Origin of the sequence: Kribbella sp. VKM Ac-2566, from assembly GCF_004366005.1 — a bacterium.
GTDB classification, from domain to species: Bacteria; Actinomycetota; Actinomycetes; order Propionibacteriales; family Kribbellaceae; genus Kribbella; species Kribbella pratensis.
Genome location: NZ_SODT01000010.1, coordinates 835,578 through 924,914, shown reverse-complemented (window position 1 = coordinate 924,914; position 89,337 = coordinate 835,578). Strand labels below are relative to the sequence as shown.

Genomic DNA, 89,337 nt, shown 5'->3' with positions numbered 1-89,337 from the left:
AGCAGGTTTCGAGGGGATGGCTGTAGGGGCGGGGTTCGGCTTTGAGGCGTTGCTTTCGTGGTGGCGTGTCCGGTGTGAGAGCAGGTTTCGAGGGGGCGGTTGTAGGGGCGGGGTTCGGCTTTGAGGCGTTGCTTTCGTGGTGGCGTGTCCGGTGTGAGAGCAGGTTTCGAGGGGGCGGTTGTAGGGGCGGGGTTCGGCTTTGAGGCGTTGCTTTCGTGGTGGCGTGTCCGGTGTGAGAGCAGGCTTCGAGGGGATGGCTGTAGGGGCGGGGTCCGGCTATGACCCATTGCTCGCGTCAGAACGGTGGCGGGTCGTGGGTGTCTTGCTCCTGTGTGATGGGGCCGCGGGCAGGCGGGACTGTTGTGTAGCGGTGGCCGGTGGGGGCGGTGAGGGTGACGGAGCCGTCGGGGTGGGCGGTCGTTTTCCATTCCCACGCTGGGGTGTCTTTGATGATGTGGTGGTATTCGCAGTAGGGCACTAGCCCGGTCAGGTTTGTCCGGCCGGATTGTTTGAATGGTGTGGCGTGGTCGCGGTCGCATTGGCGTGAGGTGCGGTTGCAGCCGGGCCAGGCGCAGACGGGGTGGCGGGCGAGCAGGGTTTCGGTGACGACCGTGCCGGGGTCGTGGCGGGTGGTGGATGCGTCGAGGACGGTGCCGTTGGTGGGGTCGGTGAGGAGTCGTCGCCAGGTGCCGTCGGTTGCGATGCGGCGGGCCATTTCGGCTGGGATGGGTCCGTAGCCGGTGAGTTCGCAGGGGTCGTCGTCCACGCCGAGGAGGGTGGTGATGGGGACGAGGACCTCGATGTGGGGTCGTCGGCGGTGTTGGTCGGGTAGTCGGCGGCCGAGCCAGTCCAGGCCGTTGTGCAGCATTTGCTCGAAGACGTCGGCGATGGCATCGGCGCGCCGCTGTTCGGCGGTGCGATCGTCTCGCATCGGTTCGCCGACGGTCGCACCAGCCGTCGCGTTGGACTGCACACCAGTTGCAGCACCAGTCGTCACGTCGCACTTCACACCAGCGGCCGTACCAGCCGTCACTTCAGCGGTCACGCCGGCGACCGAATCGGCTGCCCTACCAGGCGACTGACCGGGGCCACGGTTGCCTGAGGCGACGATTCCGGAGCCGACAGGCGATGGGTCGATTCGCGATGGCTCGACAGGCGATGGCTCGATTCGCGATGGTGCGACAGGCGATGGCTCGACTCGTGATGGTTCGACTCGCGATCGTTCGACAGGCGGCGAAGGTTCCGCAGTCGAAGGTTCGGCGGTCGGTGGTTCGGCAGTCGAAGGTTCGGCGGTCGGTGGTTCGGCAGTCGAAGGTTCGGCACACGGGGTTTCGGAACGCGTGGGCTCGGCGGTGATTGTGGGGGTGCCTCGTTTGGCGAGGTCGGCCATGGCTTGGACGACGACCCACATTTGCTGGATCTTGTCGGCGGTGTGGACGACCCACAGGCCGGCCATGCCGTCGGGCAGGGGCACGATTTTGCAGGTGCGGTCTCGAACCGCTTCACGGTGCCGGTTGGTCTCGTCGGCGGCGCAGTGTTTGGCGACTTGTCTGCGGAGGGACTTGCGCAGATTGGTGTGGGTCTGGGACGCGGCGCGGCGCAGGACGTGGGATTCGACGGCTTGAGCTGTGGCGTCGGGCAGGTGCCGGGTGGCCTCGGAGATGGACAGGGCCTTGGACCAGGTCAGGGCGCCGCAGCGCAGCGCGGTGTGGGTGGCGGCGAGTGGGCCGGTCAGGTGGAGGGCGGTGTCGATGTGGCGGGCGGCGGTGTCGGTGGACAGGTGCAGAGCGGCGCCTATCTCGGCGGCCCAGGACCGTTCGGGGTCGATCGGGCGACCGGAGGAGTCGACCTGGGTGGGGCGGGGGATCTCTGTTGCCTGGGCCTTGCGCTGGCGGACGAACGAGGCCATCGCGTCGGCCTTGATCGACTCCAACCACGACACCATCCGGGACGCGGCCTTCATCAGTTCGATCAACGCGATCGGTGACTCGCACTGCGGTCGCACGGACTCAAGTGCCGCGGCCAGTTCGGCGCCGGGCGGCAGGAAGACCCAGGCGGGTGCTTTCAGGCGCAGCATTTCGCGTTCGGCCTCGTCCTGATCGACCCCGGCCCAGAGCTCCCATTCCAAACCGTCGACCCGCGACATCGGCGGCAGGTCGTCGTACCAGTCCTCCTCGCCCAGGAACCGAGGAGGATGCGGGTCCTCGGGGTCATACAGATCATCGGGAGGACTTACCGTGTCCAACCAAGCCGCCTGCGCTGCATCCAGCGAAGGCGTTACCTCTTTCCCCAGCACAGCATCGCGCTCGCCGTGGATCAGCGCGGCGTTTGAAGGCGAGCACGTGACCGCAGCAGTGATCCAGCGTGGCGTGGCGGCGAACCCGGCGAGATCAGCGTCGCCAGGGTGCAGAGGTTCAACGGTCACCGCCATGCCTCATATTAGAACAAGTGTTCCCTTAAGCGCAAGTCGGGGGATATGCCTGATGGGCGGTGCATCGAAGTTCGACCGCCATGTCACCAGCATCACCCGAGCCGAGTTGGAGTCGGCGGCGCCAAATCCGGTTGCGTGGTGAGGCGGTCCGCAGGACGCTCATGAGAGTGACCACACGGGCGCTGCACTTCGCAAAGGCCTTCTTTGATTTGCAAGCCTTCTGGGGCGAGCGTGTCGTCGAACTCGCGGACGTTGATCGACTCACCGCATGGCATGACTGGACCAGCACGGCAGCGCTGGTGAACTCCGATGGACGGCATGCGATAGATGAAGCGGTGCACAACGGTGATCCAGCCGCGGTGGCACACCGATCATGGCTTGCTCTCCGAGCAACACTGGGTGCTGCGCAGCACGGGTGCTTCTGGTACGAGGTCGAAGACGACGGCCGCCAGGTTCGTGGATGTACCACCTTCCGGGATATCGGGCACTGTTCCCGCCGAGCTTCCTGGCAGGAGCGGTCGAGGCCGATTCTCGACGCGAGGTTGGACAGCTGGCTCTGTGGGGGCAATTCGTCAGGGGTGACGGTGAGCTGTACCAGCCGCGTACCGACCCGTTCGCGATCCTCCGGATGGTCGTCAACTCCGAGACCGAGCACGTCCTCGAGGTGTGAGGGGGTTGCGAAACTTTCAGTCCGGGTGAGACGCCCGCGAACCGTTGACCGGTTGTGGCTGCCGCTCATTAGCTTGGCCGCTCAACCAGCGGTTCAGAGGAGAAGCGCAGATGCCGGAACCCGATGTCACCTCGTTGTCGACCGTGAGCCGCCGGACGTTGCTGATCGCCTCCGGCGGTTCGGTGCTCGCGGCTCAGCTCGGATCCGCCGCAACGTCCACCGCGGCACCGACCGGTTCTCCGGCACCGGCAGCATTCAGGCATCCAGGGTTGTTGCACGATGTGGATGACTTGCAGCGAATGCGGCAGGGGGTGGCCGATCGGGTGGGTCCGGTGTACGACGGTTTCCTGGCGATGGCCGCGCACAGCAGGTCGTCGTACGACTATGTGATCCGCAACGTCGGGCAGATCACGTCCTGGGGTCGTGGGCCGGCGAACTTCATGAATGAGGCGGTCAGTGACTCGGGCGCCGCCTATCAGAATGCTTTGATGTGGTCGGCCACGGGTGACGTGCGGTACGCGGACAAGGCGCGGGACATCCTTGACGCTTGGTCGAACAGTCTGACCGCGATCACCGGTGCGGACGGGCAACTCGGCGTCGGGCTGCAGGTCTTCAAGTTCGCGAACGCCGCCGAGATCCTCAGGCACAGCGGGTACGACGGGTGGTCGCCTGCTGCTGTCCTCCGGTGTGCGGAGTCGTTCCGCAAGGTCTGGTACCCGGCCGTGTCCGGCAACGCGTTGTTTGCCAACGGCAACTGGGACCTCGCCGCTCTGCAGGCGATCCTGGCGATCGCCGTGTTCTGCGACGACCGGGTAATGCTCGAGAACGCGGTGCGGTACGCCGTGGCCGGTGCGGGCAACGGCCGCATCGAGCACATCGTCGTGTCGGCGACCGGTCAGGGACAAGAGAGCGGCCGATCGCAGTCCTACGCGCAGTTGGCGCTCGGCCTGCTCGCCAACTGTGCCGCGGTCGCCTGGAACCAGGGGATCGACCTGTTCGGTCATCAGGACAACAGGATCCTCCACGGCTTCGAGTACACCGCTCGCTACAACTTGGGCGACGACTCCGTGCCGTTCGTTGTCGACCTCGACCGCACCGGGAAGTACCTCAAGAGGGCGATCTCGACGATCAACCGTGGTGCGTTCCAGCCGATCTACGAACTTGCCTACGCCCACTACGTCAGTCGGCGCGGACTGTCCGCGCCGAACGTCGAACGGGTGGTGTTCCGTGGCGTCGGCGGTACGCGCTTCGTCGAGGGGAACAGCGACGACCACCCCGCTTGGGGCACCTTCACTCAGGCCCGTCCGGTCGTCGCCAGATCTGCGCCGGACGCGGCACCTGGCGTTCCGAGCGGCTTGTCGGCACGGAGGTACGACGCCGGCGTCGTGCTGACCTGGGCGGAGTCCGTCGAACCGCGCAGCGGCGTGGCCGCGAGTAGCTACACGATCAGCAGAGCGACCGGCCGCGCGGGTGACTACGCGGTCGTGGCCGAAGGCATCCGGTCGACGACGTGGAGCGATGCCTCCGCCCGCGGCCGGACGACGTACTCCTACAAGGTTCGGGCAGAGAACCAAGCCGGCTCTAGCAGTGAGTCGCTGCCCGTGACGATCGCGCGCCCGGATCCTTGGGTGAGGGAGGACATCGGCCAGGTGGCGGCTCCGGGCACTACAGGATTCGACGGGGAAAGGTTCACCGTCGAAGCAGGCGGTACGGACATCGGTGGTGAGCAGGACAGTTTCCGGCTCGTCTACGTGCCGTTGCGTGGTGACGGGGTAATCACCGCACGGGTGGTGCACCCGGTGAGTTCGCAGTACGCGACCATCGGCGTGATGATGCGGCAGAGTCTGTCGGCGTCCTCGGCGCATGCCTCGATGCTGATCAAAGGGCTGCCGCTGCACACCTGGAGCGGTGTGTGGACGGTACGGCCCGCCGGCGGGGTCTCCACGGTCGCGACCGGCAGCACCGTCGTACCCCCGACCCAACAGCACTGCATCACCGTCAACGCGGGCTTTCCGATCTCCGATCTCGGAACGCTGCCGCAGTCCGCGACCCCATTGCCGCCGCCGTACGTCGAAGCGGCGAGCGACGGCTACCGGCTGCGGCGACCGTACTGGGTCAGGCTCGTCCGTAGGGGAGACGTCCTGACCGGGCTCATCTCGCCGAACGGCAGCACCTGGACCGAGGTCGGCACGTCCCGGATCAACCTCGGCCGTGACGTCTACGCGGGCCTCGCGGTCTGCGCGGGGATCGGCGTCGACGCGCCGTACGCCGAGTCGACCACAGCAGCCTTCGACAACGTGACCGTTCAGGATTGGTCGGGCGAGATCCCGTCCGCACCGCTGGGTGAACTGCGGGCCGGGAGCGCCGGCAGTGCGATCGAGCTGGCGTGGTCCGATCTGGACGTGGCGGCGACGTACACCGTCAAGCGGCGGCACGCCGATGGGCCGTATCGGGCGATCGCCTCCGGCGTGGCGCCGATCGGGTTCGGCGTGGAGACCCGCTACCGGGACGTCACGGCGGTGCCGGGCGAGAGCTACGACTACGTGGTTGCGAAGACGAATGCCGCTGGGACCGGGTCCGACTCCTCGAAGCTGACGGCGACAATGCAGACGCCGGCAGTGCCGTCGATCACGAGCGCCGGATCCGCGTTCGCGAACACCGGCACGGAGTTCCGCTTCCGGGTTGCCGCTAGCAACGATCCGATCAACTTCGCGGTGACCGGCCTCCCGGACGGTCTCTCCCTGGACCGGAAGACCGGTGTCATCAGCGGCAGGCCGCTCAGGGCCGGGACGGCCAAGTTGGGTGTCTCCGCGCGCAATGCCTCCGGCGCGGACTCCGCGGAAGTCACGCTGACTGTTGGAGCACCTCCGCCGGCGCCATGGCAGTACGCCGATATCGGTGACTACGTGCTGGACGAGCGGCAGCTCGGGAACTTCAGCGCTGTCGCGATCCGGACACCGGGGATCACCAGCTACAGCGACACGACGGGGCAGTTCACAGTCCGGGGCGCCGGCTCGGATCTGAACGTGATCGGGCAGGGCATGACGGCCCAGTACGTCTACCAGGCGGTGACCGGAGATGCCACGCTCACGGCGCGGGTTGTGAGTCGGGGCGATGCCGCCCGGGTGGGCCTACTGATGACCAAGTCGCTGTCACCGTTCGACCAGTTGTCGGGGGTGGTGCTCGCCGGCGGGACGCCACAGTTCGTTCAGCGGCTCCGCGTGGCGACCGGCCTCGTGACGACGCCCGGTACCGGTGCGCCCGGCTGGCTGCGCATCCGGCGTACCGGGAACACGTTTTCTGCCGAGGTTTCCAGCGATGGTCAGAGCTGGACGCCGATCGGTGCGCCGGGACTGATCGAGACCTTCGGCTCCGCGCCGTACTACGTAGGTCTGGCCGTTGTCTCCGGCGCACCGTTCGCGCTCAGCACCGCCGTCTTCGACGAGGTCTACTTGGCGTAGGCCAGGGTGCCGAAGCCGGTCTGGTCGAAGCCGCCGCTCGTCGAGCCGTAGTCGCCGCCTCCGCCCTCGGGGCGGACCTGAGCGGCCATCGCCGAGATGTAGGGCACCGAGAGGTACTTGCGCCTGGTGTAGTGGAAGTGCAGGATCTCCCACACCGGCCGGAGTTGGCCGCGGCTCGCGCTGGAGATGACAGTGTGTTCCTGATAGGCACAGTTCTGGCCGGTGCCCCAGGTGTACTTCGTGAACGGCACGTCCTGGCCGAGGTTGTACTTCGCGACGTACTGCGCTGCCTTCAGGAAGCGGTTGTTGTCGTACCCGTACAGGTCGTCACCCTGGTTCCAGGCCATCTCACAGAACGCCCCCATCTGGCCCATACCCATCATGGTGTGGCCCTGGTCGCGTCCCGACTCCTGCCACTGCGCCAGGCCCTGGTCGTCGTACACGAACGGCACCGCATGCTTGATCGAACCGTTGCCGGCGCCGTTCTTGAAGTAGTTGACGGCCTGGTCGTACTTCGCGGCGTCGTCGCAGAGGATGCCGATGGCAAGGATCGAGTTCATGGTGCACAGATCCCAGTTGGCCCAGTAGTTCGTGATGCAGGCGTCGTTGTGGTTGGTCAGGAACGAGTTGTTCATGGGATAGAAGACGTTGAGCATCATCGTCTTGAACCGCGCCAGGTCGAAGCCCGGGTAACCGCGCAGGAGCTCGGCGACATTCGCGAACTGGTACCCGTAGATGCCGGCCGCCAGGAACCGGTCCGCGTTACCGGTGACCGTGGTCAAGGTGGCCGACCAGGCGTTGAGGATGTTGCGCGCGCAGTCGCCGTGCGCGGTCGAGCCCTGGACCCACCAGCGCAGTGCGTTCTGGTAGGCGGCATGGATGTCGTTGTAGAGGATGGTGTAGTTCTCGCCGGTGCCGCCGCGGATGATCGTTGCCTGCGGCCTCGGTGTCCAGGTGGACTGCGCATGCGAGTTGGCGGTCAGGCGGTTCCATCCGGACAGCCACGGATCATCGCCCGCCGCCACCCGGACCTTGGCCCGATTGAGGTCGCCCCAGTTGTGCAGCGCTCCGGGGTGGGTGAAGGTGGCCGGTGCGGCGTCCGCGCGCCGGTCGAGTGCGGTGACGCCGGCCATGGCCGCTACTCCCGCAGCGGCCACACCTCCGGCGGCTTTCAGAACAGTACGTCGATCGATCTCCCTCTCGTGCATGTCCTTCTCCTTCGGGGCGGTGGTGTGTACGCCGGCGTTCAGCGCACGGTAAGGATGAGGCTCTTGGTGATGGTCCCGGCGACGTTGGTGACGCTCAGGTTCGCGTTGTACGTGCCGGGGCTGGTCGGGGCGCCGGTGATGACGCCGGTCGTCTTGTCGACGGTGAGTCCCGTCGGCAGATTCTGGGCGTCGAAACCGGTGGGGAAGCCGGTTGCGCTGATCGTGAGGACAACCGGTACGCCTGCGGTGAGGTTCCCGCTGTCGGCGGTCGTGATCGTTGGAGGCGTTGTTGTGGGGGCGGTGGCTGCGTCCAGCCAGCGCAGATTGGTCACGTGCTCGTTGACGTGCATGTTGACCATGTCGGCGACCGTGAACCACCCGGGCTTGCGCATGGTCGAGGCCATCACGGTGCCGTTGACCACGAGGTTCTGGAACGTCACGTCCTTGATGCCGCGCGCCTCGTCGTACCCGAGCATCATCGCGGTCTCCGCGTTCTTGCCCGTGTAGGTCAGGTTCTTGACGTAGACGCCCTCGATGCCGCGGCCGGCCGAGGTGTTGTAGGACTTGTTGTAGGCAACGCGTAGATGGATGAACTGACCCCAGCGGAAGTCCTCCACCCGCACGTTCTCGATCCGCACGTTCCGGACGAGGTTGCTGTCGCCGGGGTTGAGCGCGATCGCTCCCTGGTACCACTTCTGCGGTTCGCGATGGTCGAGGACGTCCACGTTGCTGATCGTGATGTTCTCCAGCACCTCGGGATCGGCCGTGTTGCCGTGGGTGCCGATGTTGATCGGGTGTGCGACGTCCGCCCAGAGGCTCGAGTTGGAGATGGTGATGTTCCGGGTGTCGCCGTAGTAGTCCCAGCGGTGCGTGTAGAGCGCGATGCAGTCGTCGGAACAGCGCAGGAACGAGTTGTCGATCAACACGTCGCTACTGGAGAAGATGTCGATCCCGTCGCCCCACTGGCCCGCGCTGAAGTAGCCGAAGTCGGTGATCGCGACCTGTTCGGACATCCCCGCGGTGATCGCGTAGCCGGTCGTCAGATCGAGCATCGAGATGCCGTCGACGCGGATGTTCTTCGAGCTGACGATGGTGCAGCCGCCGCCGTTGGTGCCGTAGATGACACCGCGTCCGGTCAGGCCGGCGTTCGTGACGTTCTTGAAGATCACCGAGGTCTTCAGTACGGCGCCGCCGGCCAGGTAGACCGTCTTCCCGCTCGGAACCTCCAACTGACCGGTCGCGGTCGTGTGCACGCCGGGGCCGAAGTACATGACGTCCGGGTCGTCGGGGGAGGGTACGTCGGTCTCGATCGCGCGGGCGAGCAGGTGCAGGCAGTCGAAGATCTCGCCGTTCACCTCGACCACGATCTTGCTCGGTTCGGTGAGCGTGAAGAGCAACGTGCTCTCGTCGTCGATGACCGGCTCGATCCCCAGGGACAGTGGCCGGATCCGGGCGGTATTGATGGTGCCCTTCTTGTATCTGACCCGGACCTCGACCGAATCGGCGAAGTCGAAGTACGCCATCGATGACTTCAGCACCTGGCCGGCGCCGGTCGTCGCGTTGATCTGCTTGAGGTTGACCGAGTACGTCGGCACCGGGGTCCAGGCGCCGGCCGCCGTACGGACCTTGACCTCGAAGGTGGACGCCAGTGCTATCCCGGCGGGAATCGGGTAGGTGACCAGCGGTGGAGCGGGTGCGGGCGTGGCTGTCGCGGTCCCGGCTGCGGACGTGACGTAGCCGGCGGCAACGGTCGCGCCGGCTGCTTGGAGCAGGCGGCGGCGCGTGAGGTCTGCGGTCATCTTCAAGCTCCTTGGGCATCTCCGGCGGAAGGCCCTGAAACCTTGTCCGGAGAACCGGGGCCGATCAATAGCAACCGCTTGCCACGAAAATTTCGCTCTGCCGCGACGACTCCAGGCGCAACTTCACAGTTGCGCGTCGGGAGAGTGACGTGCAATCCTGGGGTTGCACGTTCCGTTCCCCGGGAGCGGAGCCCATCTGATGGAGGAGCAGTCCTTGACTATCGACACAGCGCCGCCGCGGCTACGTTTCACCAGCAGGCAGCGGATGGTTCTCTCTGTCCTTCTGCTGGCGGGATTCATGGTGTCCGTCGACTTCTCGATCCTGAACGTGGCGCTCCCGGACACCGGTGCCGGCGTCGGCATGGCGGTCGCGGACTTCCCGTGGATCACCGCTGCCTACATGCTTCCTTCGGCGGGATTCGCGTTGCTGTTCGGCCGGGTGGCCGACCTGTTCGGACGCCGCAAGCTGTTCATGGCGGGCATGGTCGTGCTGGCTGTGGCCTCGCTTCTCGGCGGCCTAGCCACGAGTGCCGAGCTGCTGTTGACCGCCCGCGCGCTGCAGGGCCTGGCTACTGCGCTCGCCCTGCCCGCGGCGATGTCTCTTCTCACCACCACGTTCGCCGAAGGCGCCGTACGGGAACGCGCCCTGGGTATCAACGGTGCGCTACTCTCCGGCGGCTTCACTGTCGGGGCACTGGTCGGCGGCACGCTGGTGAGCCTCTTGAGTTGGCGGGCGGCGTTCTGGATCAACATTCCGGTCGCGGTACTCGTGTTGGTGTGTACGCCGTTTGTGATCAGCGAGAGCCGCGTACCACAGCGGGTTGCACTCGACGTGCCTGGTGCGGCCAGCGTCTCGGCCGGTCTCTTGGCCGTGATCTACGCAGTGGTCGAGAAGAGCTTGCTCGCCGCGGTGATCGGAGTCCTGCTCCTTGCCGCCTTCTGGGCCATCGAACTGCGGGCCTCCGCGCCACTGGCCCCGCTGCGCATTCTCAGCCGGCCGACGGTGAAGTGGGGCAACTATGCCGGACTCGTGGTCTTCGCGATGGAGACCGGGATGATCTTCCTGATGACGCTGTACCTGCAGCACGTCCTGGCGTTCTCCCCGCTGGCCACCGGCTTGATCTTCGGGATCCCGGGTTTGGCTGCTGTGGCGGCCGGTGTGATCGCCGGGCGGGTGATCGGGCGCTTCGGCGTACGCAAAGTTCTGACGGTGGCGATGCTGGTGCAGGCCGTGGCGACCTTCCCGCTGATGTTCCTCGGTGTGAACCGGGCTGCACTCGCGATCCTGGTTCCTGCCTTGTTCGTCGGGTTCTTCGGGCACGTGGCCTCGATCGTCGCGTACACGGTGACAGGTACGTCGGGCCTGCCCGACGAGGAGCAGGGTCTGGCCACGGGGCTGACGTCGATGACTCAGCAGGTGGCGATCTCGATCGGTATCCCGGTCCTGAGTGCGATTGCGGCCACCCAGGAGCTGGAGCTGACCGGCATCCATCTCGCCCTGTGCCTGAATGTGGCCGTGACGGTTGTGAGCGCCGGTCTCGTGTGGGTCGGGTTGCGCCGGCGCGACATACCTGCAACCGTGGGGTTGCAGGTCAATGATGACGACAAGGAGTTCGTGGGATGAGCAACGATCGAATCGAGCGGGATGTTCTGATTGCGGCGCCGCTGGAGCGGGTGTGGTCGCTGGTCGCGGAGCCTGGGTTCTGGGTTGCCGACAAGGCGACCCTGCCGGGAACCGTGGCCCGGGAAGGCGAGACGCTGCTGGCGAAGAACCCCGAGTACGGCGACTTCCCGGTGCGGGTCGAGAAGGTCGATCCGCCGACGTACCTCGCCTATCGGTGGGCGAGCGCGTTCCCGGGACAGGAGCTGCGGGACGACAACAGCACGCTCGTCGAGTTCACGCTCAGGTCCGAAGGTGACCAGACGCGCCTCAGCGTCGTGGAAAGCGGCTTCGCGGCACTGTCCGGGTCCGCGGATCTGCGCGACCAGGCGGTGAAGGACAACTCGGGCGGTTGGCCGATGGAACTGGACGCTCTGAAGAAGCGCGCGGAAGAATCATCCGTGTGACCAGTAGTGATACCGAGGCTGTCGACGGTGTTCTGGCCGCATTGGCCGATCCGACGCGCCGCCGGCTGCTGGATCTGCTCGCCGTACAGGGCGAAGCGACCGCGACGACGCTCGCCGAGCGACTGCCGGTCTCGCGACAGGCGGTGGTCAAGCATCTCTCGGTGCTGGATGCCGTCGGGCTCGTCTCCGGCAGCCGGATCGGGCGGGAGGTGCGGTACTCGGTGCGGCCCGCGATGCTGAACGCAACGGCGCAGTGGATGTCTGCGCTCGCGGCCGACTGGGACCGGCGGCTGGCCACCATCAAGGAGGCCGCCGAGGCCGCGGAGCGTTCTGCCGAAGGCTCCTGACCTTTTGACCTTTTGGCCGCGGTCGGGCCCGGCTAGTGGCGGGGTGGTGGGGCGGTTGATTCTCGGTAGACGAGGTGGTTGATGGTCCGGGGCATCGGCCGCGGGGCCGGTTCGCCGCGGATTTCGGCGACGAGTTGATGGATCGCGGCGCGGCCCTGGGCCTCGCGGTCGACGGCCACGGTCGACAGCGACGGGGTCGCGAAGCGGCCGATTTCCTCGTCGTCCCAGCCGAAGACGCTGAGGTCGTCGGGCACCTTCCAGCCGCGGGAGAGCGCGCCGCGGATCACGCCCATGGCGACGACGTCGTTCGCCGCCACGACCGCGGTGACGCCGCAGTCGGCGGGCAGGGCGGTGATCGCGTCGAAACCGGACTGGGCCGACCAGTCACCGTCGACGGCTCCGACCGATTCGAGTCCGAGGCGTTCGATCGTCTCGAGGTAGACGCTCTTGCGGTTGCGGGCGGAGGCGAAGTTCTGGGCGCCGGCGACGTGCAGGAACCTCCGGTGCCCCAAGGAGACCAGGTACTCGATGATCTCGCGGATCTCGCCGGCGTCGGCGAGCTCCGCCAGGCCGTGCAACTTGTCGTCGTAGGTGCCGTTCTCGACGATCGGGACCCGGTACGCGTTCTTGCCCTTGAGGCTGATCGGCGAGAGGGCCAGGATGCCTTCGACCTGGCCGGATCTGGCCAGCTCGTCGATCCGTTCCGAACGCTCGCGGGCTCCGCCCTCGACGCTGACGATCTCGACCTGGTACCCGGCGTCGTGCGCCGTTCGCGATGCCGCGGCGAGCAGCCGTCCGGGAAAGTGCTCACCTGACGCAAGCACGATCGCGAGCCGGTTCGTGTGCCGCGTCCGCATGGATCGAGCCACCAGGTTGGGGCGGTAGTCGAGGGTCTTGACGGCGTACTCGACCTTGATCCTGGTCTTCGGCTTCAGGCTGTCCTTGTCCTGGAGGTACCGCGACACGGTCGTGTGCGACACGCCGGCAAGGCTGGCTACCTGGTGGATGGTCGCCGGCCGCTCGGGGGCCGAATCTGCCATGTTCACCTCTATTCCGAACCATTATGAATGCCCGTCGGAGGTCTTGACACTAAATCCCGGCTCCGATTAGCTGTCAACTCAGAAGTGGATCGATCACTTTCTATTGGAGCGCTCTTGACTTCCAGCCAGCCCATCAGATTCGCCGCCGTCGGGCTCGACCACGCGCACATCTTCGGTCAGGTCGCCGGCCTGATCGCGGCCGGTGCGACGTTCGCCGGGATGGCAACCGACGACCCGGCCGCAGCGGTCGCGGGCACGATGCGGGAGCGGTATCCCGACGTACCCGTGATCGAGGATCCCGACGAGCTGATCGCCCAGGACGGGATCGACCTGATCGTGACCGCCGCCGTACCGGACCGGCGCGGGCCGATCGCGGTCGCGGCGCTGCGGGCCGGCAAGGACGTGATGGCCGACAAGCCCGGGTGCGTCACCCTCGAGCAGCTGGAGGAGGTCGAGAAGGCGGTCGGCCAGAGTGGCCGGTTCTGGTCGGTGACGTTCTCCGAGCGGTTCGAGGTCCCCTGCGTGCTCAAGGCCGGCGAGCTGGTCCGCGAGGGCCGGATCGGCACGGTCGTGCAGACGCTCGGGATCGGACCGCACCGGATCGGCGACCGCGGTCATCTCGCCGGTGGCGGCGGCCGCCCGGACTGGTTCTACGACAAGGCGCGGTACGGCGGCATTCTGACCGATATCGCCTCGCACCAGATCGACCAGTTCCTCTGGTTCACCGGTGCACGGACCGCGGAGGTGGTGACCAGCTCGGTCGGGAACTTCGCCAACCCCGACGAGCCGGGTCTGCAGGACTTCGGCGAGCTCCTCCTACGCAGCGGCAACGCCCAGGGCTACATCCGGGTCGACTGGTACACCCCCGACGGGTTGCCGACCTGGGGCGACGGTCGGCTGACCGTGCTCGGCACCGAGGGCTACATCGAGCTGCGCAAGTACGTCGATATTGCGGGCCGCGACGGCGGCAACCACCTGTTCCTGGTGGACAAGGACGGCACGCATTACATCGATTGCTCGGAGGTCCCGGTGACCTACTACGCGGACGTGCTGCGTGACGTCCGGGACCGAACCACGACGGCCGCGCCGCAGGAGCACACCTTCGAAACCATGCGACTGGCCCTGACCGCCCAGCAGAACGCGACCGTCCGCGGCGCAGCCCGATAACAGTTCAGCTCGGCACCTCGGGGACGACGCCTCGCGTGAGGTTCCAGCCGGGGGTGCGGCTGTACACCGGGATCGTGTCGAGCGGTACGTCGCGGGTCACCCGGCCGCTCGGCACGGAGCCGCCGGTCCAGGCGTCGTACCAGGTGCCCGACGGGAGGTACGTCGTCCATGTGGTGGCTCCGGGTTCGAGTACCGGGTTGACCAGCAGGTCGTCGCCGAGGAGGTACTGGTACGGGTGGCGCCAGATCGCCTGGTCGTCGGCGTGGTCGAAGAAGAGCGGCCGGAGCAGCGGGCGATCGGTGGCGATCGTTCGCGCGGCCTGCGCGGCCAGGTACGGAACGAGCTTCTCCCGAAGTACGGCGTACGCGCGGAAGACTGGGACGATCCGGTCGTCACCCGTGGTCTCGGCGACGTGCCACGGCGTACGGTCGCGGAGCGGGCGGCGGTGGTGGTTGAACTCGGAGTGGTACTGCATGATCGGCAGGAAGGCCGACGCGGCAGTGGCCCGGAGGTAGAGCTCGGCGTCGGGGACGGGGCCCGAGAACCCGGCCAGATCCCAGCCCCAGTAGACGATGCCGCAGGACGCGGCGGTCAGGCCCGCGGTGATCGACGAGCGGAACGCTTCCCAGGTGGAGTCCTCGTCACCCGCCCAGAAGATGCCGTGTGCCTGCGATCCGGTGAAGCCCGCACGGGAGAACGTCACCGGCGCCTTGCCGGCCGAGCGGAGCAGGTCACCGAACGCGCGGGCGTAGTGGACCGGGAACAGGTTGTTGCCCTCGTCCCCGAGCCGGCCGTCCGCGTAGCGCAAGTCGTGGCCCCATGCGTGTTCGCCTCCGTCGGTCTTGAACCCGTCGACATCGAGATCCTCGACCAGATAGCGCCGCTTCTCCGTCCACCAGTCGCGGGTCCGCTGCACGGACAGGTCCGGCATCAGCGCCTGCGGGAACCACCAGCCGCGATTGTGGTACGCCGTACCGTTCCCCTCGAGTACCGCGTGTCGTTCGCGGATCATCGCGTCGGCGTCGGCCGCGACCTGACCGGTGCTGAATTCGCTTTTCTGCAAGGGGATCTGCCAGAGGATCACCTTGATGTCGCGGTCGTGCAGTTCGTCGATCATCGTCTTGGGTGAGGGCCACGCGCCGTCAGCCGGGTAGTTGAAATCACTCGCCTTGTGCGCGCTGCCGTCCGTCGTGACGTCGTACTGCGCGTCGCGCCAGATCGTGATGCCTTCCTCGTCGCTCCAGGCTTCGATCACCACCGCGCCGACCGGGATGTCCAGGTCCCGGTGTGCGTCCATCCGCGCCATCACCAGGTCCTGGGTGTTCCACTCGTTGCCGGAGGCCCACAACCGGAACACCCAGTCGGGCAGCTCCTCGGCCCGCCCGACCTCGTCGAGGAACGCCGTGAGCACCTCTGTCGGCGAACCCTCGTAGACGGCCAGGTCGACGACCGGTTCGTCGCCCAGGGCGACCTCGACCTTGAGGCTCCGGTCGTCCGACGAGAACCAGGTACGCCGGGACGTCCGGACGTGGAATCCCCAACCGCCGTTCACCACATGCGCGAACGGCATCGGCAGGTAGGTACGCCCATGAGCTCCTTGGGCCTTGTACTGCTCGAACACCACTGCGTCGAGTTGCTTCCCGCGCTGGTCCAGGTGGTCGTACCGTTCCCCGAACCCGACCAGGTGATCGCCCGGCCGCAGCGGCAGCTCGAACCTGGCCCGATGCACACTGTCTGCCGAGACCAGCCATTCGACACCGCGCACACGATCGCCGCCACCGCGGACCTCACCACGGTCAGGCACCCAGCTGGCCGGCGCGAGCTCGAACCACTCGGTGGTCTCGCCACCCGCCCGGAAGCGGTAGCGCACCGGCTCCAGGACCGGCGGTGTGACCACCGACCACCCGTCGTCGGAACCCAACGACTTCGCCTGCGCCTCGCTGAGATGTCCTTCGCCGCCGGCGAGGGCCGCCGCATCGGCCGCGGTGGCGCGCGCAGGAGCCATCTCGAGTGTCGTCGTACCCCACTCGCAGACGACGGACGTGATGCCGGGGGAGGCCACGACGCCGAGACGGATCGGCTCACCGGCCAGCGGGAGGACGGGGACGCGTTGGTCGGGTGAGGTGGCGTACGGGTGCTCGATGCCGTGGGGGCGATGCGTGATCATTCAGGCCTTCTCGCGGAGGATGTGTTCTTCGGAAGGATGCCGAGTTCGTCGGCGAGGATCAGGTACATGCCGTGTGACCAGAGCAACGGGCTGGCCACGGTGCCCCAGCGCGCGATCCACTCGTCGCGCGCGCCGGGGTGCAACAGATGGTGGGCGACCTGCTCGGGAAGGTCACCCTCGGGCGACGCCTGGTCCGCGATCCAGCGGAGGTGCCGCCAGGCGCCGGCGGTGTCACCGGCGGCCGCGAGGTTCCACCCGAGCAGTGCGGACAGCAGGATCCACTGCCCACCGCCGTAGAACACGTCGGCCCTGAACCGGTGCACGCCGCCGTCGACATCCAGGTCCCGGGCGACCGCGGCCAGTGTGGCCGCGCCGACATCGCCCGTCACCAGCCCGAACGGTACGACGCACGCCGGCAGCGAGCCGTCGACCGCCGACGATCCCAGCCACTTGGTCAGATGGCCGTCCCGAGTGCCTTCGGCATCGACCAGCGAACGGATGCGCTCGGCAACTTCCAGGACCGGGACGGAGGTGTACGGCGCGATGGCCGTCAGCCCGCCATGGATCGCACCCAGTGTGGACACGTGCCGCTGTTCGACGTGTTCCTCCCACCAGTCGTAACAAGGCCGGGCCCAGAACGCGACCAGGTAGTCGACGGCGACGTCGATCCCACCGCGCCACCGCTCGAGGTCGAGTCCGTGCCGGTGCGCGTGGCTCACGACCGACCACAGCCACATCCCGTAGCCGTCGGTCTGGAAGTCCCACCAAGGATCCGACCCGTCGGCGCCGTCGAACGTGAACCGCGTCGGGAGCATCGTGGAGTCGGCTGGTCGCTCACCTCTGGCCGCCGCAGCGCACAGGTCGTCGACCTGTGTTCGCCGGCCCCGCAACACCCGATCCGCCCAGTCGTGAAACCGGTCGGCTGACGCGACATCGCCGTACCGTGATATTCCCTCCGCGGTGAACGACCCGTCCCGCAGCCACGCGTACCCCTTGTACGCCGAGAACGTCGGCGCGGCCGGGTACGCGCCGCCGGCGTCCTGGTGCTCGGTGATGACCGCGTGGCTGTGGTGGGCCAGCGCACGCAGCCTGGTGAGATCTACCTTCGACACGATCACTTCTTCAGCAGACCGTTCACCTTGGACTGGGCGTCCGCCAGCGCCTTCTCGACGGTCTTCCGGCCGGCGGCCGCCGCCGTCAGTTCCTGGGTGACCGCATCCTGCATCTCCTGCTGCCGTTCGATCACCGGCGGGAGCACCGGCGCCTCGAGCGCGGTGAACACGACCTCACGGTTGGCAGGCTTCGGCTGGTCGAGGTAGCTCTTCAGCTTGGTCTCGTCGGCGACCGGGGGCAGTTCCCAGGACGACGCGAGCCGCGTCTTGGTCGTCTCGTCGGACGAGGCCAGATAGGTGATCCACTTCTGCGCCGCGTCGGCGTTCTTGGACGCGGCGTTCACCACGAGCCCGTTCGCGAACATCGCGGAGGCCTTCTGCGTGTTGCCCGGCTCGACAGCGACGTCCCAGTCGAACTTCACGCCGTTGAGCGCCGAGAACATCCAGATGCCGGTGTGCCACATCGCGAGCTTCCCGGACTTGAACAGCTTGGAGTCGAAGTCCGGCGTACCGACTCCGTCGGCCTCGGTCGGCATCGTCTTGCCCACCTTGCCGACCAGGAACTTCGCGGCCTCGACGCCCTGCGGCGAGTTGAAGGTGGCCTCGGTCCGGTCCGCGTTCAGGAACTCACCGCCGTTCTGCGCGAGCACCTTGTAGAACTCGTTGTACGACACCGGCTGGTAGTCGCCCCAGGTCTTGGTCGCCTTGTTCGTCAGCTTGGCGGCCGCGGCCTGCTCGTCCTTCCAGGTCCAGTCGGCCGTGGGCTCGGCGACGCCGGCCTGCTTGAACATCGCCTTGTTGTAGAACAGCACGACGTTGGAGAAGGACTCAGGTACGCCGTACTGCTTGCCGCCGGAGTTGAACGCGTCGTACAACGTCTTCTTGTACGCCGACGAGTCGACGTTCTTCAGCTCGGCCAGCGAGCCGTTGCTCGCGTACGTGACGAAGTTCTCGTAGTTGAGCTCGAAGGCGTCGGCCGCGGTGCCACCAGCGACCGCGGTCTGCAGTTTCGTGAAGTAGTCGGCGTACGGCACGGTCTCGACCTGGACCGTGATGTCCGGGTTGGCCGTCTGGAAGGCGTTGACGATCGCGGTCAGATCCTTCTCGTGCCCGTCGTTGGACGAGAAGTTCATGTACCGCACGACCGACTTGCCGTCGGGTGCGGCGGCCTCTTTGGTCGCGGATCCCTGCCCGCAGGCGGTCAGCGCGAGCGCGGCGGTCAGGCTCAGTGCTGAGACGGCCGCGAACTTGAGTAGGCGCATGGGTGTTCCTCTCACTTGATGCCGGTGTGTGCGACACCGGCGATGATGTGGCGCTGCGCGAGCAGGTAGACGACGGCGATCGGCACGATCGAGACGACGGAGCCCGCCATCACGACGTCCCACTGGGTGGTGAACTGGCCCTGCACCGTGGACAGGCCGAGCGGCAGGGTCATGAACTCCGGCGACCGGATCACCACGAGCGGCCAGAGGAAGCTGTTCCAGCTACCCATGAACGCGAACACGGCGACTGTCGCGAGTGCCGGCCGGATCAGCGGCAGCACGATGGTGGTGAAGATCCGCAGGTGGCCGGCGCCGTCGATGGTGGCCGCCTCGTCCAGTTCGGCCGGTACGGCGGTGACCGCCTGCCGGAGCAGGAACACTCCGAAGGCGGACGCGATCGTCGGGGCGAGCAGCGCGAAGTACGTGTCCTGCAGGTTCAGCGTCTTCATCTCGATGAACAACGGAACGACCAGCACCTGCAACGGCACCATCAGCGTTGCCAGGTAGCAGCCGAAGATCACGTTCTTCAACGGGAAGTGCAGCCGGGCGAATCCGTACGCCGCCATCGACCCGGTGACCAACTGGAAAAGGGTGGAGGCGATCGCGATCAGCAGCGAGTTCACCAGGATCCGCCAGATCGGCACCGCGTCCAGCAGCGTGCGGTAGGCGTCCAGCGTCGGGTTGTCGACGATCAGCGTCGGCCCGTCGGCGAGCGATCCCTCGGGCGTGATCGAGGTGATCACGGTCCACAGGAAGGGGAAGAGCATGATCGCCGCGCCGGCCAGGACGGCGGCGTACAGCCAGAGCCTACGCATAGTGCACCCACCGCCGCTGGCCGCGGATCTGGAACGCCGTGATCACCAGGATCACCGCGAACAGGATCCACGACAGTGCCGACGCCTCACCGGCCCGCCCGTACCGGAAGGTCAGGTCGTAGATCTGTCCGACGACCACCTGACTCGAGCCGGACGGGCCGCCGCCGGTCATCACGTACACCTGGTCGAAGACCTGGAAGCCGTTGATCAGCGAGATCACGACCACGAAGAAGGTCGACGGCGACAGCAGCGGCAGGGTGATCCGCCAGAAGCGCTGGCACGCGTTCGCCCCGTCCACCAACGCTGCTTCGCGGACGTCCGAAGGGATCGCCTGCAGTCCGGCGAGCAGGATCACCATCACGAACCCGAGGTCCTTCCAGGCCGAGGACAGGATCACCGCCGGCAACGCCCAGTGCGGATCGGTCCACCAGCCGGGACCCGGTACGCCGAAGAAGCCGAGCACCTGGTTGACGAGGCCGTTCGCGGGATTGAGCAGCCATTTCCACACCAGCGCGACGACGACCCAGCTCGTCACGACCGGCAGGAAGTACGTCGCTCGCAGGAACGCGCGCCCCTTGAGCCGCTGGTTGAGTACCAGCGCCAGCCCGAGACCGCCGGCGTACACGAGCGGCAGATAGCCGGCGACGTAGATCAGCGTGTGCAGGAAGACGCGACGGGTCATCGGGTCGGTCAGGAGGTTGGTGTAGTTGTCCAGCCCGACCCACTGCATCGGCGAGATCAGGTTCCACTTGTGCAGGCTGACCCACAGGCTGGACACCATCGGCACGAGCGTGAAGACGAACAGCGGGATCGCGCTGGGCAGCAGGAAGAACAGCGCCCAGCCCAGCTTCTTCCAACCCGTCGAACGATGTGTCGTGGTTGGTCGCTCAACCTGCTGAGACTTGGGCCGGGTGAGCGTCGGCGTACTCACGACGCTCCCATCCGGGCGCGGACGAGACGGCTCTGCTCGCCGCCGTTCCCCGCCGAGTCGAAGGGCGACGCGAGCACGAGCGAGGCCGCGCCGCGGGCCCACTGGTCCTCCGTCCACGGCTCGACCATCACCGGTACGCCTTTGCGGGCCGGCAGCAACGACCGCCGGAAGGACGGCTCGAACCCGGGCTGCCAGAACTCCCATCCGTCGACCCCTTCGCCCAGCAGTACGACGACCTCCGGATCGACGGTGTGGATGACACCGGCCAGGGCCCGGCCGAGCAGATCGCCCGCCTCGGCGTAGATCGCCCGCGCGCCCTCGTCCCCGTTGGTTGCCGCCCGCAACAGGCCGGTCGGTGTTCCGCGGGGTCCCAGCACTCCTCGGCCGCGCGCCGTGCGGATCAGCCCCGCCGCGCCGATGTAGGCCTCCAGGCACCCGGTCGAGCCGCAGGTGCACGGCGGCTGCTCGCCGCCGGTGCACCACACGGGGATGTGACCGATCTCGCCGGCACCACCGTTGCCGCCGCGGTAGATCCCGCCGTCCACCACGATCGCGCAGCCGATCCCGCGGCCGATCGTGACCACCAGGTACGACGAATGCTCGCGGCCGATCCCGTACAGCCGCTCGGCCGCGGCCAGCGTGTTCACGTCGTTGTCGACGAGCACCGGCGTACCGACGGCCTGTCGCAGGATCGGTCCGACCTGCGCGGCCCGCCACCCGAGTGTCGGCGCGTCGACGATGCCGGACGCCTGCGAGTCCACCGACCCGGGGACGCCGACGCCGACGCCGAGCAACAGGTCGTCGAGCCCGGCGACCTCCTCGGTCAGGATCCGGCCGAGCCGGTCGAGCGCGCCGGCCGCGGCCGGGTCGAAGTCGTGCGAGCCGGACGAGCGCACGCTCCCGTCGAGCTCGACCGTCACCACGGCGACATGGTCGGCGGTCACCTTCGCGCCGAGCGCGACACCGGTCCGGCTCGCCAGGCCGAGCAGCCGGGCGGGCCGGCCGCCGTTCGACGGCACTGACTCGAGTTCCTCGACGATCCCGCGGGCGATCAGATCCTTGGTCACCTGGGTGACCGTCGCCGGGCTGAGCCCGAGGCTGCGGGCGATCGCCGTCCGCGAGGTGGGCCCGCGGGTACCGAGCAGGGTCACGATGCCGGACGGCACCACGTCACTGCGGGAACTCTGACCGCTCACAGACGCTCCTCCGACTTACTTCAGCACTAAATTTAGTGAGAAATTAAGCCCAGTTGCGTCACGCTGTCAAGAGGCCGAGGGCGGGTCAGGCGGCTTGTTCCAGGCGTTTTCGTGGTTTGGTGAGGGAGCGGCCGCGGAGGCGTGGCCAGGGGTCGCCGTCGTGGTCCAGGCGGTGCGGCACGGTGCGCAGGGTGTGGTGGTCGGTGCGCAACTTCGGGTCGTCGAGTTCGCTCCAGTCGAGTGGTGTGGCGACCGGGGCGCCTGGCCGGGCGCGGACGGCGTACGGCGGTACTGCGGTCTGACCGTAGGCGTTGCGCATGATGTCCAGGTACAGGCGGCCCTTGCGCGCTGCCTTGCGCTGTTCGATCGTGTAGTGCTTCGGATCGCGTGCGACGAGCACGCCGGCGACATCGCGCGCGAACGCCCGGACCGTGTCGAAGTCCGCCGTACGGTCGAGTGGGACGTGGACGTGCAGTCCCTTGCCTCCGGTGGTCTTGACGACCGTGGGCAGGCCGAGGTCGTCGAGCAGTGCTCGCAGGTCGAGCGCTCCGCGGCGGGCCGCCTCGAACCCGTCGGGCGGGTCGAGGTCGAAGATCAGTTGGTCGGGATTGTCGGGGCGATCCGCGCGGGACAGCCAGGAGTGCGGCGTGATGCAGGCCTGGTTGGCCAGGTACACGAGGGTTGCGGTGTCCCGTGCGATCGCGTGCGAGACCTGGCCGCTGCCGTCGACCCGGTCCATCGGCGCGGTCTCGATCCAGTCCGGGAAGTACTGCGGTGCGTTCTGGTGGAAGATCTGCTGGGCGTCGATACCGTCGGGATATCGCTCCAGCGACAGGGGCCGGCCTCGCAGGTACGGCGTCATGTGCGGCCCGACGGTCTCGTAGTACTCGACGAGGTCGCCCTTGGTCAGACCGTCGTCGGGGAAGAGGACCTTGTCGGTGTTGCTCAGGTTGACTGTTCGCCGACCGATCTTCATCGGGCACGCTCCCGGATCACTTCGTGTGCGGACTTGTCGTCGCGGAGTCCCTGGAACCTCGGGTGCCGGAGCCGGCCGTCGCGGGTCCATTCGGAGAACGCGATCTGGCCGACCAGACGGGGCTTCACCCAGTGCACCCGGGACCGCGGGAGGTTGCCCTTGGCAAACGCCGGTTCGTCCTGTTCCAGGGCGGCGAGTTCGCGGCCGAGCTCGTCGAGGGTGTGCTGGTCGTAGCCGGTGCCGACCTTCCCGGCGTACCGGAGTTCGCCGCTCTCGTAGTACCCGACGAGCAGGGCGCCGAAGCCGGATCGGCTGCCCTGCGGGTCGGTGAAGCCGCCGATCACGAACTCCTGCGCGGTGACGCATTTGAACTTCAGCCAGTCCTTCGAACGGCCGTTGGCGTACGGCGAGTCCGCCCGCTTGGCGATCACGCCTTCCCAGCCCTGGCGGCACGCGTGTTCCCAGTAGGCGACGCCGTCGCGATTGCGGTGCGCGGTGTAGCGGAGCGGATCGGCGTACGTGAGGAGCTTGCGGAGTATGGCCTTGCGCTCGCGGAGTTCGACGCCGGTCAGGTCCTGGCCGTCCTGTCGCAGGACGTCGAACAGGTACAGGTAGACGGCGACGTTGCTGCGGCGCGCGGCCTCGGGATCGTTCACCTGCATCCGTTGCTGCAACCGGGCGAAACTCGTGGCGTGGCCCGCGAACGCGACGATCTCGCCGTCCAGGACGAAGTCGCCCTGCTGCGCGGTGAGGGCGTCGACCAGTTCCGGATAGCTGTTGTTCAGCTCGTGGCGGTTCCGCGAGTACAGCGACACCCGGTCGCCGGTCCGATGGACAAGGCACCGCACGCCGTCGAGTTTTCGCTCGTAGATCCACCCCGGATCCGAGAACCGTTCCCCGGTCAACGTCGCCAGCATCGGCGACACCCACCCTGGAGGAGGCTCCAGCCCTTTACGGTCTGCCACCACGTTCTGGTGCCCAGTGGGCCTTGTCGCATGCGTCGAGGGGTTGGAGGACGGGCGGTGGGGGCACCGGGTGGTACTGCTCTGTGGGAGGTGTCACATGGTGACGGCTCAGGCGCGGAAGAGAGTCGCGTGGATCGTGGTGCTCACGCTGGTCGTGATCGCGCTTGTCGTACTGGCGATCCTGTACGGCGGCGGCAGCGGAGGTGGTGGCGGCGGCTACTGACCGTTCTCGGCAGTGCGGGCAGGCTTAGCGGCGGGGGCCCAGGGGGTCTTCGTCGGGTGGGGTGGGGGAGCGGCGGGTCGTGCTGGTGAGGGAGCGTTCGGGCAGCCAGATGACGAAGGTGGTGCCGATGCCCAGTTCGGAGTGGAGGGTGACGGTGCCGCCGTGGGATTCGGCGATCTGGCGGACGATGGCGAGACCCAGGCCGGCTCGGCGCTGGCCTGTGGATGCGACGGTGGCCGGCGGTTGTTGCTGGCCGGCGCGGTAGAAGCGGTCGAAGACGCGGTCGGCGTCGTCGGGCGCGATGCCGGGGCCCTCGTCGCGGACCGCGATCCAGGCCCAGCCGTTGCGGCTGCCGACCGCGAGGACGAGTTCGCTGCCGCCGCGGGCGAGGCGGACCGCGTTCGAGAGCAGGTTGTCGACCGCGCGCCGCAGCGCCGACGCGTCTCCGGCGGCGATGGGGCCCGGCGAGAGGCGTCGTACGACGTGCAACTCGCGATCGGCCGCCAGCAGTTCGTACTCCTCGGCCGCCTCGCCCGCGATCGTCGCGAGGTCCACGTCGGCGTCGACGAAGGCCGGTGACGACCGGCGGGCGGAGGCGAGAAGATCCTCGACGAGCCGGGTCATCCGCTGGATCGCGCGGCCGACGATCGCGGTCGCCTGGGCGCGGTCGTCCGGTGGGGTGTCGTCGTGCGCGAGGACGGCGTCGACGTTCGCCTGGATCACGGCAAGCGGGTTCCGGAGCTCGTGGGAGGCGTCGTCGACGAGCTGGCGCTGGGTCAGGAACGCCGTCTCGAGCCGGCCGAGCATGCCGTCGACGGTGTCGGCCAGGTTGCGCAGTTCGTCGCGCGGTCCTTCGAGGGCGATCCGGCGGGACAGATCGGTCGCGGAGATCTCCTGCGCGGTCGCCGTGATCCGCCGTACCGGACGCAGCGCGCGACCCGACAGCCACCAGCCGGTGCCGAGACTGACCAGGAACAGCGCGCCCATGCCGGCCGCGGAGTAGTTCCGCAACGTTTGGAGCGTCTGGTAGTTCACCGCGGCCTGCACACTCGAGAGCTCGGCAGCCTGGATCACCTGCCCAGGCTTGAGGTGGAACTCGCCCTGCGCGTCCTTGTAGTACTTCTTGACCTCGATCGAGTTCAGCGGCTTCGGCTCGAGGATCTGCGAGAGGGCGACGTACACGCCGCCGAGCAGGAGCGCGGACAACGCGATCAGTACGGCGGAATAGGTGAGCGTCAGGCGGAAGCGGATCGTCTGCGCCCAGAGCGGAAGCTTCATGTGTCACCCCTGAGGCGGTAGCCGCGGCCGATCACGGTTTCGAGAATCGGTTCCTCGCCCTCGCGCGCGAGCTTGCGGCGCAGGGTGCCGACGGTCACGCGGACGGTCTGGGTGAACGGGTCCGCGTTCTCGTCCCACACGTGCTCGAGCAGCTCCTCGGCCGAGATGACATGCCCGGGGCGCGACATCAGGTACCGCAGGATGCCGAACTCCTTGAGCGTCAGCGGAAGCTCCTGTCCGGCCCGGGTCGCGAGGTGGCGGGACGAGTCCAGGACGAGATCGCCGACGTGCAGCTGGGTCGTGCCGTTGGTGATGTCGCGGCGGAGGAGGGCGCGGATCCGGGCGAGCAGCTCGACGAGGGCGAACGGCTTGGTCAGGTAGTCGTCGGCGCCTTCGTCGAGCCCGCGGACCCGGTCCGCCAGCGAGGCGCGCGCGGTCAGCATCAGCACCCGCAGCTCCCGTCCGGAGGCCACCTCGATCTCGCCGCGGCGGACCGCGCGGCACAGGTCCAGACCGCTGGTGTCGGGCAGCGTGATGTCCAGGATCGCCAGGTCGTACGGCGTGGTCGCGAGCTTCTCGATCGCCTCGGCGCCGGTGGTGGCCGCGTCGACGGCGTACCCGGCCCGGCCGAGTCCCGAGCGCAGCGCGCTGACCAGGCCTTCCTCGTCCTCCACCACTAGTAGTCGCACGCAACCAAGGTAGCCGGGGACCCTCGCGCGGACGGTGTGCGCTTTCGCCGGGCTTTCGGTCGGCTTTCCGGTCGTTTTCGTGGCTTCTTGATGAGCTGTGGCCAATCGAGTCGAAGGAGATCGTGATGAAACTCCCCATGAAACGACTGGTCCTCGGCAGCGCGGTGGCGGTCGCGGCGCTCGGTGCCGGCGGGATCGCGTACGCCGCCGGAAACGACCCCGCCGTCCCGGAGCAGGGTTACGTGACAGTCGAAGACGGCGCGACCACGCCGTCGCCGTCGCCTTCGCGCGACTGCCCGGAGAAGAACGGCGGGGGCACCGCACAGCCATCCGAGCAGCCATCCGAGCAGCCATCCGAGCAGAAACCGGCTGGAAACGCATGAATGCCGCGACTCTCGAACATGCCTTGTTCGAGGTGAAGCGGGTCGTCGTCGGGCAGGACCACTTGGTCGAGCGGATGCTCGTCGGGTTGCTGGCCCGCGGCCACTGCCTGCTGGAAGGCGTACCGGGAGTCGCCAAGACGCTCGCGGTCCGCACGCTGGCGGAGGTGATCGGCGGGCAGTTCTCGCGGCTGCAGTTCACCCCGGACCTGGTGCCCGGCGACATCATGGGCACGCGGATCTGGCGGCCGTCCACGGAAGGATTCGACACCGAGCTCGGTCCCGTGTTCGCCAATCTGGTGCTCGCGGACGAGATCAACCGTGCACCGGCCAAGGTGCAGTCCGCGTTGCTCGAGGCGATGGCCGAACACCAGGTCAGCATCGGCGGTACGTCGTACCCGCTGCCGGAACCCTTTCTGGTGCTCGCGACCCAGAACCCGATCGAGTCCGACGGTGTGTACGCGTTGCCCGAGGCGCAGCGGGACCGGTTCCTGCTGAAGATCACGGTCGACTACCCGACGCCGTTGGAGGAGCTGACGATTCTCCAGCGGATGAGCGCACATCGGCCGCACGCGAACGCCGTACTCACTCCGGAGCAGGTCGCACAGTTGCAGGAGGCAACGGACGACGTGTTCGTCCACAACGCGGTCGCGGAGTACGTCGTACGCCTGGTGCACGCGACCCGGGTGCCGTCGCAGTACGGGATCCAGGACCTGGCCGGCGTACTGGAGTTCGGCGCGAGTCCTCGTGCCACGCTGGGACTGGTCGCGGCCGGCCGGGCGTTGGCGTTGCTGCGGGGTCGGGATTATGTGTTGCCGGCCGACGTGTACGACGTTGCGCTCGACGTGATATCGCACCGGTTGGTGCTCACGTTCGACGCGCTGGCGGACGGGGTCGATCCGCGGTCGGTCGTCGCACGGATCCTGCACACCATCGAACAGCCGCACGTGGTGCCGGCCGACGATGCTCAAGGGTCCGCGGCATGACCGACCTGCTGGCCGGGCGGGAGCGGGCGTTGCACGCACTCGAGCTGACGGTGAAGCGCAAGCTGGAAGGCTTCCTGCACGGCGAGATCACCGGTCTGCGGAGCGGTCCCGGCAGCGAACCCAACGAAGCGCGTCCGTACCAGGCAGGCCAGGACGACGTACGGCGGATGGACTGGAACGTGACCGCTCGCTCCCTGGAACCGCATGTGCGAGCACCCCTCGCGGAGCGGGAACTGGAAACGTGGGCGTTGCTGGACGCTTCGGCGAGCATGGACTTCGGGACCGCGCTGAGCGAGAAGCGTGACGTGGCGATCGCTGTCGTCGGAGCGGTCGGTCTGCTGTCCGACCGCCCCGGCAACCGGCTCGGCGTACGGATTGCCCTGGGCAACGACCTGCGCCGCCTTCCGGCGGCCGGTGGCGCCGTCCAGCTTCGCCGTACGCTCCGCACTCTGTTGTCGTTGCCCCGAGCAACACCTGGCGCGTTTCCGAGCACTGATCTCGGCAAGGCGATCAGTCGACTCGACCGCGAACACACACGCCCCGGCTTGCGCGTGATCGTCTCGGACTTCCACGAGGACGGCTGGGCAGATCCAATGCGCCGATTGGCCGCACGCCATGAGGTGATCGCCGTCGAGGTTCTCGACCCGCGCGAGCTCGAGCTTCCCGAGGTCGGGCTGCTCACGCTGGTGGACCCGGAGACCGGCCGCCGCCGGGAGATCCAGACCGCGAGCCGCAAACTCCGTCGCCGGTACGCCGACGCGATGGCCGCGCACCGTGAACAGACCGCCCAGGCCATCCGCGCCGCCGGTGCGGCACATCTCGTACTGCGCACCGACACCGACTGGGTCCGCGACGTCGCCGCCTTCACCACCGCTCGGCGCCGGGCCGGCGTACGGCGCAACCCGAATGCTGTGAGGACCAGATGAGATTCGAGCAACCGCTGTGGCTGTGGCTCCTGGTGCTGGTCGCCGCGCTCGTGGCGGCGTACCTGATCGCCCAGCGACGCAGGACGAAGTACGCCGTCCGCTTCGCGACCCTTCCGATGCTGGAGAAGGTCGCCCCGGTACGGCCCGGCTGGCGCCGGCACGCGCCGGCCGCGGCCTTCCTCGCCGCACTGACTGTGCTGACGATCGCGATCGCTCGGCCGGTCGCGGACATCCGGGTCCCGCGCGAGCGCGCCACCGTGCTGGTGGCGATGGACATCTCGAACTCGATGGCGGCGACCGATGTCGCACCGAACCGGTTCGAGACCGCCAAGCAGGCAGCGGTCGAGTTCGTGCGGGAGCTGCCGGAGAAGTTCAACGTCGGGCTGGTGTCGTTCGCGCGGACGGCGACCGTGGTGTCGGCGCCCAGTACGAATCATCAGGCGACGGTGGACGCGATCAACAGTCTGCAGTTGCGCGACTCGACCGCGATCGGGGACGCCGTACTCACCAGCCTGCAGGCGGTGCGATCGATCGACCCGGACGATCCGCCGCCGAGCCGGATCGTGCTGCTGTCCGACGGCGGCAACACCGCGGGCAGCCCGGTCGACGAGGCGGCTGCGGCTGCCGCGCAGGCCGGCGTACCGGTGTCGACGATCGCGTACGGGACGCCTGAGGGGACTGTGAACCTGGAAGGGCGTGACGTCGCGGTTCCTGCTGACACCGAGGCGTTGAAGGGTCTCGCGGACGCGACCAGCGGGTCGTTCTACGAGGCCGAGAACGACGAGCAGTTGCGCGACGTGTACTCCGACCTGCAGTCCTCCATCGGCTGGACCACCGAACCCCGCGAGATCACCAACCTGGTCGCGGGCGTCGCCCTCGCCGCGGCGCTCCTGGCCGCTTTGGCCTCGCTGCTCTGGTTCTCCCGCCTCCCGTGATCAGGAGCTGACATGCCTCCCCACCTCGGCCACCCCTTCCGCGGCCCCGACTACATCCCCGGCCCACCACCCACCACCCCCGGCCCACTTACCAGCTTCACCCGGCAACCTCAGGCCGGGGTGACGGTCACACGCACTCCGGTTCGCCGACGTGCCGCGTTCGTCGTCGGCACGCTCGCACTCTCCATCGCCGCCGGGGGAGTAGCAGGTGCCGTCACAGGTGCCCGAGACCCGGTTGTGGACCTCCAGCAGGCAGCTCCACCGGCAGCAGCCGCCCAGGGATCCATCACCGCAGCCGCCGCGAGCGTCCTGCCAGGAGTCGTCTCAGTACGCGCGGGCCGCGCAACCGGCTCCGGCTTCGCGATCGACCAGCAAGGCCACGTGGTGACCAACGCTCATGTCGTGGAAGGAGCGAGTGATGTCTCATTGGTCCTGTTGAACGGCCGTACGGTCGACGCCCGCGTCGTCGGCGCCGACGAGGACAACGACCTCGCCGTACTCCAGGTCTCGACCACCGACGCCGCGGGACTGCGCGCGCTCACGCTCGGCCGGTCCGCGCAACTCCGGGTCGGCGACCAGGTGCTGGCCGTCGGATCCCCACTCGGCCTGGAAGGAACGGTGACCGCCGGCATCGTCAGCGCCGTCAACCGCCAGGCCCGCTTCGGCGACAACAGCACCCGCCAGTCCGCCATTCAGACCGACGCCGCCATCAACCCCGGCAACTCCGGCGGCCCACTCGTCAACGCCGCCGGCCAGGTAGTCGGCGTCAACACCGCAATAGCCACCCTGGGCACCACCCGCTCCGGCAACATAGGCATCGGCTTCGCCATCCCGGTCGACCGAATGACCACCATCGTCAAAACCCTCCTCGACTGACGACCAGATCTGGCCAACCCGCTGATTAAGGCTTTGGCTTCATGTTCTCCTGGCGGGCGGGGGGCTCTGTCACACTCGCGGCATTCGTCAGTTCGAACAGAAGGGTTCCGCCCATGCCCTCGAAACTGTCCGTGAGAACATCCGCCGCTGCGTTGGCCGCGGCAACCGTCTTCGCTGTTGCGCCCACGGCGTCAGCGGCACCCCGCTCCGCCGATGCGAACCCGAGTCCGGCACTGGCCGAGGTGAGGCTGCCTGCTGAGGTTGCGAGCGTGCTCGGTACCTCCGGCCGGACTCTGGTCGACGCGGTCGCCGCCGACGCGCTGGGCCGCTCCCAGGACGGCCGCGGTCTCGCCCCGTCCGTTGCCCTCGGCAAGCTTGCCGCCCAGGGCCGGAAGGTCGTCGTCGATGTCAGGTCGGCCGCGCCTGGCTGGGCGCGGGGTGTCGCGTACGTCGAGGCTCCCGCCACCGAGGGCGCTCATCCGGAGGGCTGGCTGTACATCGCTCGCTACCTCGACGGTCACTGGGTCAGCGGAGTCGAGGGTGACAGCGAGTTCGCTGACCATGTCGCGAAGTCCCCGCTCGTCGGCGCCGCAGAGCGTCGGACCATGACGGCGTACGCGAAACACGAGACCGCGACGACGATGTCTACCACGGCTACCACCGCGAACACCGGTGGGTTGTTGCTGCCGTGGATGCCGGACTACTACATGACCGTGACGGGTGGCCCCCACGCCAGCGACGGCGTGAACGGCTACTGGAGCAGCTTGGACCTTGCCGGCGGCAACGCCAGCGGGCGGGTTCGCTCCTCCCGCGACGGCACGGCCACATCGATGTGCGGTGCCGGTGGTGGCTGGACGCGAGTGATCCACCCGAACGGCTTCTCGACGGACTACTACCACATGTACAACGCCACCTACTACAACGCGACCCCGGTCGGGACGAGCGCGCTGCTGGGCAACATCGGCCGAGACGTCTGCGCCGGTGGCTCCGCGACGGGCGACCATGTGCACTGGAGTCTGCGGACGTACGACGCCAACTACAACGGCACGTACACCTGGTTGCACGGCCGTACCATCGGCGGCTGGACCTGGTGGAACGGCTCGAGCCAGTACACCGGCTGCGCGACTCGCCTCGGTGTCACTGCCTGCCCGGGCACCGCGATCTACAACCGCACCAGCTGACCCGTGCTTACAATCGGCCGTGGCGCGCTATCAGCTGGAGCCTGGCGACTACGGACTGGTGCGCTTCGCGGTCTCGCCACTCACTGAGCTCGGCAACTCGCTGCGCGCGCTGCGGTCGCCCACCAGCTACCCGCTCCAGGCTCCCTGGTACGCCGCCGCGTGCCGGGTCCGCGACCAACTTCCGCTCGATGTGCTGAGCGGGCTGATCGGCCCGAACTTCGACACCCCCGACCTGTTCAATCCGCGGGTAGGCGTACCGCTGACCATCGGCGCCCAGCTCGCCTACCTGCGGGACCAGGACCTGCGCACGCTCGGCGCGGACATCGAGTTCGCGGTCGGCGGCGTACCCCGTCGACTGGGATCGAGCGGGCGATCCTTCGGCGAGCGGCTGGCGGATGCGCTGGCGGCGTACTGGCGGCTGGCGTTTCGGCCGCATTGGCCGCGGATGCGCGCGGTCCTCGACGCCGATGTCGCGGTCCGCGCCAGATCGCTGGCGGCCGACGGGGTGATCGCCACCCTGAACCGTTGCGGGCCGGGCGTTCACGCCGACCCGACGTCCATCACAGCCCAGATCCTGAACGGTCACGACGACCTCACCCTCCACACGCGCGGGCGGCCGTTGTTCGTCGTACCGTCACTGTTCACGCTGAGCAGCTCCACGCCGCTGACCGACTCGGACCCGATGGTGATCTACCGCGCCACCGACCAGCGGGCGATGTGGTCCGACGCGACCGTCCCGCCGGGCGGTGCGGGCTTGCTCAGCCCGCACCGCCTTCGCTATCTCCGGGCCATCGGCGCCGGCCAGTCGACGACCGCACTGGCGGACAGGTTCGGCGTATCCCCATCGGCTGCGAACCAGGCACTCCGCGCAATGGCCGCACAGGGCCTGGTCCGGGCACGCCGCAGTGGCCGAACCGTCGTCTACGAACGCACGCCCCTAGGTGACCAGCTCTCCGACCTGCCGTGATCACCTGGCGCCCGATGAAAGCGATTTGAAAGCGGGGTCGGGAACCCTGGGGCGACTGTGAACGCCGAACGGGCTCAGGAGGAACCGACAAGATGGCTGGTCAGCGATGGGACATGAGTCAGGGCGCTTTCGACCAGGCGGCCAAGGGCACCGCCGGGCGGGCGCAGGACCTGGGCGGACTGGTCAAGCAGCTCGTGGAAGCCGCCGCCCCGCTGGAGGGGAAGTTCGGCGGTGAGGGCAAGAAGCAGTTCGACGCCTTCAAGCAGAACGTCGACAGCGTCGCCGCGAGCCTGAACGCGGGGATGGCGCACCTGGCCGTCGGCCAGCACGGCGTCGGGACCGCGATGAACACCGCGCAGAACGAGCAGGTGACCACGGCCAAGCAGAACATGGGCAGCGCCGAGGGACAGTCGGCCGCCGCCCGCCGGTTCCGCGGCCGCTGACGCTGATCGCGACGAGGAGAGCTTGGGGACATGAACGAGCGCAACAGTTACGACATCGGCGCCTCCGAAGAGGTACAGATCCGGATCAAGCAGCTGTCGGGGCAGATCAACTCGCTGATCGGCCAGCACGAGCGATCGGTGCAGGCGTTGCTGTCCGACGCGTCGATGACGAACGTGACCGAGGAGTACCGCGGTATCGAGTCGGAGTTCAGCAAGGCCGCCGAGGACGTCCGGGCGATCATCAAGCTGCTGACCGACACGTTGCAGGCCAACGACCGTACGGCGGAGGCCGCGCTGAAGAAGGCCAGCGCTGCCGTCAACCAGATCCCGCACTGACCGAGGGCCATGACGGACTGGGACATCGACCCGGAAGGGGTCAGCCGGGTGCTGCAGGCGACGTACGACGAGGCTCTGAAGCTCGAGACGTACGCCGGGAACTACGGCTCGTACCTGGGGGGTGTGGCCGGTAACGCCGGCGGCCTGATCGCCGACGCGCTGAACGGGTTCGCGATCGCCTACAACGGATCGTTCAACGCGATCGCGGCGCAGATCATCGCGTCGATGACCGGGGCCAAGGACGCCACGATCGCCTACCTGGACGGGCATCAGGAGATGGCGCTGAACGCGCAGCGGGCCGCGAACGGTGTGTTCGACCGGGAGTCCGAGGTAGCGCAGCGCAAGTCGGAGGAGCAGATGAAGTCGCGGGAGGCGGAGCGCCCGGAGCCTGAGGCTCCCTCCACCGGTGCGGGCAAGTTCGAGAAGTCCGGCGGTCTTGGTGGGGAGGAGTTGGGCCCGACCGAGCCGTACACCGGTACCGGGGCCACATCGACGGTGGACTCCGGCAAGACCCCGGGCGGAGCTGCCTGATGCCACTGGTCAATCCCGACGGTGTACCGGACCTGATCCCCGGCAACCTCGACTACGTCGAGTCCAACGGCAGGAATCTGTCGGACGTCGGGCAGTTCATCACCGACACCGGCGCGGCCGTCAGCCGGAACTTCTGGCAGTTGCAGGGCGTGTACGTCGCTCCGGAGGCGTACCAGCTGATGTGCACCATCAACCCGGCGTACAACGAATGCGCCCGGGTCGGGAACGCGATCAAGGACGCCGGTGACGCGATCCAGGCGTACGTGCGGGAGGTCCGGCCGCTGCACGAGCGGCTCGAGCGCACCAAGCGGGAGGCGTACACGTTCCTCGAGGTCATCGACCGCGAGGTCACGTCCGAGGGCGAGGACTGGAACGACTACGAGAACATCATTGCCGACAACAACCGGTTGGGCGAGGAGATGGGCAACCTCGTCCTGGCGATCCTCGACTGTCAGGTCAAGTGCGCCAACAAGATCGAGGCGTTGTACGGCGGAGCGGGCTGGAACCCGGAGACGCTCGACCGGAACTGGCAGCCGGGGATGCCGATGCGGACCGGCCCGAAGGTGCTGGTCCACAACGAGGATCCGGTCTACCCGCCGTGGGGCGGGTACGAGGACTGGGACAAGCCGTGGATCATGGACGTCGGCGATTTCGCCGTCGACGCCGTGGACGCGCTGACGGTGATGTTCGGCGTGCAATGGGCGGCCCGGGAGTGGTTCCACGTCGACTCGATGTTCGGGCACCCGCCGGCCGACATGTACCAGACGTTCGACGCCTGGGGCGAGGCCGCGATGGACTTCGTGTCCTTGCTGCACGCCATTCCCGGCGTCGGCGACGCGATCGACCTGGTCACGCCGGAGAACTTCGGCAAGGAGATGGACTCCAGGTTCGCCTCGCAGATCGACGACATCCGCGAGGACTGGAACTCCGGTAACCAGGCGCGTGCGGTGGCCGGCGTACTGGGCTTCGTCCCTGGGGTGGGCAAGCTCGCGACGCTCGCGACGAAGGTGGGCCGGTTCGCGGGGCTCGCGAGCAAGGTGCCGGCGATCGGCAAGATCGTCGATCACGCCGGCACGTACCTGGACTTCAAGGCGAACATCCGCGCCTCGGCGATCCGCGGCGCCACCAAACTCCCGGTCCTCGGCGATGTGCTGAAGGGCATCTCTCACATCCCGATCGTGGGCGAAACAGTACGCATCGAACGCGGCGTACCTCTCACCAAGACCCTGACCCCCGAACTACCCCAGGTCCACATCACCGACCCCCACCACATCCCCCACAACCCAACCAACCCCCGCCACCCCATCGACCCCCACCAGCCCGTCAATCCCCCTGGAACGGTCGATCCACGTGGGACAGTTGACCCACGTCATCCGGTTGACCCGCGTGAGACGGTCGACCCACATCATCCGGTCGATCCGCGCCAGACGGTTGACCCGCGCCAGTTGGTGGACCCGCGGCAGACCGTCGATCCACGTCACCCTGTCGACCCGCGTCATCCTGTCGATCCTCGCAATCCAGTTGATCCCCGGCAGACGGTTGACCCACGCCAGACTGTCGATTCGCGCCACACCGGCGACCCGGGTCGGGGCGAGCCGGGGGACCGGCGCGGGCGCGAAGAGATCGAGGGGAAGCCGACCACGGTCGACCCGAGGGAGCGCCCCGACGGCCGCCACGAGCCGCAAGGCCGACCGAACGAGCCGCGCCGGCCCAGCGAACCCGGGCAGTCCGGCAGGCCGGAGCAGCCCGGTCGCGAGGGTACGCCGCCCCCGATCGGCAACCCGACTCCGATTCCGGCAGGCAGAGTCGACCCGCCCGCGTCGGTGGGTTCCCGGCACGGCGGCGACGTGCCGTCCACCCACACCCGCCCCGACGACGGCCCGGACCAGACTCACCCGAACGACGACGGCAAACCCAACCGAACCAAACGCCGCCCCGAAACCCCCACCACACCCCGCGAACACACACGCCCGGACCACCCCAACCACCCGGACCACACAGATCGTCCGACCCGTCCAGACCGTCCGGAGCACACGGACCGTCCGACCCACCCGGACCGCCCCAACCGGCCGGATCACACGGATCGCCCGACCCACCCGGACCGCCCCAACCGGCCGGAGCACCCGGATCACACTGATCGCCCAACTCGGCCGGAGCACCCGGATCACACGGATCGCCCGGATCGACCGGACCAAACGGATCGGCCGGATCACACGTCGGAGCCGGGCAAGACTATGTATCCCGAGCCTGCGCCGTTCGCGCCGGTTGCCGCGACGGCCGGCGTCGACACGGGTCGTGTGGCCCGCTCGAGCCAGGGTGGTTCGCCGGTCGACGACCCACACCACCGCGACCGAAGCGCGGACCACGACGCCGACCGGACCGCGGATCGCAATCCCGACCCCGACGCGAGCGCGGATCGCAGTCCCGACCCCGACGCGAGCGCGGATCGCAGTCCCGACCCCGACGCGAGCGCGGATCGCAGTCCCGACCCCGACCGGAGCGTGGATCGCAATGTCGGGAACGGCGTGCCCGAGAAGGCGTTGCGGTTCATCGGTGAGCGGGTGCAGAGGTTCTACGAGCACCCGGGTGCAAGGGTCGAGCTGCTCGATCGCGGCAGCGAGCGGTACAAGAGGTTCGCTGAGCAAGCCCGCCGCGGGCTGGACACCGGCGACCTGCCGGAGCGTCAGCGCAAGGGCCGCGAGTACCTGTCCGAAGCCCTCGACGGATCGCATCCGCACGCCGTGGTCGCGAGCGTCGGCGACCGGATCGTGTCCGCGATCTCCCTCGACGTACGCCATGGTGAGGTCCAGCTCAGCAAACTCGGCAGCGCGCACACCGGCTTGAAGGGCGCGGCGACCGCGGTCGAGCACTTCGTCGCGCGGTACGCCGCGGACAACGGCGGTCTCGCGGTCACGTCGGAGATGCCGCTCGCCGATGCGCACGACTTCCACCACAAGATCGGCCGTCGTACGGACCGGATGCCCGGCAGCGGCCTGTCCGAATGGTCGCCGTCCGACGTGCAGCAGATCGCGCGGCGGGCGGAGTCGATGTTCGACCCTCAGACGTTGGATCTGGTACGCCGGGATTTCGCGGAACTGCACGCACGCCGTACGGAAGGTTCGCCGTACGGCATCGACCCGGGTGCGACCGCGAACAGACTGTCGCGCGCTGCCGACGAGTTCCGCCGTGAGGGCGGCCGCGTCGAGGTCGTCGAGAACGACACCGACGCCGACGCGCACGTCGATCTCGGCGACGGCAACGGCGTCAACGTGCCGGCGGGGGGCCGGACCTTCGTCTCGTACGACCGGCACGGCCGCCCGGCGTCGGTGCTGGCGATCCGAGACACGCCAACGCACGTCGAGATCGAGGAGCTGCGGCTCGGCGGCACGCCGTCGCACGGTTCGGTGGAAGCCGGCGTACGCGAGCTGGTCCGGCACGCGTCCCGCAGCGGACGCGACATCCGCGGACGGGTCACGGGGGACCCGGGTACGGCGTTGGGCCGGGCACTCGGGACGGAACACGGCCGTACGCCGACCGGAGGCCTGCCGTCCCGCTCGGCCACAGAAATCACCCACCACCTACCCGAAGGAGACCGCCCCCCAGTACACGTCGTACGAGAAGACGGCACGGTCCAACACCCCCAGCCGTCTCACGCGAGCGAGCCGTCTCACGTCGGCGAGCCGTCTCACGTCGGCAAGCCGACTCACACCGATGGACTGCATCGTGCTGATCGGCCGGGGCAGTCGGAGGGGCACCAGTGGCCTGGTGCGGATCCGGATCATGTCGCGCCGCGTCGTGGCGACGGATCGGGGCACGGCGACGACGACGGTGGTTTTGCCGAGATCGGGCGGAGGCTGTCGGAGGACGACGACTCGAGTGCCCGTCCTGCGAAGGACGGGTCTGAGAGGTCGGAGGATCCGGGTCGTCATGCCGAGCAGCCCAAGCACGTGGTGCAGCCGGAGCATGCGCAGCGGTCGGGGCGGGGGGACGAGCCGCGGCGTGCGGGGCAAGAGCGGGCGCGTGCGGGAGAGCCGGGGCGTGCGGGAGAGCCCGGGAATGCGGACGGGCCTGGAGGTGCGAACGGGCCCGGGCGTGCGGACGAGCCCGGGGGTGCGGACGGGCCGGGGCGTGCGGACGAGCCGGGGCATGGTGAGCAGGATCGGCGTGGCGCGGATGACGAAGGGCTGGGGGAGATTGCGCGTCGGCTCCTTGGGGAGGACGGGGGCAAGGGGCGACGTACGCAGGGGCGTTCTGAGGCGCCGGGAGGGGTAGGACGGCGCGGGGAGCGTGGCGAAGAAGCGAGTCAACGTGGTGCGGAAGCGGGTCGCCATGGTGGGGACTCGGCCCAACGTGGTGGGGAGTCGGCGCAGCGCCGTGGGGATCCGGCGCAGCGCGGTGGGGATCCGGCGCGGCGTGGTGGGGACTCGGCGCGGCGTGGTGGGGATCCGGCGCGGCGTGGTGGGGATCCGGCGCGGCGTGGTGGGGAGCCGGATGTCGGTCGGGCTGCCAAGTGGCGGCCGGGTGATGAGAAGTTGATTGAGTCGTTGCGGTCGGATCGGCAGCGCACCGGGAATCCGGGGGAGCCGCGGTCGGACGTTCGGCCCGTGTTGTGGGAGAACCCGGATCCGGACGGCCGGAAGCTGGACCGGCTCCGGGCGGCTTCGGCCGGCGATCGGCTGGCGCGGGTCGACGAGTGGTCGAGCATCCTCGACGACGGGTCGTCCGACGCGCTCGCTACGCGGACGGCTTGTGCCGAAGCGTTCCGGGTGTTCGCCGACATGATGAACGGTGGCGAGCCGCGACTTGCCGTCGGCAACGCATTCGGTACGGGAGAGCCGCGGTCGGAGATGTGGGAGTGGTTCGGCGGCCGACCGGCGCATCGATTGCATGACCCGCGGCTCGGTACGCCGGAGCAGTTCACCGCCGACGCCTACCAGCAGTTGGAGCGGTCGTTGCGCGGGAGTCCGCCGGGGACCGTGGTCTATATCGGCGTCGATTGGCATGAGGGCAGCGGGCACGCCTTCGGTGCGTTCGTCGACCGAGGCGGGCGGGTTCGGTGGTGGGACAGGAATCAACGGCTGTACGACGAGCACGCGCCGGTGACCGGTCCGTGGCCGCCGCGGACCCGGGCGCTTCGGTCGATCGAGGTGGCGATGCGGCGACCGGGTGAGCGGTGGTTGACGCCCGGCGCCGATGGTCGGTGGAGCGAACTCGGGCCGCTGCCCGACGACTCGCAGTTGATCGACTATCGCTACCCGCGGCCGGAACGCCCGACGACACCAGGAAACACACAGCAAGCCGGCGAACCCCAGCACCCACAGGCCAACTCCGGGCCAGGCGAGCACGAGACACCGCGCCCGGCGGTTGGCTCGGCGAGTGGCGACGGCAGCTCGCCGCACCAGCCGGTTGGATCCGGTGGTGGGGAGCCGTCACGGCGGCCGGTTGGTTTGGTGGGTGGTGATGGTGAGTCTTTGCGCCGGTCGGTTGGATCCGGTGGTGGGGATCCGTCACGGCTGCCGGTTGGTTCGGTGGGTGGTGATGGTGAGTCTTTGCGCCGGTCGGTTGGATCCGGTGGTGGCGGAGGCGAGCCGTCGCGGCTGCCGGTTGGTTCGGTGGGTGGTGATGGTGGGTCCTCGCGCCAGCGGGTTGGTTCTGGTGGGGATGTTGTGGCTTCGGGTTCGGTCGTTGGATCTGAGGGGCCTGGGGAGGCTGGGGCTGTTGGGCGGTTGGGGCGGAACGAGTTTCGGGCTCGCGTACCGGAGGGTGGGGCGCCGAGGTTGTCGGTGACTGCGCGGGAGGCGGTGGGCGCCGATCCGTGGGGCCGGCATGTGCCTTGGTCTGCGGTGGATCGACTGGTGCCGCGCGAGGTGCGGGTGAACCCGGCTGCCTGGGAGCGGATGGGCGACGAGTGGGACAGGTGGATCGCGTCCGGGCACGAGGTGCGGGCCGAGCTCATGCCGTCTGTGCCGGGCGCGGAGCCGGGTGCGCTCAGGGTGCGGTACGAGGTTGTCGACCCGCGGACCGGTCGGACCGTCTGGGACGGTGGGCGCGCAACGTTCGACCACACCGGCGGCGCCGTACTACGGCACCCGGACGGCAGCGTCGAGCAGTTCGAGCCAACCGGTACGTCGACGTACAACCAGCTCCCCGACCCGCAGCCGACGGCGCACAACAAGTTGCCCGAGGCGCCCAACCCGATGCCGGAGGTGCACAACAAGTTGCCCGGGGCCGGGGTGCGTGGCGCGGTGCCTCAGGTGCATAGAGGTAATGGGCGTGGGGTGGACTTCGAGCGGTTGTTCCCGGAGTTGGTCGAGATCAATCCGGATCGGCCGGGGTTGCCGGCCCGGAGGAAGTGGCAGAACTGTGAGGCTTCGGTGATCGCGGCGGAGTTGACCTTGCGGGGGCAGCCGTCTTCGGCGGTGATGGTTGAGCCGTGGGAGCTCGAGGGGAGTCAGCGGCTGCGGATGGCGCAGCGGGTCGGTGTGCCGTACGCGACCTTCCGCGAGGTCGGTGATTTCGAGGAGATCGCCCAGGAGATCTATCACGCCGGTGACGGGGCCCGTGGCCTGGTGTGTGGTTATCGCTCGTTTCTCGGGATCCCGACGTCGGGACACGTGTTCATGGTCGTCAATCGCCACGACCGCGTGTACTTCGTCGACCCGCAACAGCGCACCTGGGCACGGCTCGAACGGTTCGGCGCCGGGCTCGAGTTCCTGCGGACGAACTACGGAAGCAACGAAGGACAGTCGCATGGAGCTGAGTGAAGCGCGCGCAGTCGCAGCCGCGTTCCTGGAGAGCATGGAGTCGCCGGGCGAACCGTTGCGGTTGGCAACGAATGACGAGCAGGTCGCGGATGTCGGCTGGGCGTGGGTCTTCGCCTGGTCGACAGCGCAGTGGTTCGACACCGGTCAGGGCAGGCCACCCGTCGGCGGCGGTCCGATCGTGGTCGTGAAGGCGACCCGCGACAGCTGGATGCTCGGCAGTGCTACGCCGTACGACGAGCAACTCACGGCGTATGCGGCCGAACGCGGCTTGGAGCACGTGGATCCCGGCGCAGAGCCGGCGACGAAGCTCGCTGCCTGGCTGACCGTGCAGTCACCGGCACGTCCGGATCCGGTGACGGCGGCCGACCTGGCGACCTGGCGCCGTCGCGAGGTCCAGGGCTGGTGGCTGTTCGAGATGCCTGGGTTCACCGACACGATGTTCCTGGTCGGGGACGGCACGGTTCACGAGTTCCACCCGAGCCGGACGTCCGTCGACGAGGCGCTGGCCGCGGCCGGCGGGACGGGGTGACCGGCCGTGCCTCGGGAGTACAACAACCAGGTCATCGAGTCGGTCAGCGTACGGCGGCAGCGGCTCCGTGAGGCCGCTCTGTTCGGGGCCGACCGGGCGCGGCACAGCCTGGACGAGGGCGTCGGCAAGTTGTTCGCCAGTGTCGCGCTGGCCGCCGTGATCTGCGCCGGGTGCGTCGGCTGGTCGTTCATCGATCGCGAGCTGGCCAAGGAGAAACAGCAGCAGAACCAGCCGACCCAGACGGTGGCCCCGAGCCCGTCACCAACCTCATCAGGAACGCCGTCAACCAGACGACCCACGGCGAGCCCAACCCAAACGCGCTGAGCGCCATATCTCCCGGAAGGAGATCCCCGTGTCTACCCTCGTGCACCGCCCGGCGCGGAGCACCCGGCATCTCGGCGAGCAGCCGCCGAAGGTGATCGAGGCGCCGCCGACGCTCGGCCAGGCCGGCGGCGGTGGCGGGGCGATGCAGGCCCTGCTGCCGATCACCGGCGTACTCGGCTCGGTCGGCATGATGGCGGTCACGCGGAGCACCTTGTTCATGGTGGTGGGCGCGGCGATGCTCGTGGCCACGCTCGCGGGCGTACTCGGCTCGGCGATGTCACAGCGCGGTCGTGCCGGCCGGGACAGGCGTAAGCAGCGCGAGCGGTACCTCGACTACCTGGAGCGCCTGCGCGACGAGTTCGCCAGGACCGAGCGGACGGTACGTTCGGAAGCCGGCCTCCTGGACCCGCCGAGCGACGCCCTGGTCGACTGCGCGCGCGACCCGGCGCGGTTGTGGGAACGCCGCCGTACCGACTCGGATTTCCTCAAAGTCCGCTGCGGCACCGGCCGGATCCCGGTCGGCCCGGCCACCGTGACGCAGACCCCCGGTGCCACCATGGATCCGCCCGATCCGTTCATGATGGCGGAAGCGCAGGCCGTCGTACGCCGTTTTGCGCTGATGCCGGAGATGCCCCTCACCGTGCCGATGGACCAGGTCGGCAACGTCAGCATCGTCGGCGATCGTGACGGCGTGGTGAACGTGGCCCGGTCGCTGGTGCTGCAGACCGCGGTGTTCCACGCGCCGGAGGACGTCGAACTGGCGGCGTGTTTCCCGCCCGCGGCGATGCAGGACTGGGAATGGCTGAGCTGGTTGCCGCACGTGCTGGATCCGGAACGCCAGGACGGCCCGCACCCGTTCCGCAGGATCGCGCCGTCACCGGTCGAGCTGGCCGGCCTGATCGCGAACGACCTGGCGGAGCGGACGAAATGGGCGAGTGAGGCCCGCCGCGGGTCGATGGGCCAGCTCGACAGCCGCCGGCTGACCCAGCGTCTCTTGGTGCTCCACGACACCTACGGGCAGGTCAGTGCCGAGGTCCGCGCACCGGGCGAGAGCCAGGACACGGCGGCACTCGGCCTGACTGTTCTGCACCTGGTCGCCGACCGGACCCAGGAACCCAGCAACGTCGCGGTCCGGATCTCGGTCCAAGGCGACGAGGTGGTCGTCGAGGATCTCCGGGGCGCTCAGCCACTGGTCGCCACCGGCCAGCCCGACCGCACTGCCGCTGCCGTCGCCGAGGGGATCGCGCGGAGGCTGGCGCCGCTGCGGCTGTCGAAGGAGTCGGCCGAGGAGGACGCGTACACGTCCGACATCGACGTCATGGGCATGCTCGGCATCGACGACCCGGGCCGGCCCGACCGGGCGAGGATGTGGTCCGCCCGGAGCGAGCGCAACTTCCTGCGGGTCCCGATCGGTCTCGACCAGGCCGGTGCCCCGGTGATGCTGGACCTGAAGGAGTCCGCCCAGCTCGGGATGGGCCCGCACGGTCTGTGCGTCGGCGCCACCGGATCGGGCAAGTCCGAGCTGCTGCGTACGTTGGTGCTCGGGCTGCTCGCGACGCACAGTCCGGAGGACCTGGCGATGGTCCTGATCGACTACAAGGGCGGCGCGACCTTCGCTCCGTTCGACGGCGTACCGCATGTCGCCGGCATCATCACCAACCTGGTCGACGACCCGACGATGACCGAACGGGCGTACGCGAGCCTGGCCGGTGAGGTCCAGCGCCGCCAGCGGGTACTGCGGGATGCCGGGAACATCGCGAACATCACCGATTACCGGCTGCTCCGGCAGCAGCGGCCTGAACTGGATCCGTTACCGCACCTGTTCGTGATCATCGACGAGTTCGGCGAACTGCTGACCGTACGGCCCGACTTCATCGACCTGTTCTTGTCGATCGGCCGGATCGGACGATCGATCGGCGTCCATCTGCTGCTGTCCAGCCAGCGGATCGAGAGCGGTCAGCTGCGCGGGCTGGAGACCTACCTGTCGTACCGGTTGGGCTTGCGCACGTTCTCCGAGGACGAGAGCCGCTCGGTCCTGGACACCACCGACGCCTTCCACCTGCCACCGCTGCCGGGGTTCGGCTACCTCAAGGTGGACGTCTCGGTGTACCAGCGCTTCAAGGCGGCGTACGTCTCCGGCCCGTACACCGGTCGGATCGACCACGAGCCGCAGAAACCAGGCCCAGTAGTCCGGCCGTACCTGCTCACGCCGTACCAGCAGGACCTCGCAGCACTTGCGCCGGCAGCCGACGACGATGACGGCGCCACCGAGCGCACAACCGGCCCGACCGTGCTGGACATGTTCGTCGGCCAGATCAAACCGGCGGCCAAGAAAGTCAGCCAGATCTGGCTGCCGCCGCTGCCGGTTGCCTGCACACTGGACCAGCTCGCGGGCGACCCGAGGCCAGGTCCGCGGGGACTGCAGTTCCCGGCCGGGTCGCCGCAGCTGGCGCCGCCGATCGGGGTGCTCGACGACCCACGCAGGCAACGGCAGGAAGTGCTGCGACTAGACCTGACTGCGGCCGGCGGGCACTGCGCGCTGATCGGCGGTCCGCAGTCCGGCAAGACCACCACGATCCGCACGATCGTGACCGCCCTCGCCCACAGCCACACCCCTGCAGAAGTGGCGATCTACGGCCTCGACCTGGCCGGCGGCGGGCTGCAGCCGCTGCGCGATCTGCCGCACGTCGGCGGGATCGCGATCCGCACCGACCGGAACCGGCTGCGCCGGACGCTGGAGGAGATCCGGGGCATGATCGACCACCGCGAACGCGTTTTCCGCGACCGCGGGATCGACACCATGGAGACCCTGCGCGAACTCCATGGGGCGGGCGAGGTCCCCGAGCTGCCCTGTGCGGACGTGGTGCTGCTGGTCGACAACTTCGGCGCGATCCGGACGCAGTTCGACGAGATCGACGAGCCGATCGCGGACATCCTCCAGCGTGGCAGCGGGTACGGCGTTCACGTGGTGGCGGCCATGCTGCGTTGGAACGACGTACGGATCCAGTTGCAGTCGCTGTTCGGCACGGTGCTCGAGCTAAGGTTGAACGATCCGTCCGACTCCATGATCGACACGCGCCTGCAGAAGACGATGCGCAGCGCCCCGCCCGGGCGGTTGCTCACGCCGCAAGGCAAGCTGTTCGCCCAGGTCGCGCTGCCACGCGTCGACGGCCACGTCGACGACGATCGCCTCAGCCAGGTCCTCGAGGCACAGTCGGTCGCGATCAGGTCCGCCTGGAGCGGAGCGCTCGCGCCGCAGGTCAGGGTGCTGCCGTTCCAGGTCGGACGTCGGGCGCTGCCGAGCTCGGTGACCGAGCCGGAGCGGGTGCCGATCGGGCTGGACGAGGCCGGGCTGGCGCCGGTGCTGCTCGACCTGTCCGGCGACGACGGCAATTTGGTTGCCTTCGGCGACAACGAGTGCGGCAAGACGAACCTGCTCCGGCTGGTGATGCAGCAGCTCGCCGACCGGTACGCCGCGTCCTCGGAGCTCGTGTTCGGGGTGATGGATCCCAGGCGCTCCCTGACCGACGTGGTGAAGTCGCTGCCCGAGGACTACATCGGCGGCCACGCCACCAACATCCGGCAAGCCGCCGGGCTGGCGAGCGCGATCGCCGAGGAGCTGGAGCGGCGGATGCCCCACGACTCCGGTACGCCGGCCGGCACCGGACCGCGGATCGTTGTCGTGGTCGACGACTACGACCTGCTCACCACCGGCGGCCAGTCGCCGCTCGAACCGTTGCTGCCGTACGTCGCGTCCGGTCGCGATCTCAAACTGCATTTCGTCGTCGTACGACGTGCCTCGGGCGCGTCCCGCTCGATGTACGAACCGTTCCTGCAGGCCGTGCTCGAGTCCGGTTGCGCCGGCCTGGTGATGGCCGGCGACCGCGGCGAAGGCCAGATCTTCACCGGCGCCCGGCCGGACAGCTACCCGGCCGGACGGGGACTGTTCGTCCGGCGCGGGGACAGCCCGGTGCTGATCCAAACAGCGCTTGCCGACGGCAACGGTCCGCTCAGACATGGAGGTTCATCGTGACGTACGACGTGGTGGCGCTGCTGGAGCGGATGCCGTCGGACGAGGACGTGCTCGCGTCGCTCGCGGCCACCGGCACCGAGCATCGGGTCCGGGCGGTGTCGGGCGGCATGGTGATCCAGCTCTGCGACGAGAACGAGGTACCGCTGGTGTCGATCGACACCCCGATGTACATCCAGGTGCCGGGCGAGCCGATGCGGCAGTTCGGGGCCGCGTACGCCGACGTACCGACGCCGACCTGGTGGGTGGAGATCCGCGCCGCGACGCACGACGCCGGCTCGCGGCTGGCGTGGCGGTACGCCGAGCAGCTCGTCGAGCGCGCCGGCGGCCGGATCTGGGCACCGCCGCCCGCCGCCGCGACCCGGAATGGAGCCGAGCATGCCTAACGCACTGGACTACAGCCCCGGCCTGGACCTCATCACCGACGAAGTCGCCGTGATGATGCAGGACCGCCCGGTCGTCGGCCTCTCCGCCTGGTTGCTCGATACGGTGGCCGCCGCCGAACGTGAGGGCCGCGGCGTCCAATTGGTGACCCCCGCCGGCGTCCGGCTCAGCTATCCGGCACGGACCCGCCTGTTCTCGGGACGGAACACCCGCTGGGTGGTGCAGGCCGCCGGCGGTGACGAGGCGTACGACGGGCTGACGGGTGTGAAACTGAGCTGGGACGGGAAGAAGTTCGCCCCGGTCGCAGGGACCGACGGCCGCGGGGAACTGGCCACTGCGTGGACGGCCGATCCTCAGCAGCTCGATGTCCGCGCGAACCTTCAGGTGCTCGCGCGCGTCCGCTACCCGGCATTGGACAGCACGATCGTTGGCCGGGCCACCGAGTTGCTGTTCACCGAGCTGACCGGCGCGCCGCCGATCGGCTGGGGTACCGAGGAGCCGGTGAACCGTCCGTGGAACACCGAGGCCAGTGCCTCGCTGACGGCGTACTGCCATCGCCGGTCTCCGAGACCTTCGCTCCTCACCGTGGTCGGCGCATCGACCGATGGAGTCCGGCCCGCGACCGGATCCGCCGTGATCAGCAGCCGGCCGGCCGGCATCGAGGAGACCGTGATGCTCGCGGTCGCACAGCCGGGACTCGAACCGCCCGACGCCGACACGGTCCGGGACGTGATCGGGCGGCTCGCCGAAGAGGTGGAGCTGGTGACAGTGCTGGTGAGCGCGGCGGGTGCGGCCGCCGACACCACGTCGTACCCGCACTTCACCGGATTTCCCGCGCCGATCGGTCTCGCGATCGGTCCGCAGGAGGCGCGGATCGGCGCGACAACCAAGCCCGTCCCGATCGGACCGGCCTCGCGTCCGGCGGCCTGGTACGGGCTCGGTGACGGCACGCGGCTGCCGGACTGGGAGCGACTCGGCGACCTGCTGCGCAGCGTCATCTCCGGAACAAGCAGGGCCGGTACTAGCAGAGAAGGATGAGTTGATGGGCGCGACGTACAGCAGGGTGACAGTGGTCGGTCGGCGGCGGCGGATGGACGCCGTACTGCCGGTCGACGAGCCACTCGGCAAGCTGTTGCCGGACCTGGTGCAGATGCTGGACGAGCCGGTGGAGCGGTGGCCGCGGCGCAGGTTCCTGACCACCGTCACCGGGGAGCAGGTGGCGCCGGAGTACAGCCTGGCCAGCGCCCAGCTCGGCGACGGCGCGGTGCTGCGGCTGATGGCCGAGGGCGAGCTGCCTCCGCCTCCGACGGTGTACGACATCACCGAGGAGACGGTCGACGACCTGGATCGGCGTGCGGCCGCGTTCCAGCCGAGGCACCGCCGGGCGCTGGCCGGTGCCGCCTTGGTGGTCAGCGTGCTGGCCGGCGTGATCGCGCTGGTCACCCAGACGGACTCGGACCTGGCGTTGTTCCTGCTGCTGGTGCTCACCACGCTGACAGGCTTCGTCGGCGTTGTGCTCGGCCGCTATCAGCGACCGGTGGTCGGCATCCCGTTGCTGTCGATTGCCACCGGATGCCTCTCGATCGGGCTCGTGGTCTGGGCAGTCGCCGGCGGCTGGTCGGTGCCGATGGCGTTCGCGGCCGGTGCGGCCGGGGTCGGAATTGGCGCCGTACTGTTCGCCGGAGCCGGACTGGCCCGCGGCGGGGTGCTCGGCGGCACCGTCACCGTGGCGTTCGCGGTGTGCTGGATCGGTGGTGTGCGGCTCGGCATCGACGCGGATCGGGTCGGCGTGGTGGCCGGCGCGTTGTCCGTGCTGGTGCTCGGGTTGCTGCCGAGGCTGGGGCTGGCGATGTCGGGCCTGACCGCGCTCGACGACCGGCGGGCTCAGGGCGTCGAGGTCCAGCGCACCGACGTACATTCGGCGATCAACGCGGCGCACCTCGGGATCGCGCTGGCCACGGTTCCGGTTGCGGTGTCGTCGGTGGCGTCGGCCGTCGTGATGCTGCGGACCTGGAACGGCTGGTCGATCAGCGTCGCGGTGCTGCTGGCGTTCCTGCTCGCGTCCCGAGCGCGGCTGTACCCGCTCCTGACCGAGGTCGCGGTCCTGTGCGCGGCGGCGCTGAGCATCATGCTGGTGCTCACGTTCGTCCTGTCCACGAAGGAAGCCGGAGGCGCGCTGATCGCCGTCGGCCTCCTGGTCGTGGTCGGTATGGTCGCCGCCTTCGGCATGCGCCCGGAGTCACCCCAACACCTCCAGGCCCGCGCCGCACAGATCCTCGACGCGATCGAGGTCGCCGCGATGATCGCCTTCGTGCCACTCGCGTTCGGAGTCTTCGACCTGTATGCGAAACTTTTGAACGTCGCCTAACAGGAGGTTCCCGCAGTGAGTGGTACTGCGGGATTGCTCCTCGGCGGGGTTGTCCTGCTCGGGGCCTTCGTTCAGTGGCTGACGGGCATGGGCTTCGCGCTGGTCGCGGTACCCGCGCTCGTGATGGTGCTCGGACCGGTGGACGGCGTCTCGTTCTCGAACTGCGCCGCCGGAGTCGTATGCCTCCTGGGCCTGTCCCGCGGCTGGCGCCAGGTGCGCTTGCAGGCGATGGTCCCGCTGGTGATCGCGGCCGCGTGTACGGCGCCGCTCGGCGCCTGGTTCTCCCGAGTCCTGCCCGAGCCGGTGCTCCTCGTGGTGATGGGTGCCCTGGTGACAGTGACCGCGGCGCTGCTGATGAGCGGTCTGCGGGTGCCGGCGCTGAAAGGACTCGGCGGCGCGCTGACCGCAGGTGCGGCCGGCGGTTTCATGAACACAGCCGCCGGCCTGGGCGGACCTCCGGTGTCGCTGTACGCCGTCAACGCGAACTGGACGATCCGCGAATTCGTGCCGAACGCCCTCTTCTACGGCACGATCGTCAACGTCTTCTCACTCGTCACCCGCGGCGTGCCTCCACTCGCGGGCGACGAATGGCTCGTAGCGGCTGCCGGACTGATCCTCGGCGCGGGCCTGGGGGCACTGCTGGCCGGCCGGATCCCGGACCCGGTCGCCCGCGTGCTGGTGCTGTCCCTGGCCGTTGCCGGCGGCATCATGACGGCGATCAAGGGACTGTTGGCGATCTAAAGGTCGGTGAAGCCCAGCCGCAGCGACCCGGTGAAGGTTGCTGTCGGGGTTTCGAGGACCTCGAGCTCGAGTACGACGAGGTTGTTGGTGCCCTGCTCCAGGAGCGGCGCCGGGACGTAAAGGGTTTCCTGGGGGCCGCGGCGCCAGTAGCGGCCGAGACAGAAGCCGTTGATCCAGGCGAAACCCTTGCCCCAGGCATCGGTTCGCAGGAACAGGTCGGACTCGCCGTCGGTCTCGAACGTCGCCCGCCACGCGGTCGGCCCGATACCGAGCACGGACGGGGTCGGGCCGGCGGATTGCCACAGCTGCGGAACCCTGTCGAGGTCGATCCCGCAGGCGGTCCACCCGGTGAGTTCCTCGGCGCCGACGCGGACCGGCCCGATGAGGCCCTTGGGCTCACCGATGCGCGGCCCGTAGTTGACCCGGCCCTGGTCCTCGACGACGAGCTCGAGCCGTCCGCGGGTGTGGGGGAGCATGATCGCGCGATCGTGCCGTTCGCGTTCCAGGATGCCGACCGGTGCACCGTCCAGGAACACCTGCACGCGGTCGCGGACCTCGCCGAACGTCAGCAGCGCCGGCCCGCCCTGACGCAGTTCGGTCCGGAAGATCGCAAGCCGCGCGTCCAGATCGTCGAGCGTCGGCAGCTCCTGGTGGTCCGACCATGTTCCACAGAAGCCCGGGAGGAGCCCGACCGGATCGGACAGGGCGACGGTGAACTCCGGTGCGGCCGGCTTCGGGGCCGGCACAGTGTCCGGCACCGGCGCGTACCGCGAGATCACCTCACGGAACGCGTGGAACTTCTCCGTCGGATTCCCGGCCTCGTCGAGCGGTGCGTCGTAGTCGTACGACGTCACGGTCGGCCGGTACACGCCCTTGTCGTTGGCCCCGCTCGACAGTCCGAAGTTCGTACCGCCGTGGAACATGTAGATGTTGACCGACGCCCCGGCCGCGAGCAGCGTGTCGAGCTCCGCAGCGGCATCGGCCGCGCTCGTCGTGTGGTGGCGTCCGCCCCAGTAGTCGAACCACCCGTCCCAGAACTCCATGCACATCAAGGGTCCGGTCGGCTGGTGCTTGCGCAGCGTTTCGAGCCGCGACGTGACACGGGATCCGAACGAACCGGTCCGCAGTACGCCGTCCAGTCCGCCGGCGGCCAGCATCGAGTCCGTCGGCTGATCCACCGTGACGAGCGGAACGGTGATACCGGCGTTCCGGATCACGTCGGCCAGCGCCTTCAAGTAGGTCTGGTCGTCCCCGAATGCGCCGTACTCGTTCTCGACCTGAACGAGCAGCACCGGTCCGCCCTGGTCGATCTGCAGTGGCCGGACGATCTCCAGCACATCCTGCAGGTACTGCGTGACCGCGGACATGAACCTCGGCTCGTAGCGGCGTACGCCGACCCTGTCATCGGTATCGTCGTCGCGGAAGAGCCACGCCGGGAGCCCGCCGTTGTCCAGCTCCGCACAGATGTAGGGCCCGGGCCGCACGATCGCGTACATCCCGGCGGCCGCGACCTCGCGGAGGAACCGCCCGAGGTCGAGCATCCCGGAGGTGTCGAAGACGCCGGGGCGCGGGCTGTGCGCGTTCCACGGGACGTAGGTCTCGATGGTGTTGAGCCCCATCAGCCGCGCCTTCTCGATCCGGTCCGCCCAGCAGTCCGGGTGCATCCGGAAGTAGTGCAGGGCACCGGAGATGATCTGCAACGGACGGCCGTCCAGGACGAAGTCGGACTCACCGATGGCGAAGCCGGGCATGGGCTCTCCTTCTTGTTTACGTAAACATCTCTGACGGTAACCGGACCGGCCGGCGACTGTCCACCCGGGATCAGCGGCGGGTACGTCGACGCTTGCGAGGTGCTGCCGTGCTCTGCCGGACGATGAGCGGCGCGGGCACCGTGCCGTGGTATCCGGTCAGCTGCTCCCGCCCGCCGAGTTGCCGCATGATGACCTCGACGAGGTCGTGACCGATCTGGTGGAACTCCTGCCGGACCGTCGTCAGCGGCGGCCAGAGATGGGCGGCGAGGTCGATGTCGTCGAACCCGACGACGCTGACGTCGTCCGGCACCCGGCGGCCGGCTTCGTGCAGTGCGTGCATCAGGCCGGCTGCCATCTCGTCGTTCGCCGCGAAGACCGCCGTCACGTCGTCGCGCTGCGCGATCTCGTTCCCGATCTTGTAGCCGGTCTCCGCGGACCAGTCACCGCCGAACGGTTCCGGGACCTCCCGTCCGGCGTCGACGAGCGTCTGCTTCCAGGCGGTCGCCCGCAGGTCCGCGGGACCGGAATCGCTCGGCCCAGCGATGTGGTGGACCACTCCATGCCCGAGATCGAGCAGGTGCTGGACCGCGGCGCGACTGCCACCGACCTGGTCGGCGCCGACCGCCGGATGGTGCCCGATGAACCGTGAGTCGGACACCGCGACCGGCATGGTCGGCGGCAGCGCCAGAGCCGCCGGGGTCGCGGTTTCGGCCCGGATGATGATCAAGCCGTCGATCGCCTGGTGGCTGAGGTGCTGCACCGCCTCGCTGACGTCGCTCGACGAAGGACTCTCGACGTCGACGAGGCTCACCGAGTACCCCTCCCGCCGGGCGGCCTCGATCACCGCCTCGATGGTCTTCGACTCACCGGTCCGGATGACCTGGTGTGCGATCAGACCGATCGACCGGAAGTTGCCTCGGCGTAGCGCCCGGGCGGCGAGGTTCGGTGCGTATCCCAGCTGCCGCATCGCGTCGAGCACCCGTTCCCGGGTCTCGGCCTTGACCGGCTCCGAGCCCGTGGACACGCGGGACACGGTCTGCGACGACACACCGGCCAACCGTGCGACGTCGCCGATGGACGGTCCCGACTTCGGGTGTCCCTTGACCCCGCGGCGTTCGCCCCTGACCTCGCTCGACATGGCATCAGCATAGGTGGGGCGCTAGTTGTCACGGGCGACCATCAGCCAGCTGACCTGGATGTCGGGGGACCGGGTGGGCGCGATCGACACCGTGATCTTGCCGTCGGCCCCGACCGAGATTCCGCCGTACGACGCCGCGACGCCGGTCGCGGTGAACAGGCGCTGCTGGTCGACGACAACTCCGTTGACGGTCACCGCGGCCGCGCGGTTGGCCCACGGCCACGGGTCGTAGTAGCCCGCGTGGACCGTGTACGTGCCCGGCTCGAGGCCTTCGAACGTGTAGACCAGCGGCTCGTGGTTCTTGGCGTACCGCAGGGTCGTATAGAGGTCACCAGTCCCAGCCGGTGCGCTGGACCCGGTGAAGCCCCACGTCGTCCCGGTGGCCGGGTCGGTGCCGAGCGGCTGTTCAGGTGCCGAGTTGAGCAATGGCTGTTCGGTCGACGCGACCTGGGTCAGGCGGGTCCAGTCGGGCGTGGCGGTCCCGCCGGCATTCACGGCGTACCGCAGACCGTGTGGCACGACGACGACCGAGCGGCTGAACGTCCTGCCGTCCGCCAACGTGCCACGCAGCGTCGCGGGTCCCGGCTGCGCGATGCTCGACGGGTCCCAGGTGACAGCGACCTGCTGCGACCCGCTCGCGGTCGTCACGGTGACGGTGGTCGGCAGTGTGCTGGTGTCGTTCAGCCAGACGTTGTCGGGGATCGTGCTCGTGACGGTCCAGCGGGTGTACGGCGTCAGGTCGCCCAACGTCCACTCGGTGTCCGGGCCGATCGTGAGTGCGCCGCCTTCGCCGAAGCTCATCGGCATCCAGACGTACGGCGCGTTCGCGAGGTCGCTCGGGGTCCACCGGTCACCCATGAAGACGAACTTGTTCTGCTTCGGGTCGACCGGGATCACGTTGGTGCTCTGCGACCGGTACGTGGTCGCCGCGCCGTCGCCGGTGATCGGGACCCCGCGGTCGGTGAACTGACCCAGGACGTTCTGCGAGGTCGCGTAGTGCGCCGGGTTCGGGTCCCAGCCGGTGGCACCCGACGTCACCAGGTAGTAGGTGCCCTCCGACTTGAACATGGCCGGCGCCTCACGCTGGTTGCACGCGAGCGTCCGCACGAAGTCCTTGCCCTGTACGGCGTTCTCCGGCGCCGCGGACAGGTACGTGTAGGACCGGTTCAGCTTGGAGATGTACATCGTCCGGTTCTCCTCGGAGGAGTAGATGATGTACGCCGTACCGTCGTCGTCCACGAACAGGTTCATGTCGCGCGCCATCCCGCCGGCCGGGTCGAACGCGGACGACGTACCGCACCACGGCACGGAGTCGCTCGGCACCCGGTTCAGGCGGTACGAGTCGATCCAGCGGAACGGGCCCTTCGGTGAGTCGGCGATCGCCACGCCGGCCTCGGCGCGGGCGTACGTCGACGTACTGGTCGGCGACGACGGGCCGTCGGAGTGCACCCACATCACCCACTTGCCGGTGCTCTTGTTGTAGATCACCTTGGGGCGTTCGAGGATCGACGGGCGGGCCCAGCCGTCGGTGCGGACGCTGTTGGTCGACAGGTCGCGCCAGACGACGTCCTTCTGCGCGGGCGTGTACTTCTTGTAGAGCTTCGCGAAGTACGGGTCGTTCTCGAACTGATCGGGGGAGTTCATCGCGCGGAGCGCGAGTCCCTGGTCCTTCCAGTTGTAGAGGTCGTACGACGAGTACAGGTGCACACCCGGGCTGTCGTAGTAGCCGTTGCTGCGATCCTCGCCGTACCAGTAGTAGATGCGCCGGCCGTCGTCGTCCTTCGACGGCACGACCTGCCCGCCGTGGGCCTGAACGACCTTGCCGCTGGTGTCCAGCCAGGGCTCACCCGGCCGGAAGGAGGTGTACGCCGATGGCTCGGCGGAGTTGGCCGGCGCCGCCGGCACGCTGACCCCGACTGCGGCGAGCACCACGCTCACCACGGCCCCAATCACTCTTCGCGTCACAGGCTTACCTCCGGGCGGGGAGAATGTTTACGTAAACAGAATGCCTCTGATTACAACGCCCGGCTCCTCCAGCGTCAAGAGCCCACCTGCCCCCTAGCCTGTTGCAATGATTGCAATAGTCGTCGCGGCGGTGTTCTTCGCGGGTATGGGGATCTACGGGCTCGTCATGCCCGCGGCGCTGGTGCGGCCCTTCGGGATCGTGGCGGCGGGGCCGGACGCGCGTAACGAGGTGCGCGCCGTGTACGGCGGGTTCGGGCTTGCGGTTGCGGGGCTGCTGGTCGCCGCGGCGCTCGACGAAGGGATCCGGCGCGGGGCAGTGATCGCGGTTGCGGTCGCGCTGGGCGGAATGGCCGCAGGGCGATTGATCGGTGCGGTGCGGGACCGCCCGCGAGCCTTCTATCCGTCGTGGTTCTACTTCTGCGTCGAGGTTGTCCTCGGCGGAGTGTTGTGGATCGCAGTGAGTTGAGCCGCGCATTCGGCGGCTACTGCGATCGCGAGGGTCTCCGCGGTGTCGGTGTCGTGTTCGGGGACCAGGTGGTGGATGGTGCCGGCGGCGTGCAGGTCGGGCGCGGTGATGTGCTGGGCGGCGGCGAGCTCCGGAGCATGAGCGGTGTCGCGGTACACGATCGCGCTGGCTCCCTCCGGTGGAAGTGGCGCGAGCCACGCGTGCTCCGCCGCGATGACGGTGGTTGCCGGGAGCAACGCCAGCGCGCCGCCACCAGTGCCTTGACCCAGAAGGACCGACAAGGTCGGCACGGTCAGCGTCGTCATCGTCGAGATGCACAGCGCGATCTCGCCGGCCAGGCCGCCTTCTTCCGCGGCGCGGGAGAGTTCGGCGCCGGCGGTGTCGATGACCGTGACGAGTGGGAGGCCGACGGTTTGAGCGAGGTTCATGCCGCGGCGGGCCTGGCGTAAGGCCGCCGGTCCCATCGGCTTGCTCTGCGAACGGTCTTGTCCGACCAGTACGCATGGTCGGCCGGCGAGCCGGGTCAGCGCGACGAGGACGGCCGCGTCCGGTTCGGTCAGCCGGAGTGTTCCGGTCGCTCCGTAGCGGAGCAGCTCGCGGACCCCGGCACGGTCGGGCTGACGAGTACGCAGGACGGAGGTCCAGGCGTCAACCGGTCCGGCGGCTCCGGTACGGCGGGGGAGCGTCGGAGCGACCGGGGGATCGACGAGGACTCCGAGCGCCCGGTCGAGCAGGAACGGGAGATCGCTCGTCTCGACGACGCCGTCGATCACCCCATGCGCGGCGAGGTTCTCGGCCGTCTGTACGTCGGCCGGGAACGGTTCGCCGTGGAGTGCTTCGTAGACCTTGGGGCCGAGGAAGCCGATCAACGCTCCGGGCTCCGCGACGGTGACGTGACCGAGGGACCCCCACGAGGCGAACACGCCGCCGGTCGTCGGATGCCGGAGATGGACGAGATAGGGGAGACCTGCCGCGCGGTGATCCATCAGCGCCTTGGAGATCGTGATCATCTCGACGAAGGCGGCCGCTCCTTCCTGCATGCGGGTCCCGCCGGACGCGGTCGACGCCACGATCGGCAGCCGTTCGGCGGTCGCACGACGTACCGCTGCAGTGATCCGCTCCGCGGCAACCCGGCCGATCGACCCGGCCAGGAACGCGAACTCGCTGACCAGTACGGCGACCTGTCGCCCACGGACCGAACCCCGGCCGGTGACCACCGACTCGTCCGTCCCCGCCCGCTCGGCGGCCCGCCGCAACTGCTGCTGATAGGTGTCGTCGGCCGACTGCGTGCCTGGCCGATCCCACGACTGGAACGATCCTGGGTCGAGGACGGCGTCGATCAAGTCGCGGGCGCTCATTCGTCCAGCCAGGCACGGATCGAGGCGCCGTGCTCGTCGAGTGTCGGCGGCGGCCGGTGGTCACCTCGGGTGGTCTCCCGCGATCCGTCGAAGAACCGCAGCGGCGGACCGGGCAATCGCAGCGGCCCGAGCGTCGAGTGCTCGACGTCGATCAACAGACCCTGGCTCGCGGTCTGGTCCCAGGTGTACACCTCGTCCATACTCCGGACCCGCCCGGCGGGAATGCCGGCGTCAGCGAGTTTCGCGAGCAACTCGGCACTGGTCAGACCACTGAACGCCGCCTCGATCACCGCGATCAACCGGTCCCGGTGCGCAACCCGGTCCGCATTGGTCGTCAGGCCGTCCGTGGCGAGTTCGAAGGCCGCGCTGAACCGTTCCCACAGTCCCTCGCTGCCCACCGCGATCTGCACCGCACCGTCCGCGCAACGGAACAGTCCGTACGGCGCGATCGACGGATGATGGTTGCCCTGGGCCACGCCGACCTCGTCGGCCACTGTGTACCGCGTGCCCTGAAACGCGTGTACGCCGACGATTGCCGCGAGCAGCGACGTACGGACAATGCAGCCGACACCGGTGGCCGACCGTTCATGGAGCGCCGCGACGACGCCGTACGCGCCGTACATCCCGGCCAGTAGGTCGCCGATCGGTACGCCGACCCGTTGCGGATCCTCCGGCCCGGACCCGGTCAGCGACATCAGTCCTGCCTCACCTTGAGCGATCTGGTCGTAGCCGGCTCGTCCACCTTCCGGTCCGTCGTGGCCGAAGCCCGTGATCGACAGGACGACGAGGCGTGGATTGCGTTCGCGCAACAGGTCGAGGCCGAGTCCCAGCCGGTCGAGTACGCCGGTCCGGAAGTTCTCCACGAGTACGTCGGCGCGCTCGATCAACCGGAGTACGACGTCGCGATCCGCGTCGTCCTTGAGGTCCAGCGTGATGGATTCCTTGTTGCGGTTGGCGGACAGGAAGTACGTCGACTCGTCGCCGGCGAACGGCGGCCCCCAGCCGCGCGTGTCGTCGCCGCGGCCCGGTGCCTCCACCTTGATCACGCGCGCGCCGAGGTCACCCAGCATCATCGTGGCGTGCGGCCCGGCCAGCGCCCGGGACAGATCCACGACCAGTACGCCGTTCAACGGCCCGTGCATCCGCATCACCAGCCCGGGAGTACTAGCGCGGCCCAGACGAGCAACGGGCCGGCTACGACCACGATCACGCTGTAGGTGAGAATCTGCTTGTAATACACGGGTTCTGCGATCGTGTCCGGCCGGTTCGCGAGCATCAGCGCACCATTGGTGGAGAACGGACTGACATCGACGATCGTCGACGCGATGGCCAGGGCCGCGACGAAGAGACCGGCGCTGATCCCACCGTGACCGATCAGCGGTACGGCGATCGGAATGATGACCGGCAGCAGTGCGGTCGACGAGGCGAACGCCGACACGACACCGCCGACGTAGCACAGGACGAGCGCGCCGATCACGGCCGCTCCGAGTCCGGCGGCCCACTTGCCGACGAACTGCGGCGCGCCGGATTCGGTGAGGATCGCGGCGTACGTGCTGACACCCGCGACCAGCAGGACCGTCGGCCACGCGACCTGCTTGACGGCGTCCTTGTGCTCGGTCGGCGACAGGATCGCGAGCAGTACGGCGGCGGTGATCGCGACGAACCCGATGTTCTTGTCGAACGCGAGTGCGACCACGGCCACGCCGACGAAGGCGATCAGCGTCAGCACCTGGTCCCGGCGTACGCCGCGCGCGAGCGTGCCGGTCGGCGCCGAGGCGCCGGTCCCGCGGGCGGTGACTGTCGCGCCGCCGTGGTGCAGATCTTCGGTGAGATGGTCCGGACTGTTCGGGTCGACGCGCTGGTTCATCAGCTTCCGGCCGCCGAACAGGATGAACAGGATCGTCGCCATCACCAGGTTGACGACGAGGCTGGCCAGGAAGACGGTCAGCTCACTGGACGGCAGTTTGGCGTCCTCCATCACCGAGTTGGTGATCGTGCCGTAGATGCTGATCGGCGAGAACCCGCCGCCCTGGGCGCCGTGCACGACGAACATGCCCATCATCAGCGGATTGATCTTGTACCGCGCGGCAAAGCCGAGCGCGATCGGCCCGATGATCGCGCACGCGGCCGGGCTGGCGGCGCCGATCGCGGTCAGTACGGCGGTGACCGCGAACATCACCCACGGGATCAGCGCGACCCGGCCGCCGACGGCGCGGACGGCGCTGGCGACTATCAGGTCGACGGTGCCGTTGTTCTTGGCTATCGCAAACAGATACGTGACGCCGATCAGCGTGAGGATCAGGTCGCCGCTGACGCCGGCCAGGATCTCCTTCTCACTCAGGTGCAACGAGTACATGCCGACCAGCCACGCCGCGACGTACGCGAGCGCGCCCATGTTGATCGGCAGGACCGTTCCGATGACGAACAGCGCGACGAGCGCCAGGATCGCAACCCACTCTGGTCCCATGACGGAATCCTCTTCCGGGCGGTTGACGGGGATATACCAGTTAGTAGCTGGCTCAGTGGCCTAGCCAATAGCCCAATGGGCCACTTGTCAATAAGCTGTGGGTATGGAGTCGCCGCCAGCTCGTCCCGCACCGCCTCGACCGGTCCCGCGATCCCGCCTGTACGAACAGGTCGCGGACCAGATCAGCACCTGGATCATCGAGAACGGTCTGGTGCCCGGCGATCGGCTGCCGCCGGAGCGGGAGCTTGCCCAGCGACTCGGCGTGAGCCGGGCGACGCTGAGCCAGGCGTTGGTGGCGCTCGAGGTCATCGGTGCGGTGGTGGTTCGGCACGGCGACGGCACGGTGCTGACCGAGCGGGCCCGGACCGCGCCGGTGATCGAGGCGATCCGCGCGCACGCCGACCGGCTGCCCGAGATCATCGAGGCCCGTGACGCGCTCGAATCGAAGCTGGCCGCGCTGGCGGCGTCACGTCGTACCGAGGCCGATCTGACGGCGATCCGGTCCGCGCTGGACACGATGGAGCGCGACATCGAGGCCGGTGGCCGGGGCGTCGAGGGCGACGAGGCGTTCCACGGCGCGGTGACCGCGGCAGCGCGATCGGGGTTGCTGGCCCAGATGATGACCGCCATCCACGACCTGATCCGGGAGACGAGGCTGGAGTCGTTGTCCCAGCCGGGCCGGCCACGTGAGTCGCTCGCCGGCCACCGGAAGGTCGCGGACGCGATTGCCGCCGGTGATCCGGTCGCCGCTACGCAGGCCATGCACGAGCACGTGATGCTGGTGTCCGACGTCGCATTGCTGCGGGATCGGACGTGACCGGTGTCGAGCATCTGGCGATCGTCGCGGCCGGTCTCGGAGCCGGCGTGCTCACGTCGACCGTCGGAGTCGCGTCGCTGATCAGCTTCCCGGCCCTGATCGCGCTGGGGATTCCGCCGGTCGTGGCGAACGCCTCGAACACGATCGGCCTCCTTCCCGGCGCGCTCAGCGGCTCGTTCGGCTACCGCCGTGAGCTCCGCGAGGTCTCCCGTCCCACGACGATCGCGGTCGTGCTGACATGTGCGATCGGCGCGATCGGTGGCGCCGTACTGCTGCTTGCGCTGCCGCCAGGCGTGTTCGCCGCGGCGGCTCCGTGGCTGATCCTGTTCACCTGCCTGATCGTCGGCGTGCAGCCGTGGATCTCTCGCTGGCTGCGGTCTCGGCACGAGGAACCGCAGGAGACGCGGACGACGATGACACCGGCGACGACGTTCTTCGCCGCTCTGACCGGCGTGTACGGCGGGTACTTCGGCGCCGGTGCCGGCGTGATGATGATGGCGGTGCTCGGCCTCGGCCTGGACCTCGAATTGCGCGTCGTGAACGCCCTCAAAACCCTGTCCCTGCTGGCTGCGAACCTCGTCGCCAGCGTGATCTTCGTCTTCATCGCCGATCTGAACCCGACCGCGATCGTGCTCCTCGCGATCGGCTCCGTGGCCGGCGGGTACGTCGGCTCACACATCGGCCGCCGACTGCCAAGCGGCCTGCTCCGCATCCTGATCGTCCTGGCCGGCACCACCGCCGCCGTCCTGATGCTCACTTGACCGTCGTCTGCGGTCAGGCGGTTGGGTCCGGGCCGAGGGCGGTGTCCAGGAGGTCGCCCAGCTGCTCGAGCTGGGCGGGTGAAAGCGACCGGATCGCAGACCCGGAGTACGGCAGGGCCTACGCGGCCGCGATCCCGCAGTCGACGTACACCGTTCTCCCGCACACCGGCCACCTCCCACAACTCGAGAGCCCTGAGGAGTTGCTCGCCGCACTTCGCCCGTGCATCTGACCGAGCGTCTGCCCGCGCCGTTCCAGCACTACAACCCGTGCGGACCCACGCCGCGTGACCGTTGCCTCGGGCCCCGAACTTGAAGGCGCGGGGGTCAGCGGGTGACGCGGTCTACTCGGTGGCCGGTGCGGTCGAAGAGGTGGATCCGGGAAGTGTCGAGGGCGAGGTGGACGCGGGTTCCGCGGGCCAGTTCGGTATCGACCGGGAGCTCGACGACGAGGTCGGCGCGGCGGTGGGTGGCGCCGTGGGTCTCAGGCGGGGGAGCGGGAGGCGTGGCCAGCCCGAGCCGGGAGCGGATCCTGGTCAGGAACGACGGTGCCTGCTCGGCCGCGGGGGACGCGTGCGCCGGTGCGACGCGGCCGATCTTGTCCGGGTCGACGACCTCGATGCCGCACTGGACGAACGCGATCGACTGCTGGCCGTGGAACTCGAAGGCGCGGATCGTGCCGGTCAGCTGGTTCGGCGCGTCCTCGGTCGTGATCAGGCTGAACGCGCTCGAGCGGGCGCCGACGATCACCTCGGCGCCGTCGTGGTGCCGCAGGATCAGCGACCGGCGATCGGTGGGGTCCAGAGAGATCGACTGGCTGCCGAGGTCGAGGGCGACCCGGTGGTGGGCGGTGACGCGTACGGTCGCGGCCATCAGATTGATCCGCGGCGTCCCCAGGAAGCCGGCCACGAACGCGGTAGCGGGGTCGTTGTAGACCTGCGTCGGCGTACCGACGTCCTCGATCCGGCCGTCCCTCATCACCGCGATCCGGTCGGCCAGCGTCAGCGCCTCGACCTGGTCGTGCGTCACGTAGAGCGTGGTCACGTTGAGGTCCCTGGTCATCGCACCGATCTCCTGACGGAGCTCGGTGCGCATCGTGGCGTCGAGGTTCGACAGCGGTTCGTCGAGCAGGAACACCTGTGGCCGCCGTACCAGCGCCCGCCCGATCGCGACCCGCTGCCGTTGACCGCCCGACAACGTCCGCGGCATCCGGTCGAGCACCGACTCGATGCTGAGGATCTGCGCGAGCCCGGCCGCGGTCGACCCGGCCTGTACGTCGTCCTGCCCGGCGATCTGCAGCGGGAACATGATGTTCTCCTGCACCGTCCGGTTCGGGTACAGGGCGCCGGTCTGGAAGACCATCGCCACACCGCGCTCGCGCGGCGCGAGCCGGGTGCCGAGGGTCCGCCCGAACCAGATCTCGCCGGCGGTCACGCGTTCGAGGCCGGCGATCATCCGCAGAAGCGTCGTCTTCCCGCACCCGGACGGCCCGAGCAGCACCATGAACTCGCCGTCGTCGATCTGCAGCGACAACTCGTCCACGGCCAGGTGTTCACCCTCGAACACCTTGGACACCGCATCGAGCCGGATCGCCGTCATGTCAGCCTTATACGGGAAGTTCCGGTTCACCGGCAAGCGCTGGGCGCCTGGCGAACTGGTTGCGGCCGGCACGATCCAGAACTCAACTGTTGCCGAAGGCAATCAATCTGCCGTTGACAGCGACGGTGACGAGGTCGCCGACGGCGCGGTCCGGGGTGCTGGTCAACTGGACCAGGTCGGCGCGGGCGCCGACTTCCAGGCGACCACGGTCGTGGAGGCCAAGGAGGTCGGCGGGGGTCGTGGTGGCCATCGTGACAGCGGTTTCCAGGGGCAGTCCGCCGGGGCCGGTGGCCCAGCGGAGGCAGTCGAGGAGGGAGGCGCCGCTACCGGCCAGGTACGGCGTACCTTGCAGGCGGAGGCTCCCGTCGGCGCCGACGGTGACTGCGCCGCCGACCGCGGTTCGGTAGTCACCGGGGGCGCACCCGGCCAAGGCGGCGGCGTCGCTGGTGAGGACGCAGCGCGTCGGGCCCTTGGCGCGGACGAGAGCGGCGAACGTGTCGGCGGGAAGATGATGGCCGTCGGCAATCAGCCCCGCGGTGAGCGCATCCTCCGTGAGCTGGGGCCAGATCGGGTTCTCGTGACGGTCGATCTGAGCGGGCAGTCCATTACCGAGGTGGGTCGAGAGCCGTCCGCCGGCGGCGGCGAACGCGTGGACGTCGGCGGCGGTCGCCAGCGAATGCCCGACCGAGGGAACCACCCCGCGCGCCGCGGCCGGCCCTGACGACGGTTGTACGAGGTGGCGGGTGAACTCGATGGCGCCCTGGCGTTCGGGGGCGAGAGTCATGATCGCGATCGCGCCGCCGGCCGCGGCCTGCCAGCGGTCGAACTCGTCGGCATCCGGGTCGCGGATCACGGCCGGGTCGTGCGCACCACGGGCGCCCTCCGCGGACGAGATGTACGGACCCTCCAGGTGCAGGCCTGGTACGCCGTACGCCACGTCGGAGTCGGTTGCGCGCGCGGTGGCGGCTCGCCTGACGAGCGTGGTCGTGGTCGCGTCGTCGGCGGAGATGATCGTCGGGTAGACCGTGGTCACCCCCTGTCCCCACAGTGCGCGGACGAGGTCAGCTAGTTCACTCGCCGGGCGGGACGGGTCGTTGACGTCCAGTCCGCCGTACCCGTTGAGCTGGATGTCGACGAGACCGGGAATCAGCAGCAGGTCCGGTGCCGACGGATGGTCGGTGATCTCCTCGATGCCGTCGGCCGAGAACCGCACCCGCACACCGCGCCCACCGGCCGTGCGACCTTCCAACACCTCGCTCATGACACTTGGCCTCCTAGGGCTTTCAAGGTTCGGAGCTGGCGGCGGGAGGTGATGCCGAGTTTGGCGAACGTTTTGCGGAGGTGCCACTCGACGGTTCGGGGGCTGATGAACAGTTGCGCGGCGATCTCCGGGTTGGTCAGGCCGTCGCGGGCCAGGCCGGCGATCTGGGCCTCCTGCGCGGTCAGGTCGTTGGTCGTCTCGGGCGTGCGTTTCCGGACGGTCTCACCGGTGGCGAGCAACTCGTGGCGGGCGCGTTCGGCGAAGGCATCGGCACCCATCGCGGCCAGCTGTTCGTGGGCGGTGCGGAGGTGCGCGCGAGCATCCTGACGACGGCCTTCGCGGCGCAGCCATTCGCCGTACAGCAGTTCGGCGCGGGCCGACTCGATGCGGAGACCGGTCCGGCTCAGGTGGTCGATCGACGCGCGGTACGCGTCCTCGTCGTTGCTGAGCAGCGCTCGCGTACGGGCCTCCATCCCGCGACCCCAGTCCGACGGCGTGGCGGCGACTCGCTCGTTCAGCCAGGCCAGTGCCGTCTCGACCAGCTTGGTGTCGCCGGTCCGCGAGGCCGCCTCGGCCAGTTCGCCGATCACGAGTACGCCGTACGCGACGACGTCTTGCTCGAACACCTGCAGCGCCGCGTCCCGGGCCGCGTCGTACCGGCCGAGGCCGTTGTTCAGCAACGAGCTCGTGTACGTCGCGATCGCGGTCATCCGGCCCTGGTCCTGAGCACGTGCCTCGCGGATCATCGCGTCGATCAGCGGTGCCGCCTCGGCCTCGTTCCCGCGGAGCGCGGCCAGCTGCATGCTGCCGATCCCGAGCGCGCGATTCCCGGTCGCGGCCGCGATCTGCCGCTCTTCCTCGACGTACGCCGTGGCGGCTGCGAGGTCGCCGGTCATCGACACCACGTTGGCGCGGAAGTTCAGCGCCCACTGGAGCTGGACGAGCGCACCGCTGTCGCGGGCGATCCGTTCGTGCCGTGCGGCCAGTTCGAGCGCGGCGTCGAGGTCCCAGACGTCGATCGCGACGATGCCGCTGGCCCGGTTGCCGGCCAGCCACAACCAGCCGCGGACATCCTCGGCGTCGCTCTCGCTCTGCCGCGCCTGGTCGACGGCTTTGACGAGCTGCGTCGCGGCAGCGGCGTACCCGCGGGTGAAGCGGAGCGCGAGCGCCTGGAGGAGCAGGTCGCCCGGCGGGTCCGACGGCGCCGGTGCGGGTGCGGCGGACGCGGCCTCGCCGAGAATCCCGGGTGTCTCCGGGCCGCTCGCCCAGATCGCGGCCGACATCGCCTCCAGGTACGCGACGCGCGCCTGCTCGTGGTCGAGCGGGTCCAGCTGCTTGGCGGCGACGACGAGCGTTCGGGCCGCCTCGGTCGCGTGTCCGCGGTCGAAGGCGATCTCGCCGCGCAGGCGCATGACTTCTGCCTCCCGTACGGCGTTCGCGGGGCCGGCGGACGCGGCGCCGAGCAGGTCCAGTGCAGCGTCGAGCGCACCGGCGCTGCGTTTCGCGGTGGCGGCGGCGAGCAGGCGGTCGGCTCGGAGACCGGGGTCGATGGTCAGCGCGGCCGAGCGTTCGAGGAACGTGGCGGCCGCGAAGAACCCGCCTCGTGCTCGCGCGCGCTGCGCGGACCGTTCGAGTTCGGCGGCGACGCCCTCGTCGGGGGCCATGGTCGCCTGCGCGCGATGCCAGGCCCGGCGGTCTGGGTCGGTCTCGGGATCAGTGACGTCGGCGAGTGCCCTGTGCACGGCCAGCCGTTGCTGCGGCGTGGCCGTCCGGTAGGCCGCCGAGCGCACCAGCGGGTGCCGGAACCGGATGTGCTGGTCAAAGGTGATCAGCCCGGATTCGACCGCATCCACCGCAGCTTCAGCGCCGAGCCCGAGTTGCTCAGCCGCTCGCCACAACAGCGTCGGGTCGCCGAGCGGCTCGGCGGCCGCGGTCAGCAGGAGCAGCCGGGTGCCGGGCAGCAGCGCTTCGATGCGCCGTACGAAACCGTCTTCGAGCCTGCTCGTCAGGGTGCCTGCGGTGAGGCCGTCGGCCAGCTCCGCCGCGGTCCAGGCGCGGGGGAGCTCGAGCAGGGCGAGCGGGTTGCCGCGGGTCTCGGCCACGATCCGGTCGCGGACCCGCGGGTCGATCGGTCCGGGGAGTACGGAGTCCAGGAGATCGCGGGCGTCGGCGTCGTCGAGGCCGCGGATCTCGAGTTCGGTGAGCCCGCTGAAGGCGTGCTCGATGCCGTCGCGGACCGCGAAGACCATCAGCACCGACTCGGCCGCGAGCCTGCGGGTGACGAACGCGAGGATCCGGGCAGACATCAGGTCCAGCCATTGCGCATCGTCGACCACGCACAGCACGGGCTGCTCCGCGGCCGCGTCGGCGAGCAGGTTGAGTACGGCGAGACCGATCAGGAACTTGTCCGGGGCGGGGCCGCTCACCAGGCCGAACGCCGTACCGAGCGCTTCCCGCTGCGGTGCGGGCAGCCGGTCGACGTGATCCAGGAACGGCTGGCACAACTGGTGCAGACCGGCGTACGCGAGCTCCATCTCGGACTCGATCCCCGCGGTCCGGGTGACCCGGCAACCATCCGCCCCGGCGACCAGTGCGTCCAGCAGAGCCGACTTGCCGACCCCGGCCTCTCCGGTGAGCAACAGCACCTGGCTACGCCCGGCCTTCGCCTCGCGAACCAACCCGTCCAGTACGCCGGTCTCCCGCCGCCGGCCCCGAAGCCCTCGATCCGCGATCCCCACAGCGGGCAGCCTATCCGGGCCGCCCGGTGTGCACTGGTCAGACCAGTACTACTGGACCTCCGGCGAGTCGGGCGACTGTCGCGCTGCCGGTCTGTTGGAGCCAGGTGCGGTCGGCCGTCAGGACGGTGAGGGCTGCGGCGGTGGACTCGGCCAGGACGGCGCTTTCGACCGTTCCGGTCACCGGGCTTCGGCGTACGTCGACCTCTGGGTACGCCGTTTGCCACGCGGTCACGTCGGCGGGAGTGGTTTGCAGGATGGTCAGGCCAGTGCCCCGGCGGCGTGCCGCACCGAACGCGAAGCCCAGGGCGTCGGGGCGGTCGTGGCCGCCGACAGCTACGACGACTCGGCCCGTGGACGGCCCAACCGTGTGGTCCGACGTCAGCCCGACAACTGCCAGCGAGGCCGTCGTACGGCGGGCCAGGCGGCGGGACAGCGCCCGCTCGAACCGCCGGCCGCGGCCGATCACCACAAGAGCCCCGGTGCTCTCCCGGGCCTCGTTCAGCAGGGCGGTCAGCGGGCGGCCGGGGAAGACCGTCGACGAGATGCGCAGGCTCGGAAAGATCGTCTGCACGTGCTCGATCGCCTCGTCCACGACTGCGTCTGCCGCTTCGAGGTCCCGCTCTTCGACGGTCAGCTCGCCGAGCGGGTCGAGCAGATGCGGCCACCGGAACGCGTACACGATGCGCAGTTCGGCGCCACGGGCCGCAGCCTCGGCCGCCGCCCACTCCAAGGTGTCCTGGCCGTCGTTCTCGAGTAGGACCACCACTGGGCCGTAGTACTGCTTCATCGGACTGCCTCCCTGGACGTTCTTCGGTGTGACACCACCGTCTCGTCGCAGGCAGGTGCATCACACCAGGGAGAACCACGGGTCGTTACCCAGGGACTCACGTGTCCAGCAGCCGCAGCGCCTCCGTGATCGAGGTGGTGACCGGTGCGCCTGTGGCCTGCAGGGCCTCCAGGGTCATCGCGCCGGTCGTGACGAGGACGCAGCGGGCGCCGGCTGCCTGGGCGGCGTTGGCGTCGTCGACGACGTCTCCGATCAGCACTACATCGGACGGGTCGAGCTGCTGTGCCTCCAGGTGGCGGATCAGGCTGTCGGCCTTCGAGCCGCCACCTATCTCTCCCGGCAGACCGTCGACCCGGGTGAAGTACTGCGTGAGGCCGTAGTGCTCGACCGTCGGTGTGAGGCGCGAGTGGAACCACATGGACAGCAACGACTGAGTCCGCCCGCCGGCGGTCCAGGCTCGCAGTACGTCGTGGGCGCCCGCGGCGAGCTCGCAGGTGTGCAGGAGAGCGTCGTACCGGTCGTGATAGAGCTTGTCGACCTGCGCCCACTCCTCCTCGTCGAGCGCGCGCTGCAGGATCTGCTCGTACGAGAGCCGCATCGGCCGCGCGTACGCCGCCTGCCACTCGCCCCAGCTCAGCTCCGCGCGCCCGAACCCCGCACAAACCTCGTTGACGGCAGCCAGTACGGCGTGATTGTCATTGAGCAGCGTCCCGTTCCAGTCCCACACCACATGTTTCACCGGGCAACTGTAGACGGGCACACCGAGGCGAAAGGCTCGCGAATGGGACAGATCACAGAGCTGGTGCGGCTGATTCCGGCGGACCCCGGCAAGCCGGCCCGTAAGGAGGCGGCCGCCAGCCGGCGGATGTCCCTCGACCTGGCACTGCATCCGTCCACGTGGTCCGCCGAGCAGGCTGATGAGACGGTACGGCGCTACACCGAGCTGGCGCCGGTCTGGGACGACGAGCGCGGTGGCTACCGGCCTGTGCCACTCGCTGACGCGTTGGAGCGTGGTGGTCCGTGGCCGCAGGGCCTCTGCCTGGAAGTCGGCTGCGGGACCGGTCTGCTGTCCGGTCTCCTCCACGGCGTCTGGTCCGAAGTGATCAGCCTGGATCTGACGTGGGCAATGCTCAGCCGCTCGACGGAGCCGTGGCGGATCGTGGGTGATGCGTCGCGGCTGCCTGTCGCAACTGCGTCGGCGCGGGCTGTGGTGCTGGCCGACGTACCTCTCTTTGCTGACGAAGTCGTGCGCACCTTGGCGCCGGACGGCGTACTGGTGTGGTCCAACGCGCTAGGGGAGGACGCGCCGCATCACGTGCCGATCCCGACGGTGCTCGCCGCGTTGGAGAGTGTGTCCGGTGAGTCTTGGTCTGCGGTCACGTCCCACGCTGGCTGGGGCCTGTGGGCCGTCCTTCGGCGCAATGGCTGAGTTCCGGCAGGCGGCTGAGGTCGCGGAAGGGTTCCACGCCGAGGTGGTCGCGCCTCTGGTGGGAGACGTGGACTACGCGGCCGGGCTGCTCGGGTGGGGCTCGGACGTGCTGGGGTACGACACCGTGCGCTCGACGGACCACGGGTGGGGGCCGCGGCTCGTCGTACTCGTGGACGCGGGCCAGGTCGAGAGGGTGCGTAGGGCTGTCGACGACGGGCTGCCGGACGAGTACGCCGGATACCCGGTCCGCTTCGGCTGGGACAGCTACGAGCCGCGGCACCACGTGACGGTCACAACCGTGGGGGGCTGGTTGCGCGAGCAGCTCGGGTTCGACGCGTCGCAGGGGATCGGGGTCGACGACTGGCTGGTCACGCCGCAACAGCAGCTCCTCGGAGTGGTGGCGGGACGGGTGTACGCCGACGACGGCCGGCTGGCACGGGTGCGCGACGCACTCGCCTGGTACCCGGACCAGATCTGGCGGTGGACGCTCGCGTGCCAATGGTCGCGGATCGCGCAGGAGGAGGCATTCGTCCAGCGCACGCACGAGGTGGGTGACGAGCTCGGGTCACGTGTCGTGGCCGGTCGGCTGGTGCGGGACCTCATGCGGCTGGCGATGCTGCAGGCACGGACCTATGCGCCGTACAGCAAGTGGCTCGGCACGGCGTTCGCTCGCCTCGGTCACCCGGACGGGCTCGACGTGGCGCTGGCCGACGCGGTGGCGGCCGAGTCGTACGTCGATCGCGAGCAGGCGCTCGTCGCGGCGTACGAGCTGGTCGCCCGTCGCCACAACGCGCTCGGGATCACCGACGAGCTCGACCCGGCGCCGCGGCCGTACTTCGACCGGCCCGCGCAGGTGCTCCATGCTGGGCGGTTCGCGGACGCGTGTTTGGCAACGGTGACCGACGAGGCGGTCTCGCGGCACGGGCTGATCGGGTCGATCGACCAGTTCGCGGACAACACCGACGTACTCAGCAACCCGGCCGCGTTCCGGAAGCTGATTGCTGTCTATCGTTGACCGATGACCCTCGCCAGGCACGTCATCAGCTCCGTCACGACCACCGAGATCCGCTACGAGTACCTGCGGACGATCGGCCGTAACGCGTTCCTCGGGAGCCACGGGAACGGCGGCAGCACCACGGCGTACGTCGTGGAGACCGACCGCGGCGCGACGGGTTGGGGGCTGCCGTTGTACGACGCGGATCCCGGGCAGCTGCCGGGGCGGTCGTTGGCCGAGCTGATCGATCCGGAGCAGGGCGTGATCGACCCGGCGGCGGAGTTCCTCGACTATCCGTTGCACGATCTGGCGGCGCGGATCCTCGACGTGCCGGTGTACGCGATGCTCGGCGCAGCCGGGTCGCCGCGGGTGCGCTGCTACAGCGGCGGCATCTACTTCGACGACCTCGACGGCGGTCTCGAGGCGATCCGGGCGAATCTCGCACAGGACCACGCGTTCGGGTTCCGCGACTTCAAACTGAAGATCGGCCGCGGCCACCGGTGGATGGACACCCGCGCCGGACTGCAGCGCGACATCGACGTGACCCGGCTGGCGCGCGAGCTGTACCCGGACGCCGCGATCCTTGTCGACGGCAACGACGGCTTCACGCTCAACGGCCTGTTCGAGTACCTGGACGGCGTCGCGGACTGCGACCTGTACTGGATCGAGGAACCGTTCGCCGAACGCCGCCCGGACCTGGAGGCCCTCCACGATCACCTGCAGATCATGCCTTCCCGCCCGAAGGTCGCCGACGGCGAGTACGACCCGAACGTGGAGCACGTCCTCGAGCTCGCTCGCGAAGGTCTCGTCGATGTGGCCCTGATGGACGTCACCAGCCACGGCCTCACGGCCTGGCGCCGCACTATGCCGCTCCTGAAGGCCGAAGCCTCACCCCACGCCTGGGGCCAGCCCCTCAAAACCTTGTACGCCGCCCACCTCGCAGCCGGCCTCGGCAACACCCCCATCATCGAAGGCGTCCCCGGCCCGGGCTACTACGTCCTGGAGGACGGCCACGTCGTACTCCCCGAAACCCCCGGCTTCGGCCTCAACCTGCCGTAGCCCGGCGGATCACACGTCCAGGATGAGGTCGGTTGTCGGGCGGGAGCAGCAGATCAGGGCCTGTCCCGCCGGGGGAGGTTCTAGCGGGGTGGGGGAGTAGGTCAGGTCGCCTGAGAGCAGTGGGGTGATGCAGTTGTGGCAGACGCCGGTGCGGCAGCTCCACCGGGCCGGTACGTCGCAGGCCTCGGCCAGCTCGAGCAGACTGCCGTCTTGCATGGGTGTAGAGATACCGCTGCGGGCGAACGTGACCAGTGATCCTGTGCCGAGTACATCTGGTTGGTGCGGCGGTCTGCTCGTCTGCCCGACCACACCTGGGTTCAGCGACGCCAACGCTCCGAACAGCTCCGTCCGGATACGCGTCACCCCCAGCGCGTTCAGCGCCTCCCGCATGTCCGCCATGAACGATTCTGGCCCGCAGACGTACGCCGTCGCGTCGGTCGGCAGCGCCAGTCCGGCCAGCTTGTCCTTGGTCAGCCGGCCGTCGACCGAGCTGTAATACACGTGCTCGTGGGCGCTAGGAAGCCGGGCGAGCAACTCATGTGCCTCGGCCGCGAACGCGTGCTCGCCCGGCCCGCGGGCCGCGTGGATCCACCAGACCTCACGGGAACTACCGGCAAGGCTGTGGAGCATCGCGAGCACAGGCGTCACGCCGATGCCCGCTGAGATGAGCAGCACCGGCTCGGTCCGGTCATCGAGGACGAACTCACCACGTGGTGCTGCGACTTCCAGCAGACTGCTGGGTGTCAGCTGCGTGAGGTATTCACTCCCAAGACCATGAGGTTCGCGCTTGACGCTGACGCGATAGCCGCGGGAGGTGGAGAGCGAGTAGCTGCGCACCCCACCTGGCAACCGAAACGTGAGGTACTGACCGGCCCGAGTCGCAGGCAGCTCACCACCGTCAGCTGCCGCGAGGTGCACCGAGAACACGTCGCTGGTCTCGGCGACGACATCTGTCACCCGCAGCGGCCGAAAGCCGTTCCAGGCTGGCTTGGGCGCGTCAGCCTCCTCCAGCAGGTCGCGGAACGACCCCTGCCAGCCGGGACTCATCGCCCGGATCTGTACGGCGAGCCGCAGCTTCTCCTGGTCCCGGTCGGGCAGATAGAGCAGCGCGTCGGTGTCCGACACGCTCAACGCACCAGGGCCGGTCGCCGTCCTGACGATCGAATCACCGGCCGAGATCTCGCCTTCCGTGATCACCCGGCAGTAGAAGCCCGGCCGATGATGGCTGACGAGGAGCGCGGGCAGCTCCGGCTCACCCATCCGCAGGCCTACCCGGTAACAGGTGACGCGCGGCTGAGTGACCTCCAGTTCGACGCTGCCGATCCGGTACCGGTCCCCGATGCAGACCTCGTCGTCGGGCAGTCCATCGACCGTCAGGTTCTCGCCGAACTGCCCGTAGCCGAAGTCGTCTCGACCGAAGTACTTCTCCCAGTAGCGGTAGGAATCGAGCTGGTACACGAGCACCGCGCGCTGCTCACCACCGTGGCCGGCCGTGTCGCCCTGGCCGTCGCCGGCCAGGTTCAGCCGCCGGACCGTCACCGGCCCGTCGACCGGCTGCTTCCACACGCCGGTGTAGACGGTCTTCCCGTTCCACTCGACGTTCTTCGGCAGTCCGACATTCACCGACAACACAGTCGCTTCACTCATCCGGACCCCCTCCACGGTCCTAAGCTACGCCTCCTGGGACAGGCGCTTGGTGTACTCGGCTACCTGGCGGAGGGACTTCTCGTCTGCCCATGACCAGGTTGGCGCGGGTGTTGACGGGCCTTCGTAGGGGAGGTCCTCGTAGTGGGCTTGTAGCTCGGCTAGCTGGGCGGTCAGGGCAGCGCGTGTGTCGGCGTACGCCGGGTCGTCGGCGACGTTGACCAGCTCCTGCGGGTCTTTGCGCAGGTCGTACAGCTCCCACTCGGACTCGAAGAGTCGCTCCGACGACCCCGGTACGCCGAGACCGGCGCCGTAGTAGTGGATGAGCTTGAACTCCTTCGTCCGTACGCCGTAGTGCGCGGGAGCGTGGTGGATCGGGTCATCGTGCTCCCAGTACCGGTAGTACATGGCTTCCGGCCAGTCCGGGACCTCTTCACCACGCAGTACCGGCAGGAAGCTCCGGCCCTGCGAAGTGGGCAGCGCCGGCGCGCCGGCCATGTCGAGGAACGTCGCCGCGAAGTCGACGTTGGTGACCATCGCGTCACAGGTGCTGCCGGCCGGGATCACCGACGGCCAGCGGATCATCATCGGCATCTGCAGCGACTCGTCGAACATGAGCCGCTTGTCGAACCACCCGTGATCGCCGAGGAAGAACCCCTGGTCGGACGTGTAGACGACAACGGTGTTGTCGCTGACCCCCTCCTCGTCCAGTACGTCGAGGAGCCGCCCGACGTTGTCGTCGATGCTCTGGACGCACTGCAGGTAGTCGCGCAGGTAGCGCTGGTACTTCCACCGCATCCGCGCCTCCCGGTTCTCCGGGCCGCGTAGCTCGTCCGGCAGCTCCTCACCGAGCTCGTCCGCCCCCAGGTCGTCCGCAACGGACATGCGGACGCCACGGACCGCCTGACTCCGCGTGCTGTGGTCGTCGAACAGTGTGCTCGGCTCCGGGATCGAACCGACCGGGTAGAGGTGCTTGTGCTTCTCGTCCGGTACCCACGGCCGGTGCGGTGCCTTGTGGTGCACCAGCAGCAGGAACGGCCGGTCCGGGTCCCGCTGCCGGATCCAGTCGATGCTCTGGTCAGTCACGATGTCTGTCGCGTATCCAGGGACCGACGAGGCACCGTCCGGTCCGAGCATCAGCGGGTCGACGTACTCACCTTGCCCGGGGAACACGCGCCACGCGTCGAAGTGCCGTGGCGCGGACTCCGGTCGCTCACCCAGGTGCCACTTGCCGAACAGCGCGGTCTGGTAGCCGGCCTCCTTCAGCACCTCGGCGAACGTCGGCACGCGGTAGTCGATCTCGGTGAAGATCGACGCGACCCCGTTCACGTGGCTGTACGTCCCGGTCAGGATCGACGCCCGCGACGGCGAACAGATCGAGTTCGTGCAGTACGTCGCGTCCATCCGCACCCCGTCCTGCGCCAGCCGGTCCAGGTGCGGCGTGCTGTTGATCTTGCTCCCGTACGCCGAGATCGCATGAGCGGCATGGTCGTCGGACATGACGAAGACGATGTTGGGACCGGAGCTCGAAGCAGACATCGTTTCACCCTAAATCACCCGCGGCCGGTTTTGGACATCGCTTTCCGCCGGATGCTTGGTGGGCGTAGGTTTGGCGCTTATGGCCATGTTCGACCTTTCCCTCGACGAGCTCCGCGAGTACCGGCCCGAGGTGGCCGCTCCCGCCGACCTGGTCGACTTCTGGCGCCGGTCCATCGAGAAGGCGCGCACCGACGACCTGTCCGCCACGTTCACCCCGATCGACAACAAGCTCGCGGTGATCGACACCTACGACGTCACGTACGCAGGCTTCGGCGGCTCGCCCGTGAAGGGCTGGCTGCACGTTCCGGCCGGCACCGACGGCCCGCTGCCGACCGTGGTGCAGTACCACGGGTACTCCGGTGGCCGCGGCTTCCCGCACGCGACCACGCTGTGGGCGCAGGCCGGCTACGCCCACTTCGTGATGGACACCCGCGGCCAGGGCTACAGCTCCGGCGGCCCCGACGGTACGCCGGACGACACGCCGTACGCCGGTCTGAACCACACGCCCGGGTTCATGACCGCGGGGATCACCGACCCCGAGACGTACTACTACCGCCGTGTGTACATCGACGCGGTGCGGGCCATCGAGGCGGCGCGGACGTCGCCGTTCGTGGACCCGGGCAAGGTGATCGTCAGCGGCGGTAGCCAGGGCGGCGGCATCTCGATCGCGGCGGCCGGCCTCGCGCCCCTCGCGGGGATCGAGCTGCTCGGCTGTGCTCCCGACGTACCGTTCCTGTGCCACTTCCAGCGGGCGCTGCAGATCACCGACAAGGACCCGTACGGCGAGATCACGCGGTACCTGAAGGGATTCCGGCACGACGTCGACGCGGCGCTGAACACCCTCAGCTACTTCGACGGCGTCAACCTCGGCCGGCTGGCCACGGTGCCGGCGCTGTTCTCGGTCGCGCTGATGGACGCCACCTGCCCGCCGTCGACGGTCTTTGCGGCGTACAACCACTGGGGCAGTGCGGACAAGCAGATCGAGGTCTACCACTACAACAACCACGAGGGCGGGCAGACGTACCAGCAGCTCGCGCAGCTCGACTGGTTCGCCGGGATCTTCGAGGCCGCCGGAAAATAGTCATCGGCGGACCGATGAGTTTTCGGTCCGGGCGGCGTTACACGGTCATCGATGTCGGTCAGACTGGACCGACGGTGACCGCGGGAGGCCGCAATGGACTGGAAACTCGAGCTCGTGATCGTGCCGGTGTCGGACGTGGACCGGGCGAAGAAGTTCTACACCGACCAGCTCGGGTTCGCCGAGGACGTCGACCATCGGGTGGGCGACTCGTTCCGGGTCGTGCAGCTCACCCCGCCCGGGTCGGCGTGCTCGATCACCATCGGCGTCGGGGTGACCTCGGCGACACCGGGCAGCTACCAGGGCACGCACCTGGTGGTGACCGACATCGAGGCGGCGCGGGCCGAGCTGGTCGAGCGGGGCGTCGACGTGAGCGAACCGTTCCACTTCGGCGCCTCGGGGAAGCAGCCCGGGCTCTCGCCGAATCGCGCTGACTACGAGACCTTCCTGTCCTTCGAGGACCCGGACGGCAACGGCTGGACCGTCCAGGAGGTAGGACACCAGCCGTGACAACTCTGGAAGAGGCGGCGTTCGCGGGTGATGAGTCCGCGTTCGCCGCCCTGGCCGGGCGGTACCGGCGGGAGCTTCATGTGCACTGCTACCGGATGCTCGGGTCGTACGACGAGGCCGAGGACGCGGTGCAGGACACGCTCTTGCGCGCTTGGCGCGCCCGCGACTCGTACGACGGGCGCACGTACTTCCGGGCTTGGCTCTACAAGATCGCGACCAACATCTGCCTGGACGTCGTACGTCGGCCGGCCGCGCGAGACCTGGTGTGGCTGCAGCCCTACCCGGACCGTTTGCTCGATGAGATCGCCCCGTCCGACGATCGGCCCGACATGGTCGCCGTGGACCGGGAGACGATCGAGTTGACGTTCCTGATCGCGCTTCAGGCGTTGCCTCCTCGACAGCGGGCCACTCTGATCGCCCGCGACGTACTCGGCTGGTCGGCCGCGGAGACTGCCGGGCTGTTGGACACCAGCGTTGCCGCGGCGAACAGTGCACTCCAGCGTGCCCGGGTGACGATGCAGCAGCGCTTGCCGGTACGTCGGAGCGACTGGAGTGCGCCGCAGCCGACAGCTGAGGAGCGAGAGGTGCTGGCGCGGTTCATCGACGCGCACCAGCGGTGTGACGCGGCTGCGGCGATAGCGATCGCGGCCGAGGACCTGCGGATCTCGATGCCGCCCGACCGGTTGTCGTTCGACGGCCTCACCGCGTGCCTTCCGCTGTTCGAACGTGGACTCGGGCCGAACCGCGACGGCGAGTGGCGGCTGGTGCCGACCTCGGCGAACCGGTTGCCCGCGGCAGCGTCGTACCTGCTGCGCCCGGGGGACACCGTGTGGCGGGCGTTCAAGCTGGACGTGCTGCGCGTGCACGACGGCAAGATCGCCGAGATCATGACCTTCGGCTACTCCCGCTTCCCCGCCTTCGGCCTACCTGACCGGTTGACGCCCTAGCGGCCGCTACTGTGGGAAGCATGCTGGGACTACCTACGGGGATCCAGGCCTGTTTGTTCGACCTGGACGGTGTGCTCACCGATACCGCTGCCGTTCACGCCGCTGCGTGGAAAGAGATGTTCGACGAGTTCCTTCGCGACTATGCGGCGCAGCACGGGATCGCCTTCCAGCCGTTCGACGCGCGCGCGGAGTACGACGCGTACGTCGACGGCAAGCCGCGGGCCAACGGCGTCCGGGACTTCCTCACCGCGCGCGGCATCACGCTGCCGGAGGGGACCGCCGACGATCCACCGTCCGCGATGACCGTGAACGGCCTCGGCAACCGGAAGAACCAGGCCGTGCAGCGACGGATCCGGACCGAGGGCGTGCACGTGTTCGAGGGCTCCCGGCGGTACCTGCAGGCCGCGGAGAAGGCCGGGCTCCGCCGGGCCGTGGTGTCCTCGAGCGCCAACACCCGCGAGGTGCTCGAAGTCACCGGTCTCGCGCAGTATGTCGAGCAGATCGTCGACGGCGTGACGATCCGGACCGAGGGCCTGAAAGGAAAGCCGGCGCCGGACACGTTCCTCGCCGCGGCCAAGGGCTTCGGCCTCGAGCCGTCGGCGGCGGCCGTCTACGAAGACGCACTCGCCGGCGTGTCCGCCGGCCGTTCAGGCCATTTCGGGCATGTCATCGGAGTAGACCGCGTCGGCCAGGCGGCCGACCTGAAGTCGCACGGCGCCGACGTGGTGGTCCGCGACCTGGCTGAACTGTTGCCAGCAGATGTGGAGAACAAATGATCGACCGAGGCCACCACCCGATCGAGCCGTGGCGGCTGCGGGAGACACGGCTCGCCATGGACAAGCTGGCCCAGGCAGAGTCCCTGTTCGCACTGTCGAACGGCCACATCGGACTGCGCGGCAACCTCGACGAGGGCGAGCCGTACGCGATTCCCGGCACCTACCTGAACTCGTTCTACGAGCAGCGTCCGCTCCCGTACGCCGAGGCCGGCTACGGCTACCCGGAGTCCGGGCAGACCCTGGTCGACGTCACCAACGGCAAGCTGATCCGGCTGCTCGTCGACGACTCGCCGTTCGACGTGCGCTACGGCTATCTGTCGAAACACGAGCGCTCGCTGGACTTCCGGACCGGAATCCTCGAACGCGACGTGGACTGGACCTCACCCGGCGGCAAGCGGGTCAAGGTCCGCAGCCGCCGCATGGTGTCGCTCACCCAGCGCGCGGTGGCCGCGATCGAGTACGTCGTGGAGCCCGTCGACCAACCCGCCCGCTTCGTGATCCAGTCCGAGCTGGTCGCGAACGAGGCGCAGCCGAAGCTGTCCGACGATCCGCGCGTGGCCGCTGTCCTGGACAACCCGTTGAAGCCGGTCAGCCACGACGGGGGCGAGCACGGGACCGTCCTCATCCACCGGACGACGCGAAGCCAGCAGTTGATGGCCGCGGCGATGTCGCACGAGGTGGAGACGTCGGCCCGCTACGCGATGGACCAGGACGTCCGCGAGGACTGGGCGCGGACCACGGTGATCTGCCAGCTGCAGCCGGGCGAGAGCCTGCGCGTGGTGAAGTATCTGGCCTACGGCTGGTCCAGCCTGCGGTCGGAGACCGCCATCCGGGACCAGGTCGCGGCCGCGCTCGCGAGTGCCCGGTTCTCCGGCTGGGACGGGTTGACCAAGCAGCAGGCCGAATTCCTGGACGACTTCTGGGACGGCGCCGACGTGGAGGTGCAAGGACACCCGGAGTTGCAGCAGGCGGTGCGGTTCGCGCTCTTCCACGTCCTGCAGGCCGGTGCGCGCGCCGAGCGGCGCGCGATCCCCTCGAAGGGGCTGACCGGAGCCGGGTACGACGGGCATACGTTCTGGGACACCGAGGGCTTCGTGCTGCCGGTGCTGACCTACACGATGCCGGACGCGGCCGCAGACGCGCTGCGCTGGCGACACTCGACGCTGCGGATGGCCAAGCAACGGGCCGAGGAGCTGGGCTTCCAGGGCGCCGCGTTCCCGTGGCGGACGATCCGCGGCCAGGAGTGCTCCGGCTACTGGCCCGCGGGTACGGCGGCGTTCCACATCAACGCCGACATCGCCGAAGCCGTCATGCGCTACTACCGGGCCACCGGCGACGACGACTTCCTCGACGAGGTCGGGTTGGAGCTGCTGGTCGAGACCGCCCGGTTGTGGATGTCGCTGGGCCACCACGACCGCGACGGCCGTTGGCATCTGCCCGGTGTGACCGGTCCGGACGAGTACAGCGCTGTTGCCGACGACAACGTTTTCACCAACCTGATGGCGGCGCGCAACCTGCGGTCCGCGGCCGAGGTCGCGGCGAAGTTTCCGGTCAAGGCGCGGGAGTTCGGTGTCGACAGCGAGGAAGAGGCCAGCTGGCGGGACGCGGCGGCTGCCGTGTACGTGCCGTACGACGCGGATCTCGGCGTACATCCGCAGTCCGAAGGTTTCACCGGGTATGCGGTGTGGGACTTCGATGCCTACAAGGGCCGGTATCCACTGATGCTGCATGCGCCGTACTTCCAGCTGTACCGCACCCAGGTGGTGAAACAGGCCGACCTGATGCTGGCGACGTACTGGTGCGGCGACGCGTTCACCGCCGAGGAGAAGGCGCGCAACTTCGACTACTACGAGCGGCTGACGGTCCGCGACTCGTCGTTGTCGGCGTGCGTGCAGGCCGTGATGGCGGCCGAGGTCGGGCATCTGGATCTGGCCTACGACTACGCGTACGAGGCCGCGCTGATCGACATGCGGAATCTGCACCACAACACCGGAGACGGCCTGCACATGGCGTCGCTCGGCGGCGCGTGGAGTGCGCTGGTGGCCGGTTTCGGCGGGTTGCGCGAGCACAACGGCGGCCTGTCCTTCGATCCGGCGCTGCCGATCGGCCTGGCCGGGCTGAGCTTCACGATCCGGTGGCGCGGCGTCCGGCTGAAGGTGGAGATCGATCCGGTGGCGGTGAAGTACTCGGTGCACGACGGGCCGGACGCGTCGATGAGGATCCGGCACGCCGGCGAGGAGCTCACGGTCGCCGCGAAGCAGCCGGTGGTCCGGACACTGGAGAAGCGCCGGCCGTTGCTGCCCCGGCCGCCACAGCCGGCAGGCCGCGAGCCGCGGCCGGCGCTGGGGGTCAGTGAGGACAGCTGAAGGCCGGCACTTCGCGACGAGTCAGGGGATCGCTGGTCAGTTCTTCTTGCGGGCGGCCAGCGACTCGGCGGTGCCGACGAGCATCACCGACGAGATCACGGCGACGATGAACCCGAGCACGTTCAGCTCGAAGATCCCGCCGGTGCCGAGGAAGCTCGCGATGGTCCCGCCGATGACCGAGCCGGCCAGTCCGAGCAGCAGCGTGGCGAGCAGGCCGAGCTTCTGCCTGCCGGGCGTGAAGAGCCGGGCCAGCGCTCCGATGATGAGTCCGGCGATGATGAAGCCGATCATGGCTGATGTCCTCCGAGAGTCGAACGGTAGGACTTCAGTCTGCCGTCGCGACCGGGTCTGCGGCAGTGGAGTTCTCCCTGAGCGGACCCGGACCTGACCCTGGGCGATCTAGGGCAGGTCAGGGGCGGGCGGTGAGGGTGGAGAGCTGGCTGTTGGCGAGCAGGCGGGGAGCGCGGCCGAGCCGTTCGATGACAGCGGCCTCGAGTTGCTCGGTCGCGTGTACGTCGTCCCGCAGCAGGGCCTGGTAGCCGGCCCGGCACGGGTAGCGGGGGCTCAGGATCTCGACGTACACCTGGATGTCCGACAGCTTCGGGAACTTCTTGAGCACGCTCAGAGTGGTCTTCGCGCAGCGGATGAGTGCCGGCCGGGTCTCGTTCGAGCTGGTGCCGTTCCGGACGATCAGTTGGTCGGCCAGAGCCTTCGTGATGAAGTACTGCGCGCTGGGCGCCTTGACCTGGAGGTAGCGGACGCTCGCGGTCTGCTTGACGTCGCCGGTGAGCGCGCAGACCGACCATTGCGGCGGCACCTTGATCACTTGAGTCCGGGGGACGTACGGCGGGATGCCGGGCAGCTTCCCGCCGCTGTTGTTGACGGCGATCAGCGCGGCCCGCGACGCCTGGTCCTGCGGGTTGGCGAACGGAGCGGCCACCAGGTGGCTGCTGAAGTTCGCGTCGGGGATCACGACGACCAACAGGCCGCCGGTGTTCTTCACGAGCAACGACGTGCCGCTGGGATCGGTGCTGAGTGTTAGTTGGACGCCGTCGGTCTCCGACGCCGTCGGGAGCGGCACGGTCGAGTGGGCGCAGTCGGTCGCCGGCTTGTGAGACGCCTGCGTGCGCGGCGCGACGATCGTCGGCGTCGGCGGCTGTGTGGGCGGCAGGCCAGACCCTTTGACGACCGAGCAGCCGGCCACGACGAAGGACGCCAGCACCACAGCACAGGCCATGAGCGCCCGACCACGTACTGCCACCATGACCCCCTGAACTCCGAGTACCAGGTCCCCACCCACTCGGGTACAACCACAGATTCATCCCAGGATACTGTCCGCGCCATGGCCTAGCCTCAGATCGTGACCATTCATCAGCTCTCGAAGCGAGATGCCCGGCGACTGGCCGTGCGCGCGCAGCTGCTGACCAACGAGCGGCCGGCTGATCTGTTCGAGGTTGTCCGCGGTCTGAACGTGCTGCAGCTCGACCAGACGGCGTACGTCGCGCCGAACGCCGATCTGGTGGCCTGGAGCCGGCTCGGTTCGTCGTACGACCCGGCGGAGCTGGCCGACGCGCTGGCCTCGCTCGAGCTGCTGGAGCTGCGCGGGTTCGTGCGCCTGCCGGAGACGCTGGCGCTGTTCCGGGCCGAGATGGCGGCGTGGCCGAGCGACGGGGAGCCGCTCGACTGGCAGGAGTACCGGCGGGACTGGGTGCGGGCGAACGAGGGCTGCCGCGTCGACATCCTCGAGCGGTTACGGCAGGACGGTCCGCTGGTGATGCGCGAGCTGCCGGACACCTGTGTGCGGCCGTGGAGGTCGAGCGGCTGGACCAACAACCGGAACGTGTCGCAGATGCTCGAGTTCATGATGCAGCGCGGCGAGGTGGCGATCGCCGGCCGCGACGGCCGGGACCGCCTGTGGGATCTGGCGTCTCGGGTCTACCCGGACGATCCGGCGGTGCCGATCGCGAAGGCGGCCCGGATCCGGGACGAGCAGCGGCTGCGTTCGATGGGCCTGCTGCGGGCGAAGGGACCGGCGTGCCCGGGCGAGCCGCTCGACGCCGGCGAGGCGGGGGAGCGGGTCGTCGTGGACGGCGTCCGCGGCGAGTGGCGGATCGATCCGGAGCTGCTCGACCGGCCGTTCACCGGGCGTACGGCGATCCTGTCGCCGCTGGACCGCTTGGTGTACGACCGGAAGCGGTTGCTGGAGATCTTCGACTTCGACTACCAGCTGGAGATGTACAAACCGGTCGCGAAGCGCAAATGGGGGTACTTCGCGTTGCCGATCCTGCACAACGACCGCCTGGTCGGGAAGCTCGACGCGATGTCGGACCGGAAGGCCGGCGTCTTCCGCGTCAACGCGATCCACGAGGACGAGCCGTTCTCCAAGACACTGACCGCCGCTGTCCACCGCGAGATCCGCGATCTCGCGAAGTGGCTGCGGCTGGAACTCGTGCTGAGCTCTTGACCTGCGGCTCTGTTCACGTAAACATCGCGGGGTGAGATCAACCGTCCGCAGTCTCCTCGCCGTCCTGTTGTGCTTCTTCGCGCTGTCCGCCGCGGCGCCCGGCGGGTCCGCCGCGGGTCCGCCGCGCACGAACGACTTCCGCGGCGTCAACTGGGCCGACCCGCGCGACAACTACGCCGACGACGCGGTCGTCCCGTCCGGGCTGAGTACGGCGGACGACTACGCGACGACGTACACCAAGGCGCTCGGGATCGTGGGGGAGTTCCGCAAGGAACTGAGGGCGAACACGATCCGGCTCCCGATCAACCCGTCGAGTGTGGGCACCGACTGGTGGCGCTCCTACCGCGCGGCGATCGACGCGGCGGCGGCCAGTGGTTTCAAGGTCATCCTCAGCTACTGGGAGGCCGACAACGCCAAGGACGGGCGAGTCGACGATCCGGCGGCGTACGCGGCGATGTGGGACACGGTGGTGAAGGCGTACCAGCGGAATCCGCACGTGTACTTCGAGCCGATGAACGAGCCGTTCGGGTACTCGCTGAACGAGTGGGTGTCGCTGACCTCGTCGTGGATCGCGCGGCACAGCGACGTCCCGCGCGGACGGATCGTGATCTCCGGGACGGGCTACAACGACAACGTGACCGGCGTCGGTGCGGCGCCGGAGCTGAACGGGACGTTGCTGTCCCTGCACTTCTACGGGTTCTGGGCCTCCGACACGACCGAGGCCGCCTGGCTGGCGAACCTGCGGCCGCGGATCGGTTCGTACGGCTGGCGGACGATCATCGACGAGGCCGGCTCACCGATGACGATCGGCCTGAACTACGGCAACCACGAGGGGAACGTCTACACGTCGTACCTGGCCGCGCTCACCCAGGTCGCCCGTGAGAACCAGATGGGCATCGTCTACTGGCCGGGTCTGCGCACCGGCGACTCGTACTCGATGACGACGCAGGTCGGGCCGGCCGATCTCCAGGTCAACAGCATCAGCGGACGCGACCAGCTGTGGTGGGGCTGGGGCCTCCTGCGGGACGAGCCGACGAACAGTGAACCGCCCGCCCCGCCTGGTGAGCCCCTGCGTGGCGTGGCCAGCAACCGCTGCGTCGACGTACCGGGCTTCTCGACCAGCCCAGGTACGGCGCTCGACCTGTGGGACTGCAACAACGGCGGGAACCAGTCGTGGAACCTCACCGCTGACAACCAGCTGACGGTCTACGCCGACAAGTGCATGACCGCGGGGACCTCGGCCGTGACCATCGAGACCTGCACCGGCGCCGCCGATCAGGTCTGGCAGCTCAACGCGGACCAGACCGTCACCTCGACCGCGGGCTGTCTGACAGCGAACGGGACGGGGAACGGCTCGGCCGTTGTCGTTGCTGCCTGCAACGGTTCCGCCGATCAGAAGTGGACCCGTTCCTGAGTCGATGAGTGCGTTCGATGGATTGGCCCCAGGTGGTGCCGGCCAGCATGAGGACCGCGCCGACGACGGCCGGGACGGTGAGGCGCTCACTGCCGAGGCTGATGCCGATGGCAACGGCCCAGATCGGCTCGGTGCCGAGTAGCAGGCTGGCTCGGCTGGCGGACGTGCGCTGCACCGCCCAGGTCTGGGCAAGGAAGGCGAAAACGCTGCAGAACAAGGCGAGATAGACCATCTGCAGCCAGGTGCCGATACCGGCGTGCGTCGGCAGGTGCGGTACGGCGGGCGCCACGAACAACGCCGTACCGACGAGGGTCTGGACCGTCGTCAACTGCAACGGGCGCACACCGACGGACAGGCGACCGACGAGTGTGACGTGACCCGCGCGGACGACTGCGGCAGCGAGCATGAGCAGGTCACCGGTGCCGGGGGAGTGGAGGCCGTCGGCGGACATCAACAGTCCGACGGCAACCATGCAGCTCCCGGCCGCGAGATAGAACCGCGGCGGCAGGCCGCGACCGTCGAGCAGCGGTGTGAGGACCAGCGTGAGGCTGATGATCAGTCCGGCGTTCGCGGCGGTGGTGTGCGTCACGCCGTACGTCTCCAGCACCAGGACCGACGCCTGCGTGAGGCCGAGGACCAGCCCGGCTTTCAGCTCCTTGCGGGTGATGCCGCGAACCAACGGGACCAGGGCAAGTGCGGAGATGGCGTAGCGGAGGAAGAGAACAGTCAGCACCGGTGCGCTGCTGGTCGCGGTCTTGGCGGCGAGATAGCTCGAACCCCAGACGACGGCGACCAGAAGCAGGACGAGATCGGTACGGCGGGATCCGGGCACGGGTTCAACGGTGAGGGCTCGCGTCGTTGAAGCCAAGTACCAATGTCTTCAGCAACGGTGTAGGACAGCTAAAGTATCTGGATGGACGAACGGCAGCTGCGAGTGCTCCGGGAGGTCGGCGAGCTGGGCAGCGTCACCGCGGCCGCCGAGGCGCTGCTCGTGACGCCGTCGGCGATCTCACAGCAGCTGCGGTTGCTGCAGCGATCGATCCCGGTGCCGCTGACCGAACGCGACGGTCGGAGGGTTGTGCTCACCGCGGCCGGACGCGCGTTGGCCGGGGCGGCCGCGGACGTGGAGTCGGCGCTGGCGCGGGCCCGTCAGGTAGTGGACGAGTTCGCCGAGCAGCCGGACGCGGTCGTGTCGGTCGCCGCGTTCCACAGTGCGGCCGCGGCGTTCTTTCCGTCGCTGTTGCAGGCGGAGGACGGGCCGCGGGTCAGCTTGCACGACGAAGACGTGCCGCAGGACGAGTTCCCGCCGTTGACCCGGGAGTACGACGTGGTTCTGGCGCATCGGCTGGATCATGCCGCCGCCTGGCCGCGGACCGTTGCGGTCACGCCGTTGCTGCATGAGCCGTTGGATGTCGCCGTACCTGTTGATCATCGGTTGGCGTCGAAGCCTGCGCTGTCGCCGCGGGATGTGGCGGGCGAGCCCTGGATCACGGTGCACGACGGGTTTCCGTTGATGGCGACGATCGAGGCGATCGGGGCGGCGGCCAACCGTCGGCTCGAACTGGTGCACCGCGTGAACGAGTTCACCGTGGTCGCCGAGCTGGTGGCCGCCGGCGCGGGGCTGGCGCTGATCCCGCGATGGACGGCCCGCTCGCATCCCGGCATCGTGCTCCTCCCGATGCGGGGCGTACATGCGCGACGGCACATCGACGCGCTGCATCGGCCGGAGCGCACGGCCCGGCGTGCGGTGCGTACAACACTCGCCAACCTCCAGGCCGCCGCCGCGACGATCCGCAAAACGTGACGCCGAACGACCTGATGTTCTACGAGTTCTGGTTGCTGGTGGGGACGATGTGGGCGTCCGGGCCCGGGAAGAACAGTGACTCGGTGTCGGTGTCATTCCAGTGCACGAGGTACGGCGGTGCGCCGTTCGGATCGTGCACCTCCACGATCTGCCCTTCGCGCCGGTGTGCCGACAGGTGGGTACTCTCCACCACGACCTGGTCCCCTGCTGCAGCTTTCACCACACTCACCTCCTCCACCCCAGCTTGGTCCCACCGAGCGACGCGCACCACCCCTCAGGACCTAGTGGATGTCGATGGCGAGTCGAGCGGCGAGTCCCGCGAAGATCGCCGCCGTGACGCGCTCGAGCCGCTGCCGGATCCTGCTCCCGGTGCGGAAGAACCTCTCGGTGAGCGTCCCGGCCAGCAGCGCAGCGCTCGCGTCGACGGGGAAGCCGACCAGGATGAACACCGCCCCGAGCACCAGGAACTGCACCGTCGCCGGCCAGCTGCCGCTCCCGGTCGTGATGAACTGCGGAACGAACGCCAGGTAGAACAGGATCACCTTAGGGTTCGCCAGATTGGTGAGCGTCGCCATCAGGTATGTCCGGCGCAGCGTCCGCCGGGGCAGCTCCGGTGCGTCCTCGGTCGCCCCGACCTCCTGCCGGCTCGCGCGCCAGGTCAGATAGGCCAGATAGAGCAGGAACGCCGCTCCCGCGATCCGTACACCGTTCAGGACCTGCGGAGCCGCCTGGATCAAGGCGCCCAGCCCGAGTGCTGCCGCAACGCTGTGCACTGCCAGGCCTGTCGACATCCCGGCCGCCGCGACGACCCCGGCACGTCGTCCGCCCACCGCCGCGTTCGCGACGATGAACAGCATGTCCGGTCCTGGTACGACGCTGACCAGGAAGACGGCTACCAGGAACCCGAGCACCACCGACACGTCCATGCATTCCATCCTGACCCACGGCTGCCGCCGGGTCGCCGGGGTTTCCGGTCTGTGGTCAGTTCGGGAGGGTGACGGTGGCCGTTGTGCCGCCGCTCGCCGAGGAGGTCAGGGCGATGGTGCCGTTGTGGGCGTGGGTGATCTCGCGGGCGATGGACAGGCCTAGTCCGGAGCCGCCGCTGGCGCGGGAGCGGCTGGTGTCGAGGCGGACGAAGCGTTCGAAGACGCGCTGCCGGTCCTGCTCGGGGATGCCGTCGCCGTCGTCCGACACCGTGATGATCGCGGAGCCGTTCTGCTCGGCCGCGGTCAGGTGGACCGTGGTGTGGGCGGCGCGGGCGGCGTTGTCGACGAGGTTCCGCAGTACCTGGCTCAACCGCGCCGGATCGCCGACGATCCGGACCGGATGGACGTCGCCGGTCACGGTCAGCTCAGGCGCCGAACTCCGCAGCCGCTGGATCTCGGCCGCGACCAGGTCGTCGAGATCCACGTCGACCTGCCGCATCCGGATACCGGTGTCGTCGGCCTTCGCGAGCAGCAGGAGATCCTCGACCAGCTGCCGCATCCGGTCGGTCTCGGTCGCCATCACCTGACGCAGCTCGTGCCACGCCTGCCCGGTGGTGTCCGCCTCGATGACTTCCAGCGCCGCGGTGAGCGTGGCCAACGGCGACCGCAACTCGTGGCTGGCGTCCGCCACGAACGCCCGCTGCGTCGCCTGCCCGGTCTCCAGCCGGTCGAGCATCTCGTTCATCGTCACCGCGAGGCGGGCGATCTCGTCCCGGGTCTGCGGCACCGGGACCCGCTCGGTCAGGTCCCGGGTTCCGATGCGCTGGACCCGGCCGCGGATCCGTTCCACCGGGCGCAGTGCCTGCCCGACCATCAGCCACCCGGCGACCCCGACCACGATCAGCAACGCGGGGAAGCCGATCGCCAGGTACTTCGCCACGGTCGCGACCGTCTGCCGCTGGGTCTCCACGGATGACGCGACCACCACGGTGTACGTGCGGCCGCCGTACGCCGTTCCCTGCGCGACGATCAGGAAGGAATGGTCGTCGTCGATCAGCGGCATCTCGCCGACCTGCGAGCGGAGCAGCGCATCGGCAGGTGGGCGGAGATCGGTGAGCGGCGTGGTGTCGACCCGGGTCGACGAGGCGGCGACGACCCGGCCGGACGGGTCGAGCACCTGGATCAGTTGGCCGGCGCGTGTGGTCTCGGCGAGGTCGTTCGTGAGTCCCGACGTACCTTTCGCGCTGACTTGCCGGGCTACGTCACCGACGCGACCTTCCGCGGCGTCGGAGACCTCGGTGATCAGGGCGCGCTGCAGGAGCAGCAGCAGCGCGGCCGCGCCGAGCATCATCGCGACGGCGACCACGATCACCGCGGCCGCGGTCGAGCGGCTCCGCACACTTGCCTGCCGCAGACCGCCGGCGGTCCGGTACCACCCGTCGACGCGACGTCGCACCACCGTACTCACGCACTCAGTCTGGCAGGCTCATCCGCCCTCGGGATTCAGCCGGTAGCCCATACCGCGGATGGTCTCGATCGCGTGCCGGGCGAACGGGGTGTCGATCTTCTTCCGCAGGTAGCGGACGTAGACCTCGACGACGTTCGGGTCGCCGTCGAAGGCCGGATCCCACACCCCGGCGAGGATCTCGGCCTTGCTGACGGTGTCCCCGCGGTGCCGCATCAGGAACTCCAGGAGCCCGTACTCGCGGGGCGTGAGGGTGATCTCCCGTCCGTCGCGCTCCACCCGCCGCCGGGCCACGTCGAGCGTCAGATCTCCGGCCGCCAGCACCACCGGGCGCTCCGGCCCGCCGCGCCGGATCAAGGCCCGCAGCCGGGCGACCAGGACCAGGAAGCTGAACGGCTTGGTCAGGTAGTCGTCGGCGCCGAGATCGAACGCGTCGGTCTGGTCGTACTCACCGTCCTTCGCGGTCAGCATCAGCACCGGCGTCCAGATCCCGCGCGCCCGGAGCACTTCGAGCACGCGGTACCCGTTCAGCTTCGGCAGCATGATGTCCAGCACGATCACGTCGTACTTGTGCTCGGTCGCGGCCCACACCGCGTTCTCGCCGTCGTGGACCAGTTCCACCACGAAACCGGCGTCGGTCAGCCCACGGTGCACCGTGTCGGCCAGCCGCAGTTCGTCCTCGACCATCAGCACTCGCATCCTCACAGTCTCACCGCAGACCCCTGAGAGTCCGCTGAGAGGTGACAACTTGACGCCGTGAAGTGGCCGTACCTACCGTTGTCGAAGCGCTTCGACAACCCGCCGAGAGAGGCTCGCTATGAAGTTCACCGATGGGTACTGGCAGCTGCGGGCGGGGCTCACCCGGCTACGGCCGGCTGAGGTCGAGAGTGTGCAGGCGGGGGACCGGGATCTGACCGTGTTCGCGCCGGCCAAGCGCATCGAGCGGCGTGGGGACACGCTCAACCAGCCGATGTTCACGGTGACGTTCTCCTCGCCGGCGCGCGGCGTGATCGGGGTCCGGATCGCGCACCATCTCGGCGGGTTGCCCGCACACCCGTCGTACCAGCTGAACACCGACTACGAGCATCCGGTGAAGGTCGAGGTCGGTGCCGCCGAGGCGCGGCTGACCTCCGGCGAGCTGAGCGTGGTGATCGCGCTCGACGGGCCGTGGGACGTGCGCTTCGAGCAGGACGGGAAGCCGCTGACGAACTCGGGGGAGCGCAGTATCGGTCTGATCACCGATGCCGACGGCAAGCATTACGTGCACGAGCAGCTGGCGCTCGGCGTCGGCGAGACGATCTACGGGCTCGGTGAGCGGTTCGGCGCGTTCGTCAAGAACGGTCAGGTGGTCGACAGCTGGAACGCCGACGGCGGTACGTCGAGCGAGCAGGCGTACAAGAACGTCCCCTTCTACCTGAGCAGCAAGGGGTACGGCGTACTTGTCGACAACCCCGCCCGCGTGTCGTTCGAGGTCGGCTCGGAGGTGACGTCGCGCAACCAGTTCAGCGTCGAAGGCGAGGAGCTCGCGTACTACGTCTTTGCCGGCCCGACGCCGAAGGACGTGCTGCGCCGATACACCGGCCTCACCGGACGGCCCGCCCGCGTCCCCGCCTGGTCGATGGGGTTGTGGTTGTCGACCTCGTTCACCACCGACTACACCGAGGAGACCACGAGTGCGTTCGTCGACGGGATGGCCGAGCGCGACCTCCCGTTGAGCGTCTTCCATTTCGACTGTTTCTGGATGCGGCAGTTCCACTGGTGCGACTTCGTCTGGGACCCGATCGCGTTCCCGGATCCGGCCGGGATGGTTCGCCGCCTGAAGGAGCGCGGTCTGCGGGTCAGCCTGTGGATCAACCCGTACATCGCGCAGCGCTCGGTGCTGTTCGAGGAGGGCCGCCGGCTCGGGTACCTGCTGAAGCGCCCGGACGGCTCGGTCTGGCAGTGGGACCTGTGGCAGGCGGGGATGGCGATCGTCGACTTCACCAACCCGGACGCGACCGCGTGGTTCCGTTCGAAGCTGCAGGCCCTGATCGACATCGGCGTCGACTGTTTCAAGACCGACTTCGGCGAACGCATCCCGACGGACGTCGTCTGGTACGACGGTTCCGACCCGGACCGGATGCACAACTACTACGCGCAGCTCTACAACGCGGCCGTGTTCGGACTGCTCGAGGAGAACCGGGGACAGGGCGACGCGGTCCTGTTCGCGCGCTCCGCGACGGCCGGCGGGCAGCAGTTCCCGGTGCACTGGGGCGGCGACTGCGAGTCGACGTTCGAGGCGATGGCGGAATCGCTGCGCGGCGGGTTGTCGCTGGCCTCGTCGGGATTCGGCTACTGGAGTCACGACATCGGCGGGTTCGAGGGCACGCCGGATCCCGCGATCTTCAAGCGCTGGGTGGCGTTCGGGTTGCTCTCGTCGCATTCGAGGCTGCACGGTTCGTCGTCGTACCGGGTGCCGTGGGCGTTCGACGAGGAGGCGGTCGACGTACTGCGGAAGTTCACCAAGCTGAAGCTGTCATTGATGCCGTACCTGGTCGCGGCCGCCGAAGAGGCGCATCGTGACGGGGTGCCGATGATGCGGCCGATGGTGCTGGAGTTCCCGGACGATCCTGCGGTGGCCTATCTGGACCGCCAGTACCTGCTGGGACCGGACCTGCTCGTCGCGCCGGTGATGAGCTTCGACGGCGAGGTCTCGTTCTACCTGCCGCAGGGGCGGTGGACGTCGCTGCTGACCGGTGAGGTGGTGACCGGACCGGCGTGGGTGCAGCAGACGCACGGGTTCGATTCCGTGCCGCTGTTCGTGCGGGAGGGCGCGGTGATCCCGATCGGTGCCGTCGACGACCGGCCCGAGTACGACTGGGCAGACGGCGTGGAACTGCGCTGGTTCGAGCCGGCCGACGGACAGGTCTCCACGGTCACGCTCGGAGATGTCGTGATCGAGCTGGCGTACCGGGCCGGAGAGGTCGAGTCCCGCGTGGTCGAAGGCTCTTGCGAGCGCTACACGGTCAAGCTCTCCAGTACGACGTCGGCCGCGGAGAACACCGCGTAGAGCGTGTGTACTCCGGTCACCGGGGCGAGCTCGCCCGCGATTTCGACGAGCTCGTCCGTCGGTGACACCTGCACGGTGCTCAGGAGCTCACCGTGCAACGGATCGTCCAGACGGAGCTCGATGGTGGCGAGTCGGTCGCCGCGGTTGGCGACGCGGGCCTGGTACGTCGTCGGTTCGAGCATGAGGTCGTCGAAGGCCAACCAGGCTTGCGGGTCCAGCGAGACCACCGCGTCGCCGCGGTCACGTGATGCGGTGGTCAGCGT

75 protein-coding genes (1 of these 75 cut by a window edge) are annotated in these 89,337 nt (G+C 68.8%); 40 read left to right on the top strand and 35 right to left on the bottom strand.

Annotation, left to right across the window (positions count from 1 at the left end; all coding sequences use genetic code 11):
• Nucleotides 1–295: 295 nt before the first annotated feature.
• Complete coding sequence (locus tag EV647_RS22625; RefSeq protein ID WP_238177341.1) at nucleotides 296–2,425, bottom strand: HNH endonuclease signature motif containing protein; 2,130 nt, start codon at nucleotides 2,423–2,425, stop codon at nucleotides 296–298.
• Between the two features lie 466 nt (nucleotides 2,426–2,891).
• Between EV647_RS22625 and EV647_RS22620 the strand changes: the two genes are divergently transcribed.
• Nucleotides 2,892–3,101: a hypothetical protein gene (locus tag EV647_RS22620; RefSeq protein ID WP_134005911.1), complete on the top strand. Its 210-nt coding sequence runs from the start codon at nucleotides 2,892–2,894 to the stop codon at nucleotides 3,099–3,101.
• 110 nt (nucleotides 3,102–3,211) lie between these two features.
• Nucleotides 3,212–6,562: an alginate lyase family protein gene (locus tag EV647_RS22615; RefSeq protein ID WP_134005909.1), complete on the top strand. Its 3,351-nt coding sequence runs from the start codon at nucleotides 3,212–3,214 to the stop codon at nucleotides 6,560–6,562.
• Here the strand turns inward: EV647_RS22615 and EV647_RS22610 are convergent.
• Together EV647_RS22610 and EV647_RS22605 are read right to left on the bottom strand one after the other, a co-directional pair.
• Nucleotides 6,550–7,770, bottom strand: coding sequence for an alginate lyase family protein (locus EV647_RS22610; RefSeq protein ID WP_134005907.1), 1,221 nt, complete (start codon nucleotides 7,768–7,770; stop codon nucleotides 6,550–6,552). The two genes, EV647_RS22615 and EV647_RS22610, sit on opposite strands and share 13 nt — an antisense overlap.
• 38 nt (nucleotides 7,771–7,808) lie before the next feature.
• Entirely contained in the window at nucleotides 7,809–9,569 is a 1,761-nt protein-coding gene (locus EV647_RS22605) for a glycosyl hydrolase family 28 protein (RefSeq protein ID WP_134005905.1), read from the bottom strand.
• A gap of 265 nt (nucleotides 9,570–9,834) precedes the next feature.
• On the opposite strand from EV647_RS22605, the gene EV647_RS22600 reads away from it, so the two are divergent.
• Genes EV647_RS22600 through EV647_RS22590 form a run of 3 tightly spaced genes read left to right on the top strand, consistent with a single transcriptional unit; the run spans nucleotide 9,835 to nucleotide 11,983 of the window.
• Nucleotides 9,835–11,193 carry an MFS transporter gene (locus tag EV647_RS22600; protein ID WP_134005903.1) on the top strand — a complete coding sequence of 453 codons (1,359 nt, stop codon included), beginning with the start codon at nucleotides 9,835–9,837 and terminating at the stop codon, nucleotides 11,191–11,193.
• Nucleotides 11,190–11,636 carry an SRPBCC domain-containing protein gene (locus EV647_RS22595; protein ID WP_134005901.1) on the top strand — a complete coding sequence of 149 codons (447 nt, stop codon included), beginning with the start codon at nucleotides 11,190–11,192 and terminating at the stop codon, nucleotides 11,634–11,636. The genes EV647_RS22600 and EV647_RS22595 overlap by 4 nt, the downstream gene beginning before the upstream one ends.
• Nucleotides 11,633–11,983: a helix-turn-helix transcriptional regulator gene (locus EV647_RS22590; RefSeq protein WP_134005899.1), complete on the top strand. Its 351-nt coding sequence runs from the start codon at nucleotides 11,633–11,635 to the stop codon at nucleotides 11,981–11,983. Before EV647_RS22595 ends, EV647_RS22590 begins: the two co-directional genes overlap by 4 nt.
• Nucleotides 11,984–12,015: 32 nt before the next feature.
• On the opposite strand, the gene EV647_RS22585 is transcribed toward EV647_RS22590, so the two are convergent.
• A complete protein-coding gene (locus tag EV647_RS22585; protein ID WP_134005897.1) occupies nucleotides 12,016–13,023 on the bottom strand; it encodes a LacI family DNA-binding transcriptional regulator in 1,008 nt (335 codons plus the stop codon).
• A gap of 114 nt (nucleotides 13,024–13,137) precedes the next feature.
• Between EV647_RS22585 and EV647_RS22580 the strand changes: the two genes are divergently transcribed.
• Nucleotides 13,138–14,190, top strand: a complete 1,053-nt coding sequence (locus tag EV647_RS22580; protein ID WP_202871274.1) for a Gfo/Idh/MocA family protein — start codon at nucleotides 13,138–13,140, stop codon at nucleotides 14,188–14,190.
• A gap of 4 nt (nucleotides 14,191–14,194) precedes the next feature.
• Here EV647_RS22580 and EV647_RS22575 read toward each other — a convergent pair whose 3' ends face one another.
• From EV647_RS22575 to ligD (EV647_RS22540), 8 genes are all read right to left on the bottom strand, one after another.
• Entirely contained in the window at nucleotides 14,195–16,357 is a 2,163-nt protein-coding gene (locus tag EV647_RS22575; RefSeq protein ID WP_134005893.1) for a TIM-barrel domain-containing protein, read from the bottom strand.
• Entirely contained in the window at nucleotides 16,354–17,469 is a 1,116-nt protein-coding gene (locus EV647_RS22570; protein WP_238177340.1) for a glycoside hydrolase family 15 protein, read from the bottom strand. The genes EV647_RS22575 and EV647_RS22570 overlap by 4 nt, the downstream gene beginning before the upstream one ends.
• Before the next feature lie 2 nt (nucleotides 17,470–17,471).
• A complete protein-coding gene (locus tag EV647_RS22565; RefSeq protein ID WP_134005890.1) occupies nucleotides 17,472–18,731 on the bottom strand; it encodes a sugar ABC transporter substrate-binding protein in 1,260 nt (419 codons plus the stop codon).
• A gap of 11 nt (nucleotides 18,732–18,742) precedes the next feature.
• A complete protein-coding gene (locus EV647_RS22560) occupies nucleotides 18,743–19,546 on the bottom strand; it encodes a carbohydrate ABC transporter permease (RefSeq protein WP_134005888.1) in 804 nt (267 codons plus the stop codon).
• Nucleotides 19,539–20,477: a carbohydrate ABC transporter permease gene (locus EV647_RS22555; protein ID WP_238177339.1), complete on the bottom strand. Its 939-nt coding sequence runs from the start codon at nucleotides 20,475–20,477 to the stop codon at nucleotides 19,539–19,541. Before EV647_RS22555 ends, EV647_RS22560 begins: the two co-directional genes overlap by 8 nt.
• A complete protein-coding gene (locus EV647_RS22550; protein ID WP_134005886.1) occupies nucleotides 20,474–21,673 on the bottom strand; it encodes an ROK family transcriptional regulator in 1,200 nt (399 codons plus the stop codon). Before EV647_RS22550 ends, EV647_RS22555 begins: the two co-directional genes overlap by 4 nt.
• A gap of 85 nt (nucleotides 21,674–21,758) precedes the next feature.
• On the bottom strand, nucleotides 21,759–22,649 hold the full coding sequence (ligD, locus tag EV647_RS22545) for a non-homologous end-joining DNA ligase (RefSeq protein WP_134005884.1): 891 nt from the start codon (nucleotides 22,647–22,649) through the stop codon (nucleotides 21,759–21,761).
• On the bottom strand, nucleotides 22,646–23,566 hold the full coding sequence (ligD, locus tag EV647_RS22540; RefSeq protein WP_134005882.1) for a non-homologous end-joining DNA ligase: 921 nt from the start codon (nucleotides 23,564–23,566) through the stop codon (nucleotides 22,646–22,648). The genes ligD (EV647_RS22545) and ligD (EV647_RS22540) overlap by 4 nt, the downstream gene beginning before the upstream one ends.
• 145 nt (nucleotides 23,567–23,711) lie before the next feature.
• On the opposite strand from ligD (EV647_RS22540), the gene EV647_RS43415 reads away from it, so the two are divergent.
• Entirely contained in the window at nucleotides 23,712–23,837 is a 126-nt protein-coding gene (locus EV647_RS43415; RefSeq protein WP_255517879.1) for a hypothetical protein, read from the top strand.
• A gap of 24 nt (nucleotides 23,838–23,861) precedes the next feature.
• Here the strand turns inward: EV647_RS43415 and EV647_RS22535 are convergent, their stop codons facing one another.
• Nucleotides 23,862–25,115 carry a cell wall metabolism sensor histidine kinase WalK gene (locus EV647_RS22535; protein ID WP_134005880.1) on the bottom strand — a complete coding sequence of 418 codons (1,254 nt, stop codon included), beginning with the start codon at nucleotides 25,113–25,115 and terminating at the stop codon, nucleotides 23,862–23,864.
• Entirely contained in the window at nucleotides 25,112–25,804 is a 693-nt protein-coding gene (locus EV647_RS22530; RefSeq protein ID WP_134005878.1) for a response regulator transcription factor, read from the bottom strand. The genes EV647_RS22535 and EV647_RS22530 overlap by 4 nt, the downstream gene beginning before the upstream one ends.
• Before the next feature lie 125 nt (nucleotides 25,805–25,929).
• Here EV647_RS22530 and EV647_RS22525 point away from each other — a divergent pair, with 125 nt between their 5' ends.
• The 18 genes from EV647_RS22525 to EV647_RS22440 all read left to right on the top strand — a co-directional run bounded on the left by EV647_RS22525 (nucleotide 25,930) and on the right by EV647_RS22440 (nucleotide 48,505).
• Nucleotides 25,930–26,187: a hypothetical protein gene (locus EV647_RS22525; RefSeq protein WP_134005876.1), complete on the top strand. Its 258-nt coding sequence runs from the start codon at nucleotides 25,930–25,932 to the stop codon at nucleotides 26,185–26,187.
• A complete protein-coding gene (locus EV647_RS22520) occupies nucleotides 26,184–27,170 on the top strand; it encodes a MoxR family ATPase (protein ID WP_134005874.1) in 987 nt (328 codons plus the stop codon). The genes EV647_RS22525 and EV647_RS22520 overlap by 4 nt, the downstream gene beginning before the upstream one ends.
• Nucleotides 27,167–28,096: a DUF58 domain-containing protein gene (locus EV647_RS22515; protein ID WP_134005872.1), complete on the top strand. Its 930-nt coding sequence runs from the start codon at nucleotides 27,167–27,169 to the stop codon at nucleotides 28,094–28,096. Before EV647_RS22520 ends, EV647_RS22515 begins: the two co-directional genes overlap by 4 nt.
• Nucleotides 28,093–29,031, top strand: a complete 939-nt coding sequence (locus EV647_RS22510; protein WP_134005870.1) for a VWA domain-containing protein — start codon at nucleotides 28,093–28,095, stop codon at nucleotides 29,029–29,031. The genes EV647_RS22515 and EV647_RS22510 overlap by 4 nt, the downstream gene beginning before the upstream one ends.
• Nucleotides 29,032–29,043: 12 nt before the next feature.
• Nucleotides 29,044–29,907 (top strand): S1C family serine protease, encoded by an 864-nt coding sequence (locus EV647_RS22505; protein WP_134005868.1) that lies wholly within the window; start codon nucleotides 29,044–29,046, stop codon nucleotides 29,905–29,907.
• Nucleotides 29,908–30,176: 269 nt separating this feature from the next.
• Nucleotides 30,177–31,088, top strand: a complete 912-nt coding sequence (locus EV647_RS22500) for a M23 family metallopeptidase (protein WP_238177338.1) — start codon at nucleotides 30,177–30,179, stop codon at nucleotides 31,086–31,088.
• A gap of 19 nt (nucleotides 31,089–31,107) precedes the next feature.
• Nucleotides 31,108–32,055, top strand: a complete 948-nt coding sequence (locus EV647_RS22495; RefSeq protein ID WP_134005865.1) for a helix-turn-helix transcriptional regulator — start codon at nucleotides 31,108–31,110, stop codon at nucleotides 32,053–32,055.
• Nucleotides 32,056–32,147: 92 nt separating this feature from the next.
• Complete coding sequence (locus EV647_RS22490) at nucleotides 32,148–32,498, top strand: hypothetical protein (RefSeq protein ID WP_238177337.1); 351 nt, start codon at nucleotides 32,148–32,150, stop codon at nucleotides 32,496–32,498.
• Nucleotides 32,499–32,528: 30 nt separating this feature from the next.
• On the top strand, nucleotides 32,529–32,834 hold the full coding sequence (locus EV647_RS22485; RefSeq protein ID WP_134005863.1) for a hypothetical protein: 306 nt from the start codon (nucleotides 32,529–32,531) through the stop codon (nucleotides 32,832–32,834).
• A gap of 9 nt (nucleotides 32,835–32,843) precedes the next feature.
• Nucleotides 32,844–33,365: a DUF6507 family protein gene (locus EV647_RS22480; RefSeq protein WP_134005862.1), complete on the top strand. Its 522-nt coding sequence runs from the start codon at nucleotides 32,844–32,846 to the stop codon at nucleotides 33,363–33,365.
• On the top strand, nucleotides 33,365–40,129 hold the full coding sequence (locus tag EV647_RS22475; RefSeq protein WP_134005861.1) for a toxin glutamine deamidase domain-containing protein: 6,765 nt from the start codon (nucleotides 33,365–33,367) through the stop codon (nucleotides 40,127–40,129). Before EV647_RS22480 ends, EV647_RS22475 begins: the two co-directional genes overlap by 1 nt.
• A complete protein-coding gene (locus EV647_RS22470) occupies nucleotides 40,116–40,658 on the top strand; it encodes a YrhB domain-containing protein (RefSeq protein WP_134005860.1) in 543 nt (180 codons plus the stop codon). The genes EV647_RS22475 and EV647_RS22470 overlap by 14 nt, the downstream gene beginning before the upstream one ends.
• A gap of 6 nt (nucleotides 40,659–40,664) precedes the next feature.
• Entirely contained in the window at nucleotides 40,665–40,982 is a 318-nt protein-coding gene (locus EV647_RS22465; RefSeq protein WP_134005859.1) for a hypothetical protein, read from the top strand.
• A 28-nt stretch (nucleotides 40,983–41,010) separates the two neighbouring features.
• The gene (gene eccCa / locus EV647_RS22460) at nucleotides 41,011–45,015 is read left to right on the top strand and encodes a type VII secretion protein EccCa (protein WP_134005858.1); all 4,005 of its coding nucleotides are present in this window, start codon (nucleotides 41,011–41,013) and stop codon (nucleotides 45,013–45,015) included.
• Nucleotides 45,012–45,398: a hypothetical protein gene (locus EV647_RS22455; protein ID WP_134005857.1), complete on the top strand. Its 387-nt coding sequence runs from the start codon at nucleotides 45,012–45,014 to the stop codon at nucleotides 45,396–45,398. The genes eccCa and EV647_RS22455 overlap by 4 nt, the downstream gene beginning before the upstream one ends.
• Entirely contained in the window at nucleotides 45,391–46,434 is a 1,044-nt protein-coding gene (locus EV647_RS22450; RefSeq protein WP_134005856.1) for a DUF6177 family protein, read from the top strand. Before EV647_RS22455 ends, EV647_RS22450 begins: the two co-directional genes overlap by 8 nt.
• A 4-nt stretch (nucleotides 46,435–46,438) precedes the next feature.
• A complete protein-coding gene (gene eccD, locus EV647_RS22445) occupies nucleotides 46,439–47,764 on the top strand; it encodes a type VII secretion integral membrane protein EccD (RefSeq protein ID WP_134005854.1) in 1,326 nt (441 codons plus the stop codon).
• Nucleotides 47,765–47,779: 15 nt separating this feature from the next.
• Nucleotides 47,780–48,505: a sulfite exporter TauE/SafE family protein gene (locus EV647_RS22440; protein ID WP_202876266.1), complete on the top strand. Its 726-nt coding sequence runs from the start codon at nucleotides 47,780–47,782 to the stop codon at nucleotides 48,503–48,505.
• Here EV647_RS22440 and EV647_RS22435 read toward each other — a convergent pair.
• The 3 genes from EV647_RS22435 to EV647_RS22425 form a co-directional block, all read right to left on the bottom strand.
• Nucleotides 48,502–50,256, bottom strand: coding sequence for a beta-galactosidase family protein (locus EV647_RS22435; protein ID WP_134005852.1), 1,755 nt, complete (start codon nucleotides 50,254–50,256; stop codon nucleotides 48,502–48,504). The genes EV647_RS22440 and EV647_RS22435 overlap by 4 nt on opposite strands.
• Nucleotides 50,257–50,326: 70 nt before the next feature.
• Nucleotides 50,327–51,394 carry a LacI family DNA-binding transcriptional regulator gene (locus EV647_RS22430; RefSeq protein ID WP_134005850.1) on the bottom strand — a complete coding sequence of 356 codons (1,068 nt, stop codon included), beginning with the start codon at nucleotides 51,392–51,394 and terminating at the stop codon, nucleotides 50,327–50,329.
• 21 nt (nucleotides 51,395–51,415) lie between these two features.
• A complete protein-coding gene (locus tag EV647_RS22425; protein ID WP_134005848.1) occupies nucleotides 51,416–53,359 on the bottom strand; it encodes a glycoside hydrolase family 43 protein in 1,944 nt (647 codons plus the stop codon).
• 106 nt (nucleotides 53,360–53,465) lie between these two features.
• Between EV647_RS22425 and EV647_RS22420 the strand changes: the two genes are divergently transcribed.
• A complete protein-coding gene (locus EV647_RS22420) occupies nucleotides 53,466–53,825 on the top strand; it encodes a DUF4345 domain-containing protein (RefSeq protein WP_134005845.1) in 360 nt (119 codons plus the stop codon).
• Here the strand turns inward: EV647_RS22420 and EV647_RS22415 are convergent.
• The 3 genes from EV647_RS22415 to EV647_RS22405 are packed head-to-tail and all read right to left on the bottom strand — an operon-like array spanning nucleotide 53,771 to nucleotide 57,650.
• Nucleotides 53,771–55,183, bottom strand: coding sequence for a carboxyl transferase domain-containing protein (locus EV647_RS22415; protein ID WP_202876265.1), 1,413 nt, complete (start codon nucleotides 55,181–55,183; stop codon nucleotides 53,771–53,773). The genes EV647_RS22420 and EV647_RS22415 overlap by 55 nt on opposite strands.
• Nucleotides 55,180–56,325, bottom strand: a complete 1,146-nt coding sequence (locus EV647_RS22410; protein WP_134005841.1) for a CaiB/BaiF CoA-transferase family protein — start codon at nucleotides 56,323–56,325, stop codon at nucleotides 55,180–55,182. Before EV647_RS22410 ends, EV647_RS22415 begins: the two co-directional genes overlap by 4 nt.
• Before the next feature lie 5 nt (nucleotides 56,326–56,330).
• Nucleotides 56,331–57,650 (bottom strand): SLC13 family permease, encoded by a 1,320-nt coding sequence (locus EV647_RS22405; protein ID WP_134005839.1) that lies wholly within the window; start codon nucleotides 57,648–57,650, stop codon nucleotides 56,331–56,333.
• Between the two features lie 103 nt (nucleotides 57,651–57,753).
• Here EV647_RS22405 and EV647_RS22400 point away from each other — a divergent pair, with 103 nt between their 5' ends.
• Nucleotides 57,754–58,467 (top strand): FadR/GntR family transcriptional regulator, encoded by a 714-nt coding sequence (locus tag EV647_RS22400; RefSeq protein ID WP_134005837.1) that lies wholly within the window; start codon nucleotides 57,754–57,756, stop codon nucleotides 58,465–58,467.
• The gene (locus EV647_RS22395) at nucleotides 58,464–59,228 is read left to right on the top strand and encodes a sulfite exporter TauE/SafE family protein (protein WP_134005835.1); all 765 of its coding nucleotides are present in this window, start codon (nucleotides 58,464–58,466) and stop codon (nucleotides 59,226–59,228) included. Before EV647_RS22400 ends, EV647_RS22395 begins: the two co-directional genes overlap by 4 nt.
• A 324-nt stretch (nucleotides 59,229–59,552) precedes the next feature.
• Here EV647_RS22395 and EV647_RS22380 read toward each other — a convergent pair whose 3' ends face one another.
• From EV647_RS22380 to EV647_RS22360, 5 genes are all read right to left on the bottom strand, one after another.
• On the bottom strand, nucleotides 59,553–60,824 hold the full coding sequence (locus EV647_RS22380; protein ID WP_134005833.1) for an ABC transporter ATP-binding protein: 1,272 nt from the start codon (nucleotides 60,822–60,824) through the stop codon (nucleotides 59,553–59,555).
• An 82-nt stretch (nucleotides 60,825–60,906) separates the two neighbouring features.
• On the bottom strand, nucleotides 60,907–62,085 hold the full coding sequence (locus EV647_RS22375) for an N-acetylglucosamine-6-phosphate deacetylase (RefSeq protein ID WP_134005831.1): 1,179 nt from the start codon (nucleotides 62,083–62,085) through the stop codon (nucleotides 60,907–60,909).
• Nucleotides 62,082–64,823 (bottom strand): AAA family ATPase, encoded by a 2,742-nt coding sequence (locus EV647_RS22370; RefSeq protein WP_238177336.1) that lies wholly within the window; start codon nucleotides 64,821–64,823, stop codon nucleotides 62,082–62,084. Before EV647_RS22370 ends, EV647_RS22375 begins: the two co-directional genes overlap by 4 nt.
• A gap of 37 nt (nucleotides 64,824–64,860) precedes the next feature.
• On the bottom strand, nucleotides 64,861–65,610 hold the full coding sequence (locus tag EV647_RS22365) for a universal stress protein (RefSeq protein ID WP_134005829.1): 750 nt from the start codon (nucleotides 65,608–65,610) through the stop codon (nucleotides 64,861–64,863).
• Between the two features lie 97 nt (nucleotides 65,611–65,707).
• Complete coding sequence (locus EV647_RS22360; RefSeq protein ID WP_238177335.1) at nucleotides 65,708–66,349, bottom strand: HAD family hydrolase; 642 nt, start codon at nucleotides 66,347–66,349, stop codon at nucleotides 65,708–65,710.
• A 42-nt stretch (nucleotides 66,350–66,391) separates the two neighbouring features.
• Between EV647_RS22360 and EV647_RS22355 the strand changes: the two genes are divergently transcribed.
• The 3 genes from EV647_RS22355 to EV647_RS22345 are packed head-to-tail and all read left to right on the top strand — an operon-like array spanning nucleotide 66,392 to nucleotide 69,092.
• Complete coding sequence (locus EV647_RS22355) at nucleotides 66,392–67,039, top strand: methyltransferase domain-containing protein (protein ID WP_238177334.1); 648 nt, start codon at nucleotides 66,392–66,394, stop codon at nucleotides 67,037–67,039.
• Complete coding sequence (locus tag EV647_RS22350) at nucleotides 67,032–68,054, top strand: DUF4037 domain-containing protein (protein ID WP_134005823.1); 1,023 nt, start codon at nucleotides 67,032–67,034, stop codon at nucleotides 68,052–68,054. The genes EV647_RS22355 and EV647_RS22350 overlap by 8 nt, the downstream gene beginning before the upstream one ends.
• A gap of 3 nt (nucleotides 68,055–68,057) precedes the next feature.
• Entirely contained in the window at nucleotides 68,058–69,092 is a 1,035-nt protein-coding gene (locus tag EV647_RS22345) for an enolase C-terminal domain-like protein (protein WP_134005821.1), read from the top strand.
• Nucleotides 69,093–69,101: 9 nt separating this feature from the next.
• Here the strand turns inward: EV647_RS22345 and EV647_RS22340 are convergent, their stop codons facing one another.
• Nucleotides 69,102–70,739, bottom strand: coding sequence for an MOSC and FAD-binding oxidoreductase domain-containing protein (locus tag EV647_RS22340; RefSeq protein WP_134005819.1), 1,638 nt, complete (start codon nucleotides 70,737–70,739; stop codon nucleotides 69,102–69,104).
• A gap of 24 nt (nucleotides 70,740–70,763) precedes the next feature.
• Nucleotides 70,764–72,275: a sulfatase gene (locus EV647_RS22335; protein WP_134005817.1), complete on the bottom strand. Its 1,512-nt coding sequence runs from the start codon at nucleotides 72,273–72,275 to the stop codon at nucleotides 70,764–70,766.
• 79 nt (nucleotides 72,276–72,354) lie between these two features.
• Between EV647_RS22335 and EV647_RS22330 the strand changes: the two genes are divergently transcribed.
• The 5 genes from EV647_RS22330 (at nucleotide 72,355) to EV647_RS22310 (ending at nucleotide 77,952) form a co-directional block, all read left to right on the top strand.
• Nucleotides 72,355–73,356, top strand: coding sequence for an acetylxylan esterase (locus EV647_RS22330; protein ID WP_134005815.1), 1,002 nt, complete (start codon nucleotides 72,355–72,357; stop codon nucleotides 73,354–73,356).
• 93 nt (nucleotides 73,357–73,449) lie between these two features.
• A complete protein-coding gene (locus EV647_RS22325; protein ID WP_134005813.1) occupies nucleotides 73,450–73,863 on the top strand; it encodes a glyoxalase superfamily protein in 414 nt (137 codons plus the stop codon).
• Nucleotides 73,860–74,810, top strand: coding sequence for a sigma-70 family RNA polymerase sigma factor (locus EV647_RS22320; RefSeq protein WP_134005811.1), 951 nt, complete (start codon nucleotides 73,860–73,862; stop codon nucleotides 74,808–74,810). Before EV647_RS22325 ends, EV647_RS22320 begins: the two co-directional genes overlap by 4 nt.
• 20 nt (nucleotides 74,811–74,830) lie before the next feature.
• A complete protein-coding gene (locus EV647_RS22315) occupies nucleotides 74,831–75,586 on the top strand; it encodes a beta-phosphoglucomutase family hydrolase (protein ID WP_134005809.1) in 756 nt (251 codons plus the stop codon).
• Nucleotides 75,583–77,952: a glycoside hydrolase family 65 protein gene (locus tag EV647_RS22310; protein WP_134005807.1), complete on the top strand. Its 2,370-nt coding sequence runs from the start codon at nucleotides 75,583–75,585 to the stop codon at nucleotides 77,950–77,952. The genes EV647_RS22315 and EV647_RS22310 overlap by 4 nt, the downstream gene beginning before the upstream one ends.
• Before the next feature lie 36 nt (nucleotides 77,953–77,988).
• On the opposite strand, the gene EV647_RS22305 is transcribed toward EV647_RS22310, so the two are convergent.
• Together EV647_RS22305 and EV647_RS22300 are read right to left on the bottom strand one after the other, a co-directional pair.
• On the bottom strand, nucleotides 77,989–78,243 hold the full coding sequence (locus tag EV647_RS22305) for a GlsB/YeaQ/YmgE family stress response membrane protein (protein ID WP_131339587.1): 255 nt from the start codon (nucleotides 78,241–78,243) through the stop codon (nucleotides 77,989–77,991).
• A gap of 118 nt (nucleotides 78,244–78,361) precedes the next feature.
• Nucleotides 78,362–79,216, bottom strand: a complete 855-nt coding sequence (locus EV647_RS22300) for a hypothetical protein (protein ID WP_134005805.1) — start codon at nucleotides 79,214–79,216, stop codon at nucleotides 78,362–78,364.
• A 96-nt stretch (nucleotides 79,217–79,312) separates the two neighbouring features.
• Here EV647_RS22300 and EV647_RS22295 point away from each other — a divergent pair, with 96 nt between their 5' ends.
• Both EV647_RS22295 and EV647_RS22290 read left to right on the top strand, forming a co-directional pair.
• Complete coding sequence (locus EV647_RS22295) at nucleotides 79,313–80,416, top strand: DNA glycosylase AlkZ-like family protein (protein WP_134005803.1); 1,104 nt, start codon at nucleotides 79,313–79,315, stop codon at nucleotides 80,414–80,416.
• Nucleotides 80,417–80,447: 31 nt separating this feature from the next.
• Entirely contained in the window at nucleotides 80,448–81,830 is a 1,383-nt protein-coding gene (locus tag EV647_RS22290) for a ricin-type beta-trefoil lectin domain protein (protein ID WP_134005801.1), read from the top strand.
• Here the strand turns inward: EV647_RS22290 and EV647_RS22285 are convergent.
• A complete protein-coding gene (locus tag EV647_RS22285) occupies nucleotides 81,724–82,662 on the bottom strand; it encodes a DMT family transporter (protein ID WP_134005799.1) in 939 nt (312 codons plus the stop codon). The two genes, EV647_RS22290 and EV647_RS22285, sit on opposite strands and share 107 nt — an antisense overlap.
• Before the next feature lie 81 nt (nucleotides 82,663–82,743).
• On the opposite strand from EV647_RS22285, the gene EV647_RS22280 reads away from it, so the two are divergent.
• Nucleotides 82,744–83,634, top strand: coding sequence for a LysR family transcriptional regulator (locus EV647_RS22280; protein ID WP_134005797.1), 891 nt, complete (start codon nucleotides 82,744–82,746; stop codon nucleotides 83,632–83,634).
• A 19-nt stretch (nucleotides 83,635–83,653) separates the two neighbouring features.
• Here the strand turns inward: EV647_RS22280 and EV647_RS22275 are convergent, their stop codons facing one another.
• From EV647_RS22275 to EV647_RS22260, 4 genes are all read right to left on the bottom strand, one after another.
• Nucleotides 83,654–83,854, bottom strand: a complete 201-nt coding sequence (locus EV647_RS22275) for a DUF1918 domain-containing protein (protein ID WP_134005795.1) — start codon at nucleotides 83,852–83,854, stop codon at nucleotides 83,654–83,656.
• A 61-nt stretch (nucleotides 83,855–83,915) separates the two neighbouring features.
• Nucleotides 83,916–84,560: a LysE family translocator gene (locus EV647_RS22270; protein ID WP_134005793.1), complete on the bottom strand. Its 645-nt coding sequence runs from the start codon at nucleotides 84,558–84,560 to the stop codon at nucleotides 83,916–83,918.
• Between the two features lie 55 nt (nucleotides 84,561–84,615).
• Entirely contained in the window at nucleotides 84,616–86,028 is a 1,413-nt protein-coding gene (locus EV647_RS22265) for a HAMP domain-containing sensor histidine kinase (protein WP_134005791.1), read from the bottom strand.
• 18 nt (nucleotides 86,029–86,046) lie between these two features.
• Entirely contained in the window at nucleotides 86,047–86,724 is a 678-nt protein-coding gene (locus EV647_RS22260; protein ID WP_134005789.1) for a response regulator transcription factor, read from the bottom strand.
• Nucleotides 86,725–86,842: 118 nt separating this feature from the next.
• Here EV647_RS22260 and yicI point away from each other — a divergent pair, with 118 nt between their 5' ends.
• Nucleotides 86,843–89,074, top strand: a complete 2,232-nt coding sequence (yicI, locus tag EV647_RS22255; protein ID WP_134005787.1) for an alpha-xylosidase — start codon at nucleotides 86,843–86,845, stop codon at nucleotides 89,072–89,074.
• Here the strand turns inward: yicI and EV647_RS22250 are convergent.
• Nucleotides 89,023–89,337, bottom strand: the 3' end of a protein-coding gene (locus tag EV647_RS22250) for a glycoside hydrolase family 3 protein (RefSeq protein WP_134005785.1). Its footprint extends 2,469 nt past the window's final position; the window shows 315 of its 2,784 coding nt (coding positions 2,470–2,784); its start codon lies beyond the right edge, outside the window; it ends in the stop codon at nucleotides 89,023–89,025. The two genes, yicI and EV647_RS22250, sit on opposite strands and share 52 nt — an antisense overlap.

Coding starts and splice junctions, on each gene's coding strand:
- EV647_RS22620 (WP_134005911.1), top strand. CDS start 2,892: ATGTACCACCTTCCGGGATATCGGGCACTGTTCCCGCCGAGCTTCCTG.
- EV647_RS22280 (WP_134005797.1), top strand. CDS start 82,744: ATGGACGAACGGCAGCTGCGAGTGCTCCGGGAGGTCGGCGAGCTGGGC.
- EV647_RS22435 (WP_134005852.1), bottom strand. CDS start 50,256: ATGCCCGGCTTCGCCATCGGTGAGTCCGACTTCGTCCTGGACGGCCGT.
- EV647_RS22270 (WP_134005793.1), bottom strand. CDS start 84,560: ATGGACGTGTCGGTGGTGCTCGGGTTCCTGGTAGCCGTCTTCCTGGTC.
- EV647_RS22475 (WP_134005861.1), top strand. CDS start 33,365: ATGCCACTGGTCAATCCCGACGGTGTACCGGACCTGATCCCCGGCAAC.
- EV647_RS22605 (WP_134005905.1), bottom strand. CDS start 9,569: ATGACCGCAGACCTCACGCGCCGCCGCCTGCTCCAAGCAGCCGGCGCG.
- EV647_RS22410 (WP_134005841.1), bottom strand. CDS start 56,325: ATGCACGGGCCGTTGAACGGCGTACTGGTCGTGGATCTGTCCCGGGCG.
- EV647_RS22610 (WP_134005907.1), bottom strand. CDS start 7,770: ATGCACGAGAGGGAGATCGATCGACGTACTGTTCTGAAAGCCGCCGGA.
- EV647_RS22505 (WP_134005868.1), top strand. CDS start 29,044: ATGCCTCCCCACCTCGGCCACCCCTTCCGCGGCCCCGACTACATCCCC.
- EV647_RS43415 (WP_255517879.1), top strand. CDS start 23,712: ATGGTGACGGCTCAGGCGCGGAAGAGAGTCGCGTGGATCGTGGTGCTC.
- EV647_RS22300 (WP_134005805.1), bottom strand. CDS start 79,216: ATGGTGGCAGTACGTGGTCGGGCGCTCATGGCCTGTGCTGTGGTGCTG.
- EV647_RS22400 (WP_134005837.1), top strand. CDS start 57,754: ATGGAGTCGCCGCCAGCTCGTCCCGCACCGCCTCGACCGGTCCCGCGA.
- EV647_RS22480 (WP_134005862.1), top strand. CDS start 32,844: ATGACGGACTGGGACATCGACCCGGAAGGGGTCAGCCGGGTGCTGCAG.
- EV647_RS22470 (WP_134005860.1), top strand. CDS start 40,116: ATGGAGCTGAGTGAAGCGCGCGCAGTCGCAGCCGCGTTCCTGGAGAGC.
- EV647_RS22365 (WP_134005829.1), bottom strand. CDS start 65,610: ATGAAGCAGTACTACGGCCCAGTGGTGGTCCTACTCGAGAACGACGGC.
- EV647_RS22585 (WP_134005897.1), bottom strand. CDS start 13,023: ATGGCAGATTCGGCCCCCGAGCGGCCGGCGACCATCCACCAGGTAGCC.
- EV647_RS22305 (WP_131339587.1), bottom strand. CDS start 78,243: ATGATCGGCTTCATCATCGCCGGACTCATCATCGGAGCGCTGGCCCGG.
- EV647_RS22515 (WP_134005872.1), top strand. CDS start 27,167: ATGACCGACCTGCTGGCCGGGCGGGAGCGGGCGTTGCACGCACTCGAG.
- EV647_RS22510 (WP_134005870.1), top strand. CDS start 28,093: ATGAGATTCGAGCAACCGCTGTGGCTGTGGCTCCTGGTGCTGGTCGCC.
- EV647_RS22525 (WP_134005876.1), top strand. CDS start 25,930: ATGAAACTCCCCATGAAACGACTGGTCCTCGGCAGCGCGGTGGCGGTC.
- EV647_RS22375 (WP_134005831.1), bottom strand. CDS start 62,085: ATGAGCGAGGTGTTGGAAGGTCGCACGGCCGGTGGGCGCGGTGTGCGG.
- EV647_RS22315 (WP_134005809.1), top strand. CDS start 74,831: ATGCTGGGACTACCTACGGGGATCCAGGCCTGTTTGTTCGACCTGGAC.
- EV647_RS22420 (WP_134005845.1), top strand. CDS start 53,466: ATGATTGCAATAGTCGTCGCGGCGGTGTTCTTCGCGGGTATGGGGATC.
- EV647_RS22430 (WP_134005850.1), bottom strand. CDS start 51,394: ATGTCGAGCGAGGTCAGGGGCGAACGCCGCGGGGTCAAGGGACACCCG.
- EV647_RS22560 (WP_134005888.1), bottom strand. CDS start 19,546: ATGCGTAGGCTCTGGCTGTACGCCGCCGTCCTGGCCGGCGCGGCGATC.
- EV647_RS22565 (WP_134005890.1), bottom strand. CDS start 18,731: ATGCGCCTACTCAAGTTCGCGGCCGTCTCAGCACTGAGCCTGACCGCC.
- EV647_RS22600 (WP_134005903.1), top strand. CDS start 9,835: ATGGTTCTCTCTGTCCTTCTGCTGGCGGGATTCATGGTGTCCGTCGAC.
- EV647_RS22490 (WP_238177337.1), top strand. CDS start 32,148: ATGGCTGGTCAGCGATGGGACATGAGTCAGGGCGCTTTCGACCAGGCG.
- EV647_RS22380 (WP_134005833.1), bottom strand. CDS start 60,824: ATGACGGCGATCCGGCTCGATGCGGTGTCCAAGGTGTTCGAGGGTGAA.
- EV647_RS22450 (WP_134005856.1), top strand. CDS start 45,391: ATGCCTAACGCACTGGACTACAGCCCCGGCCTGGACCTCATCACCGAC.
- EV647_RS22415 (WP_202876265.1), bottom strand. CDS start 55,183: ATGAGCGCCCGCGACTTGATCGACGCCGTCCTCGACCCAGGATCGTTC.
- EV647_RS22310 (WP_134005807.1), top strand. CDS start 75,583: ATGATCGACCGAGGCCACCACCCGATCGAGCCGTGGCGGCTGCGGGAG.
- EV647_RS22345 (WP_134005821.1), top strand. CDS start 68,058: ATGACCCTCGCCAGGCACGTCATCAGCTCCGTCACGACCACCGAGATC.
- EV647_RS22575 (WP_134005893.1), bottom strand. CDS start 16,357: ATGATCACGCATCGCCCCCACGGCATCGAGCACCCGTACGCCACCTCA.
- EV647_RS22485 (WP_134005863.1), top strand. CDS start 32,529: ATGAACGAGCGCAACAGTTACGACATCGGCGCCTCCGAAGAGGTACAG.
- EV647_RS22340 (WP_134005819.1), bottom strand. CDS start 70,739: ATGAGTGAAGCGACTGTGTTGTCGGTGAATGTCGGACTGCCGAAGAAC.
- EV647_RS22405 (WP_134005839.1), bottom strand. CDS start 57,650: ATGGGACCAGAGTGGGTTGCGATCCTGGCGCTCGTCGCGCTGTTCGTC.
- ligD (WP_134005882.1), bottom strand. CDS start 23,566: ATGCTGGCGACGTTGACCGGGGAACGGTTCTCGGATCCGGGGTGGATC.
- EV647_RS22330 (WP_134005815.1), top strand. CDS start 72,355: ATGGCCATGTTCGACCTTTCCCTCGACGAGCTCCGCGAGTACCGGCCC.
- EV647_RS22260 (WP_134005789.1), bottom strand. CDS start 86,724: ATGCGAGTGCTGATGGTCGAGGACGAACTGCGGCTGGCCGACACGGTG.
- EV647_RS22595 (WP_134005901.1), top strand. CDS start 11,190: ATGAGCAACGATCGAATCGAGCGGGATGTTCTGATTGCGGCGCCGCTG.
- EV647_RS22335 (WP_134005817.1), bottom strand. CDS start 72,275: ATGTCTGCTTCGAGCTCCGGTCCCAACATCGTCTTCGTCATGTCCGAC.
- EV647_RS22520 (WP_134005874.1), top strand. CDS start 26,184: ATGAATGCCGCGACTCTCGAACATGCCTTGTTCGAGGTGAAGCGGGTC.
- EV647_RS22350 (WP_134005823.1), top strand. CDS start 67,032: ATGGCTGAGTTCCGGCAGGCGGCTGAGGTCGCGGAAGGGTTCCACGCC.
- ligD (WP_134005884.1), bottom strand. CDS start 22,649: ATGAAGATCGGTCGGCGAACAGTCAACCTGAGCAACACCGACAAGGTC.
- EV647_RS22615 (WP_134005909.1), top strand. CDS start 3,212: ATGCCGGAACCCGATGTCACCTCGTTGTCGACCGTGAGCCGCCGGACG.
- EV647_RS22325 (WP_134005813.1), top strand. CDS start 73,450: ATGGACTGGAAACTCGAGCTCGTGATCGTGCCGGTGTCGGACGTGGAC.
- EV647_RS22355 (WP_238177334.1), top strand. CDS start 66,392: ATGGGACAGATCACAGAGCTGGTGCGGCTGATTCCGGCGGACCCCGGC.
- EV647_RS22535 (WP_134005880.1), bottom strand. CDS start 25,115: ATGAAGCTTCCGCTCTGGGCGCAGACGATCCGCTTCCGCCTGACGCTC.
- eccD (WP_134005854.1), top strand. CDS start 46,439: ATGGGCGCGACGTACAGCAGGGTGACAGTGGTCGGTCGGCGGCGGCGG.
- yicI (WP_134005787.1), top strand. CDS start 86,843: ATGAAGTTCACCGATGGGTACTGGCAGCTGCGGGCGGGGCTCACCCGG.